The following is a 112,054-nucleotide window of genomic DNA, read 5'->3' as shown; positions in this document are numbered from 1 at the left end:
CTGTCCTTGGTCTCCCAAGGTCTCCGGCCCCCGACCGGAGGTATCGTCCTGTGTCCATTCCCCGGAAGCTCTCACTTCTCATGGGTCCGAACGCAGATGGCGAGGTTTGCGCGGGTGTGGTGCTGCTGAGGCTCCGCGGTGGAGCCTCGATCTGCTCGAAACGAGCTGCTCAGCCCTGGCGCTGCTTGTGGCGCGGGTTGGAGCAGATGACGATGACCCGGCCGTGACGGCGGGTAATCTGGCAGTTCTCGCAGATCTTCTTGACGCTGGGCTTAACCTTCATCGTTTTTCCTTCTTTCGGTCCCTGCCCGGCCGGACAGGACGCGAATGATCGAAGATCCTTACTTGTAGCGGTAAACGATTCGTCCGCGCGAGAGATCGTATGGAGACAGCTCCACAATGACCCGGTCCTCGGGAAGGATGCGGATATAGTGCTGACGCATCTTTCCGGAGATATGTGCGAGCACCTTGTGCCCGTTGCTCAGCTCAACCCGAAACGATGCGTTCGGCAGAGCCTCGACAACGGTGCCTTCGATCTCAATGACCCCTTCTTTTTTGGCCATATCGTTCGCTAACCTCGTATTCCCGCGAAACCTTCGCGTTCGACGTAATCGTGTATCACCGACTCAATGCCGGTGACCCCTCGGCCTGCAGTCCTCGTCACCACATAAAAGAAGTGGATGGCAGAAGCCGCCCACATCTGAAAAAGGGTGAGTTGAATGAGAACAGACCAATCATCAACCCTACACTACGGAGAAAGAATCTTCCACACGGTGTTCGCTTCGGAGCGTGAAGTCCCTTACAATCCCGTCTTCACCGAGGCGGCGCACCGTTCCCATGTCCCCCGAAGACGAATGGAGCGCACCTCGGTCGCCCCGACTGCTAGCGTGAGAACCGCACCCGACGCAGTCCCCGAAGAGGAGTACACAGATGTCCGATTTCGATGCCATCACCGAGGAGTCCCTTGTCACGAAGGGCGGCCGCAAGTGGTCGTCCTTCCCCGGCTCCATCGGCGCCTTCATCGCCGAGATGGACTTCGGGGTCGCTCCCGCGGTGCGGCAGTCGCTGCAGACCATCGACGATCGCGACCTCTACGGCTACGCTCCCGCCGACCTGACCGCCGACCTGAGAACAGCGACCTCGAGCTTCTGCTCCGAGCACTACGGCTGGCGGATCCCCGTCGGTCACATCGAACCGGCCAGTGATGTGCTGGCCGCGTTCCTCGGCGTCCTCACCCACCTCACCCCACCCGACACTCCGATCGTGCTGCCGACACCGGCCTATATGCCGTTCTTCGATGTCGCGCGAGTGACCGGCCGCGAGCTCATCGAAGTCCCGATGCTGCGATCGGAGTCCGGCTGGTCATTCGACCTCGATGCCATCGCCTCTGCCCTGACCCCCGGAGCGACGTTCGTGCTGTGCAATCCGCACAATCCGATCGGCAAGGTCTGCACCGAGGCCGAACTGCTGGCCCTCGCCGACGTCGTAGAGAAGGCCGGTGCCAGGGTGTTCTCCGATGAGATCCATGCTCCGCTCGTCTATGCCCCCGCGCGGCACATTCCCTATGCCGCTCTCACCGAGGCGACCGCTGCCCACACCGCCACCGCGACAGCCGCGTCGAAGGCCTTCAACATCCCCGGTCTCAAATGCGCCCAGCTCATCCTCACCTCCCCGAGCGACCGTGAGGTCTGGGCGAAGAAGGGACAGTTCGTCTCGGGGGCCGCGTCGAACCCGGGGATACTCGCCACCACCGCCGCGTACACGCGTGGGAATGACTGGCTGAGCGAAGTCAACGGCTACCTCAAAGGCAACCGCGACCACTTCACCGATCTCGTCGGGTCGCTGCTGCCGGGTGCCGCCTATATCGAACCGGAAGGCACCTATCTGGCCTGGCTGGATCTGCGCGGCTATGGACTGGAGTCGAACCTGTCCGATCACATCCGATCTCGCGCCGAGGTGGCCGTGACCGAGGGTCGACTCTGCGGTGAGGTCGGGGCCGGACATATCCGCTTCAACTTCGCACTCCCCCGACCTCTGCTCACCGAGGCGGTCAAGAGGATCGCCCGGATCCTCTGACCACCACGCCCTGGACCCTCTGACCGACATGTCCGATGGCCTCCACCCCCGACACTGATCAGTATTCGGGCAGCAATTCGATGAGTTCGAAGGATGAGCTTGCTCCCGCGCACTCGCGGATCAGCTGATCGAAGCGCAGATAGTATTCGAGATTGCGCTGCCGCATCAGCGCACGGAACCGCACGGCCGTCTGAGTTCCGTCGACGAGAGCTTTAGGCAGCAGCAGATGGGTCATCACCGCACGAGCGACGTCGTAGTACAGATCGAAGAAGCTTCCCAGGCTCAGCCCTGCGCACCCCGTGCCGGGTGCCGAACCAACCGAACTCAACGCGTTCATGCGCTCTTCCAGAGGCGGCAGCTGGGCGAGAGCGGCGTCGAGTTCGAATGCCCGATTCGTCATCCTGCGTGCCGCCGCGAGAGAGTCGGGTGTCAGCACTCCTGCCTCAGACCAGGCGGGAACAGGGACGTGGGGCAACCGTGCCGAGAGCAGTCTGGACGGGTCTGCGCAGCCGATCAGGAGTCCCGGTCTCAGCTGCCTGTATCCCAAGCTCCGCGCAATGTACTGCAGCTGGTCGCGCAGCCCGCGTTCAACCTCCGGAAGCGAATACACAATGGTGTGGAAGCGCCCCTGATATTCGGGGAAGACGTGATCGCCCGCGATGTCACCGAAGTCTGAGAGGATGTGGTCGCTCAGACGGTAGATGGAGACCCGCCCGATCCGTTCGCTGCTGATGATGCCTCGTTGGACCATCCGTACGAGCTGATTGGGAACACTCGCGGAGGAATACCCGTGTTCACGCAACATGCTGACGATGACGGGGACCGGCAGTCCGCTGGCCTGCAGGCATCCGAAGACGGAGACCACGTCGAAGGCGACCCGCTTCGTCCGATACCGCACTCGCGCTGATGGTGGCGTCCGGAACTTTCGCCGCAGTCTGCTTCGTCGGCAGGTCTGCCTTGAGAAGGCAGATGCCGGCCGCCTGAGTTCTTCCCTCAGGCGTCTTTCGGAGCCACGGGAGTGATTCCGAACGGCGCCAGCCCGGCCGCTCCCCCGTCAACGGCCGTCAGTACCCAGACTCCCCCGTCATGACGGGCCACGCTGTGTTCCCAGTGACTCGCCCGTGACCCATCCGCCGTCACGACAGTCCAGTCGTCGGCGAGAGTGCGCGTATCCGCACCTCCCGTGGTGAGCATCGGCTCGATCGCCAGGCACATTCCGGGCTTGATCTTCGGACCGTTCGAGCGTGCCCGGTAGTTGAGGACCTCAGGCGCCATATGCATGGAGGTGCCGATGCCGTGTCCGGTGAATTCCTCGACGAGGCCCAGATGGGGGAATGATTCGGAGACGAAGTCATCGATGGCGTCGCCGATATCGCTGACCTTCGCACCGGTCGCGAACGCCGCGATGCCTGCCCACATAGCCGCCTCGGTGGCAGAGGACAGCTCACGGTCGGCGGCAGTGCCTGCTTCGTCGCCGCCGACGATCATCGTCAGAGCTGAGTCCCCATGGAAGCCGTCGACGACGGCGCCGCCGTCGATCGACACGATGTCCCCGGCTTGGAGGACGCGGGATCCCGGGATGCCGTGGACGATCTCCTCGTTCACGGAGATGCACACGACCGCAGGGAATCCCTGATAGCCCTTGAAATTCGAGCGGGCGCCGGCGGCGGCGATGACGGCTTCCGCAGCGGCGTCCACCTCGGCGGTGGTGGCTCCGGGAACGGCCGCGGACCGGGCCGCTGAGAGCACTTCTGCTGTCAGCTGCCCGGCCCGATGCATGAGCTCAAGCTCTGCGGGAGTCTTCAGCTCGATACGTGGTCCGAAGATCATCGAATGGTCGAGAGGATGCGTTCGGTGATGTCGTTGACTTCGCCGAGTCCGTCGACCTGGCGAAGCAGACCGCGGCTGCGGTAGATATCGGTCAGCGGCTGGGTCTGCTCTTCGTAGACGTCGAGGCGATGGCGGATGACGTCTTCGCTGTCGTCGCTGCGGCCCTCGGTCTGAGCACGCGCGAGCAGACGAGCGACGACCTCGTCGGTATCGGCCGTGAGCTCGACCACGTGCTCGATCGCCTTATCCTCTGCGGCGAGGATCCTGTCGAGTTCATCGACCTGGGCGCTGGTACGAGGATATCCGTCGAGGAGGAAGCCTTCGGCTGCGTCATCCTGTGCCAGTCGATCGGCGACCATCGAATTCGTGACCTCGTCGGGCACGTACTCGCCGGCATCCATGTAGCGCTTGGCCAGCTTGCCCAGTTCGGTCTCACCCTTCACATTGGCCCGGAAGATGTCTCCGGTCGAGATGGCCGGGACGCCGAGCGCCTCGGACAGGCGTGCGGCCTGGGTGCCCTTGCCGGCGCCGGGAGGGCCGATCAGGATGATGCGTGAACTCATAAGGTGTCCTTCCAATGGGATGTCCGCTGAACGTCAGCGTCCGGTCGAATCAGCGCAGCAGCCCCTCGTAGTGGCGCTGCTGCATCTGCGCGTCGATCTGCTTGACGGTTTCGAGGCCGACGCCGACGACGATCAGCAGTGAGGTGCCGCCGAACGGGAAGTTCTGGTTGGCGTTGATGAGAACCAGAGCGATCAGCGGAATGAGGGCGACGAAAGCCAGGTAGAGCGAGCCGGGGAAGTTGATGCGGCTGAGTACGTAGCTGAGGTACTCGGCGGTCGGGCGACCGGCACGGATACCCGGGATGAAGCCGCCGTACTTCTTCATATTGTCCGCGACCTCTTCAGGGTTGAAGGTGATCGCGACGTAGAAATAGGCGAAGAAGATCGTCAGCAGCGCATACACGGTGATGTAGAGAGGGTGGTCACCGCGGGTGAAGTAGGTGTTGATCCATTCGACTGCCTTGGATTCCGGGTCGAAGAACTGCGAGATCAGACTCGGCAGGTAGAGCACCGAGGAGGCGAAGATGACGGGGATGACACCGGCCATATTCACCTTGATCGGGATGTAGGTCGACGTTCCGCCGAACATCCGACGGCCCACCATGCGCTTGGCGTACTGGACGGGGATCCTGCGCTGCGACTGCTCGACGAAGACGACGAGGGCGATGAGGACGAGTCCGACGGCCATGACGATGATGAAGATGTCGACACCCTGCTCGCGGAAGATCGCACCGAGCGAGGACGGGAAGGCAGAAGCGACGGACGTGAAGATGAGCAGCGACATTCCGTTGCCCACACCGTGTTCGGTGATCTGCTCACCCAGCCACATGATCAGGCCGGTTCCCGCGGTCAGCGTGAGGACGAGGACGGCAATGCCCCACCAGGTGTCGTTGGCGATGAGGTCCTGGCAGTTCTGGACGTCGCCGAACAGTGCACCGGAGCGCACGGTCGCCACGAGGGTCGTCGAGTTGAGGATCGCGAGGCCGATCGTGAGGTAGCGAGTGTACTGAGTCAGCTTCGCCTGACCAGAGGCGCCTTCCTTATGGAGGGCTTCGAAACGAGGAATGACCACTCGCAGCAGCTGGACGATGATGCTCGCGGTGATATACGGCATGATGCCCAGGGCGAAGATCGACAGCTGCAGCAGCGCGCCACCGCTGAAGAGGTTGATCATGGCGAATCCGCCCTCATTGAGCTGAGGCGAAGCCACGCATTCCTGCACCTTGGTGTAGTCGATTCCAGGCGAAGGAATGAACGAGCCGAGTCGGAAGATGACAAGAATGCCCAGGGTGAAGAGGAGTTTCTTCCTCAAGTCGGGCGTTCTGAAGGCCCTCCGGATTGCGCCGATCAAGCGTCCTCCTCGTTGGGGGATGAAAAGTCAGAGTCGTGGTCGCGACCTGGCGATTGGGACAAATACCTGCAAAAGACTACCAGGGTATGCCCTCCAGCCCGAAACCGGCGAAGCCCCGCGGCGACTCGGCGCAACCTGTGTTCGCGGCGGTCACAGAGCGGTTTCAGACAGGGGTTGAGATGAGCGGTTTCACGCAGTGTTCGAGAGGGCGCCTGGCCGGTCTCGGCCTGGAACGCGGACCACCGCCGCCGGCGTTCAGGGATGCAGAAGGGGGCGGCCACCGAAGTGACCGCCCCCTTGACCAGCGTTGAAGCCGGGAATCCGTTCCGAGCGGAACGGATCAGGCCTCGTTGGTGCTTCCGCCTGCAGCCTTGATCTTCTCGGCTGCGGAGCCGGAGAACTTGTCTGCAGTGATGTTCAGAGCAACGGTGATCTCACCGGTGCCGAGAACCTTGACGGGCTGCTTTGCGCGCACAGCGCCCTTCTCCACGAGATCGGCGACGGTGACGTCTCCGCCCTCGGGGAACAGGCTGGACAGCTTGTCAAGGTTGACAACCTGGAACTCCACCTTGGCGGGGTTCTTGAATCCACGCAGCTTGGGCAGACGCATGTGCATCGGGGTCTGGCCGCCCTCGAAGCCGTGCGGAACCTGGTAGCGGGCCTTCGTGCCCTTGGTTCCGCGTCCGGCGGTCTTACCCTTCGAAGCCTCACCACGACCGACGCGGGTCTTGGCGGTCTTGGCTCCGGGAGCAGGGCGCAGATCGTGCAGCTTCAGCGAGTCGTTGTTCGACATATCAATCGACCTCTTCCACAGTCACGATGTGGCGGACAGCGTTGATCATTCCCCGGATCTCGGGGCGATCTTCCTGCACCACAACGTCGTTGGTCCGCTTGAGACCGAGCGAACGCAGCGTGTCACGCTGGCTCTGACGGTATCCGATTGCGGACTTGCGCTGAGTAATCTTGAGCTTTGCCATCAGGACTTCGCCCCACTTTCAGCAGCTGCTCGCAGCAGTGCGTGCGGAGCAACTTCGTCGACGGGCAGGCCACGGCGAGCCGCAACCTCTTCCGGGCGCTCAAGGCCCTTCAGTGCGGCGATCGCAGCGTGCACGATGTTGATCGCGTTCGCCGAGCCCAGAGACTTGGACAGGACGTCCTGGACGCCTGCCGCATCGAGGACCGCACGAACGGGTCCACCGGCGATGACACCGGTACCCGGAGCGGCCGGACGCAGCAGGACGACGCCTGCGGCTTCCTCGCCCTGGATGGGGTGCGGAATGGTCTTCTGGATGCGGGGAACGCGGAAGAAGTTCTTCTTCGCTTCCTCAACACCCTTGGCGATGGCGGCAGGAACTTCCTTCGCCTTGCCGTAGCCCATGCCGACCATGCCGTCACCGTCACCGACCACGACGAGAGCCGTGAAGGAGAACCGACGTCCACCCTTGACGACCTTCGACACGCGGTTGATCGTGATGACGTGTTCGATGAACTGGTTCTTGTCTTCACGGTCGTTGCGACCGCCGCGTCCACGGCCTTCGCCGCGTCCGCGACCCTGACCGCCCTGTCCACCCTGGCCGCGGCCACGGGAGGAACGGTCACCGCTGTTGTCGGTGCGGGTCTCAGCAGCTGCCTGCTGTTCCTTGTTCTCTTCAAAGCTCATAGGGCCAATCCTCCTTCACGGGCACCTTCGGCGATTGCCTGCACACGGCCGTGGTAGGCGTTGCCTCCACGGTCGAAGACGACGGAATCGATTCCGGCGTCCTTGGCGCGCTGAGCAACCAGCTCGCCCACCTTGCGGGCTTTGCCGGTCTTATCGCCTTCGAATGTCCGCAGGTCGGCTTCCATAGTGGAGGCCGAGACCAGGGTCTTGCCGACGGTGTCGTCGATGACCTGGACGAAGACGTGGCGCGTGGAGCGAGTCACTGAGAGGCGAGGGCGCTCGGTCGTGCCGCTGACATGCTTGCGCAGTCGAGCGTGACGACGCTTGCGAGCAGCTGCCCTGCCTTTGCCGTAGCTTTCCTTCTTGCCAAAGGCCATCTTTACTTACCAGCCTTTCCGACCTTGCGACGGACGATTTCGCCGGCGTAGCGCACACCCTTGCCCTTATAAGGCTCGGGCCTGCGCAGCTTCCGGATGTTGGCAGCGGTCTCACCGACGAGCTGCTTGTCGATTCCGTGGACAGCGACCTTGGTCTGACCGTCGACGCTGAAGGAGATTCCCTCCGGCGGTTCGACGACGATCGGGTGGCTGTAGCCGAGGGCGAACTCGAGGTTCGATCCCTTGGCCAGGACACGGTAACCGGTTCCGACGATCTCGAGGGCCTTGGAGTAGCCATCGGTCACACCGACGATCATGTTGTTGATGAGCGTGCGGGACAGTCCGTGCAGAGAACGCGATTCGCGCTCTTCGTCCGGACGGGCAACCGTGATGACACCGTCTTCGAGCGATACGGTGATCGGCTCGGCGATGGTGACGGACAGCTCGCCCTTAGGTCCCTTGACGGCGACATCCTGGCCGTCGACCTTGACCTCGACGCCGCTGGGAACGGAGATCGGGTTCTTGCCAATACGTGACATGTTCTTCTCTCCTTCCTTTACCAGACGTAGGCGAGGACTTCCCCACCCACACCCTTCTTGGCGGCCTGACGGTCCGTCAGGAGACCTGACGAGGTCGACAGGATGGCGATGCCGAGGCCGCCGAGAACCTTGGGCAGGTTCGTGGACTTCGCGTAGACGCGCAGTCCCGGCTTCGACACACGACGCAGGCCGGCGATCGAACGTTCCCGGTTGGGTCCGAACTTCAGGTCCAGGAGCAGAGTCTTGCCGACTTCGGCGTCTTCGACGCTCCAGCCGGTGATGTAGCCCTCGGTCTTGAGGATCTCGGCGATGTTCGACTTGAGTTTCGAGAACGGCATGCTGACGTCCTCGTGATAAGCCGAGTTGGCGTTGCGCAGACGCGTAAGCATGTCTGCGACTGGATCAGTCATTGTCATTTGGGCACTTGCCCTTCCTCGTTACGGTTTCCGCCCACGTACTGTGCTTGGACCTGCAACGTAGCGATTATTTTTGTTTGAACGGGAACCCGAGGTGACGCAGCAGTGCACGTCCCTCGTCGTCGGTTGCCGCGGTGGTGACGACGGTGATATCCATACCGCGGACTCGGTCGATCCGGTCCTGATCGATCTCGTGGAACATGGACTGTTCGGTGAGGCCGAAGGTGTAGTTACCGTTTCCGTCGAACTGACGATCCGAGAGTCCGCGGAAGTCGCGGATACGCGGCAGTGCCAGAGTGATGACGCGGTCGATGAACTCCCACATCCTGGCTCCACGCATGGTGACGTGAGCGCCGATGGGCTGACCTTCGCGCAGCTTGAACTGTGCGATGGACTTGCGGGCACGGGTCACGACAGGCTTCTGACCGGTGATCAGAGTCAGGTCGTTGATCGCGCCTTCGATCATCTTGGAATCGCGTGCTGCGTCACCCACACCCATGTTCACGACGACCTTGGTCAGTCCGGGAACCTGCATGGGGTTGGCGTAGTTGAACTCTTCCTGCAGCTTCGCAACGATCTCTTCGCGGTAAATCTGCTTGAGACGCGGTGCGGGACGGCTGGTGGTTGTTTCCGTCATCAGATCTCCTCCCCGGTGCGACGCGAGATGCGAACTCGAACGGTCTTGGTGCGACCGTCGCGCTCGACGCTCTCTTCGCGGTATCCGACGCGGGTTGGCTTGTTGTCCTTGGGATCAACGAGCGCCACGTTGGACACGTGGATGGGGGCTTCGTGGGTCTCACGGCCACCAGCGGTGCCGCCGGCCTGAGTCTGCGTAGCCTTCTTGTGCTTGATCACGCGGTTGACGCCCTCAACGAGGACGCGGTTGCGTTCGGGGTAGACGGCAAGAACCTTGCCCTGCTTGCCACGATCGCCACCACGGGACTGCCGAGCGCCGGCGATGACCTGGACGAGGTCGCCCTTCTTGATCTTGAGCTTGTTCGCCATGCTCACAACACCTCCGGTGCCAGGGAGACGATCTTCATGAACTTCTTGTCGCGGAGTTCGCGTCCCACGGGCCCGAAGATACGGGTTCCGCGTGGTTCCTCATCGTTCTTGAGGATGACAGCTGCATTCTCATCGAACTTGATGTAGGAGCCGTCGGGACGACGACGTTCCTTGGCAGTGCGAACGATGACGGCCTTGACGACGTCACCCTTCTTCACATTGCCGCCAGGGATTGCATCCTTGACGGTTGCCACGATGGTGTCACCGATCGAGGCGTAGCGCCGACCGGAACCACCCAGGATCCTGATTGCCAGGATCTGCTTGGCGCCAGTGTTGTCGGCGACTTTGAGTCGCGACTCTTGCTGAATCACTATTTTCTCCTGTCGTCGCGCTGGTTCTCACGCCTGAGCGGGAGCCTTGCGGAACGGATTCATTGACATTTCACCCCGTTCCCGGTAGCCGCCCACGGCCTGCAGGAGGCCGCGGGCGGGACCGGGTGGGTGGGGTGGCGTTGACTACTTGGCGCGTTCGACGATTTCGACGAGCCGCCAACGCTTCGCGGCCGAAAGGGGCCGCGTCTCGGCCACGAGGACGAGGTCGCCGATGCCGGCGGTGTTCTCTTCGTCGTGAACCTTGTACTTGACCGACTTGCGCATGACCTTGCCGTAGAGGCGGTGCTTCATGCGCTCCTCAACCTCGACGACGATGGTCTTGTCCATCTTGTCGGATACGACGTAGCCACGTGCGGTCTTGCGGGAGTTGCGTTCCGCAGCAGTGGCCTCGGTGTTCGTGGTCTCCGCCATCACTTGCTCTCTTCCTTGGCATCAGCGGGGTTCGGACGGATGTCCAGCTCCCGTTCGTTGAGCACGGTGTAGATACGAGCGATGTCGCGACGCACGGCCTTGAGGCGACCGTGGCTCTCCAGCTGGCCGGTGGCCGACTGGAAACGCAGGTTGAACAGCTCGGCCTTGGCCTTCTTGAGCTCTTCCTGCAGACGCTCGTTGTCGTAACCGTCAAGCGCGTCGATGGAAAGGTTCTTCGAACCGATAGCCATTCTCACTCACCACCTTCGCGGGCCACGATACGGGCCTTCAGCGGAAGCTTATGGATCGCCAGGCGCAGAGCCTCGCGAGCAACTTCCTCGGACACACCGCCGAGTTCGAACATGACTCGACCGGGTTTGACATTGGCGATCCACCACTCCGGCGAACCCTTACCGGAACCCATGCGGGTTTCGGCAGGCTTCTTCGTCAGCGGGTGATCAGGGTAGATGTTGATCCACACCTTGCCGCCGCGCTTGATGTAGCGGGTCATGGCAATACGTGCGGCCTCGATCTGACGGTTGGTGACGTAAGCCGGCTCGAGAGCCTGGATGCCGTAGTCACCGAAGGACACCGTCGTGCCTCCCTTGGCTGCGCCGCCCCGGTTGGGGTGGTGCTGCTTGCGGAATTTCACTCGACGAGGGATCAGCATTTCTCAGCCCTCCGATCCGGCCTCAGCCGCGGGGGCTTCGGCGCTGTTCTCAGTATTACGGGCCTGGTCGCCACGGCGCGGTGCGCCTTCCTGACCACGTCCGCGGCCTCCACGACCGCGCCCACGGCCACGCGGGCCACGAGCAGCAGGAGCCTTGGCCTGCTCGGCGGCAAGCTCCTTGTCGGTCATGTCGCCCTTGTAGATCCACACCTTGACGCCGATGCGTCCGAAAGTGGTGTGGGCTTCGTGAACGCCGAAGTCGATGTTCGCGCGCAGGGTGTGCAGCGGCACACGACCTTCGCGGTAGAACTCGGACCGGCTCATCTCAGCACCGCCGAGGCGGCCCGAGCACTGCACGCGGATGCCCTTGGCACCTGCGCGCTGGGCGCTCTGGATCGCCTTGCGCATTGCGCGGCGGAAGGCCACGCGGCTGGCGAGCTGCTCGGCAACGCCCTGGGCGACGAGCTGAGCGTCGACCTCGGGGTTCTTCACCTCAAGGATGTTGAGCTGAATCTGCTTGCCGGTGAGCTTTTCGAGCTGACCGCGGATGCGGTCTGCTTCGGCTCCGCGACGGCCGATGACGATGCCCGGGCGTGCGGTGTGGATGTCGACGCGGACACGGTCACGCGTGCGCTCGATGTTGACCTTCGAGATGCCGGCCCGTTCGAGGCCGGTGTTCATCATCTGGCGGATCTTGACATCTTCGAGCACGTAGTCGCGGTAACGCTGCCCCGGCTTGGTCGAGTCAGCGAACCACTTCGACTTGTGATCCGTGGTGATTCCGAGTCGGAATCCATTCGGATTGATCTTCTGGCCCATTAACGGTTCCCCTTCCGGCTCTTGCGCTGAGGCAGGTCGTCACCGCTGGCCAGGACCACTGTCACGTGGCTGGTGCGCTTCTCGATGCGAAAAGCGCGACCCTGGGCACGCGGACGGAACCGCTTCATGGTCGGCCCCTCGTCCACGAAGGCTTCGGAGATGACCAGTTCGTTCTCGTCGAACGCAACGCCTTCCTCGTCGGCCCGGACACGCGCATTGGCGATGCCGGAGGCCACGAGCTTGTAAATCGGATCTGATGCCGACTGTTCTGCAAACTTCAACACTGCAAGTGCTTCGGTCGCCTGCTGACCACGAATGAGGTCGATGACGCGCCGAGCCTTGCGAGGCGTAACGCGCAGGTACCGCGCCTTAGCCTTGGCTTCCATCGCTTCCTTCTCTCTTCTCTAGGATCGAAAGAGTGCCCCGCTCAGCGGCGGCGACCCTTGCGATCGTCCTTTTCGTGGCCACGGAACGTCCGTGTCGGTGCGAACTCGCCGAGCTTGTGTCCGACCATCGACTCAGTGATGAAGACGGGGACATGCTTGCGTCCGTCATGTACTGCGATGGTGTGTCCCAGGAAGTCCGGGGTGATCATCGAGCGACGAGACCATGTTTTGATGACATTTTTGGTGTTCTTCTCGTTCTGACGAGCCACCTTCTGGAAGAGGTGTTCGTCGACGAAAGGACCCTTTTTGAGGCTACGAGGCATAAGTCAGTACTCCAATCAGCGCTTCTTGCCGGTCCGGCGACGGCGCACGATGTACTTGTCGCTCTCTTTGTTCGGCCGGCGTGTGCGGCCCTCCAACTGACCCCACGGGCTGACTGGGTGACGACCACCCGAAGTACGGCCCTCGCCACCACCATGCGGGTGGTCGATCGGGTTCATCACGACACCGCGGACGGTCGGGCGCTTGCCCTTCCAACGCATGCGGCCTGCTTTGCCCCAGCTGATGTTCGACTGCTCGGCATTGCCGACCTCGCCGATCGTCGCACGGCAACGCGCATCGACGTTGCGGATCTCGCCCGAAGGCATCCGCAGCTGTGCGAAACGGCCGTACTTCGCCACGAGCTGCACGGACGAACCGGCAGAACGAGCGATCTTGGCACCGCCACCGGGACGCATTTCAACTGCGTGCACCACGGTGCCGACTGGGATGTTGCGCAGGGCAAGGTTGTTGCCCGGCTTGATGTCTGCACCCGGACCGGCTTCCACCTGTGCGCCCTGTTTGAGGTTCTGCGGGGCGATGATGTAGCGCTTCTCTCCGTCTGCATAGTGCAGCAGAGCGATGCGAGCCGTACGGTTCGGGTCATATTCGATGTGTGCGACCTTCGCCGGAACGCCATCTTTGTCATGGCGGCGGAAGTCGATGACACGGTACTGACGCTTGTGACCGCCGCCCTGATGGCGGGTGGTCACGCGTCCCTGGCTGTTGCGGCCGCCGCGCTTGGGCAGCGGGCGCAGAAGCGACTTCTCCGGTGTAGACCGGGTCACTTCGACGAAGTCGGCGACCGACGAGCCACGGCGGCCCGGGGTCGTCGGCTTGTGCTTACGGATTCCCATGAGTCTTGTCCTTCTTTGACGAAGGATCGCTTAGAGCGATCCACCGAAGATGTCGATCGATCCGTCCTTGAGGGCGACAATGGCACGCTTGGTGTCCTTGCGCTTTCCCCAACCGGTGCGGGTGCGGCGGCGCTTGCCCTGACGGTTCAGGGTGTTGACCTTGGCGACCTGCACATCGAAGATCGTTTCAATGGCTTGCTTGATCTCGGTTTTGTTCGAGTCCTGGTCGACGAGGAAGGTGTACTTGCCTTCGTCCATCAGGCTGTAGGTCTTCTCCGAGACGACCGGTGCGACGATGATGTCGCGCGGGTCCTTGAAGTTCAGACTCATGATGCGTCCTCCGATTTGCGGTTTCCGCTCAGGAACGCGGCAAGAGCTGCCTCGGTGAACACGATGTCGTCGGCGAGCAGCACATCATAGGTGTTGAGCTGATCGGCGGTGAGCACGTGGACGTGGGGCAGATTGCGCACGCTCAGGTAGGTGAGCTCGTCGTCACGATCGAGCACCACGAGGGTGTTCTTGCGTTCGGACAGACCGGCCAGTGCGGCCTTCGCCTGCTTGGTCGACGGGGCGTCGCCGGTGACCAGGTTCTTCATCACGAAGACCTGATCGAGGCGCGCACGATCCGACAGGGCTCCGCGCAGAGCGGCGGCCTTCATCTTCTTGGGGGTCCGCTGCGAGTAGTCGCGCGGGACCGGTCCGTGCACGATTCCACCGCCGTTGTACTGAGGAGCGCGGATCGAACCCTGACGGGCGTTGCCGGTTCCCTTCTGACGGTAGGGCTTGCGACCGCCACCGCGAACTTCGGAGCGGGTCTTCGTCTTGTGCGTACCCTGACGGGCCGCAGCCAGCTGTGCAACGACGACCTGGTGGATCAGGGGCACATTGGTCGGCACACCGAAGACCTCGGCGGGCAGATCAACGGAGCCGGCCTTGGCACCAGCGGCATCGATGACGTCGACTGTCTTGACATCAGTCATGACGTTCAGGCCTCCTTCGCGGCCGAGCGAACGAGGACGACTCCACCCTTGGGGCCGGGAACGGCGCCCTTGATGAGCAGGAAGTTGTTCTCGTTGTCCACGGCATGGATCGTGAGGTTCTGGGTGGTGTGCTTGACAGCGCCCATACGGCCGGCCATGCGCATACCCTTGAACACGCGACCAGGTGTCGCGGCTCCGCCGATCGAACCTGGCTTGCGGTGGTTGCGGTGCTGACCGTGGGAGGCACCGACACCGGAGAAGCCGTGACGCTTCATGACACCGGCGGTTCCCTTGCCCTTGGTCTTCGCGGTCACATCAACCTTGAGTCCGGCTTCGAACGTGTCGACGCCGAGTTCCTGGCCGAGCGCGTAGTCAGCAGCATCTGCAGTGCGCAGCTCGACGAGGTGACGGCGTGGGGTCACACCGGCCTTCTCGAAGTGGCCTGCAGTCGGCTTGTTGACCTTGCGAGGATCGATCTCGCCGAACGCGATCTGCACAGCGGGGTAACCATCGGTTTCCTCGTTGCGGACCTGGGTTACGACGTTGTTACCGGTGGCCACCACGGTCACCGGCACGAGGTTGTTCTGCTCATCCCAGACCTGGGTCATGCCCAGCTTGGTTCCCAGAAGGCCCTTGACCTTGCGGGTGGTCGGGAGAGCGGATGAACGAGTGTTCGCCATTGCTGCCTCCCTTAGAGCTTGATCTCGATGTTGACGTCGTCCGCGAGGTCGAGACGCATCAGCGAATCGACTGCCTTCGGCGTCGGGTCGACGATGTCGATCAGACGCTTGTGCGTGCGCATCTCGAAATGCTCACGGCTGTCCTTGTATTTGTGCGGCGAACGGATGACGCAGTAAACGTTCTTCTCCGTTGGCAACGGCACGGGGCCCACAACAGTCGCACCTGCGCGAGTGACGGTGTCCACGATCTTGCGTGCAGCACTGTCAATCACAGCGTGGTCGTACGACTTGAGCCGAATGCGGATCTTCTGTCCCGCCATGGCGTCGTCTCTTTCTTTAGTTGCTTCCGGCCATCAACTCGCAGAGTGTCGGAGACTCTCTGCCGTCTGTGCCGGCTGACCATGACCGACCCCCGAGGTCGGGCGTGTCGGCAGATCCTGGCGGAGAAATTCTCACTTCTCCCCCAGCGCCGACGGCGCTTCTACTCATTGGCTGCTCGGTCCGAACCCGCATGATGCAGATTCATCGATCCGATAGTGTTTCAGGCTGTTCGCGGTATCACTACCGCAGTGCAGGGGTCAACGCCCAAAACGCAACTTCACTATCTTGTCATAGAGCACTTCACCCGCGCAATTCCGGGAACGGTGCCTGTGAGGGAACTCTCAAGGACGGCGCGAACCCGATTCATGCTGGCCCTCGATCAGACGGCGCAGCGCACCTCCCCCAAACAGCATCATCTGACCGGGTGCCGGCAAGTGCATCCCGAACATGCGGAAGGGCCGCAGTTCCGAAGAACTGCGGCCCTAGCCGGTGGTGCTCAGTGAGTCAGATCAGGCGTTGATCTTGGTGACTCGACCGGCGCCGACGGTGCGTCCACCCTCGCGGATAGCGAAGCGGAGGCCGTCCTCCATCGCGATCGGCTGGATGAGCTCGACCGACATGTCGGTGTTGTCGCCGGGCATGACCATCTCGGTGCCCTCAGGCAGCGTGATGACGCCGGTCACGTCCGTGGTCCGGAAGTAGAACTGCGGACGGTAGTTCGAGTAGAACGGGTTGTGACGTCCGCCCTCGTCCTTGCTCAAGATGTAGACCTGAGCTTCGAACTTGGTGTGCGGGGTGATCGAACCCGGCTTCACGATGACCTGACCGCGCTCCACGTCTTCGCGCTTGGTTCCGCGCAGAAGCAGACCGACGTTCTCACCTGCACGGGCATCCGGCAGGGTCTTGCGGAACATCTCGATGGCGGTGACGGTCGTCTTGGACGACTTCTCCTTGATGCCGACGATTTCGATTTCGTCGTTCGGCAGGAGGACGCCGCGCTCGACACGACCGGTGACGACGGTTCCACGACCGGTGATCGTGAAGACGTCCTCAACGGGCATGAGGAACGGCTTGTCGACATCGCGCTCCGGCTCGGGAACGTTCTCGTCGACGGCTGCCATGAGTTCCTGAACGCTCTTGACCCACTTCTCGTCGCCTTCCAGCGCCTTGAGTGCGGACACCGGGACGACAGGAGCGTTGTCTCCGTCGAATTCCTGGCTGGAGAGCAGATCGCGAACCTCGAATTCGACGAGCTCGAGGAGCTCTTCGTCATCGACCATGTCGGACTTGTTCAGAGCCACGACGATGTAGGGAACGCCGACCTGACGAGCGAGCAGCACGTGCTCACGGGTCTGGGGCATCGGGCCGTCGGTGGCGGCAACGACGAGGATCGCACCGTCCATCTGGGCGGCACCGGTGATCATGTTCTTCACGTAGTCGGCGTGACCCGGGGCGTCGACGTGAGCGTAGTGACGCTTCTCCGTCTGGTACTCAACGTGCGAGACGTTGATGGTGATGCCGCGCTCCTTCTCCTCAGGTGCGTTGTCGACCTGGTCGAAGGCGCGAGCCTCATTGAGATCCGGGTACTGATCCGCCAGGACCTTGGTGATCGCAGCGGTCAGGGTGGTCTTTCCGTGGTCAACGTGGCCGATGGTGCCGATGTTGACGTGCGGCTTAGTCCGTTCGAAACTAGCCTTTGCCACTGGGTTCCTCCTCGTGGTTGTCAAAAGATATGCGGTTCATATCTTAGACCTTTTGTTGGTTATCTTTCATTCCGGCGACCATGTTCTTGATCACCGGGGCGACCGGAATTCGGAGATTACTCTCCGCCGCGCACCTTCTGGATGATCTCCTCGGCAACAGCCTTCGGGACCTCCGCATAGCTGGAGAACGTCATCGAGTACACCGCACGGCCCTGGGTCTTCGACCGCAGATCACCGATGTAACCGAACATCTCCGAGAGCGGGACCACAGCCTTGACGACCTTCACACCGGAAGCATCGTCCATCGACTGAATCTGTCCACGCCGGGAATTCAGGTCGCCGATGACGTCACCCATGTATTCCTCAGGGGTACGCACCTCGACGTCCATGACCGGTTCGAGAAGAACCGGGTTCGCCCGCTGGACGGCTTCCTTGAAGACCATCGAGCCGGCGATCTTGAATGCCATCTCCGAAGAGTCGACATCGTGGTAGGCGCCGTCGACCAGAGTGGCCTTGACTCCCACCATAGGGTAACCGGCGAGGGCACCGAACTGCATGGCGTCCTGGATGCCGGCGTCGACGCTCGGAATGTACTCGCGCGGAACGCGTCCGCCCGTGATGGCATTCTCGAACTCGTAAATCGTATCGCCCTCGACCTCGAGGGGCTCGAAGGTGACCTGGACCTTCGCGAACTGTCCCGATCCACCCGTCTGCTTCTTGTGGGTGTAGTCGTACTTCTCGACAGTGCGACGGATGGTCTCACGGTAGGCGACCTGCGGCTTGCCGACGTTCGCCTCGACCTTGAACTCGCGACGCATGCGGTCGACGAGGATGTCGAGGTGCAGCTCGCCCATTCCGCGGATGACGGTCTGGCCGGTCTCGTCGTCAAGCTCGACCTGGTAGGTCGGGTCTTCCTTGACGAACTTCTGGATGGCCGAGGACAGCTTCTCCTGGTCGCCCTTGGTCTTCGGCTCGATGGCCACGGAGATCACAGGCTCCGGGAAGGTCATCGATTCGAGAGCGATCGGGTTCGCCGGGTCGCTGAGGGTATCGCCCGTCGTGGTCTCCTTGAGACCGATGAAGGCGTAGATGTGGCCGGCGAATGCCTCTTCGACCGGGTTCTCCTTGTTGGAGTGCATCTGGAAGAGCTTGCCGACGCGCTCCTTCTTGCCCGACGAGGTGTTGAGCACCTGCTCACCGGACTTGACGTGACCGGAGTATACGCGCACATAGGTCAGCGAACCGAAGAACGGGTGCGAGGCGACCTTGAAGGCCAGAGCCGAGAACGGCTCGTCCGTCGAAGGCTTACGGGTCAGTTCCTCTTCGTCGTTGTTCGGGTTGTGTCCGATCATCGGAGGCACGTCGAGCGGCGAAGGGAGGTAGTCGATGACCGCGTCGAGCATGGGCTGCACGCCCTTGTTCTTGTACGCGGAACCGCACATGACCGGGAAGGCCTCGGACTTGATGACGAGTTCGCGGATGCCGGCCTTGACGTCAGCCGTCGTGAGCTCTTCGCCCTCGAGGTACTTCTCCATGAGCTCTTCCGAGCTCTCGGCGACGTCCTCGACGAGCTGCGCACGGTACTGAACAGCCTTGTCCTTGAGATCCTCGGGGATCTCGATCTCGGTGATGTCCTGACCCATCTTGGTCTCATCGGGCCAGACATAGGCCTTCATCTCAAGCAGGTCGACGATGCCGGCGAAGTCGCTTTCGGCACCGATCGGCAGCTGGATGACCAGCGGCTTCGCGCCGAGGCGCTCCTTGATGGTGTCGACGGTGAAGTAGAAGTCAGCACCGAGCTTGTCCATCTTGTTGACGAAGCAGACGCGCGGAACATCGTACTTGTCGGCCTGACGCCACACGGTCTCGGACTGGGGCTCAACGCCCTCCTTGCCGTCGAACACAGCGACGGCGCCGTCGAGGACGCGCAGCGAACGCTCCACCTCGACCGTGAAGTCAACGTGACCGGGGGTGTCGATGATGTTGATCTGGTTGTTGTCCCAGTAGCAGGTCGTCGCGGCCGACGTGATCGTGATGCCGCGTTCCTTCTCCTGGTCCATCCAGTCCATGGTGCCGGCGCCGTCGTGGGTCTCGCCCATCTTGTAGTTCACGCCGGTGTAGAAGAGGATGCGTTCGGTCGTAGTTGTCTTACCGGCATCGATGTGGGCCATGATGCCGATATTACGGACCTTGTTCAGGTCGCTGAGCACGTCAAGTGCCACGGTGTCTCTCTCTCAATCGATGATTTGCTCGACTCCCCTGCGCTGCCGGCCGACAGAACTCGCGGACGAGGTCCGCCGGCCGGCGCACAGGGCAGGCGATTACCAGCGGTAGTGGGCGAAGGCCTTGTTGGACTCGGCCATCTTGTGAGTGTCCTCGCGGCGCTTGACTGCTGCGCCGAGGCCGTTGCCGGCGTCCAGGATCTCATTCATGAGTCGTTCGGTCATGGTCTTCTCACGGCGCTGGCGGGAGTATCCCACGAGCCACCGCAGAGCCAGGGTGGTCGAACGAGCCGGACGAACATCAATCGGCACCTGGTAGGTCGCGCCGCCGACACGGCGGGAACGGACCTCGAGGGACGGACGGATGTTGTCGAGAGCCTTCTTCAGGTTGACAACGGGGTCGTTGCCGTTCTTCTCGCGGGTGCCTTCGAGGGCACCGTAGACGATCCGCTCTGCGGTCGAGCGCTTGCCGTCGAGCAGGATCTTGTTGATCAGCTGCGTGACGAGCGGTGAGCTGAAGACCGGGTCAACGACGATCGGTCGCTTGGGTGCAGGACCTTTACGTGGCATTACTTCTTCTCCCTCTTCGCACCGTACTTGCTGCGGGCCTGCTGGCGACCCTTGACACCCTGGGTGTCGAGCGAACCGCGGACGATCCGGTAGCGAACACCGGGCAGATCCTTGACGCGGCCACCGCGCACGAGCACGATCGAGTGCTCCTGCAGGTTGTGTCCCTCGCCCGGGATGTATGCGGTCACTTCGATCTGGCTCGAAAGCTTGACACGAGCGACCTTGCGAAGAGCCGAGTTCGGCTTCTTGGGGGTAGTGGTGTACACACGGGTGCACACTCCACGACGCTGCGGGCTGCCCTTGAGGGCAGGAGCGTCCGATCCTGCTGTATTGACATGCCGTCCCTTGCGGACGAGCTGTTGGATAGTCGGCACTAAGCGTTCTCCATTTGCTTCTCGATAGACCTAATTCCCAATTTCGGCCACGACCGCAGTCGTCTCTGTGAACCGTGGGACATATCCGACCGGACACCGGGTGAAGCTTGGCTCCCGATGCCAGTAACCACGCGAGTCATCGACCCCTGCGCCCGGGTGTGTCGCAAGGACACGGAAGCGCAGCGTCGACTTCTCGGCGGCCTGCAGCGACGACTTCTCTCAAGGATTCCGGGCCTCACAGAACACCCGGCAGGATCGATCGACGACGCAGATAACACAATCAGTCGCCTACCAGAATATCTCTCTCGAGCACGTCTGGTCAAAATGGCGATCACCCATCCTACCCCGCCCTGCCGCGGAAATCACGCAGCGCATCGCTCGCCCTGAGGGCCACGCCTCTCACCTCGAACAACGCCGAACAACCACATGACCCTCAACTGCAAGCGAACCGCACCACCGAGACACCGGCACCCGCAGCGCGACCCGACGGCCGCCTCGGCGAGAATCTGCCATCACTTTCCTTGACTCGTTCAAGATAAGCAGGCATTCTGGTGCTGTGAACGGGACGAAGCTTGACCACGACGAAGACGCTGCCGCGGCTCTGCGGCAGACGTCGCTGCGTGTGACGAAACAGCGGGTAGCAGTCCTCGAAGCCGTGCGGGATCACCCGCATACGGATACCGAAACCGTGATCCGCTCGGTGCGGGAATCGTTGCCGGCGGTCTCCCACCAGGCTGTCTATGACTCGCTCCACACTCTCACCGAGGTAGGGCTCCTCCGCTGCATCAAGCCTTCGGGCTCTGTGGCTCGATACGAACGCCGCATCGGGGACAATCACCATCACCTGGTGTGCCGGTCATGCAGCCTCATCGTCGATGTCGACTGCACGATCGGTCAGGCTCCGTGCCTGACGCCGTCCCACGATGCCGGCTTCGTCATCGATCAGGCCGAAGTGACATTCTGGGGCCTGTGCCCCGACTGCGCGGCCGCCGGTGCTCAGCTGACCGGCGACGATCAGTTCTCGGCCGTGTGACCCCGGCCTCCGTTCATCACCACCTGTTCTCCTCCGAGGACACGACTATGCCCTTTCTGCGAGGGTTGCCCATCCCGTCATCCGAGTCGTCGCACGCGACTCGACTGTGAAAGGAACACGATGACCCAGACGACCACCGGCGGCTGCCCGGTCGCCCACACTTCCACGGAGCCGGCTGCGGCGCCGGATTCGGACCAGCTGGTCAACCCCGTCCAGGGTGATGCCAACGCTCAGTGGTGGCCCAACCGCCTCAACCTCAAGATCCTCGCCAAGGGACAGCCGGCACGCGACCCCATGGATCCTGACTTCGACTACGACGCGGAGTTCAACAGCCTTGACTACTACCAGCTCAAGGCCGACATCGAAACCCTGCAGAAGGACAACCAGGACTGGTGGTCCGCTGATTTCGGCCACTATGGTCCGTTCATGATCCGCATGGCCTGGCACTCGGCCGGCACCTACCGCGTTCAGGACGGCCGCGGAGGCGGCGGCGAGGGTCAGCAGCGCTTCGCACCACTGAACTCCTGGCCTGACAACGTTTCGCTCGACAAGGCTCGCCGTCTGCTGTGGCCGGTGAAGAAGAAGTACGGCAAGAAGATCTCCTGGGCCGACCTCTTCATCCTCGCCGGCAACGTCGCGCTCGAGTCGATGGGCTTCAAGACCTTCGGTTTCGCCGGCGGCCGCAAGGACGTCTGGGAACCCGACAACGATGTGTACTGGGGCTCCGAGACCGAATGGCTGGGCACCGACAAGCGCTACGTGGGCAACCGTGAGCTGCAGAAGCCTCTGGCGGCGACCACCATGGGCCTCATCTACGTCAACCCCGAGGGCCCCGAGGGCGAACCCGACCCGGTCAAGGCCGCGATCGACATCCGCGAGACCTTCGGACGCATGGCCATGAACGACGAGGAGACCGTCGCCCTCATCGCCGGCGGACACACCTTCGGCAAGACGCACGGTGCCGGTCCCGAATCACACAAGGGAGCCGACCCGGAGGCCGCTCCGCTCGAAGAGCAGGGCCTAGGTTGGAAGTCCGACTTCGGCACGGGGCAGGGCAACGACTCCATCGGCTCGGGCATCGAGGTCACGTGGACCTACCACCCGACCCGCTGGGACAACGAGTTCTTCCACATTCTCTTCGCCTACGAGTGGGAGGTCTTCGAGAACGAAGGCGGACACCTGCAGTGGCGTCCCAAGGACGGCGGCGGGGACGATATGGTCCCCATGGCTCAGGGCGACGGACGCCGCGAGCCCCGCATGCTCACGACCGACCTGTCGCTGCGCTTCGACCCGGCGTACGAGAAGATCTCGCGCCGCTTCAAGGACGACCAGAAGGCGTTCGAAGATGCTTTCGCTCGCGCCTGGTTCAAACTCACCCACCGCGATATGGGCCCGGCGACCCGTTACCTCGGCCCCGAGGCTCCGAGCGAAGAGCTCATCTGGCAGGACCCGGTTCCGGCCGGCACCCCGCTTGATGACGCCGGCCTCGAAGCCGTCAAGACAGCCGTCCGCGAGTCCGGGCTGACCGTCTCGCAGCTCGTGTCGACGACGTGGGCCGCGGCCTCGTCCCACCGCGTCTCGGACATGCGCGGCGGCGTCAACGGAGGTCGTCTCCGTCTCGAACCGCAGCGCAGCTGGGAGGCCAACGAGCCTGCCAAGCTCGCCGAGGTGCTCCCTGTGCTCGAGGGCGTCGCCGAGTCCACCGGCGCATCGTTTGCCGATGTCCTGGCGATCGCCGGTGCCGTCGGAGTCGAGACCGCTGCCGCGGCGGCCGGTCACCAGGTCACGGTTCCGGTCTCCACCGGTCGCGGCGACGCCACCCAGGAACAGACCGATGTCGACTCGTTCGGCTACCTCGAGCCGACCCACGACGGTTTCCGCAACTACCTCACCGAGGGACTTCCGCTCAAGGCCGAGTACCTTCTGCTCGACAAGGCCAGCCTGCTGGGTCTGACCCCGCCGGAGCTCACGGTCCTCATCGGCGGACTCCGCGTCCTCGGCGCGAACTACGAGGGTTCAGACCTCGGTGTCTTCACCGACCGCCCCGGAGAGCTGACGAACGATTTCTTCGTCAATCTGCTCGACCTCGGCAACGTCTGGAAGCCCGTCGGACCGTCAGAGACGGCCAATGTCTACGAGTGCTTCTCCCCGGAGGGCGAGAAGCTGTGGACCGGCAGCCGAATCGACCTCCTGTTCGGAGCGAACTCCGAGCTGCGTGCGATCGCCGAGGTCTACGGCTCGGATGACGCGAACGAGAAGTTCGTCGCCGACTTCGTCAAGGCCTGGACGAAGCTCGTCGAAGCCGATCGCTTCGACCTCAAGCGCTGATCCCGCGACGGTCGCCGAGGTGACCGACGCGTCAGCATGACGATGCCCCCACCGATCGGTGGGGGCATCGTCATTGCTGCGCTGATATCAGCAGCGTTCACTCGTCCCGGTTGAGCACGGCGAATCCGGTGAAGATCTGGTCGAAGTGCGTGACGGCTGCGTTCTCGATCGTCGTCTCGTCGGTGCCTGCGGAGGTGGTGTCAGCGCTCGCGTCCGATCCGTCGGAGTCGGAGGCGCTGCCGTCCGAGCTGGATCCATCGGAGCTGGACCCGTCGGAGGAGTCCCCGGAGTCGGTGCTGCCGTTCTGGTTTCCCGGCATTCCGTTGGACTGTCCGCCGGGCATGCCTCCGCCGTTGGACTGTCCGCCAGGCATGTCTCCGCCGTCCTGAGCACCGCCCTGTTGGCCGCCCATTCCGCCGGGTCCGTTCTGGCCTCCCGGGCCCTGGCTCGTCCCCGAATCATTCGACGCTGTTGCCGCCGATACCCCGATCGCTCCCCCGGCGAGACCGCCGACGACGAACAGGGCCGAACCGGCGAGCACCGCCGGGACGAGCGGGACTCTCCGCTTCTGCTTCCGCGGTCCTGAGGTGCTGCCGAACTGTGTACTCTGCGCAGACTGTTCGTAGGGGTTCACCCACGGCCGCGGTCCGGCCGAGCTCTCCGGCTGTGGAACGGCTGCCGAGCGATTGGTTCGGTCGGACCATCCGTTCGCACTGCCCTGGACGGTCGGATCCGATTGCATTGCCCAGCTGGGGCCGGCGTGGGGGCCTGTCGCGCCCTGGACATTCCCTTTAGACTCGCTTGGCTTTGCGTGCGGTGCATCGCCTCGCATGTCCCTCTGCGCGGCGGTGCTGGCCGCGGGGTCCGCAGCCGGTGTGGGGTCCGGGGACGGCGTCGTACTCCCCGCGCTGTCGTGGTCCCGGGTGGCGTCGCGGTCTGGGTTGTGGTTCTCGGTCATAGAATCTCCTCTGGTTGTCAGTGATTCCACTTTCGGTCCCTGCGCTGTAGGCCTTCCCAGTCGTGCCTGTGACCAGCCTGTGCGATTCGGCTCAAGCAACGGGCAGGCGCAGTTCGAAGGTCGTCCCCGCCTCCGTGCTCGACATCGAAATGCTGCCGTGCATGAGATCGACGAGACCAGCGGCGATCGCGAGCCCCAGCCCAGAGGAACCTCCCTTGGCTCCGTCCTGCCGTGCCCGCGAGGGATCCCCACGCACGAAGCGGTCGAAGACTCGGTCTCGAATCTCGGGCGGAATGCCCTGACCGTCGTCGCTGATGCGGATCGACACGACGTCGCTCGGCAGCTGCCCCGACACTGGTTTCCGCATCGCCTGCGCCTCGACGTGCACGGTGGTGCCCGGGGGCGTATGCACGCAGGCGTTCGTGAGCACGATCGCCACGACCCGACGGACCTGGTCAGCCGCTCCGCGCACCTCGAGGGCCTCCGGTGGCACGTCGAGGGAGATCCTGTGGTCGGGATTGACCACATGGGCATCCTCGACGAGTTCGACGAGCAGCGATGACACATCGACCGTATCCTCGCTCGTCGGCTGACGACCGGCCTCGAGTCGGGCGAGGAGAAGGAGATCATCGACGAGGGAGGACATCCGCATCGCTCCGGAATCGATCTTGCCCAAGGAGGTGGTCACCTCGTCGGGCAGATCATCACGGTACGGACGGGTGAGGTCGGCCCAGCCGCGGATCGTCGCGATCGGCGTGCGCAGCTCGTGGGAGGCATCGGCGACGAAGCGGCGCATCTGCTCCGTGCCCCGGTAGCGCTCGTCGAGGGCGCTCCCGACATGGTCGAGCATCCGATTGACCGCGGCCCCGACATCGCCGACCTCGGTCCCGGGGATCGCGAGTTCCGACGGTACGCGCAGCGCGAGCTCGGGCTTTCCGGCACTGAGCTCGAGGTCCGTGACCTCACGCGCGGTGCGGGCGACGTCTCTGAGATCACGCAGCTGGCGGTGGATGATCACGGCCATGAGACCGGCGGTGATGAGGACGCCGATGAGAACGACGACCGAGGTCGTCCATGCGGTGCGATCCAACGCGGCATCGACGCTGCCCTGTGGAACCCCGTAGACGGTCCTCGTTCCGTTTTCCTTGAAGGCCACGACTCGATAGACGCCGAAGCCGGGCACACGCACGGATTCGTGGCTGGCCTCGCTGGTCCCGGGCTCGACCGACAGCAGAGCCTCGATCGCATCCGACGACAGAGACCGGGGACGGTTCAGCCCCGCCTCGGCGATGAGCCCCTCTCCCCCGCCGCCGGAGTCGACGACGGCGAGCGCGCCGTCACCGACTCCCGGCTGGAAGAGGAAACGCAGAGCCGAGTCGACCGCCGACGTCGATTCGGTGCCAGGGCCCGCGCCCGGACCCGAACCAGGTCCACCGCTGCGCGCATGCGAGGCCATCGACGTCAGCTGCTCGTCGAGGTCGGACATCAGAGAGGTGCGCACACTCACCCACGAGGCTGCGCCGATTCCGGCACCGACGAGCAGAAGCACGAGGCCGGCGAGGACGATGAGCCTCGTCTGCAGCCGCCACCGCCGCAGTCTCACTGTTCCGCCCGCAGGATGTAGCCCGCCCCGCGCTTCGTGTGGAAGAGGTTCGGCAGGTGCGGGAACGGCGCGTCGATCTTCTTCCGCAGGTAGGACACGTAGAGCTCGACGATATTTCCATTGCCGCCGAAGTCGTAGTCCCAGACTCGGTCGAGGATCTGCGCCTTCGACAGGACCGCCCGAGGATTGCGCATGAACAGAAGCAGCACCTCGTATTCACGGGCGGTGAGCTCGATCGGCTGGCCGGCACGGGTGACTTCATGCGAACGCTCGTCGAGTTCGAGGTCGCCGACGCGCAACACATCCTCGTCGTCAGCCGGTCCCGCCGGGACGCTGCGCCGCAGCCGAGCTTCGATCCGTGCGATGACCTCGTCGAGGTTGAACGGCTTCGTCACATAGTCGTCCCCGCCGAGGCGGAGGCCGGTGAGGCGGTCATCGACCTCATCCCTTGCGGAGAGGAAGACCACCGGGGTGTCGATGCCCTCTCCCCTGACCTTCTCGATGACGGCGAAACCGTCGAGGTCGGGCAGCATCACGTCGAGGACGATCGCGTCGAAGTGCTCGCTGCGGGCCAGCGCCACTGCCTCACGTCCCGTACCGACCCCCTCGGCCTCCCACCCGCGAACCCTGCAGGCCATGACGAGGAGCTCGGCGAGGTTCGCTTCGTCGTCGACGATGAGGATTCGTGCCGGCGGGTTCTCTGTCGGAGTCATAGATCAATTATCCCCTCAACCTGCGCTGAGATCGTAGAGCGAAACGGAGTCGACGGTCGTCGCCTCATAGTTCGACTCGACCCAGGCCGCGATCTGAGACGAGGCGGAGTCCGAGTCCCCTCCGCCGGGGCCCTGACCACCGCCGGAACCCGATCCGATGTAGTAGTGGATCTTGCCTTCGGACACGAGCTGCTTGAACTCGGCGAGGGTCGGCGAAGGATCGGTGCCGTTGAAGCCGCCGATCGCCATCACTGGTTCTTCGAGCGAGAGCTGGTATCCCGCTGCCTGGTTCGCTCCCGTCGTCGCAGCCACCCAGGTATAGTCCGAAGCATCCTGCTCGAGCAGCTGTGTGAGTTCGTCCGAGGGGTCGGAGGCGCCCAGCAGACCGCCCATTCCGCCTCCACCGCCGGCGCCGCCGGGCATCCCACCGGTGCCGCCCCTGCCGGCTTCGGAATTGCCTGCTCCGCCGGGCGTGCCATCCGTGCCGCCGCCCGGCCCGGCTCCTCCGCCGGGCATTCCGCCACCGCCGGGTCCGCCGCCCATGCCCGAGCTCGTGCCGGCGATCGTGACGATCGATCCCTGCGTCGTCCCGGCGATCGTGCGCACGGCCAGCTGAGCCGGAATCGCGGCGCTGCCGAGGACGGCCAGCGCGACGAGCAGCGAGGCGAGCGCCGTGCCGATCCGCCGGTGCGCGGTGACGATGAGAACCAGAGCGCCGAGGATCGAGACGATGAGCACGCACCAGCGCAGGATGCTCGGAATCCCGGTCATCTCCGAGCTGATGATGAACTGCCACGCCCCGGTCAGGGCCCAAGCCACTGCCAGCAGCATACGCGGGAGGAATCCGTCACGAGCGAGCAGCACGGCGACGGCGAGGCCGATGGCGGCGGCGATCGCGGGAATGAGCGCGACCGTGTAGTACTCGTGGACGATCCCGTTCATATTCGACAGCACGAGCCACGTGACGATCAGCCACGCACCCCACATGAGCAGTCCCGCACCGAGGCTGCCGGTGCCGGTTGCGCCGGACGCGCGGACCGCCCGGTCGTCGTCGGTGACGGCACTCGGCTTCCGTGTCCGGCTCGGAGTGCTCCCGACCGTGACGGACCGGTCCGTGTCTGTAGGGACACGGCGACGACGGGCCGCCTCGGCGAGGATGAGGAGAACGATCGTGACGGCCAGCAGGAACAGGGCGGTGGGCAGGAACCACGAGACCTGCTGGCCGAAGCTGCCGGTGAACAGCCGGGAGATGCCCGTTTCGCCCCATCCGCCGCCCTGACCGCCGCCTCCGCCGCCGACCGACCCGGTCTCATTGCCGGTCAGCCGCCCGAACCCGTTGTAGCCGAAGGTGAGTTCGAGGAACGAGTTCGTCTGCGAGCCGCCGACGTAGGGCCGGGAGTCGGCGGGGATGAGTTCGACGAGAGCGATCCACCAACCGGCGCTGAGCACCATCGCTGCGATGGGAACGAGCAGCCACAGCAGGCGGCGCAGCCAGGAGGTGCGCGCGAAGAGCACCCATGCCACAGCGAGGCCGGGGACGATGAGGAGGACCTGGAACTGCTTGGTGAGGAACCCCAAACCGAGGCAGACACCGGCGAGGACGAGCCAAAGTGCCACCGTGCGTGCGGATCCGGGGGCACCGGTCTCGGCCGAGTTCCCGCCGCGGCGCCTGTGCACCGCCCGCAGGGCATGCTGGGTCGCCACGACCGCGCCGATCATCAGGGTCACGAGCAGCGCGTCCGGGTTGTTGAACCGGAACATCAGCGCCACTACCGGGGAGACCGCGAAGATCACGCCGGCCACCAGCGCGGCAGCCTTCTCGAGGCGCGATCCGACGTGGGATCTCAGGCTCAGTCGCACCGAATGGACGATGAGGAGCACGCTCACCCCAGCCAGGAGCACCTGCGGCAGGAGCATCGAGAACGAGGAGAAGCCGAAGACGCGAGCGCTCAGCGCCATGAGCCACAGAGCGGCCGGGGGTTTGTCGACGGTGATCGCGTTCGCCGAGTCGAGCGAGCCGAAGAGGAAGGCTTCCCAATTCTCCGAACCGGCTTGGACTGCCGCCGCGTAGAAGGAGTTCGCCCAGCCGTTGGAACTGAGGTTGACGAGGTAGGCGGCGATCGTGCCGAGAGTGAGGACGGTGAGTGTGGTCGGATACCAGTATCGCCTCATGCCGAGGCCTCCTGACGGGTTCGGCGTGCGAACACCCATGTGCGCATGAGTGCGAAACGGACCACAGTCGCGGCGAGGTTGGCCACCGTGAGCACGGCGAGTGTCCCGAGACTCGCCCACGCGCCGGTGAAGCTCTCGGCCACAGCCAGCCCTGCCGAGGTGAAAGCCAGGCACAAGCCGAAGGCCGCCAGTCCCTTGAGCTGGGAGGTCAGGCGTCGGTGCGGGGACCGGACTCCGAAGGTGTGACTGCGGTTGAGCGCCGTATTGGCCACCGTCGACAAGAGCAGGGCGATGACGTTCGCCGCGGCGGCGGAGACGACCTGCGAGCTGAAGAGGTAGATCGTCGCGTAGAGGACGGTGCTGATGAGTCCGACGTCGATGAAGTGGAGGATCTGGGCTCCGGTGTTCGGTGCCGGCGGCTCGGTCGAAGCCGGGACCCGGCCGCCACGGCGCAGACGCACGATGCCCTTGATGTCCTTCCACGCCGTGCTGACCACATCGACTGAGGAATCCGGGTCGTCGATCCAGTCGGTGCCGAACTCGTGGATGCGGTACCCCGCCCACTCGGCGCGAGCGAGCAGCTCCGTGTCGAAGAACCACTCGTTGTCCTCCACCTGCGGAAGCAGCTCCCTAGCCGCACGCTGCGACATCGCTTTGAATCCGCACTGGGCGTCGCTGAAGCCGACACCGAGACTGAGCTTGAGCAGTCGGTTGTAGCAGCGGGAGATGATCTCGCGTCTGATGCCGCGTTCGATCTCGAGACCCGGCTGCAGGCGCGAGGCGATGGCGACATCAGCCAGTCCCGAACGGATCACCTCGACCATCGGTTCGAGGACTCGGATGTCGGTGGCGAGATCGACATCGGTATAGGCGACGATATCCGCCGTCGAGGACTGCCACACCCGGGACAGTGCGCGCCCGCGGCCTTTCTGCTCGAGCCGCACGTATTCGACGTTCGGGTGTTCGGCCGCCAGGGTCGCGGCGATGATGGGAGTCTTATCGGTGCTCGCATTGTCGGCGATGATGATCGTGACCTCGGTGCCTCGGGAGGGTTCGACGGCCAGGAGGGTCTCGATCGAGGCGGCCAGCGAAGCCTCCTCGTTGTACACCGGGACGACGAGGTCGACGGTCGTGGTCGGTCGGATGGTCGTGTCTGCTGTCTGCGTCTCCGGCTGCCGCCAGGCGCTGCTCTCATGTCTCATGCCCTCCACATTCGCTGCGGTCGATAGGCCCAGCATTGGTCGAACCTGTGGCCCTGCTGTGGAGTCCTCGTCACGACAGTCCTCCCTGCTCGCAGATGTGAAGACCGCTACACTGGGCACCATGGCCGACGACGACTCCCCTCCTCCGCAACGGCGCATCCGCGCCTCGGACCAGGACCGCGACGATGTCCTCTCAGTGATCACCGATGCCGTGACGAACGGACGCCTCGACCCCGAGGAGACCGCGCAGCGGCAGGATGATGCCATCTCTGCGAAGTTCCTCGACGACCTCATGCCGCTGATCGACGATCTGCCGGAGGGCCACCGCCTCCACCAGAGACTCGCCCGCCAAACCGGTCGCGGCCAGGAAGCGGGCCCGGGGTCGGCTCTGCAGCGACGGGTACCGGCCGAGCTCAGCCCGGCCGTCGATCCAGGTTCTGCCCCGCCCACGAACTCGGTGGCCATCATGTCCGGTCGTGAGATCGACGTGGCACCGGGCACCGGACAGGTCACCACCTATGCGCTCATGGGCGGGGACAATATCGATCTGTGCGCCGTCATGGGACCGGGTGTGACGGTCGAACTGGTGTCCTACTCGATGTGGGGCGGCAACGACATCTATGTCCCGCCGGGTGTGCGCATCCGTGACGAGACGATTAACATCATTGCGGGCAATGAGGTCCGTCAGGCCGCGCGGGGCGACGGATCGAACGGCACCGTCGTCCTCAAGGGCTTCTCACTCATGGCCGGACACGATGTCCATCTGGCCAAAGGCTACCGAGCAAAGGATCAGGGTCAACTGGAATGAAGATCGGCGTACTCACATCGGGCGGAGACTGCCCGGGCCTCAACGCTGTCATCCGCGGCATCGTCCGCAAGGGAATCCGCACCCACAATGCCTCATTCGTCGGCATCCGCGACGGCTGGCGTGGTCTGCTCCACGACGACATGTTCGATATGACCATGCTCGATGTCCGAGGCCTCTCCGGTCGCGGCGGCACCATCCTCGGCACCTCACGCACCCACCCGTATGAGGACGGCGGTCCCGAGCGCATGCGCGAGGTCATGACCGCCCACGGCATCGATTCGCTCATCGCCATCGGCGGCGAAGGCACACTCGCAGGGGCCTCGCGGCTGGTCAACGAGGAGGGTCTGCACATCGTGGGCGTCCCCAAGACCATCGACAACGACCTCGGCAACACCGACTACACGTTCGGCTTCGACACCGCTCAGTCCATCGCCACGGAAGCGATCGACCGGTTGCGCACCACAGCCGAATCGCACCACCGCTGCATGGTCATCGAGGTCATGGGACGCAACGTCGGCTGGATCGCCCTGCACGCGGGCATGGCTGCAGGCGCCCATGCGATCCTCATGCCGGAGTTCCCCGTCGACTTCGACCAGATCGCCGAATGGGTGACCTCGGCCAAAGATCGCGGACGTGCACCGATCGTCGTCGTCGCGGAAGGATTCGTTCCCGAGGGGTTCGACTCCCAGGTCGCCGACCACGGCGTGGACAACAAGGGCCGCGTCCGCCTCGGCGGGATCGCGAACTACCTCGCTCCCAAGATCGAAGAGATCACCGGAATCGAATCCCGGGCGACGATCCTGGGACACCTGCAGCGAGGCGGCTCCCCCACTGCGTACGACCGCGTACTGTCCACGCGGCTGGGCATGGCGGCGGTCGACCTCGCCCAGCATGGCCACTGGGGGAAGATGGCCAGCCTCAAAGGCACGGACATCGTCTCCGTGGAGATGTCCTCGGCCGTGCACAGTCTCAAATCGGTGCCGCTGCATCGCTGGGAAGAGGCGCAGGTGCTCTTCGGCTGAGACCACGCAAGCTCCACCCGTTTCTCCTCGCCGCCGGCATCAGCCGCAAGCATGAATGACGTGCATGAATGGCAGAAGGGGCATCCACCAATTGGTGGATGCCCCTTCTCGCATGCATCTCAGACGCTGCGACTCAGACGGTCAGCTTCAGCTGAACGCTCCGTAGTCGTAGTCCTCCAGCGGGATGGCGGAACCGGAATCGGCTCCGATGCCCGCGTAGAAGTCGCCGTAGCTGTTGGTGAACATCTCGGCCTTGGCCTCTTCGGTCGGCTCCACCACGAGGTTGCGGTGGGTCTGCAGGCCGGTGCCGGCAGGGATGAGCTTACCGAGGATGACGTTCTCCTTCAGCCCCATGAGCGTATCGGACTTGCCTTCCATGGCCGCCTCGGTGAGGACGCGGGTGGTCTCCTGGAAGGACGCGGCCGACAGCCACGACTCGGTGGCCAGCGAAGCCTTCGTGATACCCATCAGCTCGTCACGAGCCGATGCCGGCTGGCCGCCTTCGGCGACCACACGACGGTTCTCCGCCTGGTAGCGGCCGCGGTCGACGAGCTCGCCGGGCAGCAGGTTCGTATCGCCCGACTCGATCACGGTCACGCGACGCAGCATCTGCCGCACGATGACCTCGATGTGCTTGTCGTGGATGCCCACGCCCTGCGAACGGTAGACCTTCTGGACTTCCTCGACGAGGAAGCGCTCGGCCTCACGGCGTCCGCGGATGCGCAGCACCTGCTTCGGATCGACGGCACCGACGATGAGCTGCTCTCCGGCCTTGACGTGCTGACCGTCCTCGACCATGAGACGGGCACGCTTGGACACTGCGTGCTCGATCTCTTCGCTGCCGTCATCAGGGGTGATGATGACGAAGCGGGTCTTGCGGCTGTCGTCGATCTTCGCCCGTCCGGTCGCCTCGGCGATGGGGGCGAAGCCCTTCGGTGTGCGGGCTTCGAAGAGCTCGGTCACACGCGGCAGACCCTGCGTGATATCACCTGTCGAAGCGGCGGCACCACCGGTGTGGAACGTACGCATCGTCAGCTGGGTACCGGGCTCACCGATCGACTGTGCTGCGACGGTGCCGATGGCCTCGCCGATGTCGACGAGCTGGCCAGTCGCCATCGAGCGACCGTAGTGCTCGGCGGAGATCTGCGCATCGGAATCGGCAGTCAGCACGGAGTGGACCTTGAGCTCCTCGATGCCGTTGGCCACGAGCATGTCCACCACTGCACCGGTGACATCGGACTTGGCCGGAAGGAGCACATTGCCCTCGGCGTCGGTGACATCGGAGACGGTGAGACGACCGTAGACGCTGGTCTCGGCGTACTCGTGCGGAACCAGATTGCCCTCGTGATCGCGTTCGGCGATCGGCAGGGTGATGCCCTTGTTCGACTCGGCCTCTGCCGCACGGATGATGACATCCTGCGAGACGTCGACGAGACGACGGGTCAGGTAACCGGAGTCAGCGGTACGCAGAGCGGTATCGGCCAGACCCTTACGAGCACCGTGCGAGGCGATGAAGTACTCGAGCACGGCGAGTCCCTCACGGTAGTTCGACACGATCGGACGCGGGATGATCTCACCCTGCGGGTTCGTCACCAGTCCGCGCATACCGGCCAGCTGACGCACCTGCATCCAGTTACCGGAAGCACCGGACTCGACCAGACGCAGCACCGAGTTCTCCTCAGGGAAGTTCGTGCGCATGATCTGGTCGACCTTCTCGGTCGTCTCCGTCCACAGCTTGACGAGCTCGTTGCGGCGCTCGTCGTCGGTGAGTGCACCGAGTTCGTACTGCTGCTGAACCTTCGTGTCGATGACCTCGGCATCGTTGATGATCTCGGTCTTCGCCTCGGGTGAGACGACATCCGACATCGCAATGGTGATGCCCGAGCGGGTGGCCCAGTGGAAGCCTCCGGCCTTGAAGTTGTCCAGCGTGTGGGCAACCTCGACCTTCGGGTACTCCTCGGCGAGGTGGTTGACGATCCGGCTCAGAGCCTTCTTGTCGATCGTGGAGTTCACGAACGCGTAGTCGGCAGGCAGGTACTCGTTGAACGTCGCGCGGCCCAGAGTGGTCGCCACGTCCAGCGGGTCGCCGGCCTCCCAGCCCTCAGGGAGCTCCATGTCCGCGTTGGGAACGACGTCCTCGAGGCGGATGGTGATCGGCGAACCGAGATCGAGCTCTCCGCGGTCGAAAGCCATGATGGCTTCGCCCATACCGGAGAACGCACGGCCCTCGCCTGCCAGTCCCTTGCGCTCGGAGGTGAGGTGGAACAGACCGATGATCATATCCTGCGAAGGCATGGTCACGGGCTTGCCGTCCGAGGGCTTGAGGATGTTGTTGGCCGAGAGCATGAGGATGCGGGCCTCGGCCTGCGCCTCGGGGCTCAGCGGCAGGTGCACAGCCATCTGGTCACCGTCGAAGTCAGCGTTGAACGCCGAGCAGACGAGCGGGTGCAGCTGGATGGCCTTACCCTCGATGAGCTGCGGCTCGAAGGCCTGGATGCCCAGACGGTGCAGGGTCGGTGCACGGTTGAGCAGCACGGGGTGTTCGGTGATGACCTCTTCGAGGACGTCCCACACCTGCGGATGTTGGCGCTCGACCATGCGCTTGGCCGACTTAATGTTCTGAGCGTGGTTGAGATCGACCAGGCGCTTCATCACGAAGGGCTTGAACAGCTCGAGAGCCATGGTCTTCGGCAGACCGCACTGGTGCAGCTGCAGCTGTGGACCGACGACGATGACCGAACGACCCGAGTAGTCCACACGCTTACCGAGCAGGTTCTGACGGAAGCGTCCCTGCTTGCCCTTGAGCATGTCCGACAGTGACTTGAGCGGGCGGTTGCCCGGTCCGGTCACGGGACGTCCGCGACGTCCGTTGTCGAACAGCGAGTCAACGGCCTCCTGCAGCATCCGCTTTTCGTTGTTGACGATGATCTCGGGAGCACCGAGGTCGAGCAGACGCTTGAGGCGGTTGTTGCGATTGATGACGCGACGGTAGAGGTCGTTGAGGTCCGAGGTCGCGAAGCGCCCACCATCGAGCTGCACCATCGGGCGCAGCTCCGGCGGGATCACCGGAACGACGTCGAGGACCATGCCCTCGGGGTTGTTGTCGGTGGTCAGGAACGCGTTGACGACCTTGAGGCGCTTGAGCGCACGGGTCTTGCGCTGTCCCTTGCCTGTGGCAATGAGCTCACGCAGCTTCTCGGCTTCGCCTTCGAGATCGAAGTCGATGAGGCGCTTCTGGATGGCTTCGGCGCCCATGGCACCGGTGAAGTACAGGCCGAAGCGGTGGAACATCTCGCGGTACAGGCTCTCGTCACCTTCGAGGTCGTTGACCTTGAGGTTCTTGAACCGGTCCCACACCTGCTCGATACGGTCGACCTCGCGGTCGGCGTTCTTGCGCAGCTTGTCCATTTCCTTCTCAGCGGTGTCGCGCAGCTTCTTCTTGGCCTGGGCGGTTCCGCCTTCGGCCTCGAGTGCGGCGAGATCCTCTTCGAGCTTCTTGGCACGACGGTCGATGTCGGCGTCACGGCGGGTGCCGATCTGCTGCTTCTCGACGTCGATCTTGTTCTGCAGGCTGGGCAGATCACGGTGACGGGAATCCTCGTCGACCGAGGTGATCATGTAGGCCGCGAAGTAGATGACCTTCTCGAGGTCCTTCGGAGCCAGGTCCAGCAGGTAGCCCAAACGCGAGGGCACACCCTTGAAGTACCAGATGTGGGTGACGGGAGCGGCGAGCTCGAGGTGGCCCATCCGCTCACGACGCACCTTGGCACGGGTCACCTCGACGCCGCAGCGTTCGCAGATGATGCCCTTGAAGCGGACTCGCTTGTACTTTCCGCAGGCGCACTCCCAGTCACGGGTGGGGCCGAAGATCTTCTCGCAGAAGAGTCCGTCCTTCTCCGGCTTCAGGGTGCGGTAGTTGATGGTCTCAGGCTTTTTCACCTCACCGTGTGACCAGCCGCGGATGTTCTCCGTGGTGGCAAGACCGATGCGCAGTTCATCAAAGAAATTGACGTCAGGCACGTAAATCCTCTTTCCTGGCGATGAACGAATCGTTCATCAAAAAGTTGTGTCGGTTGAAGTGGAAGTCCTCAGACTTCTTCTACGGTCTGTGCTTCGCGGCGGGAGAGGTCGATGCCGAGCTCTTCGGCGGCGCGGTAGACCTCGTCCTCCGACTCGCCCATCTCGACATGGCCTCCGTCGGAAGACAGGACTTCGACGTTGAGGCACAGGGACTGCATCTCCTTGATGAGGACCTTGAACGACTCCGGGATTCCCGGGTCGGGCAGGTTCTCACCCTTGACGATGGCTTCGTAGACCTTCACACGGCCTGGGATGTCATCGGACTTGATCGTCAGAAGCTCCTGCAGGGTGTAGGCGGCGCCGTAGGCCTCGAGGGCCCAGACTTCCATCTCACCGAAGCGCTGACCACCGAACTGCGCCTTACCACCGAGCGGCTGCTGGGTGATCATCGAGTACGGTCCGGTCGAACGCGCGTGGATCTTGTCGTCGACGAGGTGGTGGAGCTTGAGCATGTACATGTAGCCGACCGAGATCGGGTACGGGAACGGCTCACCGGAGCGTCCGTCGAACAGCTGGGCCTTGCCCGAGGAATCGATGAGGCGGTCCCCATCGCGGTTCGGGGTCGTCGAATCCAGCAGTCCGCGCAGCTCCTGCTCGTGCGCACCGTCGAAGACCGGGGTGGCCAGGTTGGTGCCGGCCTCGGCTTCTCGAGCGGCGTCGGGCAGCTCGGCAGCCCATTCGGGGTTGCCCTCGATCTTCCAGCCCTGCTTCGAGATCCATCCGAGGTGGACCTCGAAGACCTGTCCGATGTTCATACGACGGGGAACACCGTGCGGGTTGAGGATGACATCGACAGGGGTGCCGTCGGCGAGGAACGGCATGTCCTCGACGGGCAGGATCGTCGAGATGACGCCCTTGTTTCCGTGACGACCGGCCATCTTGTCACCGATGGTGATCTTGCGGCGCTGAGCCACGTAGACGCGGACCATCTGGTTGACGCCAGGCGAGAGCTCGTCGTCGTCCTCGCGGTCGAAGACGCGCACACCGATGACGGTGCCGATCTCGCCGTGGGGAACGCGCAGCGAGGTGTCACGGACCTCACGGGACTTCTCACCGAAGATCGCGCGCAGCAGGCGCTCTTCCGGGGTCAGTTCGGTCTCACCCTTCGGGGTGACCTTGCCGACGAGGATGTCGCCGTCGGTGACTTCGGCGCCGATGCGGATGATTCCGCGATCGTCGAGGTCGGCCAGGGCATCGGGCGAGATGTTCGGGATGTCCCGAGTGATCTCTTCGGCACCGAGCTTGGTGTCGCGAGCATCGACTTCGTGCTCTTCGATGTGGATCGAAGAGAGCACATCGTCCTGGACGAGACGCTGCGAGAGGATGATCGCATCCTCGTAGTTGTAGCCTTCCCAGGACATGAACGCCACGAGGAGGTTCTTGCCCAGAGCCATCTCGCCGTTCTCGGTGGACGGCCCGTCGGCGAGGACGGTTCCGGCCTCGACGCGGTCGCCTTCGTCGACGAGGATGCGCTGGTTGTACGAGGTGCCGTGGTTCGACCGCTTGAACTTCGCCGCCTTGTAGGTCAGCTGGGTTCCGTCGTCGGCGAGCACGGTGACGTAGTCGGCCGAGACCTCGGTGATGACACCGGACTTCTCAGCGGTGATGACATCGCCGGCGTCGACGGCGGCACGGTATTCCATGCCGGTGCCCACGACCGGGGATTCGGCCATCACCAGCGGCACGGCCTGACGCTGCATGTTCGCACCCATGAGGGCGCGGTTGGCGTCGTCGTGCTCGAGGAACGGAATCAGAGCCGAAGCCACAGACACCATCTGACGTGCGGAGACGTCCATGAAGTCGATCTGGTCGTGCTGGACCAGCTCTGCCTCACCGCCGCCGCCCTTCGGACGGGCCAGGACCTCGACCTCGGCGAAACGCTGGTCGTCGGTCAGCGGTGCGTTGGCCTGGGCGATGTTGAACTCGAGTTCGTCATCGGCGGTCAGGTACTGCGTCTCATCGGTCACGACACCGTCGACGACCTTGCGGTAAGGCGTCTCGATGAAGCCGAAGGGGTTGATGCGGGCGTAGGACGCCAGCGAACCGATCAAACCGATGTTCGGGCCTTCGGGGGTCTCGATCGGGCACATGCGGCCGTAGTGCGAGGGGTGCACGTCACGGACTTCCATGGCGGCACGGTCACGCGAGAGACCGCCGGGTCCCAGTGCGGAGAGACGGCGCTTGTGGGTCAGACCCGCGAGCGGGTTGTTCTGATCCATGAACTGCGAGAGCTGCGAGGTGCCGAAGAACTCCTTGATCGCGGCCACCACGGGGCGGATGTTGATCAGGGTCTGCGGGGTGATCGCCTCGACGTCCTGAGTGGTCATGCGCTCACGCACGACGCGCTCCATCCGGGACAGACCGGTGCGGATCTGGTTCTCGATGAGCTCGCCGACGGCACGGATGCGGCGGTTGCCGAAGTGATCGATGTCGTCGAGCTTGACGCTGATCTCGACCTCTTCGCCGTCGCGGGTGCCCTTGGCCGTGTCCACTCCGGCGTGCAGAGACACGAGGTAGCGAATGGTGGCCACGACGTCCTCGGTGGAGAGCACCGAGTCCGACAGCGGGGCTTCGACGCCGAGCTTGCGGTTGACCTTGTAGCGGCCGACCTTGGCCAGGTCGTAGCGCTTCGGGTTGAAGTACAGGTTGTTGAGCAGGTTGCGAGCGGCCTCAGCGGTCGCGGGCTCTGCCGGGCGCAGCTTCTTGTAGATGTCGAGCAGCGCTTCGTCCTGCGTGGTGACGGTGTCCTTGGCCATCGTCTCGCGGATCGATTCGAACTCGCCGAACTCTTCGAGGATCTTCGCTTCGGACCAGCCGAGGGCCTTGAGCAGAACAGTCACGGACTGCTTGCGCTTGCGGTCGAGGCGAACACCAACCTGGTCGCGCTTGTCGACCTCGAACTCCAGCCAGGCACCGCGGGACGGGATGATCTTCGCGGTGAAGATGTCCTTGTCCGTGGTCTTGTCGACGCTGGATTCGAAGTAGGCGCCGGGCGAACGCACGAGCTGGGAGACGACGACGCGCTCGGTGCCGTTGACGATGAACGTGCCCTTGTCGGTCATGAGGGGGAAGTCACCCATGAACACGGTCTGGCTCTTGATCTCGCCCGTGTTGTTGTTCATGAACTCGGCGGTGACGTACAGCGGCGCCGAGTAGGTCATATCGCGTTCCTTGCACTCATCGATCGAGTACTTGGGAGCTTCGAACCGGTGCTCGCGGAACGACAGCGACATGGATCCGCCGAAGTCTTCGATCGGCGAGATCTCTTCGAAGATGTCTTCGAGTCCCGAGGTGGTTGCGACTGAGTCGTCCCCGATCTCGATGGCCTCGGCGACGCGGTCCTGCCACGCCTCCGATCCGATCAGCCAATCGAAGCTGTCCGTCTGCAGACCGAGCAGATCGGGAACCTCGAGGGGCTCGCGAATCTTCGCGAAGGAAATTCTCTTGGGGGGATTAGCGGTCCTGGTGTTGTCGTTGGCGGCGGCCAATTGGTTCCTTCCGAGTGCTTCACCATCTGATACTTCGTCTGCCCACTCGCTCCGGCGACGTCCGGACATCCACGACATACACGAGGTGTGTCAGATTTCGACTCCCGGCGTCGGCATGGTTCACTTGAGTGGAAATGCTGCGCCCACCGCTATATGAAGGCACACCACAGGCAGAACGATGCAAATATCAAGCTTATAGCATCTGGTCAAGTCTGGCAAGACGACGGTTTCAGTGCAGATTCTTCGTCCACATCCCCACCCAGGCCCACGTGGCGAATCCTGCCTGATCGTTGATCGCCAGCATCCACGAATTCTCCACGGCGTTCCACGTGTACACCCGGTCGACCGCCGTGTTCGCGGCGAGACTGCGATGATTGGCGATCTTGAGCCTGGCACCGAGGCGGTGGCCACGATGCTCGCTCAGCACCAGGGTTCCGCCCTGCCACCCGACGGTCGGCCGATCGGCCGAGTGTCCGACCTGCGTGTATCCCGCCGGCGCCCCGTCGAGGAGGGCGAGCGCCGTGGCCATGGTTTCGCCCTTTGCTTCCTTCTCTGCGTCGAGGGCCCTCACCCGCTCACCGTCCCAAGTCTCCTCTCCCCCGAATTTCGCTGCTCCCGGCACGTCGGTGCTCAGCCGGCGCTTGCACAGTGCGATGTGCTCGAGCCGCTGTTCCGGGACCGGACCTCGCCATGTCTCGATGACGTAGTCGTCGGCCATGGCACCGAGATCGAGCTCGGCCGCAGTGGAGGTCGGAGCGACGGAGCACCGTTCGATCTGGGCCAGCCCGTACCCGCGGCGGCTGAGGAACGACACCTCCCGCAGAGCGACCGGCAGCGTTCCGGCACCGGTCTCGGCGGCAAGATGGGCCCCGCGCAGATTGGCAGTTCTGACAGACTCCGGGATCTCACAATAGGTCGACAGCGCGGTCCGTCCGTCTGCCGCCAGGTCGGACTCCATCCGCTCGAGCAGCGCCGCGCCGAGCCCTCGTCGGCGCAGATCGGGTCGGACCGCACACCAGAGCTCTGCTGTGTCGGTGTTGCTCGTCAGACGCAGGTCTGCAGTGCCCCTGGCGACGATGTCTCCGTCGCTGCGACCGATCCATGTGAGCGTGGTCCGGTACTCGCTCCTGCCGGTCAGCGCGTGCCGCACATCCTCGGGAATCGGGTCGAAGTCCTCCCCCAGCCCGGATGCTCGATTGATGACAGTGTCGAAAGCCAGCAGCTCGGGTATCAATGCCTCGATTGCCGCCGGGTCGCCGTGTCCGGACCTGATCCGAGTGATCTCCACCTGTGGCCTCTGTCGTCGCTGAGGGCCGCCTCGCATTGCAATGACTCCTTCGCGCATCGTCGCGCTGACAGCCGGTGGGAGACATTCTAGACTGCGACCATGACACGAGTGAGTATCCTCAGCTTCGATCCGGCCGCGGTCAACTGCGGCATCATCGTCGGCACCGATCGCTCTCTGCTCGTCGACGCGGGCCCCGGCCCCGCGGCCGCCGCGCATCTGGTGGAACGGGCGGGCCGCCTCGGCGAGGAGATCGGAGGCAGCCGTCCCCGCGCGATCGAGCTCGCAATCACCCATGATCATTGGGATCACTTCTTCGGCGCCGCCGCAGCCGTCTCCGCAGGGGTCACCGCCGTGTACGCATCGTCATCGTTCGCCGCCGATCAAGAGGCCACGGCCTGGATCGCTCTCGACGGAGTCGCGGACGGTGACTTCCCGGATGAATATCGGTCGAGCCTACCCACGGATCCCGGTGAGCTCATCGTCGACGTCGCGCCCGTCGATCCGACACCCGGTGATGTGTGGCACCTCGACCTCGGTGGCTGTCCGGTCGAGTTCCATGTGCTCGGAGGACATTCGACGGCCGACCTCGTCGTCCGACTGCCCGAGCTCGGCATCGTCTTCACCGGCGACCTCGTCGAAGAGGCGGACGCCCCTCAGGCCGGGGCCGATGCGTCCTTGAGCGAATGGGCATCGAGCCTGCACACCCTGCTGTCGTTTCCCGAGGCGAAGACCTTCGTTCCCGGTCACGGGGTCCCGGTCGACCGTGATTTCGTTTCCCGTCAGCTCGCCGATATCGAGGGGATGAGGGTCGATCAGGGAGACGCCGAGGTGGCTCTGCCCGCCCGCTCCATGCCGGGTGATCATGATCGGACGATTCCCCGGGAGCACCGCCTGGTCTGATTCCGGACCCACCCGGGCAACGGTCGGACGTGTCGAGGCCGAAGCGTTCGATGGAGTCCTCATCGCGGTCACCGATGTCGCGGGTGTCGAAATCCGGTGCCAGGGGAGGTTCGGTGCCCTTGGCGGCGGCGACGAGGACCTGCAGACAGTAGGGCACGGCGAGTTCGACAGGGATGAAGTCGTCGCCGCTGGACATCATGAGTTCCAGGGCAGCAGAGGGGACGACGGGTCCGTTGTCGGTGACGAGGTAGGCGAACGAGCGGGCGGAGGTCTCGCCTTCACTGAAGAAGACGAGGGTCTGTTTCTCCCCCGATTCCTGATGCATGTCGAAGGCGAAGTCGGAGGTGAACTTCGCCCAATCGCCGTAGCCCATGGTCAGGAGGCCGGGAATGATCGCGAGCTAGTGGGTGTCCTCGGTCTGCTGTGAGGCTTGCCGAATGGCCTTGATCTGACTCTCGGTCAGTCCGGGCCTGATGATCTCGTCGATGTAGAGGGGATGCTGAGCCCAAGTTCCGCGGATGCGTTCGCGCAGCTGCCGCTGTGCGCGGGCGTAGCTCGTCGTCTCAGTCCCCGGTCCCCGGTCACCAGTCACCAGTCACCAGTCAAGGATAGTTCAGGGTCTGCCCAGCCCTTGTCGGTCGGTGTTCCGAATCGGTCACATCGACACGGGACGGGCGGACATCCTCGGCGAAGGATGGGGTTTCCTCGGCAGGACTGGGACGGCATCCTCGGTGGAGGATTGATTCCTCCGCCGAGGATGCAGAGAACCCCCACGGCGGACCGTGGGGGTTCGAAGCCTATGCAGCAGTCAGGCTGCTGCGCAGAAGATCACTTGAGGGTGACGGTGGCGCCGGCAGCCTCGAGGGTCTCCTTGGCCTTCTCGGCGTCTTCCTTCGAAGCGCCTTCGAGGACGGCCTTGGGAGCTCCGTCGACGAGGTCCTTGGCTTCCTTGAGTCCGAGGGAGGTGAGTCCACGGACTTCCTTGATGACGGGAACCTTCTTCTCGCCGGCCGATTCGAGGATGACGTCGAATTCGGTCTGCTCTTCAGCAGCGGCTTCGCCGGCTCCGCCAGCGGCAGGTGCAGCGGCGACGGCGGCCGGAGCGGCAGCCTCGACGTCGAACTCTTCTTCGAACTTCTTGACGAACTCGGACAGTTCGATGAGGGTGAGCTCCTTGAAAGCCTCGAGGAGCTCGTCGGTGGTGAGCTTAGCCATGGTGGCTAGTCCTTCCTGTTTTGGTCACGATCAGCGACCGGTTCGGTTTGTGGTGATGCTCAGGCGTCGGAGGCAGGAGCGTCGTCCTGCTTCTCGCGGAGGGCATCGACAGTGCGCACGGCCTTGACCAGCGGAGCGGTGAAGAGGTAAGCCGCCTGGTGGAGGCTTGCCTTCATGGCACCGGCTGCCTTTGCAAGCAGCACTTCGCGGGATTCGAGGTCGGCGAGCTGGTTGACCTGTTCGGGGCTGAGCGCGGCTCCATCGAAGTAGCCGCCCTTCACCACGAGCTTGTCGTTCGCCTTGGCAAAGTTACGCAGAGCCTTGGCAGCCTCAGGTGGTTCGCCGTTGACGAACGCGATCGCGGTGGGCCCATTGAGGTGCTCATCGAGACCGGTGACTCCGGCTTCCTTGGCTGCAATCTTGGTCAGCGTGTTCTTTACCACGGCGTAGCTGACGTTCTCACCGAGAGAGACGCGCAGTTCTTTCATCTGCGCGACGGTGAGACCGCGGTACTCGGTCAGCAACACAGCGTCGGAGTTCTCAAACTGCTGTTTGATCTCCTCGACTGCGGCTGCCTTGTCTGGCCTCGCCATGGTGTTCCTTTCATAAGTCGTCCGGTCTGTCCCAACAACAGAAAAAGCGCTCCACGCAGATAGGCGTGAAACGCTTGGCCGTCGATTCCAGAGGAATCCGACGGAAGGATTTCGAGCTCACCTGCGTGGGTCACTCACTAGGAGTCTTCGCCTGTGGGCACCGGGATTCGATGGCGAATCCTGATGGTTCCACAGAGACCGACGGTCTTGGGTGGTTCAAGTCTAACGAAGTCTGTCCCGGCAAGTCCAATCGACCACCGAGACCCCTCCCACACTACCTGACGGCGGCGCAGCAACCTGGCGCGAGGTTGCTGCGCCGCCGTCAGGTAGTTCTACGGCGCGGGTGTGCAGGTTCGTCAGTATTCGATGACGACGCGGCCGTCGATCTTGCCGTGTTCCATCTCGTCGAAGATCGCGTTGATGTCCTCGAGCGGTCGCTTCGTGAACGTCGGGTGGATCTTGCCGGCGGCATAGAATTCCAACGCCTCGACCATGTCCTGTCGGGTGCCGACGATCGAACCGCGGATCGTCAGGCCCTTGAGCACGATGTCGAAGATCGGTGCCGGGAAGTCACCGGGCGGCAGTCCGTTGAAGACGATGGTGCCGCCTCGGCGGGTCATTCCGATCGCCTGACCGAACGCCGCGGGGTGGACGGCGGTGACGAGGACTCCGTGTGAGCCGCCGATCTTGTCCTGGATGATCTCGGCCGGGTCCTCAGCGAAGGCGTTGACGGTGATTTCGGCACCGTGCTTCTTCGCCAGAGCCAGCTTGTCGTCGGCGACGTCGACGGCGACAACGCGCATGCCCATGGCGACGGCGTACTGAACGGCGATGTGTCCGAGTCCGCCGATACCGGAGATGACGACCCATTGGCCCGGCTGCACCTCGGTGCGCTTGAGTCCCTTGTACACGGTGACGCCGGCGCACAGGACCGGGGCGATCTCATAGGGATCGGCTCCGTCGGGGATGATGGCGGCGAACTTCGTATCGACGAGCATGTACTCGCCGAAGGAGCCGTCGACTCCGTATCCGCCGTTGACCTGGGATTCGCAGAGGGTCTCCCATCCCTGACGGCAGTGCTCACAGGTCCCGCATGCGGTCCACAGCCACGCGTTGCCGACCATCTGTCCGACCTCGACATCGGTGACGCCCTCGCCGACCTTTTCGACGGTGCCGACTCCTTCGTGTCCCGGGATGAGCGGCACTTTCGGTTTGACCGGCCAGTCACCGTGTGCGGCGTGGAGATCGGTGTGGCAGACGCCGGAGGCGACGAGTTTGACGAGGGCCTGGCCGGGGCCGGGTTCGGGAATCGCGTTGTCCCCGACGACGAGGTCCTGGCCGAAACCCTCGACTACTGCTGCTTTCATTGCGGACATCATTCTCTCCTTTGTGATGATGGTTCACGAAGCGATGCGGGGTTTGAGTTTGAGGTGGAAGAACTACCCGACGGCGGCCCAGCTACCTGGCGCGAGGTTGCTGCGCCGCCGTCGGGTAGCAATTGGGGTCAGAAGAAGCCTTGCGCGTTCTCCGAGTAGCTAACGAGCAGGTTCTTCGTCTGCTGGTAGTGGTCGAGCATCATCTTGTGGTTTTCGCGTCCGATGCCCGAAGCCTTGTACCCGCCGAAGGCCGCATGGGCCGGGTAGGCGTGGTAGTTGTTCACCCACACTCGCCCGGCCTGGATCTCACGACCGGCCCGGTAGGCGGTGTTGCCGTCACGGGACCAGACTCCGGCTCCGAGGCCGTAGAGCGTGTCGTTGGCCGTGGCCAGCGCGTCGGCGTAGTCGGAGAACGTCGCGACCGAGACTACGGGCCCGAAGATCTCCTCCTGGAAGATGCGCATCTTGTTCGTGCCTTTGAAGATAGTCGGCTGCACGTAGAATCCGCCGGCCAGATCCCCATCGAGCTCGGCCTTGCCGCCGCCGGTGAGCACTTCGGCGCCTTCCTGACGGCCGATGTCGAGGTAGGACATGATCTTCTCGAACTGGTCGTTCGAGGCCTGGGCGCCCATCATCGTGTCCGTGTCGAGAGGGTTGCCCTGGACGATCTTCTTCGTCCTGGCCACGACCTTCTCGAGGAAGGGATCGGCGATCGATTCCTGGATGAGCGCACGCGACGGGCAGGTGCAGACCTCGCCCTGGTTGAGGGCGAACATCGTGAAGCCCTCCTGAGCCTTGTCCGCGTACGAGTCGTCCTTGGCCAGCACATCCTCGAAGAAGATGTTCGGCGATTTGCCGCCGAGCTCGAGGGTGACCGGGATGATGTTCTGCGAGGCGTACTGCATGATCAGGCGACCGGTCGTCGTCTCACCGGTGAACGCGATCTTCGAGATCCGCTTGTTCGACGCCAGCGGCTTGCCGGCTTCGAGGCCGAAGCCGTTGACGACGTTGAGCACGCCCTCGGGCAGCAGGTCGGCGATGAGTTCGACGAGGACGAGGATCGACGCCGGAGTCTGCTCGGCGGGCTTGAGCACGATCGCATTGCCCGCGGCCAGCGCCGGAGCGATCTTCCACACGCCCATGAGGATCGGGAAGTTCCAGGGAATGATCTGACCGACCACGCCGAGCGGCTCGTGGAAGTGATACGCCACCGTGTCCTCGTCGATCTGCGAGAGTCCGCCCTCCTGCGCCCTGATCGCTCCGGCGAAGTAGCGGAAGTGGTCGACTGCCAGCGGCAGGTCGGCGTTGAGGGGTTCGCGGATCGCCTTGCCGTTGTCCCAGGTCTCGGCGACGGCGAGCGTCTCGAGATTCTCCTCGATGCGATCGGCGATCCGATTGAGGATGTTGGCCCGTTCGGCCACCGCCGTCTTGCCCCAGGCCGGAGCCGCCTTGTGCGCTGCGTCGAGAGCGAGTTCGATATCCTCGGCGGTGCTGGCCGGGACCTCCGTGAAGTTCTTGCCGGTGACCGGGCTGGGATTCTCGAAATAGTTGCCCTTGACCGGCGGCACCCACTGACCGCCGATGAAGTTCTCGTAGCGGGACTTGAACGTGACAAGCGACCCGTCCTGACCGGGCTGTGCGTAGACAGTCATTGCAACTCCTTTGATGCGTCTGATTCCACCGGATTGTCTCCGTGTGATCACGACGCTACCGAGCGCAACGTTGCATGTGGGTTGCATCACCTCGCCGAGGCGGTCGGACCGTCCCGCACACCGAACCGCAGTGGGTTCGCCGAGTTCAGAGACCCAGCGCCTCCAGACGCACGACCGCAGCGTTGCGTTCGGCGGCCTCGGGCGGCGCCAGGCGCAGCACGGTCATGAGGACTTCGACGTCGTTTCGGAAGTCCGGCAGCTTCGCAAAACGCCACAGCTGCTGCCAGGTTCCGTCCTGCAGCAGGGTCTCGCGCATAAGTGCGTTGACTTCCGCTCCGATCTCCCGCACTCCCGGAGCATCGGAGTCCGGCAGGACGGTTCCGGTGAACTGTTCGAGGGCCGAATCCGCGTCACCGCTGGCCAGTGCCTGAACGGTTCGCTCGAGATCCGAATCGACGTCCCCGCGAAGTCGATAGGGGCGCGCATCGATGCGCAGATCGCCGAGGCTGACGATCGTCCTGCGCAGACGATTGATCTCCGCCCGGACCGTGACTTCGCTGCCGCCGACCGCCCACAGCCGCTCCACCAGCCCGGCTCCGCTGATGCCGTCGGGATGCCGGTGCAGCAGAAGCAGGATCTCGGCGTGCCTGCGGGTCAGCGGGATCGGGGTGCCGTTCGGTCCTTCCAGGGCGGGGCTGGGACCGAGCACGGTGAGTCTGCTTCCGGCCGCCTCGGTGCCGGTGTGCATCGGCTGCGGGGTGAAGAGCTGGGACAGCTGGGCACCTGCGGCTTTGGCCGTCGAGGACAGCAGCGGCAGCACGATGGAGGACACGGCGTCGTCTCCCCCGGTGACGTCGATGATGCCGATGACCTGCCCGGTCAGAGGGTGGGTCACGGGGACCGCGCTGCAGCTCCAGGAATGGACGTCGGGGGCGAAATGTTCGGCGCGGCTGACCTGTACCGGACGGCCCGAGCGCAGAGCCAGCGCCGGAGCGGAGGTGCCCATGACCTCTTCGGACCAGTCCGAGCCGGAGACGAATCCCATGGCTTCGGCGCGGTTGCGCACGCCCCGCTCCCCTTCGACCCACAGCAGCCGCCCCTGTTCGTCGCCGAGGGCGGCGAGCAGGCCGGCATCCTTGGCGGGTTCGATGAGGTGGGATCGCAGCAGCGGCATGATCGTGTGGAAGGGATGGCGTCGGCGCACCTCGGCGAGTCGATCGGCTTCGAACGCGACTTGGACCTGCACGCTGTCGGGGTCGCGCAACTGGGCCAGAGACCGGTCCCAGGATTCCAGCACCGAGGCTCGCACCCCGGGACCTGACCACGGTGCGGGAAGTAGAGGATCCGATGGCCCGGCCAGGCGCTCATGTGCCCGGCGAACGGCACGCTGATAGGTGTCTTCGAGCAGCAGCGTCGAATCCATGGCGGACGGTCCACCTCCATCGGCGGGTGTCGGAAGAGTGCCTCAACTGCTCATAATCTAGTCGCGAACCCGTCCGCGGACAAGAGCCCGTCCACTCCCCGAACTACCTGACGGCGGCCCAGCAACCTCGCGCTGTGAGGTTGCTGGGCCGCCGTCAGGTAGCAATTGGGAAGGGAGAGGGCGGGAAGCGAACGAATCGCTTCCCGCCCTCTGCCGGTGCATCGATCAGATCAGATGCGCAGACCCGAGTGGTCGACCGGAACGGCGGGGCCGTTCGACGTCGTGATCGTGGCCTTGCTGATGTAGCGGCCCTTCGAGGAGGACGGCTTCAGACGCAGGATCTCTTCGATCGCAGCATCGAAGTTCTCCTGCAGAGCTTCCTCGGAGAAGGAGACCTTTCCGATGATGAAGTGCAGGTTCGAGTGCTTGTCGACGCGGAATTCAATCTTTCCGCCCTTGATGTCGCTGACGGCCTTGGCGACATCCATGGTCACGGTGCCGGTCTTCGGGTTCGGCATCAGGCCACGGGGACCCAGCACCTTACCGAGACGACCGACCTTGCCCATCATGTCGGGGGTCGCAACAGCGGCATCGAAGTCGGTGAACCCTCCGGCCACCTTCTCCAGCAGGTCATCGGAGCCGACGTAGTCAGCACCTGCTTCACGGGCAGCTTCTGCACGGTCGCCGGCAGCGAACACCAGGACCCGAGCGGTCTTACCGGTACCATGCGGAAGGTTGACGGTGCCGCGCACCATCTGGTCCGCCTTGCGGGGGTCAACACCCAGGCGGAGAGCGACCTCGACCGTGGCGTCGTACTTCGCCACGTTGGTCTCTTTGGCCAGGGCGATCGCCTGAGCCGGTTCGTAGTTCACATCTGCGGCGATCTTCTCAGCCGCGGCCTGATAGGCCTTCGAACGCTTTGCCATCTGCTTTACTCCTTGCAGTCGTGGTGTGGGCTGCGTGGGCCCTGCCACTGTGTGGGGTGAGGTCTCAGACCTCGATGTCGGTGGTGATGCCCATCGAACGCGCGGTTCCGGCGACGATGCGGTCGGCCTGATCCAGAGTGTTGGCGTTCAGGTCGGGCATCTTCGTGGTCGCGATCTCGCGCACCTGATCGGCGCTCAGGTGAGCGACCTTGACGGTGTGCGGAGTGGCCGAACCCGACTTCACTCCGGCGGCCTTCTTGATCAGCTCGGCTGCCGGCGGGGTCTTGAGCACGAAGTCGAACGAACGATCTTCGTACACGGTGATCTCGACGGGAACGATGTTTCCGCGCTGGGATTCTGTAGCGGCGTTGTAGGCCTTGCAGAATTCCATGATGTTGACGCCGTGCTGGGCAAGCGCCGGACCGATCGGAGGAGCCGGGTTGGCGGCACCTGCCTGAATCTGGAGCTTGACGAGGCCGGCTACCTTTTTCTTGGGAGGCATGTACGGTCCTTAATCTTGAGGTTTCGATGTGCCAGACATATACAGCACATCGTTCGACGGCGGCCTTCCGATAAGGGCCGCAATCAAACCACACCAGTATTCCATGCGCGCCCACCTGCGGGCAAATGCTCGTGAGGGGCATCACCCGATCGTCCTCTCGCCGAGGCGGGACAGCGTCGCCGCCGAGGCGGGCCAACGTCGCCGGCGGATGTGACCACCTCGGCGTCGTCGTTCAAGCGCGAGCCCGGATATCGCCCTGTAAACGGTTCGACAACTGCGCTCAGCATTGATCGAGGCAATCCCTTCCCCAACGAGACAATCCCCTCGCCGAGGCGGCCGAGCCAGTGAACTCGAGAACGCGGGAACGCCGAAGGGGCCCGGAGAATTCCGGGCCCCTTCGGTCACGATCGCACCGAGGCGATCAGTGAAACCATATGGCGATCAGAGCTTCGAGACCTGATCGAAGCCGAGTTCGACGGGAACATCACGTTCGAAGATCGACAGCAGCACGGTGAGCTTCTGCGATTCCGGACGGATCTCCTGGATCGTCGCGGGGTGACCTTCGAAGGAGCCCTCCTTGACGAGCACGGACTCGCCGACCTCGAACTCCACCTCGGTGACGGGCGCGGACTTCGCAGCGGCCTCGGCGGCGGGACCTTCGGCAGCAGCGGCTTCGGCCTGGCGCTCTTCGAAGATCGGGGCGAGCATCGAGAAGACCTCGTCGATCGACAGCGGAGTCGGATCGTAGGCGTTGCCCACGAATCCGGTGACACCCGGAGTGTGGCGGACGGCGCCCCACGACTCGTCGGTCAGTTCCATGCGCACGAGCACGTAGCCGGGGATGCGCACACGACGGACCTGCTTGCGCTGTCCGTTCTTGATCTCGACGACGTCTTCCATCGGCACCTGCGACTCGAAGATGAACTCTTCGAGGTTGAGGCTGACGGTGCGGTTCTCGAGGTTCTGCTTGACGCGGTTCTCGTAGCCTGCATAGGAATGGATGACGTACCAGTCACCCTCCTGCATGCGCAGCTCGGCCTTGAACTCTTCGGCCGGGTCTATCCCGTCGGCAGCGGCGACGTCTTCGGCGGCATCGCCCTGCTCGCCGTCGGCTGCGGCAGCCGAATCGGCAACGTCTGCGGAGTCAGCAGCTTCTGCGGAGTCAGCGTCAGCGGATTCGACGGGGGCGGTCGCCTCGGCGTCGTTGGCCGCCTCTTCGGTTTCGGGCACCACAGCGGCACCCGACTCCTCGGGAGTGACGTCCTGGGTCTCAGGGGTCTCCTGCTCAGGTGAGTTGGTTTCCGACACCGATCAATTCCTCGCTTCGCGTTTTGTGATTCCCGGTAGGGAGTGAAGTTTGAGCTTGGGGTGGTTCACGGCTGAGGCCGCATCACCACAGGGGCCACAGCGGAGTTCCGCCGAACACCCAGCCGACGAGCTTGCCGAAGACCAGGTCGAGGCCCGTGACGAGAAGCATCATGAACAGGATGAAGCCCAGCACGACGAGCGTGTAGTTGAGCAGCTGCTTCCGGGTCGGAGTGACGACCTTCTTGAGCTCTGCCACCACTTCGCGGAAGAACTGCAGGATTCGTCCGAAGAATCCGAGCTTCTTTGGACCGGAGGCACTGTTGGGTGCGCTGCCAGTCTGCTTTGCCGGTGTGTCGCTCACACATCCTCACTCGGTCGGTTTCGTTTGGCTTCACAATTGTTCGTGCCGGTCGAGGACGGCGCCTGGCCGATGAGACTTCGGCAGAGTCAACTGCGCAGGGGTGACAGGACTCGAACCTGCAACCTACGGTTTTGGAGACCGTTGCGCTACCAATTGCGCCACACCCCTCTGATCGGACTTGAGCGATCGTGTCGATCCCTGTGGTGTCCGACCACGAGAAACGAGCATACCGTGCTCGACCGTTATTCGTCGAACCGAGGGTCGAAGCAATGTGTCGAACGTGTCGACGCTCACTCACCCACCGGTTCATCGGCAGGTGGCTGGCCCACGAGCGGCCTGGGTTCGGGGAACCGCACCCAGGGGTCGATCTGCACCTGCTTGTCGGGTGTGACGGTGATGATCTGCACGTCGATGGGGCGCTTCGTCTCATTGTCGACCCGGATGATGCTCAGTTCCGCGTTCATCTTCAGCGGTCCCGGTGTCAGCGCGTTCGCCAGCGCACCCCCGGTCGTCGAGCTGACGTAGCGGGTTCCCGAACCGAAGTTCTCCGGTCCGACCCGTCGGTGCCAGTGCCCGCTGAGAGCGTAGTCGGCGCAGCCCGAGCGCAGGCTCGGTCCGCCGACGGCGGGATCGTGGATGAGCATGATGTCGAAGTCGGCCTGGCAGGCTTCGTCGCGCAGCCGTTGTGCGTACTGGTCGGCGGTGAGGTCCGTCTCCAGCTGCGGACCGGATCCGAACACGGTCCGGCGCGGGTCGGCGGCACCGAAGAAAGTCACCCCGGCCATCTCCGCGGTGGAGTCCTCGAGCACGTTCCACCCGCGGGCCTTCGCGTGCCGGGTCGTGCCCATGGAATCGTGGTTGCCTTTGACGATCATGCGCGGCAGCTTCTCCGGCAGTTCGTCGTCGACGACGTCGAGGCAGTAGTTCTCGGCCGAGGTGCCCGTCATGGAGACGTCTCCGCCGTCGATATAGGCATCGGCTCGGCTCATCTCCGCAACCGCACCGACGACGCGCGCCATTCCGATATTGCAGTGGATGTCGGAGCCGTAGACGAACGTGGACACACCTTCCCGCCCTTCGCCCTCAGCGCTGTCGGCAGCGGGTGCGCCGACTCCGGCAGACGGGACGAGTCCCCGATCGGTCCAGTTGCCGGTGATCGGGCGGTCGTTCCATTGCGCCCGCAGGGCTTCGAGAACTTCGTCGTAGAAGGCGTCGTTGTCGTCGGCGAAGTCCTGCACCGCACCGAATGCGGTGTCGATGATTCCGCCGAGGCGGCCCGTGACCTGGGATCCGGCCAGTGGTGTGCCCTCGAACGCCGGATCGCCCACGATCGGCTTCGGACGGTTGAGAACGACGGCACCCAATCCGGTGAGGACGAGTACGAGCACCAGTCCGATGCCGAGGAGTTCCTTGCCGACGAAGGCGCGGATGATGGTGTCGACCCGGGCGGGCCCGAGGAAGAGGGCCAGGCCGACGAGTCCCCCGGTGATGATGCACACGGCCAACGCCCATCGTGTGAGGATCTCCCGGCTGAGTCCGTCGATGACCTGGTCGATCTGCGCCTGCGGGGCCGAGAACAGCGAAGCGTAGGAGGCGATGTCGCCGCCGAGGGCATCGACGGTTCCCCCGCCAGGGTCGGCCACCTCCGCGGGATCGGCCGCAGGTCGCTCGTCGTCACCGGAATCACCGGACACGGGGATCTCACCGATGTCGACGTGCAGTCCTAAACCGAGGGGGATGACATCGTCGGTGGGGACGAGCAGTCTGCCCAGGGGGCCGAAGTCGACGGTGAGCCGGGAGTCCGCGGTGACCCGGTACTGCGCCTCGTGCGGGCCGAAGGTGAGATCGGCCCGCGAGGTGAACAGCGCCCAGGGCAGGGTCACAAGCGCAACCACGGCCAAGGTGATGACGAGTGCGGTGATTCTCCGTCGTAATGACACGGCCACCAGTCTAAAGACGTTTCCCGTCTTCGATGGAGCAGCCGATGAAGGTCGGTTCGGGTTCGAGGGTGATGCCGAAAGCGTCCTCGACCCCGGCGACGACGGTCGACGCGAGATCGATCACATCGGCCGTGCTCGCGTGTCCCCGGTTCGTCAGCGCGAGGGTGTGCTTGGTCGACAGCGAGGCCAGCCCCTCACCGAGGCTGAAGCCCTTGGAGAACCCCGCGTGCTCGATCAGCCAGGCCGCCGAGGTCTTCGTCTTCCCCTCGATCTTGGCTCCGCTGAGCGGGTCGGTCATCGGGTAGCGAGGAGCTTCGGCGGGCAGGACCTCGGCGTTCTCGACGATGGGGTTGGTGAAGAAGGATCCCGCCGACCAGGAGTCGTGGTCGGTCGCGTCGAGAACCATGCCCTTCGACCGGCGCAGCGCGATGACGTTCTCGCGCACTCGTGCGGCCGGAACGCGGGTACCGATCTCGACGTCGAGGGTCGATGCGAGCTGGGCGTAGCGCACCGGCAGCGATTCGTCGCTGCGCTGGAGGTCGAAGGTCACCGAGAGCACGACGAACTGCGGGGTTCCGGCCGCGATCTGGGCGCGCTTGAGCGCCGAGGTGCGGTAGCCGAATTCGAGTTCGACTGCGGTGAGGTGGCGGACCTGACCGGCCACCCGGTCGAAGACCTCGACGGAGGAGATGAGCTCGCCGACCTCCGTGCCGTAGGCACCGACGTTCTGGATCGGGGTCGCTCCGACCGATCCGGGGATCCCGGACAGCGCTTCGAGTCCGGACAGCCCCAGGTCGAGGGTGTGAGCGACGGAGTCATCCCAGTTCTCCCCCGCCTCGGCGGTGACCCGGGTGTCGGTCGTCGTGGTCTGGGTCGTCTCCACTCCGGTGGTTCGGACCACGCAGACCGCACCGTCGAATCCGGCATCGGCGATGAGCAGGTTCGATCCGCCGCCGATGAACAGGACTTGCGCCGTCTCCTGGCCGCTGAGTTCGAGCGGGTGGGCGGCGCAGAAGTCGAGCAGTTCGTCTCGGGTGTTCGCGACCGTGACCTGCGGGGCCGGTCCGCCGAGGCGGAAGGTGGTGAAGCTGGAGAGTTCCTGCGGGTGGGCTTGGCTCACGCCGAGATCCGAACCTGAGTACGGCTGAGGACATCGGCCTCACCGGACTTCACTGTGATGTCGATGCGGGCCGTGCCGACGGCAGGGTCGACGGCGCCGACGGTCGCGGTGAGCTTGAGCGAGGTCGTCGGGGTCGCCGGTGATCCGGTTTCGGCATCGGGGACGACGACGGGGGCGGAGAAGCGGGTCCGGTAGTCGACGATCGCACCCGGGTCGCCGAGCCATTCGGCCACCGGGGCGATGACCGCCGCCATCGAGAGCATCCCGTGGGCGATGACATCGTCGAGGCCGACTTCGCGGGCGAAGCGTTCGTTCCAGTGGATCGGATTGTGATCGCCCGAGGCTGCGGCATAGTCGACGAGGGATGCGCGCGACAGCGGGATCTCGGATTCCACGATGGTGTCTCCGATGGTCAGTTCGGAGAAGTCGATGGCGCTCATTCTCCGTCTCCTCTCACGACGATGGTCGAGGTCACGGTGACGACGGGCTGCTCCGCGACATCGGTGATCTCGGTGCGGGTGGTGATCATGGCATTGCTGCCGGCGGCCCGGACTCCGTCGACATGGGTGAGCGCGGTCAGGACGTCGCCGGCGACGATGGGTCGAGTGAACGAGAACTGTTCGGAGCCGTGGACGACCTTCGAGAAGTCGATGCCCGAGTCCGGGTCGGAGATATAGGCGGCTTCCGATTTCTGCGCGATGATCACGGCGAAGGTGGTCGGGGCGACGACGTCGCGGTAGCCCAGTGCGGTGGCCGCCTCGGCGTCGAAATGGTAATCGGCCTTCGCTCCGGTGGCGAGCGCGAATTCCGCGATCGCCTCCCTGGAGACCTCATAGGGCTGAGGCAGGGAGAACGTGGCCCCCTGCTTCTCCGTATTCACCGGCATATGCGCTCTCTCTTCCACTGGGGTCAGTATCGACACCAGCCTAAAGCACGGCCTCAGGATGAGGCTCACCGGCGAAGAATTGATCGCGCGTTCGTATCCGGTTCACACAATTGCTGCACCATCGGGCTCATGGCTTCGAAACTGGTATATGTTATCCACATCACATTCGGTAAGGAGCAGTGCGATGACGAACGAATCCCCCAGGGCTGACCCGAAGAGCCCCGAGGCACAGACGGCGACCCCCGGCGCACGAGTCAAAGACGCAGTCGCGGTCCCCTCACCGCACACACCTGGTCCCGGCTCTCCCGCTGCGCCTGCACCGGCAGCCGCCGGTTCTGATCCGGCACCGGCACCAGCCGACGTCGACCCGCCGCAGGTGGAAGTGGCAGTGGCCACCGATGCCGCCTACGCCGGCAAAGAAGCCGACAGAGTTCAGCTGCGTCGACCGCTGCGAAACGTCTCCGAGGTCCGGCACTTCTTCCGCACGAATCAGACCCCGATCTTCTTCGTCGGAGCCACTCCGTTCAACCTGCTCGGTCTCGACCGGTGGGTGCGCAATTTCTCCTACATCACCTACTACGACGGCTGGGACGGCGGACATCCGCGTGTCTTCTCACCGCGCTACAAGCCCTTTGTCGAGTTCGAATCGGGTGAGGCGATCAACAATTGGCTGCTCCTCAATGCCGAGGTGCGTGCCCATATGACGCGCAACGTCCCCCATGGTGAGCGAGTCAAGGTCGCGATGGTCTTCTTCGACGAGGAGACCGAGCGGATCTGCCGAGAGCTCGGCTACGACCTCATCCTGCCGTCGGCGGCCCTGCGCAATCAGCTCGATTCGAAGATCGAGACGACGAAGCTCGGCAATGAGGCTGGTGCGTTCTCCGTCCCGAACGTGCTGACCACTGCCGATACCTACGAAGAGCTCAATGAGCGGGCCGCCGAGGCTGGGCTGGGCACGGACCTCGTCGTGCAGACCCCCTACGGCGATTCCGGGAAGACGACGTTCTTCGTCTCCGATGCCTCGGGGTGGGAGGCGCACAAGGACGACATCATCGGCGAACAGCTGAAGGTGATGAAGCGGATCAACAACACTCCGGTCGCCGTCGAGGCGGTCATCACCTCCAGCGGTGTCGTCGTCGGTCCGTATCTGACCGAGCTGGCCGGCTTCGCCGAACTCACCCCGTACAAGGGCGGCTGGTGCGGCAACGAGATGAAACCCGATGTCCTCAACGCCGAGCAGCGGGCGCAGACCCGTGAGCTCGTGCGCAAGATGGGCGAAGGTCTGCGCAAACGCGGCTATCGAGGATTCTTCGAAGTCGATGTCCTCGTCGATCTCGATAACGACGACTGCTACCTCGGTGAGCTCAATCCGCGCATCTCCGGGGCCTCGGCGATCACGAACGTCACAGCCGGTGCGTATGCCGATGTGCCGCTGTTCCTGTTCCACCTGCTCGAATACCTCGACGTCGAATTCGACCTCGACGTCAACGAGATCAACGAGCGGTGGGAGGAGCTCTCCGGCGCCGACGAGTGGAGCCAGATGATCATCAAGGAGACGGCTCCGATCACCGAGTACATCACTCATTCCCCACTGACCGGTCAGTACTATCTCGACCAGTACGGGACGCTGACGTACAAACGTGCGGCACTCGACTGGCACCCCCTGCAGAACGGCAGCGAGGTGTTCTTCCTGCGCATCTTCGGTGCCGGGGACTACCGGTGGAAAGGTGCGGACCTCGGGGTCCTGGTGACGAAGAATCCGCTGCAGACGAACGTCGGCGGACCCGATGCGCTGAGCATCCGGGCCAAGCACTTCATCGATTCGATCAGGGCGATGTACGCCGGAGTTCCGGTCGTCGCCGACGATCCGTCGCCGGCCCTCGGCGGACCCGGAGCCAAAGGCGACTGAGCCCGGCGCCGCGCCCTTATGCGCGAAGGGCAGACATACGAGAAGCGCGGAGCCGCCTCGGTGATAATCTCAACACGACCCGAGGCGGCTCCCAGCTGCCGCCCGCGGAGCCGTTCCGCGGACAGACCGATGCGAGAATCAGAGGTGAAGAGTGATCGAACCGTCACCGGAACAGACCGCGGCCACTCCCCCGGCGGATCAGCCCGTGACCCCATCGGCTCCCGTCGATCCGGCGGCCGGAATCGACCGGGACAACTGGCAGGATCCCGACAATGTGCGCTGGTCGTTCCAGAACGTCGCGCGGGTCCTTCCCACGACGCCGATCGCCCGGGGCACCGGTCCGGTGGCCGAGCTGCCCGCCGCTCCACAGGATCTCGGCGAGGTCGAGGTTCCCGCGACGGAATACACGGAGGCCCGCAGCGTCCGCAGCGTCATCGAATCCACCGACACGGATGCCTGGATGCTCATGCACAACGGGACCGTGCTCACCGAGGAGTACTTCGGGGAGATGACCGCGTCGACCGAGCATCTGCTCATGTCCGTGTCCAAATCGCTCGTCGGCACTGTCGCCGGGGTCCTCGCCGGTTCGGGTGACCTCGACCCGAACCGCCTCGTCACCGATTATGTGCCCGAACTCGCCGAGTCCGGCTACGCCGGAGCGACCGTGCGCCACGTCCTCGATATGCGCTCGGGCATCCGCTTCTCCGAGGACTATCTCGACCCGAAGTCCGAGGTCCGGCAGATCGAAGAGTCGATCGGCTGGTCAGAGGCGAAGCGGGAGAACCCGGGCATCGGCATGTACGAGTTCCTCACCACCCTGGAGGCGAAGTCCGAGCACGGCGGTGTCTTCGAATACCGGTCGTGTGAAACCGATGTGCTCGGATGGGTGTGCGAGAAGATCGCCGGCGAGCGCATGCAGTCGCTCATGTCGCGGGTGCTGTGGTCTCGGATCGGCGCCGAACAGGACGCGATCATCGCCACCGACCAGTACGGGGTCGGGATGTTCGACGGCGGAATCAACACGACTCTGCGCGATCTCGCCCGGTTCGGCTACGTCTACACCAACCGCGGGCAGTCGCTGACCGGACAGCAGGTGGCGCCGACGACGTGGATCGGCGATACGCTGACCACCTCCGAGGATGTGCGTCAGGCGTTCGCCGATGGGCCCGGAGACAATCGGATGCCGGGCGGGGCGTATCACAACCAGTTCTGGTTCCCGTTCCCCGATTCTCATGCGTTCCTGGCCCTCGGCATCCACGGGCAGATGATCTATATGAACCCGGGTGCCAATGTCCTCGGCGTCAAGCTCTCGAGCTGGGGGCTGCCGCAGGATGCGACGAAGCTGTTCCCGACGATCCGCGCCTTCGAGGCTCTCGCGAAGGCCGTCAACTCCCCCGCCGCGGAGTAGGCCGAGTCGGTCGCTGCGGAGCACCCTATACCAGCAGTGGCAGCCCACACCGCTGCACGTACTCCACACCGGCGGCATCTGCTCCTACAGTTCCTCGGCCACCCCTCACCATTCCTCGCATAGCCTCCTGTTGCAGCGGGTGGATGTGCGAGGAACGGTGTGGGATGGTCACTTCCCTGCCTGAAACTCAGCCAAGGCTGAGCCCCGATGTGCCTGAATCGCCACAAGTGTCGCCGGATCCGCACACCGACCCCGGGTTCGCGGCAACCGGCCGTGGCAGAATCGTGGTGTATCGACAACGCTTGTGATCGCCTGAGCGCGAAGGAGAAACACGATGACCCCGATTCGCCGGTCCACCTGGATGCCCCGCCTGCTGACGGCGGCCGCTGGAACCGTTCTCGCCCTGTCCTTGACCGCATGCGGAGGCTCCGGAGGGGACAAGCCCGCCGAGGATCAGAAGTCCGAGGCCGCTCAGACCGAAGAAGGCGGATTCGGCGGAGGAGCCGTCGAATCGAAAGAGGCCGACGCCCCGGGATCCGAACCCGCCGAGGCGGAGCCGACAGACACGAAGTCCACCGACCCGTTCGCCGATGCCGCGAAGACGACGAACTGGGCCAGCGACGACGGGATGAAGATCGACAAGAAGGGCAACGGCATCGTGCCCGCTTCGTCGATCGAGGCCGACCTCGTCGACCTGTTCGAGAACAAACTCGATTGGAAGGTCAAGGAAGCCAAGTGCGACTCCGATATGGAGCTGCGAGAGTGGTACGGCTTCAAATCGTGCCAGGTCACTGTCAAAGACAAGGACGCGTACAAGGGCAGGAAGAAGTACTTCGGCACCGTGAAGATCGTCGATCACAAGGATCAGATGATCAAGTACGAACTCATGTTCCCCGGCATCGACAAGGAAGACTTCGACTTCAAGGACTGATCACCGAGGCGGCCCCGCCCCTGGTCATCGATCGGTTCCTGAGGTTGCGACTGCACACTCATCGTCGCCCGTACGACCTTCGTCCGTGCGGGCGACGAATCGTCTCCGCGGATGTCCGGAGGAACCGGTGATGACAAAGCTGCCGGCCGCCTCGGCGATCTCAGTCTCCGATCCCGGTTCGCCGGTGGCGGTCACCGAGAGGGCCTCAGCCTCGGATCCTGCGGTCACCGGCTCCGCGAAGGCCTCGCGCACGATCCGCCGGGGATCGTACTGTCGCGGATCGAGCGTCTGCCAGTCCTCGGTCCCCAGTGATTCGGTGGCCCGGTTGCGGGCGACGTCGACCTGGGCGCGGAAGAGGCGAATGAACTCGCCGAGTCGCTGCGCATAGTGGGGTAGCCGGCTGGGACCGATGACGATGACGGCGATGATGCCGGCGACGATGATCTTCTCAAAACTCAGGCCGAACATGTGCGGCTCCTCTCTTCGGACGCGGCGGAATTCTGGTCGGTCGGCACCGACTCATCGCCGGCATGGTCGGCCATATTCCCGTATCCGCGGGTCCGGTCGTGGATGCACGCGATGACGAGCGCAGCGAGGAAGAGCAGCGTCATCGGGGCCGCGACGAAGAACATCGACAGCACATCGGCGGCGGGGGTGACCAGGGCGGCGAAGACGACGATTCCGACGATGCTGACCCGCCAGGCCTTCGCGATCGATCGGGCGGAGAGCAGTCCGATGAAGTTGAGGACAACGAGGAAGACCGGGAGGACGAAGGCGATGCCGGTGGCGATGACGATCTTGAAGACGAAGTCGAAGTAGTAGGACGCCTGGAGAATGGTGCTGTCCTCGGTCGAGGCGAAGGCGGTGAGCACTTCGACCATCCGCGGGAAGATGTACAACCCGGTGAGGCAGCCGGCGGCGAAGAGCGGAAGTGCCGCGCCGAGAAAGCCGAACGTGTATTTCTTCTCCTTCGCAGTCAGCCCCGGGGTGAGGAAGCCGAAGAGCTCCCCCAGCCACACCGGGCTCGAGAGGACGATCCCGGAGTAGACGGCGATGCGCAGCTGGAGGTCGAAGGCCCCTGTAACGCTGTCGTAGTTGAGCGAAGCACTGCGGGATGCAGCGAGGTCGGTGATCGGAGCGCGGAGGACGTCCATGACGAGGTCTGACGTGAAATAGCCGACGATCGTGCCGATGAGCAGGGCCACCGCCGCGCGCACCGCCCGTGTCCGCGCCTCCCGCAGGTGCGCGGACAACGGCATCTTCTCCACGGCGGCGGTGCTCATGATCGCGGCCGCGTCTGATCGGCATTGGTGGGGTTCGTCTGGATGGAGCCGCCGAGATTCGGATCAAAGCTCGCCGAGGTGGGGCCGGGGTTCCCGTCATCCCCTGCGGAGGTGGCCGCGGGGTCCGGATAGGTGGTGATCGGATCGGTCACGGCCTCGAAATGGCGAGGCTCCGGGGCAGTGCGGTCTGTGTCGTCAGGCCGGCCTGTGGCGTTCGACCGCCCCTCCGTTGTTTCATCCTTGAGGATGCGGACCGATTGTCCGAGGCTCTTGGCCAGAGCCGGCAGCTTGGCCGCTCCGAAGACGAGGATGATGATGGCGAGGATGACGAGCGCGTGCCAGCCCGTGAGATTGTGCAGCATGGTCACTGTCCTTCCTGTCCGGAACCACCCTCAGGACCGGCTCCGCCTTCCGGAGGTTCTCCACCTTCGCCGCCGCCTCCGCCTGCCGGAGCTGCGCCGCCGGTCGGTTCGGTGTCGGTGTCGACGGGAACATCGAGCGTGGCGGTGTATCCGGAGTCGGTGTCGCCGCTGATCGTCGCGATCTGGTGTTCACCACCGTCATCGCCGAAGACGTTATCGTCGTCGAGGCTGACGTTCGCGAGGTTCTTCGCCGATCCGTCGTAGGCGTCGAGTTTGAACACGGCGTTGCAAGCATCCTCCGGCAGGGCCATCTGCGAGGTGGCGATGGCGTTCTCGGCATCTGTGATGGCGTCGACGTCGGGGTAAACCTCGAAGTGGATGTGCGTCCACCTGCCTGAGTAGCAGCCGGGGAAGACCGATTTGAACGTGACTTCACCGTTGGCGTCGACGACCTGGACGCCACGCAGCCACGTCGCGTCCTCGACGCCGTCGGAGTACATCGAGTAGCGGCCCTGAGCGTCGCAGTGCCAGGCGTAGACGGCAGCACCCTCGAACGGGGCGTTGTCGTTGGCCATATCGGTGACCTTGAGGGTGAAAGTCAGCGGCACACCGTCGACGGTTTCTGATCCGTCGATGTTCGAGCGGATGTCGGAGCGCACGATTCCCGATTCCTCGAGGATATCGGGGCCGTTGGAGCCGTCGGCCGGATAGGGTCCTGCGGTTTCGTCCGGGATCTCCGTGACGGATCCGCTGCTGCTCGAGCTCGAGCTCGTCGAGCCTGAGTCTTCGGAACTGCAGGCGGCGAGGACCATGGTGCCGACGCCGGCTCCGACGAGTCCTAAGACTCCGCGACGGCTGAAGAGGGTGCGGATGTCGAACGAGGCCCCTTGGTCGACGACCTCCTCCTCAGGTCGATCGAGGAGCCGTCCTTCGTAGGCGGGTCCGTTGGGGGTCTGGTCCGGTTCGGGTACGCGAGCCATGAGCTGTCCTTCCTTCGATGATGTGTGATGACACCATCGTGGTGACCGGCTCTGGCGCGGGGCTGTGGCGTTTCTGGGCCGCGGCTGTGGATGTTCAGTCGGTTTGTGTTCCGTCCCACCAGTCGAGGACTCGCTGGGCTTGCAGGGTCACCCATTTCGAGGGTTCGCCGAACGGAGCGTCGACATGGAACCAGACGTCACCGTCGAGGCGATGGTCCTGAGCCCAGGTGTCGTCAGCGGATCGTCGTGTGCGGATCGGCTCCACCGCCTCTTCCATTCGCCGTCGGGCATCTGGTGGTCGAGGAACCAGTCGACGAGTCCCTCGACGTCCGCGCCCAGCCACAGCCCGTTCGCTCAGGTCCTTGAGCGCTCAAGTGGCAGCCGTCCATGGCTGTGATCCGTCATCATCGAAGGCGAAGTCTGCAGGACCTAGCGCTCCACCGGCCCATTGTTCGTCCGGATCCTGAGGGAAGAGCAGCTCGGACCCGAGCTCCTCGGTGCGATGGACGCTTCGAACCTAGACCTCCCGGCCTCCGAAATCTACGGATGTTTCCCAGAGGTATTGCAATGAGGCTTCACGCGGATATCTGGTTTTCGGTGATCCGCTGCCCGTGAAGAGTCGAGGCCGGGGCTCGGCTTTCAGTCCTGCAGCGACCGCTTCCACGCGAGCGTGGCCAGTGCAGCAGCCTGATCCGGCAGGTAGGCGTCGTCGAAGAGCACCTCCGGCGAATGGTTCGTCGCAGCGGTCGCCGGGTCGGTCCCCTCCGGGGTGACGAAGAAGAACAGGAAAGCTCCGGGCACCTGCTCGAGCACGTAGGAGAAGTCTTCGGACCCCATCACCGGGTCCTGAGCCTCTACGAATCGCTGGGGGCCGAACGCATCGGTGAGCGTGTCTGCGACGAACTGTGCTTCGGCGGCGTCGTTGACGGTGACCGGATACTGTTCGTTCCAGACGACTTCGGCCCGGCATCCATGCGCGGCCGCGATCGATTCGGCGAGCCTGGTGGCCAGTTCCGGGAACTTCTTCGTCGACTCGGCAGAGAGTGTGCGCACCGAGGCGCCGAGGATCGCGGTCTCCGGGATGATATTGACTGCGGTGCCGGCGTTGAGCTGGGTGATCTCGGCGACGATGGGGTCGAATACACTGAAGGATCCCGTGATCATCGAGTAGAGGGACTGTCCGAACTCGAGGATGGGACGGACTGGGTCGGCGGCGTCCTGTGGTCGTGAGCTGTGTCCGCCTCTGCCGTGCATCGTCACGTGGAGGGTGTTCGCACCGGCCATGATCGTGCCGGGTCGGGAGACGAAGGTTCCCGGCACTCCGGGAGCGACATGGATCGCATAGGCGGCATCGGGTGTCTGACCGATGGCCTCGAACATTCCCTCGTCGAGCATGATCTTCGCTCCGCCCATGCCTTCTTCTCCCGGCTGGAACATGAAGGCCACGGTCCCGCGCAGCTCGGCCTGGTGGGCAGCGAGCAGCTTTGCTGCACCGACGAGTCCGGAGACATGGAGGTCGTGCCCACAGGCATGCATGAAACCGTTGTCCGAGGCGAAGTCGAGTCCGGTGGTCTCGGCGACAGGCAGGGCGTCCATGTCCCCGCGCAGCAGGATCGTGGGGCCGGGCTGTCCGCCGCGCAGCACCGCAACGATCGAGCTGAGGTCTTTGCCCAGGGTGATCTCGAGCGGAAGCCCTCCGAGGGCCGCAAGGATCCGCTTCTGTGTGTATGGCAGCTCGAGGCCGATTTCGGGGTTGCGGTGGAGATCGCGACGCAGTTCCCGCAGTTCCGCGCTCAGACCTGAGGATTCGGCGCTGAAGTCGATCGTCATAATGGTGTCTTTCTGTTCGTGGGGTTCGTTGACCGGTGCGGTCGCGGAGATTGTGCGTTCTGCCCGATGAACTGGGCTCATGGTGGTGGGAACAGCATGTCGACGAGGTGGCCGAGCATCACTTCGTCAGCTCGGGTCAGGGGTACGCCGAGTCCCGTGAGCTGCGGGGGCAGTTCGGGTGCGCTCGTGTACTCGTCGATGCCCTCATCAGGGTCGGGAATCGGTGGCAGCGGGATGTCCAGGTCCGGGTGAGGCAGGCGCAGGTGGTGATCGGTGTGCGATTGGAAGAGTTCGCCGACGCTCAGGATCGCGTCCTCCCCGACCGTCGCGGCCTGCGTACCCGTCCTATCCGATATGGACCCGACGAGTTGCAATGACAACGGCAGTCCCGCATCGTCGAAGCCCATCGGCACGGCCAGTGCCGGGTTTCCGGACGCGCAGAAGGCCGCGGTCAGATTCCACTCGTCCTGCGGTGTTCCACCTTTGAACACATAGGGCGGCGCGGACGAGGGCCAGGTCGGAAGCCCGAGCACGTCGGCCTCGGCGAGGAGGTCCTCGAGTCGTCGCCGCAGCTGCGCAGTCGAGGACTGTGCGGCTGCGTAGGCCTCGTCCGAGACCAGCGCACCGACGAGGGCGAGCCGACGAAATGATCGACCATAGTCTCTCCAGCGCGAGACCAGGCGATCACGGTGGACAACGTACATCTCGCGGAGCATGATCGTCAGCGTCGCTGAGATGAGCTGATCGAGATAGGGCAGATCGATAGGGACGATCTCGAGTCCTACGGTCCTCAGCGTCTCCAGCGCAAGATCGAACGCAGCAGCTACCTCGGCGGAGATCCGCGGCGAGTCTACGACCTGCCGCGGAACGAGGACCCGCGGTGTCTGACCGCCTCGTGAGGAGCCGACGGATTGACTGCGCATCACTTCGAGGAGCAGACGGCAGTCCCTGGCGCTTCTGGCCATGGGGCCGACGATGTCGAGGCTCGGCGCGGCCGGCATGATGCCATCCATCGGCAGCGAACCGGAGGCCGGTCGCAGTCCCGTGACGCCGCAGTAGGCGGCGGGGATCCGACAGCTTCCGGAGGTGTCGGTGCCGAGACCGGCGGAGATGATTCCGAGGCTGATCGCGATCGCCGTTCCGCAGCTCGAGCCCCCGGGCCAGCGCGTCGGGTCCCAGGGGTTGCGGGGAATCGGAAACCCGAGCGCAGGATCAGGGCGACCGGCAGCGTGTTCGACCATCGTTGTTGTGTACGCGATGACTCCCCCGGCCCGTCGTAGGCGGGCGACGACCTCGGAGTCCCTGCCCTGGTGGAAGCCCTGATCGAAGACGCGGCTCTGTGAAGTCGGGACCGCCTCGGCGACGGCGATGTTCGCCTTGATTCCCAGCGGAAGTCCGACGAGCACGCCCCCGGCTGTCTCAGTGCTGCGGCATGCCGTCGCCGCGGAGTCGTCGAAGCGCTCGAGGATCGCACCGATGCGGTCATTCACCTCATCGGCAACGGTGAACGAGGCAGCGAGATGTGCCTCGGCCGTTTCGGTCCCGGACCTGATCTGCTCGATCTGCGCCGTCAGGTCCAGGGCCATGGCGGGTGTCTGCGTGGTCATTGTGCCAGCCGCGGCCGGACCGGTGCCGAATCGAACCATGCTGCGGTGTCCTTGACCACTGCCCCACCCTGCACGACGACCTTGACGTTGTCCGGACTCGCCAGCGGAGTGATGTCCTCGAGCGGGTCGAAGTCGATGACTATGAAGTCCGCGAGCTTGCCCTCTTCGAGGGTTCCCAGGTCGGAGTCGAGGCGGAGCAGTTCGGCGGCGTTCTTCGTTCCGGCGACGATCGCCTGCATCGGCGTCAGGCCGAGCTCGACTGAGTGGACGGGTTCGCGGAGGTTCTCACCGTGCGGGCAGACGCCCGAATCGGTGCCGAGTGCGACCTTGACTCCGGCTGCCAGTGCGGCGGCGACGCGCTCGCGGGCGATTGCCGACCACTTCACCTTCTTCTCATACAGGTAGCCGGGAACCGCTGCCGGGTCGGGCACACGCAGGGCGCTGCTGAGGGTCGGGACGAGGAAGGTTCCGTGCTCGAGCATGAGGTCGATGCCCTCATCGTCGATTCCGTAGCCGTGTTCGACAGACCTCACACCGCCGCGGATGGCGGCTTTGATGCCTTCGGCACCTTGGGCATGTGCGGCGACGGGCTGTCCGGCTCGCTTCGCTGTCTCGGCGACGATGAGTCGCACGTGTTCTTCGGGGACGCCGATATCATCGGGGGTGTCCGACGGGCTGGATACGCCTCCTGTCGTGCAGACCTTGATGACGTCGGCACCGCTCCGGACCAGGAGGCGAATCGTCCGCCGCACATCGTCGTCGGTGTCGATGATCGGGTCGACCGGCATGTGCATCGGCACCGCACGCCCGTTGGGCATCGTGAAGTCTGTGTGTCCCCCGGTCGGCGACAGTGGTACGAGGGCAAGATGGGTGCGTGGACCCTGGATGAGTCCGGCCGCGATCGCATCGCGGTAGCCGCGGTCGAGTCCGCCGAGGTCGCGGGCCGTGGTCACTCCGGCCATGAGCGTCTTCCGGGCATTAAGCGCTGCTCTGAAAGTTCGTTCTGACTCGAAGCGGCCCGCGTCAGCAGGCTGATCCTCGATCGACATTCCGAAGTGGACGTGGGCGTCGATGAACCCGGGCAGGATCGTCTTTCCGCTCAGATCGACGAGCGTGGCACCGGCGGCGGCGGTCTCACGTGCCGGTCCTGAATAGACCACCCGTCCGTCCCTGACCTCGATCTCGGCAGCGGCGACCGGGGCTTCCCCAGTGCCGTCGATGAGGGTGGCCCCGCGCAGCAGCAGGTGGTCGGCGCCGGGGATGGTTGAAGGGAGCTGGGCAGTGGACATGGTGTTCCTTTCGGTGGTGGGGCGCTCGTTAGCGTGGAGCGCTGGTCTGATCGGTCAGCTGCCGATGCGGTCTGGTGACTTTCACACGCTTTGTGACGTCTGGCCGGCTGCTGTGGTAGCTGGGACCGACGTCGTCGCGGCCGGTTTCTTCTCCGGGCGGATGAGGGCGAGGAGCACTGGGCAGAGGCCCGTAGCAGCTGCGCAGATCACCCAGATGGAGATGTAGCCTCCCACTCCGGAGGCCCCGGCCTCGGGGATGACGAACAGTCCGAGGATGAGAGCGAAGACAGCTCCGGCCAGGGCTCCCCCGAGTGTCTTGACGGAGTTGTACACTCCGGTGGCGATTCCCGTCTCGTCGGCGGGAGAAGCCTCGGTGGTCGCGGCGGGGAGGCCGCCGAGGAGCAGTCCGGACCCGAAGCCGGCGAGGGCGATGCCAACGACGACCAGCGGCAACGAAGCATGGCCGACGATGAGGAGCAGCTGAGAGATCGCAATGGTCCCCGAGCCGAGGATCAGAACGCCCTTGAGCGAAATGCCTTTCGCAATGTAGGCGTAGACAGCGGCGCCGATGGCGGCGAGGAGCATGTTCGTCCCATTGGTCAGGGAGATCGTTCCGGCGCTGAGTCCGAACCCGTATCCGACCAGTTCCGGTCGGCCCGCGAGAAAGGTCGTCGTGATGCTCTGGGTTCCGAAGAGGACCATTCCGAAGAGGAACGAGGTGACGTACACCGGCCAGAGGCGGTTCGAGGTGAGCACACGCAGATTGAGTGCGGGAGAGCCGGTGCGCAGCTCCCACCAGACGAAGACCCCGATGAGGACGATCGCAGCAGCGATGAGTGCGGCGCCGAGGCCCACCTGTGAGGTCACGGCCTTGATTCCGGCAAGGAGTACCAGCATGAACAGCGCAAGCAGGATGAAGCCGAGCCAGTCGATGACCGGTGAGGTGCGCGCGGTCGACTCAGGGACGAGCGTGTAGACGAAGACGGCCGAGATGGCGACCATGACAACCGGGACCATCAGCTGAGCAGCCATCGACGGCAGCAGGGAGGAGGACAACCCGGCGGCAAGTGATCCGATCAGAGCGCCGATCGTGAGGGCGGAGATGAGCATGCCGACCGCACGACGTGCGGTCTCGCCTTGGATCTGGTTGTGAACGATGGCCAATTCCAGAGGCAGCCAGACAGCGATCGGTCCGGTCAGGACGCGACCCAGCAGGACCAAAGGATAGCTGGGGGCCCAAGCGACGAGCACGGTGCCGATGAGGACGGTGACAATGCCGATGCGCAGAATGCGGCGGTGGCCGAAGATGTCCCCGAGCTTGGACAGGATCGGGACGCAGACTCCCGCGGCGAGGGTCTGCACGGTGATGAACCAGGCGATGGAGGCATCGGAGACGCCGAGGTGGTCGCGCACTGCGTCGAGCAGCGGCAGGTAGTACCCCTGGAGGAATCCGCTGGAGAATTCGACGAAGACGAGGAATCCGACGACGGCGAGGATTCGCTTGTTCGACCTTCCGGCCAGCCCTGATTCGGTGACGGTCATCGTGGTCCTTTCGCGGTGCTTCGGTTTGGCGCGGCAACTGTTTGGTCGTCGCGAAGGGGTGTGGTCAGCGGGGCTCCGGTGCTCTCCCGATGAGCGAACGGACGAGGCTGCGGTAGGTGCCTCTGAGCTCTTCGTCGTCATGAGCCTTCAGGTCCGGCTTGAGCGTGATGCGGAAGAGGGTGAAGCCGGCGAGAGCGTCGATGATGGCGTCCTGATCCACCTCGTCGCTCATCTGACCGCGCTCGACCGCCCTGGAGAGGATTTCGCGTCCCATGGCGTGGCGAACCTTCATGAAGGAATCGGAGACTATCGGGATGACATCCATGTTGAACATCGCCAACAGCAGCCCATTGTTCTTCGCCTCCTCCTTCGACCGGCGGAAGTTCTCGAGATTCTGCCACGCATGTTCGACGAGGTCTTCGACGACGTCACCGGTGTCCGGCATATCGCCGAGCTTGAGTCCGTCGACGATGGCGGCCGCAACGAGCTCAGGTTTGGTCGGCCACCTTCTGTAGATCGTCGTCTTGCCGCATCCGACGGACGAAGCGATCTTCTCGATGTTGAGATTCACCAATCCGGAGTCTTCGAGCTGCGAGCGCACGGCGGCGAGAACACGTCGGGTCAGGTCGTCGTCGAGGGGCCTGCCCTTCGTTGTTCTCTCAGTCATATTCAGAGCATTGCATACGTCACAACAATTCCGCAACACAACGTTTCGTTTCGAAATGAAGCCAAAGAGCCGACCCTCGAAGTCGGACGGTTTCGAGCATGAGAAAAGCTCCCCACCATGACCATCTGGTCTGGTGGGGAGCTTCTGAAGTAGCGGGAGGGGGACTCGATCCCCCGACCTCACGATTATGAGTCGTGCGCTCTAACCAGCTGAGCTACCCCGCCCCAGCGCCGCATTCGAGGCGGCACGAGAGCCCCGAAAGGGAATCGAACCCTTGACCTTCTCCTTACCATGGAGATGCTCTGCCGACTGAGCTATCGGGGCAACAGGTAAGAATTTACACGGGTTTGCGCGGCCGGGGCAAATCGGGATTCGGTGACGTCGCTCACAGGCACTCTGTGCCGCGCTGTCCGCTTCCGCAGACGGCGCAGAGTCACCCTCACCGCCAGAGGAGACCCCTACTGCACCGGGTCGAAGCGCCCCGCCAGGAAGCCCTGCAGACGACCGGGATGATTGGTGATGATCCCGTCGACCTCGGCGGTGAGGAGTTCCCGCCACTCGTTCATCTCGTCAGCAGTCCAGACGAAGACGCCGAGGTCGTTGTCCATGATCTCGGTGACCACCGATCTGCGCATCGTGAATCCCTTGTACGAAGGATTGATCGCCACCGCTCCGAGTTCGCGAGCGATCTCGATGTCCTCGGGCTTGGGAACCATGCGCAGCAGGAAGCGAGCCGCCATCGGCAGCATATCCCGACAGGTCTCAAGCGTTTCGATATTGAACGATTGGACGATCATGCGGTCGGCGATGCCGGTCTCAACGACGAGTTCGGCGATCCGCGCCACCGCACCGGAGGACCACTCCCCCTTGAGTTCGAGCAGGAGTTCGCCGCCTCGGTGCTGGATGTCGCGCATCACGGCGGCCAAGGTTGGGATCCGCACTCCGTGGAATCCGGGACCCATCCATGATCCCGCGTCGACGAACGACAGCTCCTCGGCGGTCAGGCCGGCCACGGGGCCCTTGCGGTTGGTGGTCCGGTCCAGATCCGCATCGTGCAGGATCACGGGAACCCCGTCGGCGCTCGTCGAGGTATCGACCTCGATGAAGTCGACGCCGAGGGCCCGCGCGGCATCGACCGCGGCCAAACTGTTCTCGGGCACGACCGCCGAATACCCTCGATGCGCGATCACCAGCGGCCGGCGCCCCGCGCCGGGACGTTCAACGATGCCTCGTTCGTGGAGGAACTGCAGAAAACTCATGCCTTCAGCCTATGCCCTGCCCTCGATGACCGTCGCGCCGCTGCAACGGTCAAGTCCCGGCTATCAGGAAATCTCGCCGAAACCTCCGAACGCGGCCTGCGACGTAGTATCTTGTGAGCTGGTTCACTCAATGACTTTAAGGATCGTCCATGGAAGCCATCTTCGCCGCCGCAATCGTCCTCGCCTTCATCGCTCTCGGCGAGCTGGTCTCGATCTGGTCGAAAGCGCGGATCCCCAGTCTGCTGGTCGCGATGCTCGGCATCTTCGTCTTCGCCAAGATCGGCATCGTTCCGGAGTCGATCGTCGACGATTCGATGCTCGTGCAGATCTACACGATCCTCGTCGCTCCGCTGCTGTTCCATATGGGCACGCTCATCCCGCTGCGGGTGATGGCCAAGCAGTGGCGTTCGGTGATCATCGCCATCTCGGGCATGCTCGTCGCCGTCCTCCTCATCCTCGCAGTCGTCGCCCCGATCTTCGGCTTCGACACCTTCGTCGCCGGTTCCGGACCGCTGGCCGGCGGCATCGTCGCCACCAGCCTGACGACCGAGGGGCTCACGGCTCAGGGGGCCGCCTCGGCGATCATCGTCCTCCCCGCGCTCGTGCTCATGCTCCAATCCCTGCCGTCGATGCCGCTGACGAACTTCCTGCTCCGCCGCTATGCGACGAAGCTGCGCGACAGCGGCGAACTCCAAGAGCTCGCCGCCGCCCATCACGAAGAGGAAGAGGAGGCCGCGCAGAAGAAGAAGCTCGTGACCCTGCCGTCCTTCCTCGTCGACAATCAGCTGTTCATGCTCTTCCTCATCCTCGTCGGCGGATCGATCGCAACGCTGCTGGCCGAGCCCACGCACATCCCGTCCTCGATCCTCGCCCTCCTGCTCGGCATCGCCGCGGCCGCGATCGGTCTCTCACCCGACAAAGCCATGGAGCGGTCGAACTCCTTCGGCGTCGCCATGGCCGGCGTCATCGCGATCGTCATGGCCCCGCTGGTCTCCGCGTCCGTGCAGGACGTCATCAACGCGTTCCTGCCGACGATCACCATCCTCGTCGTCGGCGGTGCCGGCATCGTCATCGGCGGCTTCGTCGCTACGAAGCTGCTGCGCTGGAAGGCCCCGCTGGGCATGTCGGTAGCGCTGACATCGATGTACGGCTTCCCAGCCGACTATCTGCTCACCAATGAGGTCGCCCGGTCCATCGCCCGCGACGACGATGAGAAGGAAGCGCTGCTCAATGTCATGCTTCCGCCCATGCTCGTCGGAGGCTTCACCTCGGTGTCGGCCGGCTCCGTCGTCATCGCCAGCGTGCTCGTCAGCCTGCTCTGACCACTCTGCCGACTGCCAGGGGCCTTCGCCCCGACGACGCTGACTCCCCACCGGAAAGGCCACCGTGCACGATCTGCTCGCCGATGGCCGGGCTCTGCTCCCGGCGCTGCAGGAGCTGCGACGTTCCCTGCATACGTTCCCAGAGGTCGGTCATCGAGCTGCCCCGCACCCAGGCGGCGGTCCTCGATGCCCTGTCCGGGCTCGATCTCGGAGTGACCACGGGTGTGGGCACCACCTCGGTGGTGGCCGTACTGCGCGGATCGCACCCGAACAAGCCGGCCGCCGCTCCAGCGGTGCTGTTGCGCGGAGACATGGACGCTCTGCCGGTGACCGAGGAGACGGATGAGCCGTTCGCCTCGACGAACGGACATATGCACGCCTGCGGACACGACCTGCATACGGCTGGTGTGGCTGCCGATGCCCGACCCCGCATCAGCGACGGAAACGATTCCACCATCGCCGAGGTGAACCCACCGACTCCGGACCGGCGGGCTGACCCCCCGGTTCCGCCTCGGTGACGGAGTCGTTCTTCTTCACATCCCGACGCCGCCGCCATGCGGCGATCTCCTTCTCCACATCGCGGGGCGGAGTGAACACGGGCGGTCCGTCGCGCAGATCCATCACGGCCTCGCGCACCCGGGCGTTGAAGCCGGCGAGGTAGTCGCGGACGTCAGATTCTTCGGTGAAGGCGTCGACGGTGTCCTCGAGGACGGCGTTCTCCTTGCGCAGCTGGAAGGCGGCCGGAGCGACGCCGTTGATGCCTTCGGACTCCATCTTCTGCTTGATCCACCAGTCGGGATCGGATGAGCCGTGCAGACCGGTCAGCGGTTTGCCGAGGCCCGGCAGATCGTCGAAGTCCCCGCGCTTGATGGCTCGGTCGAGAGCGGATTCGACGACAGCGTTGCGGTCCTCGAGCGAATTCAGACGCCGAAGCGGCTGCGCATCGTCCGTGTCATCGCTCATCGGTTCGCCCTCCTCGGCGGAGCATTTCCGCTTTGTCCTCACACGGTAGGCGTCGCTACACGCGGTCCGCAAGGACTTCAGAGCGATCGACCGCTGCCCAGAAATAGGTCACCATCGGATATTTTCCAGGGCCGGAAAGGTCCGATGCTGACCTAGGTTTTTGCGCAGATGTCCGAATGCGACCTATTTTCTGACGCAGATGGCGCAGGGAGACCGAAAGCGGCCCCGCGTCCTGTGTTTCCACAAGTCGCGGGACCGCTTTGTTCTGCGTGGCAGATATAGGATTCGAACCTATGAAGGCAATGCCGGCTGATTTACAGTCAGCTCCCTTTGGCCGCTCGGGCAATCTGCCGCAGGTGGCGCTCGATGAGCACCTGAAAAGAATACAAGGCTCGGACCCGAATCTCCAACTCGGTAGACGCAGATCACAGTTCGGGGCCTCGACTAGACTCGGACTCAACAGCCGAGCCCATTTCAAACGGGCATCAACGATCCCAGACAGATCGCAGACAAAGGAGCATTCATGGCCAGCGAATCCTCATTCGACATCGTCAGCAAGGTCGACCGTCAGGAGGCCGACAACGCGCTCAATCAGGCCGCGAAGGAGATCAACTCCCGCTATGATTTCCGCGGCACCGATGCGTCGATCGCCTGGAGTGGCGAAGCCGTGCAGCTGAAAGCCAACAGCGAGGACCGAGTCAAGGCCATCCTCGACGTGTTCCAGTCGAAGTTGGTCAAGCGCGGAATCTCGCTGAAGTCCCTTGAGGACGGAGAGCCGTACCCCTCCGGCAAGGAGTACCGCATCGATGCGTCCCTCAAGGAGGGAATCGACAAGGACAATGCGAAGAAGATCGCGAAGATCATCCGCGACGAGGGCCCCAAGGGCGTCAAGGCCCAGATCCAGGGCGACGAGCTGCGCGTGAGCTCGAAGAAGCGTGACGACCTGCAGGAAGTCATCGCTCTGCTCAAGGGACAGGACCTCGACGTCGACCTGCAGTTCACAAACTACCGCTGATCGCCAGCGCACCACACCGGCCCGATCCGCACTGCTGAGTGCGGACCGGGCCGGTGTCGTATTCGCCCGTACGCTGTGACCCGAAAGAGGCCGGTCAGTGTTCGGGGAGTTCGAGCGGGATGTAGTACAGACCCTTCGAGTCCTCTTCGACACTGGCCCGGAGGCGATCGTCGAGGTGGATGAAATCGTTGACCTTGATGGTGCCCTTCTGGCCGCTGAGGCGACGGATGGCGAAGGCTGGGATGAGACCCTGCCGTCCCGAGCCGTCGACGGCGAGCGCGTATTTCGGGCCGGTCGCGCGGACCCGGACGTCGATGCCCGTGTCCTGTTCCCGCAGTTCATCGAGCTCGACGACGGGTTCCGGGTTCGTCAGCGCGGTGAGCTCGACGGCCAGGGTATCGGCCATGTCATCGACCGTGGCGAGCATGTTCGCCATGGCACGGGCGAATTCGCCGTGCAGCTTGCTCGGCTTCATCGCAGCGCCGGGTTTGTACATGTCCTCATGGGTGAGCTCGCTCCAGGCGTCCTGGAGCCGGGTCTTGACCTGGATCTCGGCGAAGACCGGCGGCCCTTGGTCAGACGGGATGCGCAGGATGACGTGGCAGGCGCGATAGCCGCTGGCCTTCGGCGGGTCCGTATAGTCTTTCCACTCGATGAGTTCGAAGGCGCCCAGCTGATCGGGATCGCGCAGTGCGGCGAACATCATTGACTGATCACGCGGTGATTTGCACAGCACCTTGACGCCGACGATGTCGCGGACCTGGTCTTCGACATCCTCGGTGGAGGTGATCGTCAGATCCGGATCGTCCTCGGTCTTCTCCGTCAGCTTCGCCAAGGTCCGTGCCGCGTCCTTGATCCGATGGCCGTCGACGTCGAGGCGGGAGATGTCCTTGTCCTTGAGCAGGCCCTTCTGCTGTTCGGTCAGCCAGTGTTTGATCCGCACCGCCGCCGTCTGCCAGGCGTTGAGCCGTTCGACGTAGGCACGTTCGACGATCGTTTTGAGCTGCGATTCGTTTCTCACGCGGTCTCCCCTGCCGGCCTTCAGCGCAATGGTCCACGCTCGCTGGTGCGATCTGCTGCGAGCTGAGGTGACTCGGTGCGCGCTGGCGTGTTCTGGACTTCTCCGACTCTACGTGGTGGAAGCATCTGGCACCGGCAGCGACTCGTCCGCCCATAGCTACAGGAGGAGAAGTCACTGCCGGTGACAGATGGCCCCAGGAGTGGAGGAAGTGAGGCTAAGCGGAAGATAAGGCACTGACGGCGCGGGAGGCCTCAGCTATGTGTGACACTCCGACGGCGCGAAGAGCGCCCGGTGGCATACCTCAACTGCCTGCGGACGGCTGGCCGACGGATTCGGCGGTGACGTGTCCGCGCGCCTCGGCGAGCATGGCTTCACGGGTGGCGAGCTTGACCCGTTCACGTCCCTCGACCTCGCCGGCGGCCTTCTCGGCGGCCTCGACACGGTGGTAGCCCTCCCAATCGGCGAAGTCGACGCCCTTGGATTCGAGGAGCTCGATGATGGCCGATTCGTCCGGGTACACCGGCTCGGTGAGCACGCCGGCGGCACGGTCGTCGAGGATGTGTCCGATGGTCTCGAGCGCATCGCCCTTCGTGTGGCCGATGAGCCCGACGGGTCCGCGCTTGATCCACCCGGTGGTGTACACGCCCTGAACGACATCGGCTTCGGCGGCCGTAGTCTGATCATCGGAGTCGACGACGCGACCCTCGTGGTTCGGGATCACACGCTTGCGATCGTCGAAGGGCAGCTGCGGCAGCTGAGTGCCCGCATAGCCGACGGCACGGTAGACGGCGTCGAGCTCCCAATCGTGGAAGCTGCCGGTGCCGTTGACTCCGCCGGAACCGTCCAGTTCCATGCGTTCGGTGCGCAGCCCCGTCACCTTGTCCTCGCCGAGGATGGCGACCGGTGAGTGCAGGAAGTGCAGGTGGAGACGCCGCTTCGCTCCGGTGGGTTCGCGCATGGTGAAGTCAGTGAGCGTCTTCGCGACCTGCTTGGTCTGGTTGCTCGACTCGATCGCCTGCATCGACCCTTCGTCGAACTCGAAGTCCTCCGGGTAGACGATGAGGTCGACGTCCTTGACGGCGCCGAGCTCACGCAGCTCCAGCGGCGTGAACTTCGCCTGAGCCGGTCCGCGGCGGCCGAAGATGTGGACATCGGTGACCTTCGAGGACTTCAGCCCCTCGTACACGTGATCGGGGATCTCCGTGGTGTGCATATCGTCGGCCTGCTTCGCCAGCACTCGGGCGACGTCGAGGGCGACATTGCCGTTGCCGATGACGGCGACGCGTTCGGCGTCCAACGGCCAGGACTGCGGGACGTCTGGGTGCGAGTCGTACCAGTTGACGAAGTCCGCGGCACCGTAGGATCCGGGCAGATCGATACCGGGCAGATCGAGGGCGGCGTCGACGAAGCAGCCGGTGGAGAAGATCACCGCATCGTAGCGGTCGGTGAGCTCTTCGAGGTGGAGGTCGACTCCGTACTCGACGTTGGAGAACAGGCGAATGTCGCCTCGGTCGAGGACCTTGATCAGGGCGTTGATGATGCCCTTGATCCGCGGGTGGTCGGGAGCGACGCCGTAGCGGACGAGCCCGAAGGGAGTCGGCAGACGATCGAAGAGATCGATGCTCAGATCGAAATCACGTTCCGCTTTTGTCATGAGATCGGCCGCGTAGATCCCAGCAGGACCGGCGCCGACGATGGCCACCCGGAAGGGACGAGTCATTCTCACACCTCTCTGTTCAGTCCCATCGAGTCTATCGTCAATGTAGGTCATCCTTACAATGACGTGACCAAACTCGCATCGCCGCAGCCTGGACGGCAGACTGCACCCCTCGCCGCCCTGCCATCTCACCGGCGATCCCGCCGGCTCCCCCGAACCCACCCCTCACTAGACTGAAGGATGTGAGCCAGAACCCAGCCCCCGATGAGAGCGCAATCCGCCGTGCCGGCCTGATCAACGGATTCTCCGCCTACCTGCTGTGGGGTGTGATGCCGCTGCTCTTCGCGGCCGCGGCCCCCACCGGCGCCCTCGAGCTCGTCTCCCACCGAGTCATCTGGTCGCTGGTCTTCTGCGCCATCCTCCTCGTCTTCACCGGCGGATTCCTGCGCACCTGGCAGATTCTGCGCTCACCGCGCCTCTTCGGCCTGCTGCTTCTGGCCTCCGTGCTCATCGCCATCAACTGGACGACGTTCATCTACGGGGTCGAGACCAACCACCTCGTCGAGATCTCACTCGGCTACTACCTCAACCCGCTCATCTCCATCGGCCTCGGCGTCGTCTTCCTAGGCGAGAAGCTGCGACCGCTGCAGTGGACGGCCGTAGGATTCGGTCTGCTTGCGGTCATCATCGTCGGCATCGGCCTCGGCCGCGTCCCCTACCTCGCATTCACCGTCGCCCTGTCGTTCGGACTCTACGGACTGGTGAAGAACAAGGTCGGCAGCCGAGTGGGAGCCCTCGAGGGCATGGCGGTCGAAAGCCTCGTCCTCGCCGTGCCCTCGGCGATCTATCTCATCGTCCTCGGCTCATTGAGCCTGCAGACGTTCACCGGCTTCGGCTGCTGGCACGTCTTCGTCATCATCATCACCGGTCCCGCCACCGCTATCCCGCTCATCCTCTTCAGTGCCGCCGCCCGCCGCATCCCGCTGTCCTGGGTGGGCATGCTCCAATACCTCACCCCGACCATCCAATTCACCCTCGGCGTCACGGTGCTCGGCGAGATGATGTCGACGACCCGCTGGATCGGATTCTTCGTCATCTGGATCGCCGTGATCCTGCTGTGCACGGACATGATCCGCCACAGCCGGCGCCGCTGACCAGAAACGAGACCCCCCACACCTCTCAATTACTACCTGACGGCGGCTCAGCAACCTCGCGCGAGGGTGCTGAGCCGCCGTCAGGGAGTAATTGGGGTAAGGGTGAGGATTGCCCGCACCCTCGCCGAGGAGGCTCCGCGGTCAGCAGGTCAGCTGAGCAGGGACAGCGCTCCCCCGGCCAGTACCGCGGCAACCGCCACGGCCGCACCCATCGCTGCTGTCGTCTTCCATCCCATCGCCTTGCCGACCATGACCATCGAGGGGATGCTCAGCGCCGGCAGAGCGATGAGCAGGGCACCCGTGACACCGGCCCCGACTCCGAGGGGAACGAGGGTGAGGATGATCGGGATCTCTCCGCCGGTGGGGATGACCAACAGAGTCGCCACAACCGCCACGATGAGGACGGCACCGGCACCCAATTGGGCTTCGAGTCCGAAGACACCGGTCAGCCACGGTGCGATGAGGCCGATGACGAAGACGAGCGCGAGGTGTTCGGGCACGAGGATGAGGGCAAACCTGGCCAGGGACCGCAGGTAGCGCATGGGCAGAGACAGCAGACTCGCCGAGGCGGGTGCGGGCTCCGGTGCCGCCTCGGCGGGGCCGTTCACCCACCGTCCGATGAGCGCGGCGGCACCGACCGCGACGAGGAGCGCGAAGACGATGCGTACCGCCATGTACTGCCACGGCAGGACGAGGGCCAAGAAGATGATGACCGCGGGGTTGAGCAGCGGATTGCCCACCCAATAGGCAAGAGCGGCCGAACGGCGCACACCCGAGTCCCGCAGGCCCGCGGCCACCGGTGCCGCACAGCAGGTGCACATCATCGACGGCATCGACAAGGCGGCACCCACGAGGGATTGACCCGTGTGGCTGCGGCGGTTGAGCAGCTTCAGCAGCCAGTCACGCGGCACCAATGCGTCGATGGCCGCCGCGACGAGCAGCGCCACCAGCAGTGCTTTCCACACGGCGGTGAAGTACACGAGCGTGAAGTCCCACGCGCCCGACAGCGACACCGTGTCCCCGGCGGCATCGAACAGCGGGGTACCGTCCCACAGGGACGTCCGGCTCATCGTCCACGCCTTGTCCCAGTACGGCAGCCATTTCGACCAGCTCAGGCCGACGACGAGCAGCACCGCGAGTACGACGAGTCCGATCCAGTCGGCGGCGCCGAGCCTCTGCGGAGTCCGAATCGGTGCCGAAGCCGAGGTCTGCGTCATCGTGGTATGTCCTTTGCGCCTGTGCCGAAACGGCTGAGAGACAGAAGAGAAACGGTGAGGGGTGGGAGGTCAGGAGGTGCGGGCGACGACGGAGTCGGCGAAGGCGAACAGCGATTCCTTGATCTGACCCTCCGGCAGCGGCGCCAAAGCCGCCTTGGCCTCATCGGCCCAGCGCGCTGCCTCTGCTCGGGCCTTCTCCGTCACCGGATGCGCTGCCAGAGCCGCACGGGCGGTCTCCAAAGCGTCATCGGAGGTCAGATCCGCGTCGAGGAGGTCGACCACCTCGGCGGCGGCGGCATCCCCGTCGGCGGCAGCAGCCCGAACGTAGAGCACGGGCAGGGTGGGAACGCGTTCGCGCAGATCCGTGCCCGGGGTCTTTCCCGACTCAGAGGATGTGGTGGTGAGGTCGATGATGTCATCGGCGAGCTGGAAGGCGACACCGACGCGTTCGCCGAAGACCCGGACGGGCTCGGCCAGGGCAGAATCGGCTCCGGAGAACATGACGCCGAAGCGCGCCGAGGTCGCGATGAGCGATCCGGTCTTGTCGGCGAGCACCTGAATGTAATGCTCGATCTCGTCGGCGCCTTCGGGCGGGCCGGCGAATTCGTTGAGCTGACCGAGGACGAGACGCTCGAACGTCTCGGCCTGGATGCGCACGGCTTCGGGACCGAGCTTCGCGGTGACGCCGGAGGCCTTGGAGAACAGCAGATCGCCGGTGAGGATCGCCACCGAATTGCCCCACACCTCATGGGCGGCCTTCGCACCGCGGCGCACGGGAGCATCGTCCATGACGTCGTCGTGGTACAGCGAGGCGAGGTGGATGAGTTCGACGGCGACGGCCGCATCGATGATGTCATCGTTCTCCGCATCGCCGAGGCGGGCGGTGAGCAGCACGAGGTTCGGGCGGGCACGTTTTCCGCCGGCAGCCAGCAGATGCTTCGATGTCTCGTCCGGCAGTCTCCGCGTCTGTTCGGTGACCTCGTAGAGACGGGCCTCCACGGTTTCCAACTGAGTCGAGAGCTCTGCCGCGAGCTGGGCGTCGTCACCGGTGAAGGTGGCCGGAGAGGCTGGGTGGCTCATGTCCTCGTCATTCGTCGTAGTCGGTGTCGGCATGGTGTTGTCGCAGCCCTTGCGCTCAGAGTTCTTCATTGTGGTCTCACCGTGGTCCTTGCGCTCAGACATTGCTGGTGGCCGGGACGATTCGGGTCAGGGCCGAGATGATCCGGTCGATGAGATCGGCCTCGGAGACCTTCGGGTCGCGGTAGAGGTTCGCCAACAATTTGACGACGAACTCCATCACAACGTCAACACCCATACCGTACTTGATTCCGAACTGCATGAGCGCAGGATGGCCGATGATCGAGGCGAAAACGCGTCCCAGGGTGAAGTAGCCGCCCAGAGAATCTCCGAGCAGAGCAGGATACTCCTCCAACCGGCGACGCATCACGGACTGCGGGTAGCGCGAGTAGGTGGAGATCACCTCGGCGGCGATGCGCGCGGATTCCAGGGCGTAGTCGATGCCTTCGCCGTTGAACGGGTTGACCATTCCGCCCGAGTCGCCGACGAGCAGCAGACCACGGTGGAAGTGCGGTGTGCGGTTGAAAGCCATCGGCAGGGCCGCGGATTTGATCGGACCCAATGAGGTGGTTTCGTCGATGCCCCACTCGTGGCCCATGTCGGCGATCCACTGGTTCATCATTCCGCGCAGATCCACGGATCTGAACTGGGGCGAGGAGTCGAGCAGTCCGGCACCGATGTTCACCGTGCCGTCGCCGAGGGGGAAGATCCACCCGTATCCGGGCAGGGTCTCGGATTCCCCGGCCGCATTCGTCGACCGCATCTCCACCCAGGATTCGATGTAGTCATCGGCATGCCGTGGCGTTGTGTGATAGGCGCGGGCGGCGATTCCCATCGGCCGGTCGTCGCGCTTCTCCAACCCCATGGACACGGCCAGTCGGGAGGAGACTCCGTCGGCGGCGATGACGATCGGTGCCCGGAAGTGGGCTTCGGGACCGACTCGGCGACCCCGGTGATCGGTTCCGGAGGCGTGGACGCCGCGGATCCACCCGTCGTCGCCCACGTCCGGGGACATGGCGCGAACCTGTTCGAAGAGCCGGGCGCCGCTGCGCTGGGCATGACGAGCGAAGGCTTCGTCCATGCTCATCCGGGGGCGGGTCACCCCGTAGTTCGGGGTGCCGTCGATCTCGGGCCAGTCGAGTTCGAGCCGGTGGCCGCCGCCGATGAGGCGCAGCCCCTTGTTGCGGTGCCAGCCGTCGGATTCCGGCAGCTCCATTCCGAGGTAGCCGGCTTCCTTGACCGCGCGTGGGGTCAGGGCGTCGCCGCAGATCTTGTCGCGCGGGAATCCGGACTTCTCCAGGATGATGACCTCGTGCCCGGCCTGGGCGAGGTAGGCGCCGATCGCCGAGCCGGCCGGGCCGGCACCGACGACGACGACTTCGGCATCGAACTCATTCATCGTCAAGGCTGGGCCGACTCCGTGGTGTCGGCCGCCTCGGTGGGTTTGAGGGCGTGGTGGACTGCGACGATTCCGCCGGTGAGGTTGCGGTACTTCACCTGGTCGAAGCCGGCGTCGAGGATCTGATGGGCGAAGGCGTCCTGGTTCGGCCAGGCACGGATCGACTCGGCCAGGTAGACGTAGGCTTCGGGGTTCGACGACACGGCACGGGCCAGCGGCGGCAGGGCTCTCATCAGGTACTCCTTGTACACGAGGCTGAAGGCATCGAGCGTCGGAGTGGAGAATTCGCAGATCACGAGACGTCCGCCGGGCTTGAGCACGCGCAGCATCTCGGCGAGCGCCAGGTCGACATCGTGGACGTTGCGGATGCCGAAGGAGATCGTGACGACGTCGAAGCTCGAATCGGCGAAGGGCAGGTCCATCGCATCGGCGTAGATGAAGTCGATCTGCGGGTGCCGACGGCGCCCCTCGGCGAGCATTCCCGTGGAGATGTCCCCGGCCACCACCTCGGCGCCGTGGTGGGTGAACGTCATCGAGGAGGTGCCGGTGCCGGCAGCCAGGTCGAGCACGCGCTCACCGGGCCCGGCGGCCACGGAATGGGCCACGGTGCGCCTCCAGGCACGGGCGAAGCCCAAGGAGAGGACGTCGTTCGTGAGGTCGTAGCGGGAGGCGACATCGTCGAACATCGACGCGACGTCTGCGGGCTGTTTGTCCAGCTTGGCACGGTTCATGACCATATTCTCTCAACACCTGAACCGGGAGGGCGAATCCGGATCCCTGGTACTCGCGATCCTCAACTAGAATCGTGGCGACATGACTACGACTTTCGGCACTTCCGACATCCTCTCTGCCCCGCCGCGCCTGCATGTGCGGTCCCGTTTCGTCGACGACGTCGATCCCGGGCCGGGCTTCCCCTTCGAATCGGGTCTGCCCACGACCGTGGAGCAGACGCTCGAGTTGCTGCCCACCGACGGCTTCTCCTGCTGGGTCCGTGACACCTCCGGTCTCATCGGCTTTGGACGCACCCTGCGCATCCGGGCCCGCGGACCTGAGCGGTTCACCGAACTCTCGGATGCATGGAAGGCCATCACCGAGGCGGCTGCCGTCGAGGATGAGGTCGATCTGCTCGGTTCCGGACTCATGTGCTTTGCCACGGTCGCCTATTCGGGGGAATCCGCGGTCGATTCGATCATCCATGTCCCTGAATTCGTTCTCGGCCGCCGCGGCGGCCGCGTGTGGCTGACCTCGATCTCGACGGCCGAGGAGCCTCCTCTGCCGCCGATCCTCCATGCCGAACCGCTGCAGCGCGTGCACTCGGCGCGGGCCGAGGCCGGGGAGCTCGATCCCGACAAGTGGTCCCGGCTCGTCGAGCAGGTCGCTGCCATGCTCACTCCGATCGATACCTCGGCGGAGGTGGACGCGTTCTCGGACGATCCGACTCTGCGCAAGATCGTCCTCGCCCGCGACGAAGTCGTCACCACCGAAGAGGACATCGACGTGCGTGCGGTGCTCGGTGCGCTCAACCGCAGCTACCCGAGCTGCTGGACCTTCGACATCGCCGGTCTCATCGGTTCGACCCCGGAACTGCTCATCGGGGTGGAGAACAACAGAGTGACCTCACGAGTGTTGGCCGGAACCTACCGGGTGGAGAAGAACCCGATGGAGGAGATGCCGGCGGCTCGGAAGCTGCTGAGCGCGCACAAGGACAGCACCGAACATGCGTTCGCCATCGCCTCCCTGCAGCGCAGTCTGGGTTCGGTCGCCGAGGATGTCACCGTCGATGAGCGCCCTCACCTGCTGCCATTGGCCAATGTCATCCATTCGGCCTCCGATGCGCAGGCGAACCTCTCCCCCGATTCCGGGCTCACCGCCCTCGACGTCGCCGCAGCGGTCCACCCCACTGCTGCCGTCGGCGGGTACCCGCAGGCGAGCGCCGTGGCACACGTCGATGAGCTCGAACCTCTCGACCGCGGCCGCTACTCCGGCCCTGTCGGATGGATGGACGGGCGCGGCAACGGCCAGTTCGGCATCGCCCTGCGCTGCGGCCAGCTCGAGGACCGCAACCGCATCCGGCTGTATGCCGGTGCCGGGATCATGCCGGATTCGGATCCCGCCACCGAGGTGGCCGAGACGAACGCGAAGCTGGCTCCGATGCGTCGGGCGCTCGGTCTCGACCGGGGCTGACCGTTTACCGGAACTCTCCGGCATTGTCACGGGCCCGGTCGGCGAAGGTGAGAAGAGGTCGACCGGTGAGGTGCTTCGTGTGCCCACGCGGAGCGCAGTTGATTCAGTAGTGATAACGGGCCTGAAGAATCACCAGGTCCTCGTCGTCTGCGAGATAGACCAGTCGGTGCTCTGCGGTGATGCGCCGCGACCACGCGCCCGGCGCTCCGTACTTCAGCTGCTCGGGCTTGCCTATCCCGGAGAACGGTTCACGCAGGCAGGCGTCGATGAGCGTATTGATTCGCTTCAGAGTCTTCCGGTCGGCAGTCTGCCAGTGCTTGTAGTCCTCCCAGGCCGACTCGTCCCAGACCAGACGCACTCAAGCTTCCTCGTCCGAGCGATCAAGGTCGTGAACCTCAGCCTTTCCACCTCGGGCACGGTCGTAGGCATCGAGCAGGCGGCGGGCATTCGCCGGCGAGCGGAAAAGGTAAGCGGTCTCCTGCCATGCGGCGTACTCGTCGGCCGGCATCAGGACGGCATTGCCCTTGCGAGAGACTATCTCGACTGCATCACGGTCCTCATTGACTCGCTCGATGAGGGGGAACAGGGTCTTGCGCGCCTCGCTTGCGCTGATGGACATGATGACGACCTCCGCCTTCGAACCAGTTGTACTCATTTATGGTACCACTATCAGCGTCGAACAGTCACCTCGATGATCCGGCGAGCCTGTACGTTTCGCGTTGCGTCGATCTGACTCAGGGTCGTTTCGAATTCCTCTGCGCTGGTCACCTGTTGGTGGTCCCATCCGTACGCTGCGGCGAGGTCGGCGAATCCGCGACCGTGGGGGACGGTGAAATATCGTTCCAGGAAGCCTTCGAGATGGGGCTGGGAATGTTCGAGTCCGGAGAAGATCGCTCCCCCGTCGTCGTTGAGCACGACGATCGTCACCTCCCCGGCTTCCTCGGCGCTCGGGGTGAGCAGTCCGCCGATGTCGTGGAGCATGGCGATATCACCGATGAGCAGGATGACCGGCTCCCCCAGACCCAGCGACAGTCCTGTCGCCGTCGAGATCAGTCCGTCGATTCCGGCGAGTCCGCGTGAGGCGTGGATGCGGGCGCGGATGTCGGCGGCGTCGCTGAGATAGCGCACCGAGTTCGAGCTGGCAACGAAGAGAGTGATGTCCTGGGCGGCCAAATGCTCAGTGACCCTCCGCGCCGTCGCCTGGAATTCCTTCGCCGAGGTGGCACCCGGGTTCCCTCCCACGCCCGGTTCCGAGGGTCGTTTCGCACACCGCTCCGCTCGTGCAGCTGCCACGAGGGAAGACCCTGTGTCGATCCAGGCGCACAGCCAGGCCGGCCCCGAGGCGGCGATTCCCTGAGCATCGCCCGCTGCCATCACATCACCCGCGACGCTCTTCTCCTCAGTGACAGTCAGGCCGAGCGCATCGATGTTGTCGGGAATGCGCCGCACGGTCACGGTTTCGTCGGCGAGCAGTGCGGCGACTGGTCTGGTCAGCGTCGGTTTTCCGTGGACGATGACGGTGCGGATCGACTCCCGCAGTGCGGGGTGATCGCTGAGCACGCGGGCATGAGCCGGCACGACCGTCGAGGGTTCGAATGATCCGGAAGTCGAGGATTCCTTCGAATCAACAGCGGTGCGCGCCAGAGGACTCGAGGGTTCGGCAAGCACCGGAAGATGGTGAACTTCAGCGAGCGCACGCAACGATTCGGCCGAATGCCCACCGGCGTCCCCGGCGACGATGACCGTCCCCTCGGTGATGGTGACTTCGACAGACGTCTGCGAATCGTTCCCTGCGCCGATGTCTTCCGGTTCCTTGATGCGGGGCTCGTCATTCGCGACTCGGGTCTCGGCCAGCCCGTGGATCTCGCTCTTCCACGTGTCCAACTCCTCCGGGGTGGGAACCAAGGGGGTGTCGAACTGCACATTGAATTGGACGGGGCCGGCCGCCTCGGCGGCGGTGTCCGAGCGTGATCCCAATGCCGCGGCCACGGCGTCTGACATCGCTCGGTGGACCGCCTCTGCGGTGTCGCCGGCGGGGATGTCAAAGCGGGCACGGACATCGCTGAGCACCTGCGACTGGTCGTCGATGGTCTGATTGGCTCCGGTGCCGCGCAGCCTGGCGGGACGATCCGCGGTGAGTGCCAGCAGCGGCAGGTGCCCGTACGAGGCCTCGAGGACGGCGGGATGGAGATTGGCCACGGCCGAGCCGGACGTCGTCACGACCGCCACGGCGGACTCACGGCCGCGCGCACGCAGACCTCGGGACAGGCCGAGGGCGAGGAAGGCGGCATCACGCTCATCGACGCGCACATGAGCGCGGATGAGCCCCGCCTCGGCGAGCGGAGCCAGAGCATAGACCAAGGGGGCGGACCGCGAACCGGGGGCGAAGACGACATCACTGACCCCGGCATGGACCAGGCTTCGGGCAATCTGCTGCGCCACCGCGCTCGAATTCGACATCACCTGATATTCAACCACCTGACCACCTGTGGTTCACCTCCGCCCTCTAACCTCGAGAAATGCGCCGCTCGTTGATCATTGCGATGGGAGCACGAGCCATCCGCACTCTGACCGCGGCCCGCTCCCATCGCGGACGCTATCCCGCTCGCGACCAGACCACCTCCTTCCTCGGTCCCGAACCCCGTGGCAAGGTTGCCCGAACCTGGCATATCCGGGACAAACGGAAACTCTCGCCGAGGCTGCGCGAATTCTTCCTCTACTCCCCCGCGCTCGGTCGCACCGTCGGCGTGCGTGTGCTGCTGCCGGGGATTCCCGCCGAGGTCAGCCCCGTCATCCACCTCTTCCACGGAGGCGGCGATGATTTCCGCTCATGGACGGATTTTGGTTCCGCCGAGGAGCTCACCCTCGACTCCCCGTACCTCGTCGTCATGCCCGACGGCGGGGCAGGAACCTATTCGCGTCTGGCTGTCGGCAGCGAGGTCCACGACTGGCCGCGATTTCATACCGAGGAGATCCCAGCGTTCCTCAAGGCGAACTTCTCCGTCGACTGGGCGCCTGCCGGTCAGCTGGCGGCGGGGCTGTCGATGGGCGGGTACGGGGCGATGAAGTACGCGGCCTGGCATCCCGACAGGTACGGATCGGCCGCCGCGTTCTCCTCTCCTCTGGATCCTCTGTCGACCGTGCCCGCCTTCGACATCATCGCGATGCGCGAAGGCGCGCGATCACTGAGCCTGTTCGGCGATCCCGCTCTCGACCGCAGCGAATGGCTGGCGAATTCCCCGTACGCTCTGGCCGAGAACCTCCGCGGCCTCGACCTGTGGTTCAGCGCCGGTTCCGGCAGCCTCGAAGGGGCGAAGGATCGCGACCTGCTGGAGTCGATGATCAGCTCGCAGGGCGAGCGCTTCTCCGCCCGTCTCAACTCCCTCGGCATCCGCCATTCCTGGTTTCCGCGCACCAGCGGCCTGCACGACTGGACGAGCTGGGAACGGGAACTCGGAGCCTGGCTGAAGACCCTCGGCAAGCGGCGCAACTATGCGAGTTCGGATCGTCGTCGGACAGATCGTGTGGCCGATGGAGGACAGTTCACCTTCCTCACCGGCCATGCCCTCTTCGACATCCATGGGTGGCGGGTGGAGATCTCCCGTCGTCGCGCGCAGGTGGTGCGCTTCGATGCAGTCAGCGCCGCCGGCTTCTCTCTGACCGGGACCGGCAGCTTCCGTGTGCGCACTCCCGGTCTCTTCGACCCCGACCGCCGCTACGACATCAGCGTGTCCGGTCCCAGCGGGGACAATGCCTATCAGCAGAAGGCCGACAAGAAAGGGCGGCTGACATTCACCGGTCGCCTGGCCGCGGCCATGCACGATCCGATCATCCCGGGAAAACGCACCGCTCACTTCGCCACGCTGGGACAGGACGAGGTGACCACGGTGAGGATCGCCTCGGTGCCGGTTGACGCGGCAGCCGACCGCAAGCACAGCGCGGCCGATCGCCGACGCACAGCTGCGGCAGCGGTCGATGGCGAACGGTCCACAGCCGATGTTCCAGATCCGTCACAGACAGAATCCACGGACGATCCCACTGGCGTTTATATTGAGAGCGGTCGCGAATCGACGGCCGCTGATTCTTCGGAACGCTGACTCGAGAGGTCAACCATGAAACGCGTACTCCCCGCCATCGTTCTTTTCGCCGGACTCTCCCTCGTCGGCTGCACGGGTGGAGGAGACAAGCCGGACCAGGCTGACGGCAGCGGTGACTCCTCGCAGGCGTCAGCCGAAGAGACCCCGCAGGCAAGCAAACTCGATGAGGCGAAGCTCAAGGAGATCCTTGAGTCGACCAAGGCCGAGGGTCAGTCGTTCAAGGCCGTCGACGGTGCCGGCAGTTCCTCCAGCGAGGCAGTCAAGGCCCTGGAGAGTTCTGAGTTCGAACCCGCCAAGTGCAAAGACATCACCATGAACCTCCTCAACGCCAACCTCGCCTCCAAAGGCACCACGGTCGCTGGAACCTCCACCGACAACATCCTCTCCGCGGCGCTGTCGAGCTATGACGATCTGGACGGCGCACAGACCCAGATCGAGGGGGCCTCGAAGATCGCAGAAGAATGCAGCGATGTGAAGATCAAGACCGCCGGCGTCGAGATGTCGATGAAGTACAAGACTTTCGACGCCAAGGTCGACGGGGCAGACGAGACCAATGGAATCGTCGCCTCCGTCGAAGCCGGCGGACAGACAGCCATGAATCTGCGCATGGTCTACGCCCTCGTCGGCAACAACGTCGTGGCCGTTTCCAATATCGCCGATGTCGAAGAGGCCACCGTGACGAAGACCGCCGGTGCCTTCGTCGACGCGGTGAAGAACGCAGGCTGAGCCGGTTCAGTCTCGATCGGTTCAGCCAGAGTCGACTCAACCGCGCAGGGCGCTCCAGCAATCCTGGAAACGCTGCGCCCACCATTCGAATCGTCCCGGATCCACCGCCAACTGCTCCAGGCGGTCAGGGTCCGGGACGATACGCGTGACCGGGATGGCGCCGTCGACCGGAGTCAGGGCCTCGTCCTCGGCGACGATATCGGCGGTGAACAGGCGCCCGGTGCCCAGACCGCAGGCCACCCGATCACCGAGGATGTCCCGGCTGCGGTCGGTGCGCGGCAGTCTGGCGGCGAGTTCGGCTCCGGCGGCCAGACCGACGGATGACTCGAGAGCCGAGGACACGACAGCAGGCAGCCCCGAAGCGCCGATGACCTCGAGGGCGGCGCCGATCCCGCCCAGCGGCTGGACCTTGACGATGATGACCTCGGCCGCTCCGAGTTCGGCCACGCGCAGCGGGTCCTCGGCTTTGCGGATGGATTCGTCGGCGGCGATGATGATCGGCAGTCCTCGCAGGGCGAGCTCATCGCGCAGTTCGGCCAGCTGCTCGACCTCGGGAACCGGCTGTTCGAAGTATTGGATATCGAACTCGGCAAATGCCTCACAAGCTTGAAGGGCCTCGCTGAGCGTGTATCCGGCATTCGCGTCCAGGCGCAGCGTCGTCTCGGGGTAGAGCCTGCGGAATTCCCGCAGGCGTGTCAGATCCTCGTCGAGGGAGCCGAATCCGTGCTCGGCGACCTTCGCCTTGACGGTGCCGACCCGGTCATAGCGAGACAGGATCGGTGCGACCTGATCAGGTGGACAGGCGGGCAGGGTGCCGTTGACGTCGACGGTCTCACCGCTCGTCCCCGCCTCCGCCACGGCCGGACTGGAACCGCGCACGGGAACGGTGGAGGGTGCCGCCTCGGCGAGCGCGGTCTTCTGCGGGATCAGCCCGGAGAATTCGAGGGAGGCGCGCAGCCACCGGCTGGCCTCCTCGGTGCCGTATTCGACGAAGGGGGAGAACTCCGCCCACCCGGAAGGGCCGGTGAACAGCGCCACTTCCCGCTCCGTGATCCCCCGGAACCGGGTGACCATCGGCAGCCGCACCACATGCAGGTCCTCGATGACCTCATCGAAGCGTTGCGGCAGATCAAGAGGTGCGGCAGATGGAGCCTCTGAGTCCAGTGCGCCAGTGTGCGAACGTGCGAAATCGGCCATGAGCCCAGACTAGCCTCCGCCGACCCTGCCATCCCTGTCTGCCGTTCGGAACCTCACCGTCCGCCGCCCGGCCCCGAACCTCACCACAACGACCAAGCGCTAGGCTGGGGGCCATGACGGTTTCAGAAATCTTCGACCCTTCTGCTTGGCGCGAAGTCTCCGGGTTCGACTTCACCGATATCACCTACCATCGGGCCATCGACCCCGCCACCGGCAACGACATCGGCTGTGTGCGCATCGCCTTCGACCGCCCCGAAGTCCGCAACGCCTTCCGTCCCCACACTGTCGACGAGCTCTACCGCGCCCTCGACCATGCCCGCCAGACCTCCGACGTCGGCGCCGTGCTGCTCACCGGCAACGGCCCGAGCGAGAAGGACGGCGGTTGGGCCTTCTGCTCCGGCGGCGATCAGCGCATCCGCGGCCGCTCCGGCTACCAGTACGCCTCCGGTGAGACTCGTGAAAGCGTCGATCCGGCTCGTGCCGGCCGCCTCCACATCCTCGAGGTCCAGCGCCTCATCCGCACCATGCCGAAGGTCGTCATCGCCGTCGTCCCCGGCTGGGCAGCCGGCGGAGGCCACAGCCTCCACGTCGTCTGCGATATGACGATCGCCTCACGCGAACATGCGAAGTTCAAGCAGACCGATGCCGATGTCGGCTCCTACGACGCCGGCTACGGTTCCGCCTACCTGGCGAAGATGGTCGGGCAGAAGAAGGCCCGTGAGATCTTCTTCCTGGGCCGCACCTACTCCGCGCAGGAGATGGCCGATATGGGAGCCGTCAATGAAGTCGTCGACCATGCCGATCTCGAGACCGCGGCCCTCCAGATGGCGCGGGAGATCCTGGGCAAGTCACCGAACGCGCAGCGCATGCTCAAGTTCGCCTTCAACCTCGTCGACGACGGGCTCGTCGGCCAGCAGGTCTTCGCCGGAGAAGCCACCCGACTTGGCTATATGACCGACGAGGCGGTCGAAGGCCGCGACGCGTTCCTCGAAAAGCGCGATCCCGACTGGTCGCCGTTCCCCTGGTACTACTGAGAACAGGTCGAAACCTCTCTTCAGAACAGGCGAGCGACGGTTGAGCCCGTCAGCTTTCCCGGTCCTCTGCTGGCAGATGCGTCGCCCGTTGCAAATCCTCGCCCGGTTCAGTCGTGCTCGTATCGGAGCAAGTCAGCAGGCTGGCATTCAAGGACACGACACATCGCGTCCAATGTCGACAAACGCACCGCTTTCGCGCGCCCATTCTTCAACACTGCCACGTTGGCCGGGGTGATACCGATCGCGTCCGCGAACTCGCCGACGCTCATCCCCCGCTCAACCAACATTCGGTCGATAGTGATGTGGATGGCCATCACACCACTGCAGCCAACTCAGCACGCATCCCGATCGCACTGTTCAAAAGCGTTCTGAGCACAAGAGTGACGCAGGCAACCACCACGAAACTCAAGCACGTCAGAACCTGGATGATCGCCAGAAACAGACTTCCCGCCTGTCCGATGCTGATCACAACGAATCCCACAACGATCAGCACAGCCGCGAATACGAACGCACCCACAAGCACATCGACCCAGACAAGCGACCGGCGCTCGAGCACGGAACCGGTATAGATACGGCAGACGAGCAACGCCAGCATGGCCAAGGCAATGAGACCGACCACCATGAACGTGATCCCCAGGGCAAGCAGTGGACCACGAAGGCCCGCGAACTCCGGAAACTCTGCCCCGAGAGCTGTCGCGAATCCTGGCAACAAGGACACCGCTCCGAGGCCGACAACGAACATTACGCCCAGGAGAGCCTCTGTCGCGACGATGAGGGACAAGGGCGGACGTGGTAAGAAAGAAGTCATACATCGATTTTCGATAGATATCTATCGTTTGTCAATAGCCATCCCGGAGGTGGGGATCTCATCGACGCTTCATCTGCTGCCTTGATCCACGTGGCGCGGAAGTCACGACTCCGCACATGGCTGCCGGTTGCATGTCTTCCACCGCGCTGACAACGCGGGGCGCCCATTGCGATAGAATCGAGTACCTCCGGCCAGTCCGCACAGAGTCCGCAAAAGAGCTTTAAGTGATCAATCTCTGCAAACGCAACCAGGACCACAATCCCTGGTCAGCTCAACCGCTCGAACACGATCAACACCAGTCTGCGCCTTGCAAGACTGTCCGCAGGTACAGCTGAGTGTCCGAGACGATCGTCAACGGGCGTCAGCTCAGAGCCGCCGAGCTGCCCGAGGCCATCGACCGGGCACTCGCCGGGACCTCGATCCTCATCCTTCCGTCGGATCGGGACGGTGCCGTCACCGAGGCGGCACCCAGTCTGTGGGCAGGGCAGGGTCCAGCCCCGGCCCTCATCCTCTTCACCTCCGGATCGACCGGGACGGCGAAGGCAGTGGCCTTGTCAGGTGATGCGCTGACCGCCTCGGCGCGGGCGACCGAACGATTCCTCTCCGGGCCCGGCGATTGGCACCTGTGCCTGCCGGTCAACCACATCGCCGGGTTCCAAGTCGAGCTGCGCGCCCGCTTGGCGGGCCGCGCCCCGGTCAGGGCCGCCTCGGCGAGGTTCACCGCCCAGTCCTTCGCCACCGAGGTGACCGCCCTGGTGGAACGGGCGGGCGACCGACCGACGTACACCTCGATCGTGCCCACCCAACTCCACCGGATCCTCGAGGACGGCCTCGCCACCGAGGCGGCCGGACGGATCTCGCACATCCTCCTCGGCGGAGCGGCGATCTCACCATCGCTGCTCGACCGCGCCGAGGCCGCGGGACTGGCGATCGTGCGGACCTACGGGATGAGCGAGACGGCGGGCGGCTGCGTCTATGACGGGGTGCCCTTCGACGGGGTCGAGGTGACCATCACCGAGGCGGGGACGATCGACCTGACCGGGCCCGTCGTGGCCGACGGCTACGTCGAGATCGGCGCCGACGGAGCGATCACACCGGTCGACTCCCCCGCTCTCACCGTCGACGAGGCGGGACGGCGGATCATGCACACCAGCGATCTGGGTCGGATCGATTCCGGTGTGCTCAGCGTGCTCGGTCGAGCCGATGACATCATCGTCTCCGGGGGCACGAACGTCTCCCCGCACGCCCTGGAGACCGGCCTGCTGCCGAGCTGGCAGAAGGCGGGAATCGAGGAGATGCTCGTGACCTGGGTGCCCGACGAGGAATGGGGCAGACGGATCGTCGCGCTCGTCCGCCTCGCCGACGGCGGAGGTGGTGTCGGAGCCGAGGATCCGCGAGCATCGGCACAGAGGCTCAACGCCCTCGATCACGGGATGACGGGGCAGCTGCTGCCGCAGCTCGTCTTCCCGGTCGCCGAGATTCCGAACCGGTCGATCGGCAAACCCGATCGCCAGGCGGCGGCCCGCATCGCCGCCGATCTCATCGCGCGTGATGCGAATACCCATACCGGCGAACTACCGGTAACATGAGACGGCTCCACAATTCGACAGGAAGGGGAGCGAGGACTATGGCTGATGCCGCCCAGTGGATTTCTGGAGCTCGACTGCGAACTCTGCCCCTGGCTCTCGCACCCGTCCTCATCGGAACCGGCGCCGCGATCGGATCACTCGGCGGATTCACCGCCTTCATCCTCGACGACATCTCGGGCAAGGACGACCACGTCAGCTTCGGACAGATCCTGCTGCGCGGATTCCTCGCTCTCCTCGTCTCCCTGTGCCTGCAGATCGGCTCGAACTACGCCAACGACTACTCCGACGGCATCCGCGGCACAGATGACGAACGTGTCGGACCGGTCCGGCTCACCGCGACCGGACTGGCCGAACCTCACGAGGTCAAACGGGCCGCCTTCATCTTCTTCGGCCTGGCCGGGGTCGCGGGCATCGTGCTCATCCTCATCTCACAGGCCTGGTGGTTCCTCATCGTCGGAGCCGCAGCCGTCGCCGCCGCCTGGTTCTACACCGGTGGCAGACGGCCCTATGGCTATATGGGCCTCGGCGAGGTCTTCGTGTTCGTGTTCTTCGGACTCGTGGCGACCTTGGGCACGATGTGGATGCAGGTCGGTCATCTCAGCCTCAGCGGCTGGGCCGGTGCCGTGTCAATCGGGTCTCTGGCCTCGGCTGTGCTCATGGTCAACAACCTCCGCGATATCCCCACAGACATCGAGGCAGGCAAGATCACTCTGGCCGTGAGGATGGGCGACAATGCCGCGCGCATCGCCTATGCAGTGCTCGTGCTGCTGCCGTTCGCGTTGCTGGCGCTGGCGATCCTCGACGGACATCCCGCCGTGGCCTTGGCGATCCTTGCCCTCGTCCCAGCACTCAACCCACTCAAGACGGTGCTCAGCGGCACAACGGGCCCTGGCCTGATTCCGCCGATCAAAGCCACTGGACTGACCGGTTTGGCCTTCTCCGCACTGATGGGCCTCGGTCTGGCGCTCTGAGGCATTTCAGTGCTGACGCCTGGGGTTCCAAGGCTCAGTCGCCTGGTGTTCGAAGGCTCAGTCGCCTGGTGTTCCAAGGCTCAGCGCGCTGAAAGGCCCCAGCTCATTAGGTTCTGAGCCGGCTCAGCCGAGCCGCAGCTCATTCGGCTGAGCCACAAGTTCATTTGGACTGGTCGCCGTCTTCTCCGAGGCGCTCCTCGACGATCTCATCTTCTGCCGCTTCATCGGCGCCGACGCGCTTGGGCTTGGAGGCTCGCTTGGCGACCTTTGCTTCGATCTCGGTCGCTGCTTGGGCGCGCATCTTACCGAGCAAGAGGTAGCTCAGCAGCGCGCCGATGATGATGGCCGCGATCGCCATGACGAGATTGAAGCCGAGGAACGGGAACAGAACGAGGCCGGCGGCGATGATGAGGCCGAAGCGAGCGAGTGTGTAGAGCCAGAAGGTGCGCATTGAACTCATTTTAGCCTCCGATCGTGACAGTCTTGTCACCGCCCGCTGGAGGCCGCGCTCAGGTTGGTGGACTATCCTTGTTGCATGGCTCGACTACTCATTGCCGCGATCGTCCTGGCGGCAGCGGTGACACTGTACGGACTCTTCGATTGCCTGTTGCGCGATCGGGGTCTGATTCGAGTCCTGCCCAAACCTGTATGGGCACTCATCATCCTCTTCATCCCCGTCCTCGGGTTCATCCTCTGGTATCTGTTCGGACGCGGTTCGGAAGACAAGCCCAACCGCGGCACCCGCCCTCGCGGTCAGGTCGCCCCGGATGACGATCCAGACTATCTGCGACAGGTCGATCGCGAAGTCAAGCTCGGCAAGCATGCGCCTCCGGCTCAGGACAAAGACGAGAAGGAATCTCCGCGCGATGATTCTGCCGAGCCGGACGATGACAGCGATCCCGCGGATTCCTCCGCTGATACATCAGCCGACTCCGACGACCGGGGCACCAAGGGCGACGGCCGCGGCCGCTCGAACTGAATTCCCTTGCCGCACCACCGCTGTCCGACGACGGCATCGATACCGCAGGTGCGTTGCCACGCTGCGATTCGGCGAATTGTCATTGCTTTCTCTGAATTACACACCGAGGAACGTGGTGATTTCAGAGCAGACCGAGCCGAAACTGTCGTCCGCCGCCTGATCACGGCATCGAACCAGCACGCAAACGGCCCAGTCTGAGGCGGAGAGCCCAGTTTCAAACATGGGCTGTTCGCCTCAGCCTGGGCCGTCAGCAGTTATGGCACCCGGTGCAGGCGATGGCTCCCGGTGCTCGGCGTCAGAGCGACCTTGAGAGCGACCCAGCGCTTCAGTCGAGCCCGGAGTACGAGTGCAGGCCGTTGAAGTACATGTTCACGACGGTGAAGTTGAAGATCACCGAGGCGATGCCGATGAGGTTGAGCACGGCCACTTTCGTCGGGCCCCAACCGCGAGTCGCACGAGCGTGCAGGTACGCGGCGTAGATGACCCAGACGACGAACGTCCAGATCTCCTTCGAATCCCAGCCCCAGTAACGGCTCCAGGCCACTTCGGCCCAGATGGCACCGGCGATGAGTGTGAACGTCCAGGTGATGAAGCCGACTGCCGCGATCCGGTAGGAGATCCGCTCGAGGTCAGTGCTCGAGGGCAGACGGTGCAGGAACCGCAGCCACTTCGGGTCCTTGGTCTCGTGCACGCTCTTCAGAATCTGAAAGACTGCGAGGATCGCAGAGATGTAGAGGAGTGAGGTCGAGAGGATCGCGATCGGCACGTGGATGGCGATCCAGTACGAATCCAACGCCGGGATGAGCTTCGCGGCAGGCGTGTAGAAGACGGTGATCGCCAGTCCCAGGCACAGCAGCACTCCCCCGGAGACGAACGTCCCCAGATAGCGCACGTCCTTCTTCGTCAGCACGACGAGGAAGACGATGACGGTGATCGCGGTGGCGGTGAGGACGTACTCCATCATGTTGCCCCACGGCACACGGGAGACAGACAGGGCACGGGTGAGAACCCCGCTGACGTGCAGCAGCATGGCGAGCACGAGCAGCGAGGTGCCGATGCGGGCTCCGCGGTGCTTGTTCCTCCGGGACGACTTCACCGTCGCGGAGTCGTCGCCGCCGGGTCGATCGAGGACGGCAGTCGTCGCCGTCTTCCGGTTCGTCCGCCGCACCGTACTGGCTTTGGCCGAGGTGGCGACCTCAGCTTCGGAGGTCTTGAGCTCACGCGCGCCGAAGAGGTCGAAGGCGTAGAAGATCATGGCGACGGCGTAGACGATCATCGCCGAGATGATCAGCTGGTTCGACCACATTGCGAGGTCAGTGTTGACGTCCATTCATCCTCCGCACCGCTGAAGTGCTCTTCTGTCGCAGGCTGCTGCTGCCAGACTCTCTGTCTGACCATATGTCGGTGCGCGCCCTGCCGACTCCGTGACGAAGCCACCGGCGACGCGCACTCCGCGGCTATTCTACTCCGCGTAGTACTTCGGCTTCATCTTTCGTCATCGTCACCATGCTCACCCTCATCGGGTTCCGGCTCACGCAGGTCCTTGACCAGGCCATCGACGGCGCGTTCGACCATCGGATCCTCACCGCGGGCCAGAGCGGCCACCTCGGCGTCGCCGTTCTTGATCCGCACCCATACGCGTCGGCGGGGAATGAACAGGGACAGGCCGAGCCCAGCCAGGACGAGGATCGCGCTGATGAGCATGAGGGCCTGTGTCGGGTCCTGGGAGATGTCGACGGCGATGTACTTCTTGACTCCGTCGAAGGTCACCGAACCGCCGTTCGGCAGCTTCTGCGTCTCCCCCTCGGCGAGCTGGATGACGAGCGGGTTGCCCGACTCATCGGTCATCTCCGTCATGTTCTCCGCGTCGAGGGAGTACACGGACTGCGGGACTCCGGAATCGAGGCCGAGGTCGCCGGTGTAACCGCTCATCACGAGGTAGGGGTTGCGCAGCTCGGCGAAGCTCGAGATCAGCTCACCGTCCTCATTCTGTGCGGCCGTCGGCAGGAACACCCCGACGAAGCCCATCTGCGTGCCGGCCGAGTCCGGGACCTTGATGACGCCCTCGGAGGTGTATCCGGGGTCCCCGCCGTCCGGGATGAACACCTGCGGACCGGACTGGACGATATCGCCCTTCGCATCACGCACGGTTACTTCGGGGGCGTAGCCGTTGCCGGTGAGATAGACGCCGACGCCGCCCACGCGCACCGGCTCGTTGACCTTGAGGACGTGCGATTCGGTCTTCCCGTCCGCCGTCGTCGTCACCTTCGCATCGAAGGTGCGCGGCTGACCGAACTGGTTGCCCGCCGCCTGATCGTCGAAGGTGGAGGTGAAGGAGTCGAGCTTGAGCCGGAAGTCCGGCAGATTGTCGGCATCGTAGTAGGAGCCGGGTTCGAAGGAATCGTAGGAGACCAGCGAATTCGAGAACGTCTCCCCCTCGACGAGGATGCGCTGACCTTCGTAGCCGAACAGCGATCCGATCGCCATCGTCAGGGTCGCCATGAGCAGCGCGATATGGAAGACGAGATTGCCGGTCTCGCGGAGATAGCCACGTTCGGCGGCGATGTGATCGGACTGCCGGTTGATGCGGTACCCGGACTTCTTCAGCCGGGCCTCCGCTGCGTCGAGGAACGCCTCATCCGCATCCTCACGGGTCTCTGCGTCTGCCTGCGCCGAGGTGAAGGCGGCGTATCCGGGCATCCGGGACAGCCGCCTCGGTGCTTTGGGCGGGGACGAGCGCATCGCTTTCCAGTGCTGCTTCGTCCGCGGGATGATGCAGCCGATGAGGGAGATCATCAGCAGCAGGTAGATCGCGGAGAACCAGACAGAGGAGTAGACGTCGAACATCTGGATGGTGTCGAGGAACTGTCCCCAGGCACCGTTGTTCTCCAGGAAGGTGTTCACCCGGCCCGGGTCCTGGATGCGCTGCGGCAGCAGAGATCCGGGGATCGAGGCGAGGGCGAGGATGAGCAGGAGGATCAGTGCCACACGCATCGTCGTCAGCTGGGTCCAGGCCCACCGGCACATGCCGATGAACCCGAGCTGCGGCTGGTTCACGGTCGACTTCACTGCAGGCTTGTCTCCCTGCTTCGCCGTCGTCTTCGCACCCGATTTCGACTGCGTCTTCTCCGAGCCTTCGGTTGAGCCCGCCACTAGATCACCACTTCGAATCCATTGATGAGACCTTGCAGAGAGGTCATCCACATGTTCCATACGCCGCTGGCCATGAGCACACCGAGGATGATGAGCATGATGCCCCCGGCCCGCACGATCGCGGTCTGATGCTTGCGCACCCAGACGAGTCGCCCCGCGCCCTTGTGGATCGCCAGCGCCAGGAGGATGAACGGGATGCCCAGGCCCAGACAGTAGACGAAGGCCAACAGTGCTCCGCGCCAGATCATCCCGTCACCGCCGAAGCTCACCGACATGCTCAGCACCGCCGACAGGGTCGGTCCCACACAGGGTGCCCACCCGAGGGCGAAGGTCGCTCCGAGCACCGGTGCACCCCAGAGCCCGGCCTTCGGTCTGGCACGGATGCGACGTTCGTTCTGCAGCAGACCGAATCCGCCCATGAACACGAAACCGGCGAGGACGACGATGACGCCGAGGACGCGGAGGATGACCGACTGCCATTGGGAGAACAGCGCTCCCAGCGCGGAGAAGCTGGTCCCCAGCAGCACGAAGACGACGGTGAAGCCGAGGACGAACAGGCTGATGCCCACGACCACTCGCCACGTCTGCTTGTCCCTCAGCGATGAACCGGACAGCCCGGTGACGTACCCGACATAGCCGGGAACCAGGGGCAGCACACACGGGGAGGCGAACGAGACGAGTCCGGCCAGGGCCGCTGCGCCGGCAGCCAGCAGCAGCGGACCGGAGAGAACGGTCTGGGCGAAGTCCGCCCCGAGTCCACTCACTCGGCCAGCACGTCCTCGATGAGTCCCTTGAGAGTCGAGGCATCGATCTCACCGACGACTCTGGCCGCGGCCCGGCCCTTCGCGTCGAGGACCACCGTCGACGGGGTGGCCTGCGGGGGCAGGACTCCGGAGAGCAGAGACACCATCTCACCGTTCGAATCGAGCATGTTCGGGTACGGCACCTGGTAGTTCTGGATGAACGCGTTGGCCGCAGCCTCTTGGTCGCGGACGTTGACGCCGATGAACTGGGCCTTGTCCCCGAATTCCTCGGACACGGACTTCAGGTCCGGGGCTTCCTTCCGGCACGGCGGGCACGCCGCGTACCAAAGGTTGACGACGACCGGGGTGGGACGCAGATCGGCCAGAGACGTGGACTTCCCGTCGAGGGTCTCGAAGCTCAGATCGAGGGGGTCGCCGCGGTCCTCGACCGCCACCTGCGAGACGACTCCCGAACCGGAGACGTACCCCTGGTCGGATCCGGCCTGATCGGCCAGCTCATCGTTCTCGCTGCAGGCGCTGAGCGCCAGGGCCGTTCCGGCGGCGAGCGCCGAGGTGAAGAGGGCCCGACGGTTGAGGGAACGGCGTCCGAAACTCATGCTCCCGCCACCGCGGTGCCCGGCTGCAGATCGGCACAGATGCTCTCATAACTCACGGACACCAGTGTGGAGGAATCGAATGTGAAACTGGTGATAGAAGCCAGGTCACATTCGCGTCTGCGCGGGTCGTGGACGAGTGAGCGTCCCTCCCCCGACAGGCGCGTCATCCAGATCGGCAACTGGTGGGAGACGATGACTCCTTCGGCGTCCGGACCGTGGAGGTCGAGCTTGGCTCTCAGACTGGCCATCGCGGCCCGCATGCGCAGCACGATCTGCTTGTACGGCTCTCCCCAGGACGGAGTGAGAGGGTTGTAGAGGCGCACCAGGTTCCTCGGCTCGGCCAGCCGACGAGCATCCAGCTTCTGTCCCTCGAAGGAATTCGCCGCCTCGATGACCCGGTCGTCGTCGAAGACCGGCAGGTCAAGAGACTTCGACAGCGGACGAATCGTCTGCTGTGCCCGCAGCAGCGGGGAGGCGACGAGTTCGACCGGACGAGTGGGCGCAGCGTGGAAGTGCTCGGCCACGCGCACTGCCATCTCGTGTCCCCGTTCGGTGAGACCGAAATGCGGCAGACGTCCGTAGAGGATGCCGTCGGGGTTGTCGACTTCGCCGTGGCGGACGAGGTGGATGGTGGTCACGACTGCGCCTTCCCGGCCTCCGGAACCGCGGCCGCGGCTTTGGCCGCGGCTGGCAGTGCGCTGATGATCCGGTCGAGGATCTCATCGGTGTGGGCGTAGGACAGGAACCAGGCTTCGAACGCGCTCGGGGGCATATGGATGCCCTGATCGAGCATGGCGTTGAAGAAGGCGGTGTAGCGGTCGACGTTCTGAGCCCGTGCCTGGTCGTAGTTCGTCACGTCGGTGTCGGTGAAGAACACGGAGAACATCGAGTTCGCCGACTGGATGACGTGGGCGACGCCCTCAGCCTCCAGCGCTGAGGCGACTGCCGGGCGCAGGCTGTCCGCGGCACGACCGATGTGCGAGTACACGTCGAGTTCGGTCGTCAGTTTGAGCGTGGCCAGACCGGCGGCGGTGGCCACCGGATTGCCCGAGAGCGTTCCGGCCTGGTAGACGGGGCCGGAGGGGGCGAGGTGAGCCATGATCTCGGCGCGACCGCCGAAGGCCGCTGCCGGGAAGCCGCCGCCCATGACCTTGCCGAAGGTGAACAGGTCGGCCGGGCCCTCCGGGTAGCCGAGAGTCTCGGACTCATAGCCGTACCAGCCGGCGGCGGAGACGCGGAAGCCGGTCATCACTTCGTCGCTGATCATCAGCGCACCGTGGGCCTTGGTCAGCCGGCGGATGGTGTTCGTGAAACCGTCGCGGGGAGGCACGACGCCCATATTGCCGGGGCTGGCCTCGGTGATGACGCAGGCGATGTCCTCACCGTGTTCGGCGAAGACGGCTTCGAGACCGGCGGCGTCGTTGTAGTCGACGACGATCGTGTCCTGCGCCTGGGCTCCGGTGACTCCGGGGGTGTCGGGCAGAGAGAACGTGGCCAGTCCGGAGCCGGCCTGGGCCAGCAGCGAGTCGACGTGACCGTGGTAGCAGCCGGCGAACTTCACGACTTTGGACCGTCCCGTGTAACCGCGGGCCAGACGGATCGCCGACATCGTCGCCTCGGTGCCCGAGGACACGAGACGGACCTGGTCGACGGGATCGACGCGGCGAACGATCTCCTCGGCGAGTTCGACCTCACCGGTCGACGGGGTGCCGAAGGAGAATCCCTTGACGGCGGCTTCCTGGACGGCGGCGACGACCTCGGGGCGGGAGTGGCCCATGATCATCGGACCCCAAGATCCGATGAGGTCGATGTAGTCGTTGCCGTCGGCGTCGCGCAGCCACGCACCAGTCGCCTCGGTGATGAAACGGGGGGTGCCGCCGACGGCCTTGAACGCGCGGACCGGGGAGTTCACTCCGCCGGGGATGACCGCCTCGGCGCGGGTGAAGAGGGCGGCGGACCGATCGGTGGTGTGACCGTTCGTCTCTGCTGTCGTCATGGTTCTCCTCTGATTCTTGGCGGTTGGGGTTTCGTCCCGGGATCGTTCTCAGTTATGCGTGGGGACGGCTCAGGAGCCGTCGATGTCTGTCATATGGTCGAAGACTTTGGTGAAGATCCGCCCCAGGGTCTCCATCTCCTCGGGGTCGAGGAGATCGACGAGGTGGCTGCGGACTCCGGCGACATGGTCCGGGGCCGCGGCCCGCAGCAGCTGCCATCCGGCCTCGGTCATCACGCAGTTGACCCCACGGCCGTCCTCGGGGATGGCGGAACGCTCGAGAAGTCCGCGCTTCTCCATTCGGGCGACGCTGTGGGTCAGCCGGGATCGGGACATGGTCGTATCGGTGGCCAGCAGCGCCATTCGCATCGTCCGGTCGTCGTGTTCGGACAGACGTACGAGGATTTCGTATTCGGGCAGGCCGATGCCGTGCTTCTCACGCAGCTCCTTGTCCAGCTGTGTGCTGAGCAGCTGAGAGCCGTTGAGGTAGCTGCGCCAGGCTCTCTGGTCGACCGCCGAGAGCCAGCGAGGCTCGGTCATCATCGGCCTCCGCGGGCGTCGCGGTCGGACATGTGACCGGCAGCCTCCACCTGGAGGCGCTGGGCGACCTCGGTGGCCCAGTAGGTGAGGATCGCATCGGATCCGGCACGTTTGAAGGCGATGAGGGACTCCTCGATCGCCTTCTCCCGGTCGATGGCTCCGGCAGCGGCCGCGAATTCGATCATCGCGTATTCGCCCGAGACCTGGTAGGTCCACACCGGAACGATGGACTCGCGAGCGACCTCGGCGAGCACGTCGAGGTAGGGCAGGCCGGGCTTGACCATGACCACGTCGGCGCCTTCGGCGAGGTCGAGGCCGAGTTCGCGCATCGCCTCACGGCCGTTGGCAGGATCCTGCTGGTAGGTCTTGCGGTCGCCCTTGAGTTCGGAATCGACGGCTTCGCGGAAGGGACCGTAGAACGCGGAGGCGTACTTCGCGGTGTAGCCCATGATGACGGTATCGGTGAAACCGGCGGCGTCGAGAGCTTCGCGGCAGTAGGCGACCTGACCGTCCATCATGCCGGACAGGCCGAGCACGTGAGCGCCCGCGCGGGCCTGCGCCACCGCCATCGACGCGTAGCGTTCGAGGGTCGCGTCGTTGTCCACGGCTCCGGTCGAGTCGAGGACACCGCAGTGACCGTGGGAGGTGAATTCGTCGAGGCACAGGTCCGCCATGATCACAGTGTCCTCGCCGAATTCGTCGGCCAGCAGCGACAGCGCCCGGTTGAGGATGCCGTCGGGATCATCGGCCTGTGAGCCGATCTCATCCTTGTGTTCGGGGATGCCGAAGAGCATGAGCCCGCCGACTCCGGCCGCGAGGGCCTCCCGCGCGGCCTCAAGGAGGGAGTCGAGTGTGTGCTGGACGACTCCGGGCATTCCGCCCAGAGGCAGCGGTTCGTTCAGACCCTCCTTGACGAACATCGGCAGGATGAGCTCGGTTGGGTGGAGGCGCACCTCGGAGACGAGGCGACGCAGGGCCGGGGTCGACCGCAGCCGACGGGGACGGACGGTTCCGGGAACCAATGACATGTCAGGCCTTCTTTCTGCGGCGCTTCTGACTCGGACGCTGCGGGGAGATCCCGGCTTCCACGTCTTCGGCGCGCTGGGTGAGTGCGAATTCGACGAGACCGTCGATAAGCGAGGTGAGGTTGGCTTCCTCGGCGAGGACGTCGACGCGCAGTCCGTGTTCGGCTGCGGTGTTCGCCGTTGCCGGGCCGATGCAGCAGATCACGGAGGTGGGGGCGGGTTTGCCGGCGATGCCGACGAGGTTGCGCACCGTCGATGAGGAGGTGAAGAGGAAGGCGTCGAAGTCGCCGGCCTTGATCGACTCGCGGATCGGAGCCGGCGGCGGGGAGGCGCGCACGGTGCGGTAGGCGGTGACGTCGTCGGGGTCCCACCCCTTCTCCAGCAGCCCGGCCACAAGCACCTCGGTGGCGATATCGGCACGAGGCAGGAGAACCGTGTTCATCGGGTCGATGTCATCGACGAAGTCCGGCCAGGCCGCGGCCAGGCCGCGTGCGGAGTGCTCCCCGTCGGGGACGAGGTCGGGAGTGATCCCCCAGTCGACCAGCGCTGCCGCGGTGCGACCGCCCACGGCGGCGACCTTGACGCCGGCCATCGAACGGGAGTCTAGTCCGAAGTCTTCGAACCACATACGCACAGCACGCACGGCGTTGACCGAAGTGAATCCGACCCATTCGTAGGATCCGTCGACGAGGCCTCGGATCGCCTTCTCCATCTGGGTCGGTGTGCGCGGCGGCTGAACGGCAATCGTCGGCACTACGGTGCCGACGGCGCCGAGTTCGGCCAGAGCCTCTGCCGTGGAGGTGCCCTGTTCCTTCGTCCGCGGGATAAGCACCTGCCAGCCGAAGAGCGGTTTGGATTCGAACCAGCTGAGCTCTCCTCTGGATTCCACTCCCTGCCCCATGATCACCACCATACGATCCGAACCTGTCTGCGCCATGGACAGCGCCTGCTGCAAAGTCGTCTCCACACTCGTCTGTTCGATGGTGGAGATCCCCCACCCGAGGAGAACCTTCGTGTCCTCGTCCCAGCCGTCCGCGAGCAGGGCTTCGATGGCCTGTTCGTGGGCGGCTGCGCTGCCGGTGAGCACATGGGTCGTGTTCCTGTGGCGGGAGACGTCGACATGGGTCTGCGGTCCGGCTTCGATGAAGCGCACCGACCGGACGCGGTTGGTCGTCAGAGCCGTTCCGGTGAAGGCCGCCGTCGAGGCGGAGAGTCCGACTCCGGGCACGATTTCGACTTCGACCTGTTCCTTGCGGCAGACTCCGGCTTCCGAAGTCGTGGTGGTGAAGATGATTCCGTCGTCTGAGCTCAGCCGCACTACGGTCTTGTCCGGGCGGGCGAGTTCGGCCATGCGGCGGCCCCGGGTTGAGGCGGCGACTCCGAGGTCGGCGGCATCGATGAGCGTTGCGGCCTGCGGCACATAGGCGGTGACGATCTCAGAGTGCACATCGGCGTCGTAGACGACGGTTTCGGCGGTGGCGAGGATCTCGGCGCCGCGCATCGTCATCAGACCCGATTCGCCGGGTCCGCTGCCGATGAAGACGACTCGTGGGGCTGCCGGCAGGAGTCGGCGCGGCTGCACCTGGCCCGTTGTCGGTTCGCTGTTCATCCCTGCTCCTGAGCCTTGACGGGGGTGAGGTGTTCGGCGCTCACTGCCGGGTCGATGCCGAGGCGACCCAGAAGATCCTCGGCCGCTGCGGTGCCGAGTTCGTCGGCGATACGGGCGAGTTCCTTCGCGGTCACCGACAGCTGCTGCTCGCCGGTGCTGCTCCAGTCGACGTCGAGCAGGGCGGGCAGCTCGGTGCTCTGCCGCGTGCGGGCGAGCTTGCCGTCGTCATCGGCCATCACGGCGTCGACGATGAACTCGGTGCCCTCGATCTTCGCCAGCGCGCCGATCGGGGCCGAGCAGCCGGCTTCGGCACGGGAGAGGATCGCGCGCTCGCAGGTCACGGCGAGGTCGGTCGTCTGGTCGTGGATCCGGCGCAGGGCCGCCCGCACCTCGGCGTCGCCGTCGAGGATGTCCGCGGTGGTGGCGAAGGCGCTGTCGGCGCTGCGCGTCTCGATCGCCAGGGCTCCCTGGCCCGGGGCCGGGAGCATGACATCGAAGTTGAGCGAATCGGTGGCTTCGGCCAGGCGCCCGATGCGACGCACTCCGGCGGCCGCGAGGACGACTGCGTCGAGACGGCCGTCGCGGACATGGGCGATGCGGGTGTCGACGTTTCCGCGCACTCCGCGGACCTCGATATCGGGACGTGCGGCACGCAGCTGAACGGCCCGACGCGGCGAACCAGTGCCGATGACGGACCCGGAGGGCAGGTCGTTCAGGCTCAGCCCGTCACGGCCGATGAGGACATCGGCCGGGTCGACGCGCGGTGGGATGGCTGCCATTTGGATTCCCGCCTCGGGGGTGGTGGGCAGGTCCTTGAGCGAGTGCACGGCCAGATCGATCTTGCCCTGGTGGAGGGCCTGACGGACGGCGGAGACGAAGACTCCGGTGCCGCCGAAACCGGCCAGAGGCGACATGTTGACATCTCCCTCGGTGACGACCTCGACGATCTCGACGCGCCAGCCGGTCAGAGCCGCGATCTGGTGCGCGATCGCCGTGGACTGGGACCGAGCCAGCTGTGATCGGCGGGTGCCCAGACGCACGGTGCGGCCGGTGAAGTGTTCGGGTTCGACGATGTCGAGGGTGTGATCGGCGACCGGGCGGATGCCGTCGGCCTCGACATGATGCGCGCTGGCGGCCTTCGCGACCTTCGTCTCCGGAGCGGTCTTGGCGTGGGCGACCTTATTGACCGGCAGGTCGAAGAGCTGCATGAGCGCCTGAGCGTAGTCGACCTCGGATTCGGTCACAGCCAGTTCCTTGACCTTCACGGTCGGGGTGTGGATGAGCTTCTCCGCCACCCGATGCAGGGACTTTCGGATCTCCGCGAAGGCCTTCTCGTCGACGGAGTCACCGAGCTTCTTCTCCAGTCGCTGGGTCTCGGAGGCGAGCACATCTTTGGCATGGGAGCGCAGAGCGGTCACGGTCGGAGCGACCGAGCGCTCCTTGTTGCCGGTGGCGATGTTCTCCAGCTCGTCGGCGATGATGGAGCGCACCTCTTCGACAGTGCTCACGACCTTCGCGTCGCGTTCCTTGTCGGAGCCGCGCAGGAGTTCGCGGATCTCGCCGAGGCCGAAGAGGGCGACATGTTCGAACTCGCGGACGCTGGGGTCGATGTCGTGCGGCAGAGCGAGGTCGATGAAGGCCTTGTTCGCTGCGCCCTTCGGGTTCTGCGAGAGTCCGGCGACGATGTCGTCGCGGCTGACGACGACTCCGCGGGCACCCGTGCAGGAGACGATGAGGTCGGCGTCGGCGATCTCCTCGGCCATGATGCGCGGGGTGAGTTCGCGGGCACGTCCGCCCACCTCAGCGACGAGGCGTTCGGCCTTGTCGAGCGTCCGGTTGAGCACGGTGATGTGGGCGACGCCTTCCTTGTGCAGTCCGGAGACAACGAGCCCCGACATGGCTCCGGCGCCGATGACGAGTGCATTCGCGGCACGCAGGGACCCGATGTGCGCGGCCGATGCTTCGATGCCTGCGCCGAACAGGGACCGCGCGACGTCTCCGAGGTCGGTCTCCGAATGGGCGCGCTTGCCCACACGCAGCGCTTGCTGCAATGTCTGGGAGAGTTCGGAGGTCAGTGCCTTGTCCGACTGCGATGCCGTGAACGCCGTCCGGAGCTGACCGAGTATCTGGGCTTCGCCGATGGCCATGGAGTCGAGCCCGCAGGCGACCTTGAGCAGGTGCTCCATGGCCTGGTGGTCATAGTGGGCGTAGAAGTGCCCGGCGATATCGGACCATTCTTTGTCGATCGACGACACGAGCGCGTTGCCGAGGTCGGCCAGTCCTCCGTGAAAGGCGGAGACGTCGGCAATGAGTTCGAGACGATTGCACGTCGAGAGCACGGCGAGTCCCTCGATGTTCTCTCCGGCCAAGGCGTCCCGTCGCAGAGCGCCGACCTCACCGGCGCCGAAGGCCAACCGATCGAGCATGTCGATCGGAGCCGACTGATGTGAAATGCCGAGAACCAAGAGAGTCAATTCCTGTGCTCCTCAAAACCAGGGTTGAGCGGTGCCGTGTCCAGCGCCGAATAGTATGCGAGTACTTGCAGCTCACTGGCCAAGTCGACTTGATGGACACGCACGGTATCCGGTGCGTCGAGCACGGTGGGTGAGAAGTTGAGAATGCCGCGCACACCTGCTTCAACGGCCTTCTGGGCCGCCGCGGGTGCCGCGGCTGCGGGCACGGCCATGACCACCAGGTCGATGTGTTCGGACCAGGCGGGAAGGTCGTCCAGGGAAGAGACGGTCAAGGCGCCGATGGAGGTGCCGATCTTCTCCTCGTCGATGTCGAAAACGGCGGTCAGGCGCAGGCCGCGCCGACGGAATCCGGCGTAGTCGGCCAGCGCCGAACCGAGACGTCCGGCGCCGATGATGGCGACGCGGCGGTCGCGGTCGAGGCCGAGGAACGTCCGCAGGGTCGCTGCCAGCTCCGGACAGGAGTAGCCGACCCCACGGGTTCCGGACCGCCCCAGTTGGGACAGGTCTTTGCGCAGAATCGACGGGGACACACCGCTGCGGGCGGCAAGGTCCTCCGACGAAACTGTGTCCTGGCCGGTGGCGGCAATCGTCTCGACGGTCTGCAGATAGATCGGGAGTCGGGATATCACGCGCTCGGGCACGTCCTTGCGAACGACACCCTCAATCCTGTTGGCGGACAGAATCTCGCCCACGAATCCGCCTCACTCCTTCAAACGATCTCATGCGCCCAAGGCGTCGAGCGCCTTGGACAGCCGATCCCTATCGACTCGATGAAAACTGTGTTGTCGCCCGTTGAGGAGGACGACCGGGACATCCCAGCCGTACTGTGCGGCCAGATCGTCATCGGTGTCGATGTCGATCTCGGTCACGGTCACATCTCTGCCTGCGGCCACCTCGGTGACGGTCTGCAGCGCATCAGCGCACAGATGGCAGTCGACACGCGTGAGAAAGGTCAGGTCGACCATGGCTCACTCCTCATCGGGTGCAACAAACCCCGCCGAGAAATCACTCGAGCGGGGGCGTAGGACCGTCGGGTCTTACTTCTTGTTGCGACGCTGGTGACGTGTCTTGCGAAGCTGCTTGCGGTGCTTCTTCTTCGACATACGCTTGCGGCGCTTCTTGATGACTGAGCCCACTCGGGTACCCCTTGTGCTTGTCGGTGGAGGGTGAACATCAGGTGCCCACCCATTGAACTAACCGTGCAATTCTATCGCTTGGCCGCCTGCTTTCCCAAAACTGTGTCCAGATCCACAACGGCCGCGCCGGGCGATCCGCGCGGGCCCGGGGATCGGGTTCGGTTCGGGCGGAGTGCGCGGCAGGGCCGGGTCCGGTTCCGCCGGGGTCGGCTCCGACCGTGCAGAGCTCGGCTGCGACCGTGCCGGGATCGGCTCCGACCGAGCGGTCGTCGGGCGACGGGGCTCAGTCGAAGTAGGGGTCGAGGGCGAAGAAGGGGAAGGTGTTCTTCCGAGTGCCCATCACGGCACGGTCGAGTTCGGCTTCGGGGTCGAACCCCTTCGACCAGGGTTCGAAGGCTCCGTCGAATCCGTCGGTCATCGACAGCGGCGCCTCCCTTCCGGTCTTCGTCTGGGCGTAGGAGGCCCAGCGTCCGGGGATCCGTGCTCCGGGATCGATATCGAGTCCGGCGGCGACCGCCAGGAGGTTCGTCCAGGCGCGGGGCACGACGTCGATGATCGCGTATCCCCCTCCCCCGACCGACAGCCACCGCCCGTCGGCGTGGTCGACGGCGAGATCGCGGATGCGTTCGGCAGCGGTGCGCATGGCGTCGACGCTCAGGCGCATATGGGTCAGCGGGTCCTCCCGGTGACCGTCGCAGCCGTGCTGGGACACGATGACCTGGGGTTCGAAGGCGGCGACGATCTGCGGGACGGTGGCGTCGAAGGCGCGCAGCCAGTCCGCGTCGCCCGTGCGCGGGGGCAGCGCGATATTCACCGCCGAGGCGGCCGCCTTGAGTCCCCCGATATCGGCGGGGTACCCGGTGCCGGGGAAGAGGAACTTCCCCGATTCGTGGATCGAAATCGTGAGCACTCGAGGGTCGTCCCAGAAGAACGTCTCGACACCGTCACCATGGTGGGCGTCGATATCGAGATAGACGATGCGCTCGTATCCGGCTTCGAGAAATTCGGTGATCGCTCCGGCCGCGTCGTTGTAGACGCAGAACCCGCTGGCCTTGCCCGGCATCGCGTGGTGCATTCCGCCGCAGAAATTCACCGCCCGGCGATAGTCACCGGAGATGATAGCGTTCGCGGCGTTGACGCTGCCTTGGAACAGCAGCGCCGAGGCGGTGTGCATATTCTCGAACCCGGGAACATCCTCGGTGCCGATTCCGAACCTGTTCGCGTCCTGCTCATCGAGGCCCTCAGCGGTGCCGGCCTGTTTGACGGCGGCGATGTAGTCGGGGTCGTGGAGGCGGGCGAGCTTGGCCTCATCGATCTCGCCGATGGGATTGACGTGGACGTTGTCCGCGTCGAAGAGCCCGAAGTCCTCGGCGAGCTTCGCTGTCAGGTCGAGCCTGAGAGGGTGCATGGGGTGGCTGGGACCGAAGTTGTAACCGGTCACCTCGTCGTCCCAAACGACATACACATCATTTTCGGCCATGCCCACCATGATATATGGCGCAGCTCACTTGCGCCGATTCCGGGCCACCGGCTCTACCATGGTGATTGTGTCCAAGAATTCCTCGCCGCGCTTCGATTGGCTGCTGAATCCGGGCCGGTGGGTCCGTGACTTCGTCGACGACCTCGCCGTGGCCTCACCGGCACAACTGGCGATCGGGTCCTTCGTCGCCGTCGTCGTGGCGTTCGCGATCCTGCTGATGCTGCCGGCGAGCGTGCGCGACCCCGGTTCGGTCGACCAGGCCACACACATCGCGAACTCGGTGTTCGTGGCGGTCTCCGCCGTGTGCGTGACCGGGCTGACCCCGGTCGTCACGGAGGAGTACTGGTCAGACTTCGGGATCTCGGTCATCACCGCCGGCATCCAGGTCGGCGGTCTCGGAATCCTCACCCTCGCCTCGGTGCTGGGCATGGCTGTCTCCAGGAGGCTGGGAGTCCGGCAGCGACTGATCGCTCAGCAGGCCACCTCGGCGCTCAATCTGGGTCAGGTCGGCTCGCTGCTCAAGGCCGTGGTCATCACAATCTTCACCGCCGAATCGATCCTCGCGGTGCTGCTGTTCCCACGGTTCCTCATCCGCGGGGAATCGCTCGGCGACTCGATCTGGTACTCGGTGTTCTACTCGATCTCGGCCTTCAACAACGCCGGTTTCACCATCCACGAAGGCGGGGCGGCGTACTTCGCCTCCGATCCGTGGATCCTGTCGCTGATCATGGTCGGCGTGTTCGTCGGGTCGCTGGGCTTTCCCGTCGTGCTTATGGTCACGATGTTCTGGAATCGGCCGAGCCGCTGGGATCTGCATACGAAGCTGACGCTGACGACCACGACGACGGTCCTGGCCATCGGGCTGCTGCTGTTGGCGCTGTTCGAGTCGGCGAACCCGGCGACACTCGGCGACAAGAACGCCGGTCACACCTTCCTCGAAGTGCTGTTCATGGCGGTCATGCCCCGGTCCGGCGGCTTCGCGACGATGGAGGTCGCGGACATGAGCCAGGCGTCGCACCTGCTCATGGACCTCATGATGTTCATCGGCGGCGGATCTTCATCGACGGCCGGCGGAATCAAGGTGACGACGGTGGCCGTGCTCGTCCTCGCTGCGTATGCCGAGGCCAGGGGTCAGCAGGACGTGCACGTGTTCGGTCGGCGGCTGACGTCGTCGACGATCAAACTGTCGATCTCAGTTCTGCTCACCGGTGCGATGATCGTCTTCATCGGCACCCTGATGATGCTGCAGATCAGTGCGGAACCGCTCGATCAGGTGCTGTTCGAGGTGATCTCCGCCTTCGGCACCGTCGGGCTGAGCTCCGGGGTGTCGGCGACCTCGCCGGACTCGGGACTCTATGTTCTGTCGGTGATCATGCTCATCGGTCGACTCGGTACGATTACACTTGCGGCAGCGCTGTCTATGCAGGACTCCGCCCGTCTCTACCGCTACCCCGAAGAAAGGCCGGTCGTTGGCTAACGAACACACCTCAATCCTGGTCATCGGACTGGGACGCTTCGGGTCCTCGACTGCGGCGACTCTGGCCAAACTCGGTCGCGAGGTGATGGCCATCGAGCACAATCCCGAACTCGTCAAGGACTGGAGCGGCAAACTCACGCACGTCGTCGAGGCCGACTCGACGAACATCGACGCTCTGCGCCAGGTGGGTGCCGGTGACTTCTCGACCGCCGTCGTCGGCATCGGAACCTCGATCGAGGACAGCGTGCTGACCACGGCCAACCTCGTCGACCTGGGCGTGACGCAGGTGTGGGCGAAGGCGATCTCGCCGTCGCACGGCAAGATCCTCCACCGCATCGGCGCCCACCATGTGCTCTATCCGGAGTCGGATGCCGGCCGCCGCGTCGCTCACCTGGTCAGTTCGCGGATGATGGAGTACATCGAGTTCGACGAGGGCCATTTCGCCGTGGTGAAGATGCGTCCGCCTCGGGAGATCCAGGGCTTCACCCTCAGCGAGTCCGGTGTCCGCGACAAGTACGGTGTGACGATCGTCGGCATCAAGAGTCCCGGCCGCGACTTCACCTACGCCGAGCCGACGACGCGGGTGGGCAAACAGGACCTGCTCATCGTCGCCGGTCACGTCGAGCTGCTCGGCCGCTTCGCCGGCCGCCCGTAGGCTGCGAGGCCTCACCGCCCGCCGGCTGTGCGCGCGACTGGGGCGCCTAGACGGCTGCAGGAGGCGCTCCCGCCCTCCGACTACAGGTCACCATCGGATACTTCCAGTGAAGAATAGGTCACCATCGGATACTTTCAGGCGGGCGGGCTCAGGGTTCTAGTGCAACACCGTGGTGCGTTTATCCTACGTTTTCCATCACGATGCCGGCGAGCACCTCAGCAGGAGTCGCGTACTCCAGAACCTTACGAGGCCGCCGGT

General features: G+C 64.5%; 114 protein-coding genes and 4 tRNA genes. 23 read left to right on the top strand and 95 right to left on the bottom strand.

Annotated features, from left to right (window positions below; all coding sequences use genetic code 11):
- Positions 1-169: 169 nt before the first annotated feature.
- Together rpmJ and infA are read right to left on the bottom strand one after the other, a co-directional pair.
- Positions 170-283, bottom strand: a complete 114-nt coding sequence (gene rpmJ, locus HK353_RS12210) for a 50S ribosomal protein L36 (protein ID WP_009884960.1) — start codon at positions 281-283, stop codon at positions 170-172.
- Positions 284-341: 58 nt separating this feature from the next.
- The gene (gene infA, locus HK353_RS12205; protein WP_009379245.1) at positions 342-563 is read right to left on the bottom strand and encodes a translation initiation factor IF-1; all 222 of its coding nucleotides are present in this window, start codon (positions 561-563) and stop codon (positions 342-344) included.
- A gap of 367 nt (positions 564-930) precedes the next feature.
- Between infA and HK353_RS12200 the strand changes: the two genes are divergently transcribed.
- On the top strand, positions 931-2,076 hold the full coding sequence (locus tag HK353_RS12200; protein WP_173156453.1) for a MalY/PatB family protein: 1,146 nt from the start codon (positions 931-933) through the stop codon (positions 2,074-2,076).
- A gap of 58 nt (positions 2,077-2,134) precedes the next feature.
- On the opposite strand, the gene HK353_RS12195 is transcribed toward HK353_RS12200, so the two are convergent.
- The 28 genes from HK353_RS12195 to rpsL form a co-directional block, all read right to left on the bottom strand.
- Positions 2,135-2,974, bottom strand: a complete 840-nt coding sequence (locus tag HK353_RS12195) for a PaaX family transcriptional regulator (RefSeq protein ID WP_342589911.1) — start codon at positions 2,972-2,974, stop codon at positions 2,135-2,137.
- 95 nt (positions 2,975-3,069) lie between these two features.
- Complete coding sequence (gene map / locus HK353_RS12190; protein ID WP_173156451.1) at positions 3,070-3,906, bottom strand: type I methionyl aminopeptidase; 837 nt, start codon at positions 3,904-3,906, stop codon at positions 3,070-3,072.
- Positions 3,903-4,469, bottom strand: a complete 567-nt coding sequence (locus HK353_RS12185; protein WP_139468548.1) for an adenylate kinase — start codon at positions 4,467-4,469, stop codon at positions 3,903-3,905. Before HK353_RS12185 ends, map begins: the two co-directional genes overlap by 4 nt.
- Before the next feature lie 49 nt (positions 4,470-4,518).
- Complete coding sequence (gene secY / locus HK353_RS12180; protein WP_139468549.1) at positions 4,519-5,820, bottom strand: preprotein translocase subunit SecY; 1,302 nt, start codon at positions 5,818-5,820, stop codon at positions 4,519-4,521.
- A gap of 340 nt (positions 5,821-6,160) precedes the next feature.
- Positions 6,161-6,613, bottom strand: a complete 453-nt coding sequence (gene rplO / locus HK353_RS12175; protein ID WP_101546948.1) for a 50S ribosomal protein L15 — start codon at positions 6,611-6,613, stop codon at positions 6,161-6,163.
- A gap of 1 nt (position 6,614) precedes the next feature.
- Positions 6,615-6,797 (bottom strand): 50S ribosomal protein L30, encoded by a 183-nt coding sequence (gene rpmD, locus HK353_RS12170; protein WP_025777914.1) that lies wholly within the window; start codon positions 6,795-6,797, stop codon positions 6,615-6,617.
- The gene (gene rpsE, locus HK353_RS12165; RefSeq protein ID WP_173156449.1) at positions 6,797-7,480 is read right to left on the bottom strand and encodes a 30S ribosomal protein S5; all 684 of its coding nucleotides are present in this window, start codon (positions 7,478-7,480) and stop codon (positions 6,797-6,799) included. The genes rpmD and rpsE overlap by 1 nt, the downstream gene beginning before the upstream one ends.
- A complete protein-coding gene (rplR, locus tag HK353_RS12160) occupies positions 7,477-7,857 on the bottom strand; it encodes a 50S ribosomal protein L18 (RefSeq protein WP_092015640.1) in 381 nt (126 codons plus the stop codon). Before rplR ends, rpsE begins: the two co-directional genes overlap by 4 nt.
- 2 nt (positions 7,858-7,859) lie before the next feature.
- Positions 7,860-8,396: a 50S ribosomal protein L6 gene (rplF, locus tag HK353_RS12155; protein WP_173156447.1), complete on the bottom strand. Its 537-nt coding sequence runs from the start codon at positions 8,394-8,396 to the stop codon at positions 7,860-7,862.
- A gap of 17 nt (positions 8,397-8,413) precedes the next feature.
- Positions 8,414-8,812 carry a 30S ribosomal protein S8 gene (gene rpsH / locus HK353_RS12150; protein ID WP_025777918.1) on the bottom strand — a complete coding sequence of 133 codons (399 nt, stop codon included), beginning with the start codon at positions 8,810-8,812 and terminating at the stop codon, positions 8,414-8,416.
- 67 nt (positions 8,813-8,879) lie between these two features.
- Complete coding sequence (rplE, locus tag HK353_RS12145; RefSeq protein WP_039206325.1) at positions 8,880-9,449, bottom strand: 50S ribosomal protein L5; 570 nt, start codon at positions 9,447-9,449, stop codon at positions 8,880-8,882.
- Positions 9,449-9,817, bottom strand: coding sequence for a 50S ribosomal protein L24 (gene rplX / locus HK353_RS12140; RefSeq protein WP_139468550.1), 369 nt, complete (start codon positions 9,815-9,817; stop codon positions 9,449-9,451). The genes rplE and rplX overlap by 1 nt, the downstream gene beginning before the upstream one ends.
- 2 nt (positions 9,818-9,819) lie before the next feature.
- Complete coding sequence (gene rplN, locus HK353_RS12135) at positions 9,820-10,188, bottom strand: 50S ribosomal protein L14 (protein ID WP_025777921.1); 369 nt, start codon at positions 10,186-10,188, stop codon at positions 9,820-9,822.
- Positions 10,189-10,332: 144 nt separating this feature from the next.
- Positions 10,333-10,620, bottom strand: coding sequence for a 30S ribosomal protein S17 (rpsQ, locus tag HK353_RS12130; RefSeq protein WP_025777922.1), 288 nt, complete (start codon positions 10,618-10,620; stop codon positions 10,333-10,335).
- On the bottom strand, positions 10,620-10,871 hold the full coding sequence (gene rpmC / locus HK353_RS12125; protein WP_025777923.1) for a 50S ribosomal protein L29: 252 nt from the start codon (positions 10,869-10,871) through the stop codon (positions 10,620-10,622). The genes rpsQ and rpmC overlap by 1 nt, the downstream gene beginning before the upstream one ends.
- 2 nt (positions 10,872-10,873) lie before the next feature.
- Complete coding sequence (gene rplP / locus HK353_RS12120; RefSeq protein WP_025777924.1) at positions 10,874-11,290, bottom strand: 50S ribosomal protein L16; 417 nt, start codon at positions 11,288-11,290, stop codon at positions 10,874-10,876.
- A 3-nt stretch (positions 11,291-11,293) separates the two neighbouring features.
- Positions 11,294-12,109 (bottom strand): 30S ribosomal protein S3, encoded by an 816-nt coding sequence (gene rpsC / locus HK353_RS12115; protein WP_139468552.1) that lies wholly within the window; start codon positions 12,107-12,109, stop codon positions 11,294-11,296.
- Positions 12,109-12,495 (bottom strand): 50S ribosomal protein L22, encoded by a 387-nt coding sequence (gene rplV, locus HK353_RS12110; protein ID WP_025777926.1) that lies wholly within the window; start codon positions 12,493-12,495, stop codon positions 12,109-12,111. The genes rpsC and rplV overlap by 1 nt, the downstream gene beginning before the upstream one ends.
- A gap of 41 nt (positions 12,496-12,536) precedes the next feature.
- Complete coding sequence (gene rpsS / locus HK353_RS12105; protein ID WP_173156445.1) at positions 12,537-12,818, bottom strand: 30S ribosomal protein S19; 282 nt, start codon at positions 12,816-12,818, stop codon at positions 12,537-12,539.
- A gap of 15 nt (positions 12,819-12,833) precedes the next feature.
- The gene (rplB, locus tag HK353_RS12100; protein ID WP_025777928.1) at positions 12,834-13,670 is read right to left on the bottom strand and encodes a 50S ribosomal protein L2; all 837 of its coding nucleotides are present in this window, start codon (positions 13,668-13,670) and stop codon (positions 12,834-12,836) included.
- A 30-nt stretch (positions 13,671-13,700) separates the two neighbouring features.
- A complete protein-coding gene (gene rplW, locus HK353_RS12095) occupies positions 13,701-14,000 on the bottom strand; it encodes a 50S ribosomal protein L23 (protein ID WP_025777929.1) in 300 nt (99 codons plus the stop codon).
- The gene (gene rplD, locus HK353_RS12090) at positions 13,997-14,650 is read right to left on the bottom strand and encodes a 50S ribosomal protein L4 (protein WP_139468553.1); all 654 of its coding nucleotides are present in this window, start codon (positions 14,648-14,650) and stop codon (positions 13,997-13,999) included. The genes rplW and rplD overlap by 4 nt, the downstream gene beginning before the upstream one ends.
- Positions 14,651-14,655: 5 nt before the next feature.
- Positions 14,656-15,330 (bottom strand): 50S ribosomal protein L3, encoded by a 675-nt coding sequence (gene rplC / locus HK353_RS12085; RefSeq protein WP_101546942.1) that lies wholly within the window; start codon positions 15,328-15,330, stop codon positions 14,656-14,658.
- 11 nt (positions 15,331-15,341) lie between these two features.
- Positions 15,342-15,650 (bottom strand): 30S ribosomal protein S10, encoded by a 309-nt coding sequence (gene rpsJ / locus HK353_RS12080; protein WP_009379191.1) that lies wholly within the window; start codon positions 15,648-15,650, stop codon positions 15,342-15,344.
- A 510-nt stretch (positions 15,651-16,160) separates the two neighbouring features.
- On the bottom strand, positions 16,161-17,354 hold the full coding sequence (gene tuf / locus HK353_RS12075; protein WP_173156442.1) for an elongation factor Tu: 1,194 nt from the start codon (positions 17,352-17,354) through the stop codon (positions 16,161-16,163).
- A 116-nt stretch (positions 17,355-17,470) separates the two neighbouring features.
- Positions 17,471-19,576: an elongation factor G gene (gene fusA / locus HK353_RS12070; RefSeq protein ID WP_173156441.1), complete on the bottom strand. Its 2,106-nt coding sequence runs from the start codon at positions 19,574-19,576 to the stop codon at positions 17,471-17,473.
- A gap of 99 nt (positions 19,577-19,675) precedes the next feature.
- A complete protein-coding gene (gene rpsG / locus HK353_RS12065) occupies positions 19,676-20,146 on the bottom strand; it encodes a 30S ribosomal protein S7 (protein ID WP_039206341.1) in 471 nt (156 codons plus the stop codon).
- Positions 20,146-20,520 carry a 30S ribosomal protein S12 gene (rpsL, locus tag HK353_RS12060; protein WP_025777935.1) on the bottom strand — a complete coding sequence of 125 codons (375 nt, stop codon included), beginning with the start codon at positions 20,518-20,520 and terminating at the stop codon, positions 20,146-20,148. Before rpsL ends, rpsG begins: the two co-directional genes overlap by 1 nt.
- Before the next feature lie 556 nt (positions 20,521-21,076).
- On the opposite strand from rpsL, the gene HK353_RS12055 reads away from it, so the two are divergent.
- A complete protein-coding gene (locus HK353_RS12055; protein WP_173156439.1) occupies positions 21,077-21,553 on the top strand; it encodes a transcriptional repressor in 477 nt (158 codons plus the stop codon).
- Between the two features lie 120 nt (positions 21,554-21,673).
- Complete coding sequence (katG, locus tag HK353_RS12050) at positions 21,674-23,881, top strand: catalase/peroxidase HPI (RefSeq protein ID WP_173156437.1); 2,208 nt, start codon at positions 21,674-21,676, stop codon at positions 23,879-23,881.
- A gap of 97 nt (positions 23,882-23,978) precedes the next feature.
- On the opposite strand, the gene HK353_RS12045 is transcribed toward katG, so the two are convergent.
- From HK353_RS12045 to HK353_RS12025, 5 genes are all read right to left on the bottom strand, one after another.
- The gene (locus tag HK353_RS12045; protein ID WP_173156435.1) at positions 23,979-24,515 is read right to left on the bottom strand and encodes a hypothetical protein; all 537 of its coding nucleotides are present in this window, start codon (positions 24,513-24,515) and stop codon (positions 23,979-23,981) included.
- Between the two features lie 415 nt (positions 24,516-24,930).
- Positions 24,931-26,442, bottom strand: a complete 1,512-nt coding sequence (locus tag HK353_RS12040) for an ATP-binding protein (protein ID WP_173156433.1) — start codon at positions 26,440-26,442, stop codon at positions 24,931-24,933.
- Positions 26,439-27,155 (bottom strand): response regulator transcription factor, encoded by a 717-nt coding sequence (locus tag HK353_RS12035; protein ID WP_173156431.1) that lies wholly within the window; start codon positions 27,153-27,155, stop codon positions 26,439-26,441. The genes HK353_RS12040 and HK353_RS12035 overlap by 4 nt, the downstream gene beginning before the upstream one ends.
- Before the next feature lie 15 nt (positions 27,156-27,170).
- On the bottom strand, positions 27,171-29,327 hold the full coding sequence (locus HK353_RS17135) for an ArnT family glycosyltransferase (RefSeq protein ID WP_245395972.1): 2,157 nt from the start codon (positions 29,325-29,327) through the stop codon (positions 27,171-27,173).
- Positions 29,324-30,529, bottom strand: coding sequence for a glycosyltransferase (locus HK353_RS12025; RefSeq protein WP_173156429.1), 1,206 nt, complete (start codon positions 30,527-30,529; stop codon positions 29,324-29,326). Before HK353_RS12025 ends, HK353_RS17135 begins: the two co-directional genes overlap by 4 nt.
- Before the next feature lie 121 nt (positions 30,530-30,650).
- Between HK353_RS12025 and HK353_RS12020 the strand changes: the two genes are divergently transcribed.
- Both HK353_RS12020 and HK353_RS12015 read left to right on the top strand, forming a co-directional pair.
- Positions 30,651-31,337 carry a DUF1707 SHOCT-like domain-containing protein gene (locus HK353_RS12020; RefSeq protein ID WP_173156427.1) on the top strand — a complete coding sequence of 229 codons (687 nt, stop codon included), beginning with the start codon at positions 30,651-30,653 and terminating at the stop codon, positions 31,335-31,337.
- Positions 31,334-32,359, top strand: coding sequence for an ATP-dependent 6-phosphofructokinase (locus HK353_RS12015; protein WP_173156425.1), 1,026 nt, complete (start codon positions 31,334-31,336; stop codon positions 32,357-32,359). Before HK353_RS12020 ends, HK353_RS12015 begins: the two co-directional genes overlap by 4 nt.
- Positions 32,360-32,506: 147 nt before the next feature.
- Here the strand turns inward: HK353_RS12015 and HK353_RS12010 are convergent, their stop codons facing one another.
- The 3 genes from HK353_RS12010 to HK353_RS12000 all read right to left on the bottom strand — a co-directional run bounded on the left by HK353_RS12010 (position 32,507) and on the right by HK353_RS12000 (position 41,215).
- On the bottom strand, positions 32,507-36,379 hold the full coding sequence (locus tag HK353_RS12010; protein WP_173156423.1) for a DNA-directed RNA polymerase subunit beta': 3,873 nt from the start codon (positions 36,377-36,379) through the stop codon (positions 32,507-32,509).
- Between the two features lie 68 nt (positions 36,380-36,447).
- The gene (gene rpoB, locus HK353_RS12005; protein WP_139468565.1) at positions 36,448-39,927 is read right to left on the bottom strand and encodes a DNA-directed RNA polymerase subunit beta; all 3,480 of its coding nucleotides are present in this window, start codon (positions 39,925-39,927) and stop codon (positions 36,448-36,450) included.
- A 229-nt stretch (positions 39,928-40,156) separates the two neighbouring features.
- Positions 40,157-41,215 carry a GNAT family N-acetyltransferase gene (locus HK353_RS12000; protein WP_342589910.1) on the bottom strand — a complete coding sequence of 353 codons (1,059 nt, stop codon included), beginning with the start codon at positions 41,213-41,215 and terminating at the stop codon, positions 40,157-40,159.
- A gap of 99 nt (positions 41,216-41,314) precedes the next feature.
- Between HK353_RS12000 and HK353_RS11995 the strand changes: the two genes are divergently transcribed.
- On the top strand, positions 41,315-42,115 hold the full coding sequence (locus HK353_RS11995) for an MBL fold metallo-hydrolase (RefSeq protein WP_173156419.1): 801 nt from the start codon (positions 41,315-41,317) through the stop codon (positions 42,113-42,115).
- A complete protein-coding gene (locus HK353_RS11990; protein ID WP_173156417.1) occupies positions 42,078-42,542 on the top strand; it encodes a hypothetical protein in 465 nt (154 codons plus the stop codon). The genes HK353_RS11995 and HK353_RS11990 overlap by 38 nt, the downstream gene beginning before the upstream one ends.
- Here HK353_RS11990 and HK353_RS11985 read toward each other — a convergent pair.
- From HK353_RS11985 to HK353_RS11915, 15 genes are all read right to left on the bottom strand, one after another.
- Positions 42,516-42,707, bottom strand: coding sequence for a hypothetical protein (locus HK353_RS11985; protein WP_173156415.1), 192 nt, complete (start codon positions 42,705-42,707; stop codon positions 42,516-42,518). The two genes, HK353_RS11990 and HK353_RS11985, sit on opposite strands and share 27 nt — an antisense overlap.
- Positions 42,708-42,943: 236 nt before the next feature.
- Positions 42,944-43,330, bottom strand: a complete 387-nt coding sequence (rplL, locus tag HK353_RS11980) for a 50S ribosomal protein L7/L12 (RefSeq protein ID WP_101546927.1) — start codon at positions 43,328-43,330, stop codon at positions 42,944-42,946.
- Between the two features lie 59 nt (positions 43,331-43,389).
- Positions 43,390-43,923 (bottom strand): 50S ribosomal protein L10, encoded by a 534-nt coding sequence (rplJ, locus tag HK353_RS11975; protein WP_062244493.1) that lies wholly within the window; start codon positions 43,921-43,923, stop codon positions 43,390-43,392.
- A 356-nt stretch (positions 43,924-44,279) separates the two neighbouring features.
- Complete coding sequence (gene adhP / locus HK353_RS11970) at positions 44,280-45,299, bottom strand: alcohol dehydrogenase AdhP (protein WP_173156413.1); 1,020 nt, start codon at positions 45,297-45,299, stop codon at positions 44,280-44,282.
- 128 nt (positions 45,300-45,427) lie between these two features.
- On the bottom strand, positions 45,428-46,951 hold the full coding sequence (exaC, locus tag HK353_RS11965) for an acetaldehyde dehydrogenase ExaC (RefSeq protein ID WP_173156411.1): 1,524 nt from the start codon (positions 46,949-46,951) through the stop codon (positions 45,428-45,430).
- Positions 46,952-47,096: 145 nt separating this feature from the next.
- Positions 47,097-48,374, bottom strand: a complete 1,278-nt coding sequence (locus HK353_RS11960) for a helix-turn-helix domain-containing protein (RefSeq protein ID WP_173156409.1) — start codon at positions 48,372-48,374, stop codon at positions 47,097-47,099.
- 230 nt (positions 48,375-48,604) lie between these two features.
- Entirely contained in the window at positions 48,605-49,300 is a 696-nt protein-coding gene (gene rplA, locus HK353_RS11955; RefSeq protein WP_101547327.1) for a 50S ribosomal protein L1, read from the bottom strand.
- 64 nt (positions 49,301-49,364) lie between these two features.
- A complete protein-coding gene (gene rplK, locus HK353_RS11950) occupies positions 49,365-49,802 on the bottom strand; it encodes a 50S ribosomal protein L11 (protein WP_025776636.1) in 438 nt (145 codons plus the stop codon).
- A gap of 441 nt (positions 49,803-50,243) precedes the next feature.
- Positions 50,244-51,110, bottom strand: a complete 867-nt coding sequence (nusG, locus tag HK353_RS11945) for a transcription termination/antitermination protein NusG (protein ID WP_173156407.1) — start codon at positions 51,108-51,110, stop codon at positions 50,244-50,246.
- 82 nt (positions 51,111-51,192) lie between these two features.
- Positions 51,193-51,471, bottom strand: a complete 279-nt coding sequence (gene secE, locus HK353_RS11940; protein WP_101547325.1) for a preprotein translocase subunit SecE — start codon at positions 51,469-51,471, stop codon at positions 51,193-51,195.
- A gap of 95 nt (positions 51,472-51,566) precedes the next feature.
- Positions 51,567-51,639: transfer RNA gene (locus HK353_RS11935), tRNA-Trp, on the bottom strand.
- Between the two features lie 122 nt (positions 51,640-51,761).
- Positions 51,762-53,411 (bottom strand): metallophosphoesterase family protein, encoded by a 1,650-nt coding sequence (locus tag HK353_RS11930; RefSeq protein ID WP_342589909.1) that lies wholly within the window; start codon positions 53,409-53,411, stop codon positions 51,762-51,764.
- Between the two features lie 10 nt (positions 53,412-53,421).
- Entirely contained in the window at positions 53,422-54,531 is a 1,110-nt protein-coding gene (locus tag HK353_RS11925; RefSeq protein WP_173156405.1) for a UDP-N-acetylmuramate dehydrogenase, read from the bottom strand.
- Positions 54,528-54,971 (bottom strand): MaoC family dehydratase, encoded by a 444-nt coding sequence (locus HK353_RS11920; RefSeq protein WP_173156403.1) that lies wholly within the window; start codon positions 54,969-54,971, stop codon positions 54,528-54,530. The genes HK353_RS11925 and HK353_RS11920 overlap by 4 nt, the downstream gene beginning before the upstream one ends.
- Positions 54,968-55,417: an FAS1-like dehydratase domain-containing protein gene (locus HK353_RS11915; RefSeq protein ID WP_173156504.1), complete on the bottom strand. Its 450-nt coding sequence runs from the start codon at positions 55,415-55,417 to the stop codon at positions 54,968-54,970. The genes HK353_RS11920 and HK353_RS11915 overlap by 4 nt, the downstream gene beginning before the upstream one ends.
- Positions 55,418-55,601: 184 nt before the next feature.
- On the opposite strand from HK353_RS11915, the gene HK353_RS11910 reads away from it, so the two are divergent.
- The 3 genes from HK353_RS11910 to HK353_RS11900 all read left to right on the top strand — a co-directional run bounded on the left by HK353_RS11910 (position 55,602) and on the right by HK353_RS11900 (position 59,665).
- Positions 55,602-57,326 carry a biotin carboxylase gene (locus HK353_RS11910; protein ID WP_217278442.1) on the top strand — a complete coding sequence of 575 codons (1,725 nt, stop codon included), beginning with the start codon at positions 55,602-55,604 and terminating at the stop codon, positions 57,324-57,326.
- Positions 57,327-57,477: 151 nt separating this feature from the next.
- The gene (locus tag HK353_RS11905; RefSeq protein WP_342589908.1) at positions 57,478-58,734 is read left to right on the top strand and encodes a serine hydrolase domain-containing protein; all 1,257 of its coding nucleotides are present in this window, start codon (positions 57,478-57,480) and stop codon (positions 58,732-58,734) included.
- Between the two features lie 334 nt (positions 58,735-59,068).
- Complete coding sequence (locus HK353_RS11900; protein ID WP_173156401.1) at positions 59,069-59,665, top strand: hypothetical protein; 597 nt, start codon at positions 59,069-59,071, stop codon at positions 59,663-59,665.
- A 24-nt stretch (positions 59,666-59,689) separates the two neighbouring features.
- Here the strand turns inward: HK353_RS11900 and HK353_RS11895 are convergent, their stop codons facing one another.
- The 13 genes from HK353_RS11895 to HK353_RS11835 form a co-directional block, all read right to left on the bottom strand.
- Complete coding sequence (locus HK353_RS11895) at positions 59,690-60,133, bottom strand: twin-arginine translocase TatA/TatE family subunit (protein ID WP_173156399.1); 444 nt, start codon at positions 60,131-60,133, stop codon at positions 59,690-59,692.
- Entirely contained in the window at positions 60,121-60,948 is an 828-nt protein-coding gene (gene tatC / locus HK353_RS11890) for a twin-arginine translocase subunit TatC (RefSeq protein WP_245395971.1), read from the bottom strand. The genes HK353_RS11895 and tatC overlap by 13 nt, the downstream gene beginning before the upstream one ends.
- Positions 60,945-61,310 carry a twin-arginine translocase TatA/TatE family subunit gene (locus HK353_RS17310; RefSeq protein WP_173156397.1) on the bottom strand — a complete coding sequence of 122 codons (366 nt, stop codon included), beginning with the start codon at positions 61,308-61,310 and terminating at the stop codon, positions 60,945-60,947. Before HK353_RS17310 ends, tatC begins: the two co-directional genes overlap by 4 nt.
- Before the next feature lie 2 nt (positions 61,311-61,312).
- The gene (locus HK353_RS11880; protein WP_173156395.1) at positions 61,313-62,290 is read right to left on the bottom strand and encodes an intradiol ring-cleavage dioxygenase; all 978 of its coding nucleotides are present in this window, start codon (positions 62,288-62,290) and stop codon (positions 61,313-61,315) included.
- Positions 62,291-62,384: 94 nt separating this feature from the next.
- Positions 62,385-62,555 (bottom strand): hypothetical protein, encoded by a 171-nt coding sequence (locus HK353_RS16840; RefSeq protein WP_217278441.1) that lies wholly within the window; start codon positions 62,553-62,555, stop codon positions 62,385-62,387.
- A 374-nt stretch (positions 62,556-62,929) separates the two neighbouring features.
- Entirely contained in the window at positions 62,930-64,120 is a 1,191-nt protein-coding gene (locus HK353_RS11870; protein WP_173156393.1) for a M20 metallopeptidase family protein, read from the bottom strand.
- A gap of 77 nt (positions 64,121-64,197) precedes the next feature.
- Positions 64,198-65,727 (bottom strand): amidase, encoded by a 1,530-nt coding sequence (locus HK353_RS11865; RefSeq protein WP_173156391.1) that lies wholly within the window; start codon positions 65,725-65,727, stop codon positions 64,198-64,200.
- On the bottom strand, positions 65,724-67,016 hold the full coding sequence (locus tag HK353_RS11860; protein ID WP_173156389.1) for a metal-dependent hydrolase family protein: 1,293 nt from the start codon (positions 67,014-67,016) through the stop codon (positions 65,724-65,726). Before HK353_RS11860 ends, HK353_RS11865 begins: the two co-directional genes overlap by 4 nt.
- Before the next feature lie 81 nt (positions 67,017-67,097).
- Positions 67,098-68,558, bottom strand: coding sequence for an MFS transporter (locus HK353_RS11855; RefSeq protein ID WP_173156387.1), 1,461 nt, complete (start codon positions 68,556-68,558; stop codon positions 67,098-67,100).
- A gap of 64 nt (positions 68,559-68,622) precedes the next feature.
- A complete protein-coding gene (locus HK353_RS11850) occupies positions 68,623-69,225 on the bottom strand; it encodes a TetR-like C-terminal domain-containing protein (protein WP_173156385.1) in 603 nt (200 codons plus the stop codon).
- 150 nt (positions 69,226-69,375) lie between these two features.
- Positions 69,376-69,449, bottom strand: a tRNA-Met gene (locus HK353_RS11845).
- Between the two features lie 27 nt (positions 69,450-69,476).
- Positions 69,477-69,549, bottom strand: a tRNA-Thr gene (locus HK353_RS11840).
- 134 nt (positions 69,550-69,683) lie between these two features.
- The gene (locus HK353_RS11835) at positions 69,684-70,484 is read right to left on the bottom strand and encodes a glycerophosphodiester phosphodiesterase (RefSeq protein ID WP_025776655.1); all 801 of its coding nucleotides are present in this window, start codon (positions 70,482-70,484) and stop codon (positions 69,684-69,686) included.
- Between the two features lie 149 nt (positions 70,485-70,633).
- Here HK353_RS11835 and HK353_RS11830 point away from each other — a divergent pair, with 149 nt between their 5' ends.
- Together HK353_RS11830 and HK353_RS11825 are read left to right on the top strand one after the other, a co-directional pair.
- Positions 70,634-71,806 carry a hypothetical protein gene (locus tag HK353_RS11830; RefSeq protein ID WP_173156384.1) on the top strand — a complete coding sequence of 391 codons (1,173 nt, stop codon included), beginning with the start codon at positions 70,634-70,636 and terminating at the stop codon, positions 71,804-71,806.
- A gap of 83 nt (positions 71,807-71,889) precedes the next feature.
- A complete protein-coding gene (locus HK353_RS11825) occupies positions 71,890-72,324 on the top strand; it encodes a M20/M25/M40 family metallo-hydrolase (protein ID WP_173156382.1) in 435 nt (144 codons plus the stop codon).
- Here HK353_RS11825 and HK353_RS11820 read toward each other — a convergent pair.
- Entirely contained in the window at positions 72,239-72,769 is a 531-nt protein-coding gene (locus HK353_RS11820) for a DnaJ family domain-containing protein (protein WP_173156380.1), read from the bottom strand. The two genes, HK353_RS11825 and HK353_RS11820, sit on opposite strands and share 86 nt — an antisense overlap.
- Positions 72,770-73,039: 270 nt before the next feature.
- A tRNA-Tyr gene (locus HK353_RS11815) sits at positions 73,040-73,121 on the bottom strand.
- Positions 73,122-73,292: 171 nt separating this feature from the next.
- Here HK353_RS11815 and HK353_RS11810 point away from each other — a divergent pair.
- Positions 73,293-73,784, top strand: coding sequence for a YajQ family cyclic di-GMP-binding protein (locus HK353_RS11810; protein WP_173156378.1), 492 nt, complete (start codon positions 73,293-73,295; stop codon positions 73,782-73,784).
- 94 nt (positions 73,785-73,878) lie between these two features.
- Here the strand turns inward: HK353_RS11810 and HK353_RS11805 are convergent, their stop codons facing one another.
- Together HK353_RS11805 and HK353_RS11800 are read right to left on the bottom strand one after the other, a co-directional pair.
- Positions 73,879-74,805, bottom strand: coding sequence for a RelA/SpoT domain-containing protein (locus HK353_RS11805; RefSeq protein ID WP_173156376.1), 927 nt, complete (start codon positions 74,803-74,805; stop codon positions 73,879-73,881).
- Positions 74,806-75,106: 301 nt separating this feature from the next.
- Positions 75,107-76,525, bottom strand: coding sequence for an FAD-dependent oxidoreductase (locus HK353_RS11800; protein WP_173156374.1), 1,419 nt, complete (start codon positions 76,523-76,525; stop codon positions 75,107-75,109).
- 179 nt (positions 76,526-76,704) lie between these two features.
- Here HK353_RS11800 and rarD point away from each other — a divergent pair, with 179 nt between their 5' ends.
- Positions 76,705-77,616 carry an EamA family transporter RarD gene (rarD, locus tag HK353_RS11795; RefSeq protein WP_173156372.1) on the top strand — a complete coding sequence of 304 codons (912 nt, stop codon included), beginning with the start codon at positions 76,705-76,707 and terminating at the stop codon, positions 77,614-77,616.
- 149 nt (positions 77,617-77,765) lie between these two features.
- Here the strand turns inward: rarD and HK353_RS11790 are convergent, their stop codons facing one another.
- The 4 genes from HK353_RS11790 to HK353_RS11775 form a co-directional block, all read right to left on the bottom strand.
- The gene (locus tag HK353_RS11790; RefSeq protein WP_173156370.1) at positions 77,766-78,833 is read right to left on the bottom strand and encodes a permease; all 1,068 of its coding nucleotides are present in this window, start codon (positions 78,831-78,833) and stop codon (positions 77,766-77,768) included.
- A gap of 69 nt (positions 78,834-78,902) precedes the next feature.
- Positions 78,903-79,913, bottom strand: coding sequence for a polyprenyl synthetase family protein (locus HK353_RS11785; RefSeq protein WP_172173675.1), 1,011 nt, complete (start codon positions 79,911-79,913; stop codon positions 78,903-78,905).
- A gap of 94 nt (positions 79,914-80,007) precedes the next feature.
- Positions 80,008-81,309, bottom strand: coding sequence for a geranylgeranyl reductase family protein (locus HK353_RS11780; protein ID WP_173156368.1), 1,302 nt, complete (start codon positions 81,307-81,309; stop codon positions 80,008-80,010).
- A 2-nt stretch (positions 81,310-81,311) separates the two neighbouring features.
- Positions 81,312-82,040, bottom strand: coding sequence for a demethylmenaquinone methyltransferase (locus HK353_RS11775; protein ID WP_173156366.1), 729 nt, complete (start codon positions 82,038-82,040; stop codon positions 81,312-81,314).
- Between the two features lie 82 nt (positions 82,041-82,122).
- Here HK353_RS11775 and HK353_RS11770 point away from each other — a divergent pair, with 82 nt between their 5' ends.
- The gene (locus HK353_RS11770) at positions 82,123-83,493 is read left to right on the top strand and encodes an isochorismate synthase (RefSeq protein WP_173156364.1); all 1,371 of its coding nucleotides are present in this window, start codon (positions 82,123-82,125) and stop codon (positions 83,491-83,493) included.
- Positions 83,494-83,596: 103 nt separating this feature from the next.
- Here the strand turns inward: HK353_RS11770 and HK353_RS11765 are convergent, their stop codons facing one another.
- The 3 genes from HK353_RS11765 to menD are packed head-to-tail and all read right to left on the bottom strand — an operon-like array spanning position 83,597 to position 85,953.
- The gene (locus HK353_RS11765; RefSeq protein WP_173156362.1) at positions 83,597-83,851 is read right to left on the bottom strand and encodes a Txe/YoeB family addiction module toxin; all 255 of its coding nucleotides are present in this window, start codon (positions 83,849-83,851) and stop codon (positions 83,597-83,599) included.
- A complete protein-coding gene (locus HK353_RS11760) occupies positions 83,852-84,112 on the bottom strand; it encodes a type II toxin-antitoxin system Phd/YefM family antitoxin (RefSeq protein WP_173156496.1) in 261 nt (86 codons plus the stop codon). It abuts the gene before it with no gap.
- A gap of 50 nt (positions 84,113-84,162) precedes the next feature.
- A complete protein-coding gene (gene menD, locus HK353_RS11755; protein ID WP_217278440.1) occupies positions 84,163-85,953 on the bottom strand; it encodes a 2-succinyl-5-enolpyruvyl-6-hydroxy-3-cyclohexene-1-carboxylic-acid synthase in 1,791 nt (596 codons plus the stop codon).
- Positions 85,954-86,012: 59 nt separating this feature from the next.
- Between menD and HK353_RS11750 the strand changes: the two genes are divergently transcribed.
- Positions 86,013-87,590, top strand: a complete 1,578-nt coding sequence (locus HK353_RS11750; protein WP_245395970.1) for an alpha/beta hydrolase — start codon at positions 86,013-86,015, stop codon at positions 87,588-87,590.
- A 15-nt stretch (positions 87,591-87,605) separates the two neighbouring features.
- Positions 87,606-88,316, top strand: coding sequence for a hypothetical protein (locus HK353_RS11745; RefSeq protein WP_173156360.1), 711 nt, complete (start codon positions 87,606-87,608; stop codon positions 88,314-88,316).
- Positions 88,317-88,352: 36 nt separating this feature from the next.
- Here HK353_RS11745 and HK353_RS11740 read toward each other — a convergent pair whose 3' ends face one another.
- Complete coding sequence (locus HK353_RS11740; protein WP_173156358.1) at positions 88,353-89,513, bottom strand: o-succinylbenzoate synthase; 1,161 nt, start codon at positions 89,511-89,513, stop codon at positions 88,353-88,355.
- Between the two features lie 113 nt (positions 89,514-89,626).
- Between HK353_RS11740 and HK353_RS11735 the strand changes: the two genes are divergently transcribed.
- A complete protein-coding gene (locus HK353_RS11735; protein ID WP_101546793.1) occupies positions 89,627-90,547 on the top strand; it encodes a 1,4-dihydroxy-2-naphthoyl-CoA synthase in 921 nt (306 codons plus the stop codon).
- Between the two features lie 107 nt (positions 90,548-90,654).
- On the opposite strand, the gene HK353_RS11730 is transcribed toward HK353_RS11735, so the two are convergent.
- Both HK353_RS11730 and HK353_RS11725 read right to left on the bottom strand, forming a co-directional pair.
- The gene (locus HK353_RS11730) at positions 90,655-90,861 is read right to left on the bottom strand and encodes a helix-turn-helix domain-containing protein (protein WP_173156356.1); all 207 of its coding nucleotides are present in this window, start codon (positions 90,859-90,861) and stop codon (positions 90,655-90,657) included.
- Complete coding sequence (locus HK353_RS11725; RefSeq protein ID WP_101556068.1) at positions 90,861-91,355, bottom strand: DUF2975 domain-containing protein; 495 nt, start codon at positions 91,353-91,355, stop codon at positions 90,861-90,863. The genes HK353_RS11730 and HK353_RS11725 overlap by 1 nt, the downstream gene beginning before the upstream one ends.
- Positions 91,356-91,690: 335 nt before the next feature.
- On the opposite strand from HK353_RS11725, the gene HK353_RS11720 reads away from it, so the two are divergent.
- Together HK353_RS11720 and HK353_RS11715 are read left to right on the top strand one after the other, a co-directional pair.
- Positions 91,691-92,944 carry an AMP-binding protein gene (locus tag HK353_RS11720; RefSeq protein WP_342589907.1) on the top strand — a complete coding sequence of 418 codons (1,254 nt, stop codon included), beginning with the start codon at positions 91,691-91,693 and terminating at the stop codon, positions 92,942-92,944.
- A 38-nt stretch (positions 92,945-92,982) separates the two neighbouring features.
- Positions 92,983-93,915, top strand: coding sequence for a 1,4-dihydroxy-2-naphthoate polyprenyltransferase (locus HK353_RS11715; protein ID WP_173156354.1), 933 nt, complete (start codon positions 92,983-92,985; stop codon positions 93,913-93,915).
- A 160-nt stretch (positions 93,916-94,075) separates the two neighbouring features.
- On the opposite strand, the gene HK353_RS11710 is transcribed toward HK353_RS11715, so the two are convergent.
- Complete coding sequence (locus HK353_RS11710; RefSeq protein WP_101546796.1) at positions 94,076-94,366, bottom strand: DUF4229 domain-containing protein; 291 nt, start codon at positions 94,364-94,366, stop codon at positions 94,076-94,078.
- Between the two features lie 84 nt (positions 94,367-94,450).
- On the opposite strand from HK353_RS11710, the gene HK353_RS11705 reads away from it, so the two are divergent.
- Entirely contained in the window at positions 94,451-94,894 is a 444-nt protein-coding gene (locus HK353_RS11705) for a PLD nuclease N-terminal domain-containing protein (RefSeq protein ID WP_173156352.1), read from the top strand.
- A gap of 325 nt (positions 94,895-95,219) precedes the next feature.
- Here the strand turns inward: HK353_RS11705 and ccsB are convergent, their stop codons facing one another.
- From ccsB to HK353_RS11635, 14 genes are all read right to left on the bottom strand, one after another.
- Complete coding sequence (gene ccsB, locus HK353_RS11700) at positions 95,220-96,224, bottom strand: c-type cytochrome biogenesis protein CcsB (protein ID WP_173156350.1); 1,005 nt, start codon at positions 96,222-96,224, stop codon at positions 95,220-95,222.
- Positions 96,225-96,379: 155 nt separating this feature from the next.
- The gene (gene resB / locus HK353_RS11695; RefSeq protein ID WP_342589906.1) at positions 96,380-98,047 is read right to left on the bottom strand and encodes a cytochrome c biogenesis protein ResB; all 1,668 of its coding nucleotides are present in this window, start codon (positions 98,045-98,047) and stop codon (positions 96,380-96,382) included.
- Positions 98,047-98,811, bottom strand: coding sequence for a cytochrome c biogenesis protein CcdA (locus HK353_RS11690; RefSeq protein WP_173156349.1), 765 nt, complete (start codon positions 98,809-98,811; stop codon positions 98,047-98,049). Before HK353_RS11690 ends, resB begins: the two co-directional genes overlap by 1 nt.
- Entirely contained in the window at positions 98,808-99,407 is a 600-nt protein-coding gene (locus tag HK353_RS11685) for a TlpA family protein disulfide reductase (RefSeq protein ID WP_173156347.1), read from the bottom strand. Before HK353_RS11685 ends, HK353_RS11690 begins: the two co-directional genes overlap by 4 nt.
- Positions 99,404-100,045, bottom strand: coding sequence for a histidine phosphatase family protein (locus tag HK353_RS11680; RefSeq protein ID WP_173156345.1), 642 nt, complete (start codon positions 100,043-100,045; stop codon positions 99,404-99,406). The genes HK353_RS11685 and HK353_RS11680 overlap by 4 nt, the downstream gene beginning before the upstream one ends.
- A complete protein-coding gene (gene hemL, locus HK353_RS11675) occupies positions 100,042-101,403 on the bottom strand; it encodes a glutamate-1-semialdehyde 2,1-aminomutase (protein WP_173156343.1) in 1,362 nt (453 codons plus the stop codon). The genes HK353_RS11680 and hemL overlap by 4 nt, the downstream gene beginning before the upstream one ends.
- A 69-nt stretch (positions 101,404-101,472) precedes the next feature.
- Entirely contained in the window at positions 101,473-101,940 is a 468-nt protein-coding gene (locus tag HK353_RS11670) for a MarR family winged helix-turn-helix transcriptional regulator (protein ID WP_173156341.1), read from the bottom strand.
- Entirely contained in the window at positions 101,940-102,968 is a 1,029-nt protein-coding gene (hemB, locus tag HK353_RS11665) for a porphobilinogen synthase (protein ID WP_173156339.1), read from the bottom strand. Before hemB ends, HK353_RS11670 begins: the two co-directional genes overlap by 1 nt.
- Before the next feature lies 1 nt (position 102,969).
- Positions 102,970-104,574 (bottom strand): bifunctional uroporphyrinogen-III C-methyltransferase/uroporphyrinogen-III synthase, encoded by a 1,605-nt coding sequence (locus HK353_RS11660; RefSeq protein ID WP_173156337.1) that lies wholly within the window; start codon positions 104,572-104,574, stop codon positions 102,970-102,972.
- Positions 104,571-107,048, bottom strand: a complete 2,478-nt coding sequence (gene hemA, locus HK353_RS11655) for a glutamyl-tRNA reductase (RefSeq protein WP_173156335.1) — start codon at positions 107,046-107,048, stop codon at positions 104,571-104,573. Before hemA ends, HK353_RS11660 begins: the two co-directional genes overlap by 4 nt.
- Complete coding sequence (locus HK353_RS11650) at positions 107,045-107,689, bottom strand: redox-sensing transcriptional repressor Rex (protein ID WP_342589913.1); 645 nt, start codon at positions 107,687-107,689, stop codon at positions 107,045-107,047. The genes hemA and HK353_RS11650 overlap by 4 nt, the downstream gene beginning before the upstream one ends.
- A gap of 78 nt (positions 107,690-107,767) precedes the next feature.
- Positions 107,768-108,013 (bottom strand): glutaredoxin family protein, encoded by a 246-nt coding sequence (locus HK353_RS11645; RefSeq protein WP_172173720.1) that lies wholly within the window; start codon positions 108,011-108,013, stop codon positions 107,768-107,770.
- Positions 108,014-108,085: 72 nt separating this feature from the next.
- Positions 108,086-108,184 carry a 30S ribosomal protein bS22 gene (locus HK353_RS11640; protein ID WP_009882927.1) on the bottom strand — a complete coding sequence of 33 codons (99 nt, stop codon included), beginning with the start codon at positions 108,182-108,184 and terminating at the stop codon, positions 108,086-108,088.
- A 283-nt stretch (positions 108,185-108,467) separates the two neighbouring features.
- Complete coding sequence (locus tag HK353_RS11635) at positions 108,468-109,664, bottom strand: acetoin utilization protein AcuC (RefSeq protein ID WP_173156333.1); 1,197 nt, start codon at positions 109,662-109,664, stop codon at positions 108,468-108,470.
- 58 nt (positions 109,665-109,722) lie between these two features.
- On the opposite strand from HK353_RS11635, the gene HK353_RS11630 reads away from it, so the two are divergent.
- Positions 109,723-111,141 (top strand): TrkH family potassium uptake protein, encoded by a 1,419-nt coding sequence (locus tag HK353_RS11630; protein WP_173156331.1) that lies wholly within the window; start codon positions 109,723-109,725, stop codon positions 111,139-111,141.
- Positions 111,134-111,796 carry a potassium channel family protein gene (locus tag HK353_RS11625; RefSeq protein WP_173156329.1) on the top strand — a complete coding sequence of 221 codons (663 nt, stop codon included), beginning with the start codon at positions 111,134-111,136 and terminating at the stop codon, positions 111,794-111,796. Before HK353_RS11630 ends, HK353_RS11625 begins: the two co-directional genes overlap by 8 nt.
- Positions 111,797-112,054: the final 258 nt, after the last annotated feature.

The sequence above is a fragment of the Brevibacterium permense genome (genome assembly GCF_013280495.1).
GTDB lineage: Bacteria > Actinomycetota > Actinomycetes > Actinomycetales > Brevibacteriaceae > Brevibacterium > Brevibacterium permense.
Note: the sequence above shows the minus strand (reverse complement) of the source record. Positions and strands in the feature narration are given on the sequence as shown.

What these genes read in the sequence shown, in the direction of transcription:
- rpsC (WP_139468552.1), bottom strand. Translation starts at nt 12,109, where the DNA reads ATGGGCCAGAAGATCAATCCGAATGGATTCCGACTCGGAATCACCACG.
- map (WP_173156451.1), bottom strand. Translation starts at nt 3,906, where the DNA reads ATGATCTTCGGACCACGTATCGAGCTGAAGACTCCCGCAGAGCTTGAG.
- HK353_RS11810 (WP_173156378.1), top strand. Translation starts at nt 73,293, where the DNA reads ATGGCCAGCGAATCCTCATTCGACATCGTCAGCAAGGTCGACCGTCAG.
- HK353_RS17135 (WP_245395972.1), bottom strand. Translation starts at nt 29,327, where the DNA reads ATGAGGCGATACTGGTATCCGACCACACTCACCGTCCTCACTCTCGGC.
- rplF (WP_173156447.1), bottom strand. Translation starts at nt 8,396, where the DNA reads ATGTCACGTATTGGCAAGAACCCGATCTCCGTTCCCAGCGGCGTCGAG.
- HK353_RS12025 (WP_173156429.1), bottom strand. Translation starts at nt 30,529, where the DNA reads ATGAGACATGAGAGCAGCGCCTGGCGGCAGCCGGAGACGCAGACAGCA.
- adhP (WP_173156413.1), bottom strand. Translation starts at nt 45,299, where the DNA reads ATGTCCGCAATGAAAGCAGCAGTAGTCGAGGGTTTCGGCCAGGACCTC.
- rpsS (WP_173156445.1), bottom strand. Translation starts at nt 12,818, where the DNA reads ATGCCTCGTAGCCTCAAAAAGGGTCCTTTCGTCGACGAACACCTCTTC.
- HK353_RS11835 (WP_025776655.1), bottom strand. Translation starts at nt 70,484, where the DNA reads ATGAGTTTTCTGCAGTTCCTCCACGAACGAGGCATCGTTGAACGTCCC.
- HK353_RS17310 (WP_173156397.1), bottom strand. Translation starts at nt 61,310, where the DNA reads ATGCTGCACAATCTCACGGGCTGGCACGCGCTCGTCATCCTCGCCATC.
- infA (WP_009379245.1), bottom strand. Translation starts at nt 563, where the DNA reads ATGGCCAAAAAAGAAGGGGTCATTGAGATCGAAGGCACCGTTGTCGAG.
- HK353_RS11685 (WP_173156347.1), bottom strand. Translation starts at nt 99,407, where the DNA reads ATGAGTTTCGGACGCCGTTCCCTCAACCGTCGGGCCCTCTTCACCTCG.
- HK353_RS12035 (WP_173156431.1), bottom strand. Translation starts at nt 27,155, where the DNA reads ATGACTCCGACAGAGAACCCGCCGGCACGAATCCTCATCGTCGACGAC.
- HK353_RS11850 (WP_173156385.1), bottom strand. Translation starts at nt 69,225, where the DNA reads ATGACTGAGAGAACAACGAAGGGCAGGCCCCTCGACGACGACCTGACC.
- rpmJ (WP_009884960.1), bottom strand. Translation starts at nt 283, where the DNA reads ATGAAGGTTAAGCCCAGCGTCAAGAAGATCTGCGAGAACTGCCAGATT.
- HK353_RS11705 (WP_173156352.1), top strand. Translation starts at nt 94,451, where the DNA reads ATGGCTCGACTACTCATTGCCGCGATCGTCCTGGCGGCAGCGGTGACA.
- HK353_RS11780 (WP_173156368.1), bottom strand. Translation starts at nt 81,309, where the DNA reads ATGAATGAGTTCGATGCCGAAGTCGTCGTCGTCGGTGCCGGCCCGGCC.
- HK353_RS11830 (WP_173156384.1), top strand. Translation starts at nt 70,634, where the DNA reads ATGGAAGCCATCTTCGCCGCCGCAATCGTCCTCGCCTTCATCGCTCTC.
- exaC (WP_173156411.1), bottom strand. Translation starts at nt 46,951, where the DNA reads ATGACTGTCTACGCACAGCCCGGTCAGGACGGGTCGCTTGTCACGTTC.
- rpmC (WP_025777923.1), bottom strand. Translation starts at nt 10,871, where the DNA reads ATGGCTATCGGTTCGAAGAACCTTTCCATCGACGCGCTTGACGGTTAC.
- HK353_RS11660 (WP_173156337.1), bottom strand. Translation starts at nt 104,574, where the DNA reads ATGAACAGCGAACCGACAACGGGCCAGGTGCAGCCGCGCCGACTCCTG.
- rplK (WP_025776636.1), bottom strand. Translation starts at nt 49,802, where the DNA reads ATGCCTCCCAAGAAAAAGGTAGCCGGCCTCGTCAAGCTCCAGATTCAG.
- HK353_RS11775 (WP_173156366.1), bottom strand. Translation starts at nt 82,040, where the DNA reads ATGAACCGTGCCAAGCTGGACAAACAGCCCGCAGACGTCGCGTCGATG.
- HK353_RS11630 (WP_173156331.1), top strand. Translation starts at nt 109,723, where the DNA reads ATGGTGATTGTGTCCAAGAATTCCTCGCCGCGCTTCGATTGGCTGCTG.
- HK353_RS11760 (WP_173156496.1), bottom strand. Translation starts at nt 84,112, where the DNA reads ATGTCCATCAGCGCAAGCGAGGCGCGCAAGACCCTGTTCCCCCTCATC.
- HK353_RS11910 (WP_217278442.1), top strand. Translation starts at nt 55,602, where the DNA reads ATGACGAACGAATCCCCCAGGGCTGACCCGAAGAGCCCCGAGGCACAG.
- HK353_RS11710 (WP_101546796.1), bottom strand. Translation starts at nt 94,366, where the DNA reads ATGCGCACCTTCTGGCTCTACACACTCGCTCGCTTCGGCCTCATCATC.
- HK353_RS11990 (WP_173156417.1), top strand. Translation starts at nt 42,078, where the DNA reads ATGATCGGACGATTCCCCGGGAGCACCGCCTGGTCTGATTCCGGACCC.
- hemL (WP_173156343.1), bottom strand. Translation starts at nt 101,403, where the DNA reads ATGACGACAGCAGAGACGAACGGTCACACCACCGATCGGTCCGCCGCC.
- HK353_RS11800 (WP_173156374.1), bottom strand. Translation starts at nt 76,525, where the DNA reads ATGACTCGTCCCTTCCGGGTGGCCATCGTCGGCGCCGGTCCTGCTGGG.
- rplR (WP_092015640.1), bottom strand. Translation starts at nt 7,857, where the DNA reads ATGGCCTTTGGCAAGAAGGAAAGCTACGGCAAAGGCAGGGCAGCTGCT.
- rplJ (WP_062244493.1), bottom strand. Translation starts at nt 43,923, where the DNA reads ATGGCGAGGCCAGACAAGGCAGCCGCAGTCGAGGAGATCAAACAGCAG.
- HK353_RS11880 (WP_173156395.1), bottom strand. Translation starts at nt 62,290, where the DNA reads ATGGCTCGCGTACCCGAACCGGACCAGACCCCCAACGGACCCGCCTAC.
- katG (WP_173156437.1), top strand. Translation starts at nt 21,674, where the DNA reads ATGACCCAGACGACCACCGGCGGCTGCCCGGTCGCCCACACTTCCACG.
- HK353_RS11865 (WP_173156391.1), bottom strand. Translation starts at nt 65,727, where the DNA reads ATGACCACGCAGACACCCGCCATGGCCCTGGACCTGACGGCGCAGATC.
- HK353_RS11915 (WP_173156504.1), bottom strand. Translation starts at nt 55,417, where the DNA reads ATGCCGGTGAATACGGAGAAGCAGGGGGCCACGTTCTCCCTGCCTCAG.
- HK353_RS11825 (WP_173156382.1), top strand. Translation starts at nt 71,890, where the DNA reads ATGGCCGGGCTCTGCTCCCGGCGCTGCAGGAGCTGCGACGTTCCCTGC.
- HK353_RS11770 (WP_173156364.1), top strand. Translation starts at nt 82,123, where the DNA reads ATGACTACGACTTTCGGCACTTCCGACATCCTCTCTGCCCCGCCGCGC.
- rpsQ (WP_025777922.1), bottom strand. Translation starts at nt 10,620, where the DNA reads ATGGCGGAGACCACGAACACCGAGGCCACTGCTGCGGAACGCAACTCC.
- HK353_RS11750 (WP_245395970.1), top strand. Translation starts at nt 86,013, where the DNA reads ATGCGCCGCTCGTTGATCATTGCGATGGGAGCACGAGCCATCCGCACT.
- HK353_RS12020 (WP_173156427.1), top strand. Translation starts at nt 30,651, where the DNA reads ATGGCCGACGACGACTCCCCTCCTCCGCAACGGCGCATCCGCGCCTCG.
- HK353_RS11860 (WP_173156389.1), bottom strand. Translation starts at nt 67,016, where the DNA reads ATGTCCACTGCCCAGCTCCCTTCAACCATCCCCGGCGCCGACCACCTG.
- rplC (WP_101546942.1), bottom strand. Translation starts at nt 15,330, where the DNA reads ATGGCGAACACTCGTTCATCCGCTCTCCCGACCACCCGCAAGGTCAAG.
- hemB (WP_173156339.1), bottom strand. Translation starts at nt 102,968, where the DNA reads ATGTCATTGGTTCCCGGAACCGTCCGTCCCCGTCGGCTGCGGTCGACC.
- rplW (WP_025777929.1), bottom strand. Translation starts at nt 14,000, where the DNA reads ATGAGTCTGAACTTCAAGGACCCGCGCGACATCATCGTCGCACCGGTC.
- HK353_RS11735 (WP_101546793.1), top strand. Translation starts at nt 89,627, where the DNA reads ATGACGGTTTCAGAAATCTTCGACCCTTCTGCTTGGCGCGAAGTCTCC.
- HK353_RS11740 (WP_173156358.1), bottom strand. Translation starts at nt 89,513, where the DNA reads ATGGCCGATTTCGCACGTTCGCACACTGGCGCACTGGACTCAGAGGCT.
- tatC (WP_245395971.1), bottom strand. Translation starts at nt 60,948, where the DNA reads ATGAGCACCGCCGCCGTGGAGAAGATGCCGTTGTCCGCGCACCTGCGG.
- HK353_RS11820 (WP_173156380.1), bottom strand. Translation starts at nt 72,769, where the DNA reads ATGAGCGATGACACGGACGATGCGCAGCCGCTTCGGCGTCTGAATTCG.
- rpsG (WP_039206341.1), bottom strand. Translation starts at nt 20,146, where the DNA reads ATGCCACGTAAAGGTCCTGCACCCAAGCGACCGATCGTCGTTGACCCG.
- HK353_RS11900 (WP_173156401.1), top strand. Translation starts at nt 59,069, where the DNA reads ATGACCCCGATTCGCCGGTCCACCTGGATGCCCCGCCTGCTGACGGCG.
- rplV (WP_025777926.1), bottom strand. Translation starts at nt 12,495, where the DNA reads ATGGAAGCCAAGGCTAAGGCGCGGTACCTGCGCGTTACGCCTCGCAAG.
- HK353_RS11790 (WP_173156370.1), bottom strand. Translation starts at nt 78,833, where the DNA reads ATGACGCAGACCTCGGCTTCGGCACCGATTCGGACTCCGCAGAGGCTC.
- HK353_RS12185 (WP_139468548.1), bottom strand. Translation starts at nt 4,469, where the DNA reads ATGAGTTCACGCATCATCCTGATCGGCCCTCCCGGCGCCGGCAAGGGC.
- HK353_RS11715 (WP_173156354.1), top strand. Translation starts at nt 92,983, where the DNA reads ATGGCTGATGCCGCCCAGTGGATTTCTGGAGCTCGACTGCGAACTCTG.
- rpsJ (WP_009379191.1), bottom strand. Translation starts at nt 15,650, where the DNA reads ATGGCGGGACAGAAGATCCGCATTCGGCTCAAGTCGTACGACCACGCT.
- rpsE (WP_173156449.1), bottom strand. Translation starts at nt 7,480, where the DNA reads ATGAGCTTTGAAGAGAACAAGGAACAGCAGGCAGCTGCTGAGACCCGC.
- rplA (WP_101547327.1), bottom strand. Translation starts at nt 49,300, where the DNA reads ATGGCAAAGCGTTCGAAGGCCTATCAGGCCGCGGCTGAGAAGATCGCC.
- HK353_RS11745 (WP_173156360.1), top strand. Translation starts at nt 87,606, where the DNA reads ATGAAACGCGTACTCCCCGCCATCGTTCTTTTCGCCGGACTCTCCCTC.
- HK353_RS11870 (WP_173156393.1), bottom strand. Translation starts at nt 64,120, where the DNA reads ATGACGATCGACTTCAGCGCCGAATCCTCAGGTCTGAGCGCGGAACTG.
- rplD (WP_139468553.1), bottom strand. Translation starts at nt 14,650, where the DNA reads ATGACTGATGTCAAGACAGTCGACGTCATCGATGCCGCTGGTGCCAAG.
- HK353_RS11730 (WP_173156356.1), bottom strand. Translation starts at nt 90,861, where the DNA reads ATGGCCATCCACATCACTATCGACCGAATGTTGGTTGAGCGGGGGATG.
- rpsH (WP_025777918.1), bottom strand. Translation starts at nt 8,812, where the DNA reads ATGACAATGACTGATCCAGTCGCAGACATGCTTACGCGTCTGCGCAAC.
- HK353_RS11645 (WP_172173720.1), bottom strand. Translation starts at nt 108,013, where the DNA reads ATGGTCGACCTGACCTTTCTCACGCGTGTCGACTGCCATCTGTGCGCT.
- HK353_RS11635 (WP_173156333.1), bottom strand. Translation starts at nt 109,664, where the DNA reads ATGGCCGAAAATGATGTGTATGTCGTTTGGGACGACGAGGTGACCGGT.
- HK353_RS11725 (WP_101556068.1), bottom strand. Translation starts at nt 91,355, where the DNA reads ATGACTTCTTTCTTACCACGTCCGCCCTTGTCCCTCATCGTCGCGACA.
- HK353_RS11785 (WP_172173675.1), bottom strand. Translation starts at nt 79,913, where the DNA reads ATGAGCCACCCAGCCTCTCCGGCCACCTTCACCGGTGACGACGCCCAG.
- rplO (WP_101546948.1), bottom strand. Translation starts at nt 6,613, where the DNA reads ATGTCGAACAACGACTCGCTGAAGCTGCACGATCTGCGCCCTGCTCCC.
- HK353_RS11895 (WP_173156399.1), bottom strand. Translation starts at nt 60,133, where the DNA reads ATGTTCGGCCTGAGTTTTGAGAAGATCATCGTCGCCGGCATCATCGCC.
- ccsB (WP_173156350.1), bottom strand. Translation starts at nt 96,224, where the DNA reads ATGGACGTCAACACTGACCTCGCAATGTGGTCGAACCAGCTGATCATC.
- rplB (WP_025777928.1), bottom strand. Translation starts at nt 13,670, where the DNA reads ATGGGAATCCGTAAGCACAAGCCGACGACCCCGGGCCGCCGTGGCTCG.
- rplE (WP_039206325.1), bottom strand. Translation starts at nt 9,449, where the DNA reads ATGACGGAAACAACCACCAGCCGTCCCGCACCGCGTCTCAAGCAGATT.
- menD (WP_217278440.1), bottom strand. Translation starts at nt 85,953, where the DNA reads ATGTCGAATTCGAGCGCGGTGGCGCAGCAGATTGCCCGAAGCCTGGTC.
- HK353_RS11960 (WP_173156409.1), bottom strand. Translation starts at nt 48,374, where the DNA reads ATGGATTCGACGCTGCTGCTCGAAGACACCTATCAGCGTGCCGTTCGC.
- rplP (WP_025777924.1), bottom strand. Translation starts at nt 11,290, where the DNA reads ATGCTGATCCCTCGTCGAGTGAAATTCCGCAAGCAGCACCACCCCAAC.
- rplX (WP_139468550.1), bottom strand. Translation starts at nt 9,817, where the DNA reads ATGGCGAACAAGCTCAAGATCAAGAAGGGCGACCTCGTCCAGGTCATC.
- rplL (WP_101546927.1), bottom strand. Translation starts at nt 43,330, where the DNA reads ATGGCTAAGCTCACCACCGACGAGCTCCTCGAGGCTTTCAAGGAGCTC.
- HK353_RS11670 (WP_173156341.1), bottom strand. Translation starts at nt 101,940, where the DNA reads ATGACCGAGCCTCGCTGGCTCTCGGCGGTCGACCAGAGAGCCTGGCGC.
- HK353_RS12015 (WP_173156425.1), top strand. Translation starts at nt 31,334, where the DNA reads ATGAAGATCGGCGTACTCACATCGGGCGGAGACTGCCCGGGCCTCAAC.
- rpmD (WP_025777914.1), bottom strand. Translation starts at nt 6,797, where the DNA reads ATGGCAAAGCTCAAGATTACTCAGCGCAAGTCCGCAATCGGATACCGT.
- HK353_RS12200 (WP_173156453.1), top strand. Translation starts at nt 931, where the DNA reads ATGTCCGATTTCGATGCCATCACCGAGGAGTCCCTTGTCACGAAGGGC.
- HK353_RS11855 (WP_173156387.1), bottom strand. Translation starts at nt 68,558, where the DNA reads ATGACCGTCACCGAATCAGGGCTGGCCGGAAGGTCGAACAAGCGAATC.
- HK353_RS11995 (WP_173156419.1), top strand. Translation starts at nt 41,315, where the DNA reads ATGACACGAGTGAGTATCCTCAGCTTCGATCCGGCCGCGGTCAACTGC.
- HK353_RS11920 (WP_173156403.1), bottom strand. Translation starts at nt 54,971, where the DNA reads ATGAGCGCCATCGACTTCTCCGAACTGACCATCGGAGACACCATCGTG.